The sequence below is a fragment of the Methylopila capsulata genome, assembly GCF_016907975.1.
GTDB lineage: Bacteria > Pseudomonadota > Alphaproteobacteria > Rhizobiales > Methylopilaceae > Methylopila > Methylopila capsulata.
Genome location: NZ_JAFBCY010000002.1, coordinates 561,410 through 674,740 on the forward strand (window position 1 = coordinate 561,410; position 113,331 = coordinate 674,740).

The 113,331-nt window shown below is 69.7% G+C and carries 104 protein-coding genes, 1 tRNA gene and 1 pseudogene (2 of these 106 only partly in view); 62 read left to right on the forward strand and 44 right to left on the reverse strand.

What is annotated here, in order from left to right:
• Positions 1-844 carry the 5' portion of a sigma-70 family RNA polymerase sigma factor gene (locus tag JOD31_RS08360; RefSeq protein WP_204949884.1) on the reverse strand. 56 nt of this gene lie to the left of the window's left edge, so the window shows 844 of its 900 coding nt (coding positions 1-844); it begins with the start codon at positions 842-844; the stop codon falls past the left edge of the window.
• Positions 831-1,226, reverse strand: coding sequence for a hypothetical protein (locus tag JOD31_RS08365; protein WP_204949885.1), 396 nt, complete (start codon positions 1,224-1,226; stop codon positions 831-833). Before JOD31_RS08365 ends, JOD31_RS08360 begins: the two co-directional genes overlap by 14 nt.
• Positions 1,227-1,568: 342 nt before the next feature.
• On the opposite strand from JOD31_RS08365, the gene JOD31_RS08370 reads away from it, so the two are divergent.
• Positions 1,569-2,486 carry an MBL fold metallo-hydrolase gene (locus tag JOD31_RS08370; RefSeq protein WP_246482396.1) on the forward strand — a complete coding sequence of 306 codons (918 nt, stop codon included), beginning with the start codon at positions 1,569-1,571 and terminating at the stop codon, positions 2,484-2,486.
• 174 nt (positions 2,487-2,660) lie between these two features.
• Here JOD31_RS08370 and JOD31_RS08375 read toward each other — a convergent pair whose 3' ends face one another.
• The 3 genes from JOD31_RS08375 to JOD31_RS08385 are packed head-to-tail and all read right to left on the reverse strand — an operon-like array spanning position 2,661 to position 5,836.
• Positions 2,661-3,641: a tripartite tricarboxylate transporter substrate binding protein gene (locus JOD31_RS08375; RefSeq protein WP_204949887.1), complete on the reverse strand. Its 981-nt coding sequence runs from the start codon at positions 3,639-3,641 to the stop codon at positions 2,661-2,663.
• 51 nt (positions 3,642-3,692) lie between these two features.
• On the reverse strand, positions 3,693-5,057 hold the full coding sequence (locus JOD31_RS08380; protein WP_204949888.1) for an FAD-dependent oxidoreductase: 1,365 nt from the start codon (positions 5,055-5,057) through the stop codon (positions 3,693-3,695).
• 38 nt (positions 5,058-5,095) lie between these two features.
• Complete coding sequence (locus JOD31_RS08385) at positions 5,096-5,836, reverse strand: GntR family transcriptional regulator (RefSeq protein ID WP_204949889.1); 741 nt, start codon at positions 5,834-5,836, stop codon at positions 5,096-5,098.
• A 277-nt stretch (positions 5,837-6,113) separates the two neighbouring features.
• On the opposite strand from JOD31_RS08385, the gene JOD31_RS08390 reads away from it, so the two are divergent.
• Complete coding sequence (locus tag JOD31_RS08390; RefSeq protein WP_204949890.1) at positions 6,114-7,127, forward strand: DMT family transporter; 1,014 nt, start codon at positions 6,114-6,116, stop codon at positions 7,125-7,127.
• 67 nt (positions 7,128-7,194) lie between these two features.
• Entirely contained in the window at positions 7,195-8,040 is an 846-nt protein-coding gene (locus JOD31_RS08395) for an MOSC domain-containing protein (RefSeq protein ID WP_204949891.1), read from the forward strand.
• 37 nt (positions 8,041-8,077) lie between these two features.
• On the opposite strand, the gene JOD31_RS08400 is transcribed toward JOD31_RS08395, so the two are convergent.
• Genes JOD31_RS08400 through JOD31_RS08415 form a run of 4 tightly spaced genes read right to left on the reverse strand, consistent with a single transcriptional unit; the run spans position 8,078 to position 11,565 of the window.
• Positions 8,078-9,355 carry a TRAP transporter large permease gene (locus JOD31_RS08400; RefSeq protein WP_204949892.1) on the reverse strand — a complete coding sequence of 426 codons (1,278 nt, stop codon included), beginning with the start codon at positions 9,353-9,355 and terminating at the stop codon, positions 8,078-8,080.
• Positions 9,352-9,894, reverse strand: a complete 543-nt coding sequence (locus JOD31_RS08405) for a TRAP transporter small permease (protein WP_204949893.1) — start codon at positions 9,892-9,894, stop codon at positions 9,352-9,354. The genes JOD31_RS08400 and JOD31_RS08405 overlap by 4 nt, the downstream gene beginning before the upstream one ends.
• Complete coding sequence (locus JOD31_RS08410) at positions 9,887-10,558, reverse strand: cyclase family protein (protein WP_204949894.1); 672 nt, start codon at positions 10,556-10,558, stop codon at positions 9,887-9,889. Before JOD31_RS08410 ends, JOD31_RS08405 begins: the two co-directional genes overlap by 8 nt.
• A gap of 5 nt (positions 10,559-10,563) precedes the next feature.
• Positions 10,564-11,565 (reverse strand): TRAP transporter substrate-binding protein, encoded by a 1,002-nt coding sequence (locus tag JOD31_RS08415; protein ID WP_204949895.1) that lies wholly within the window; start codon positions 11,563-11,565, stop codon positions 10,564-10,566.
• Between the two features lie 473 nt (positions 11,566-12,038).
• On the opposite strand from JOD31_RS08415, the gene JOD31_RS08420 reads away from it, so the two are divergent.
• Both JOD31_RS08420 and JOD31_RS08425 read left to right on the forward strand, forming a co-directional pair.
• A tRNA-Arg gene (locus JOD31_RS08420) sits at positions 12,039-12,115 on the forward strand.
• Positions 12,116-12,338: 223 nt separating this feature from the next.
• Complete coding sequence (locus JOD31_RS08425; RefSeq protein ID WP_204949896.1) at positions 12,339-12,587, forward strand: hypothetical protein; 249 nt, start codon at positions 12,339-12,341, stop codon at positions 12,585-12,587.
• A 40-nt stretch (positions 12,588-12,627) separates the two neighbouring features.
• Here the strand turns inward: JOD31_RS08425 and JOD31_RS08430 are convergent, their stop codons facing one another.
• On the reverse strand, positions 12,628-13,086 hold the full coding sequence (locus JOD31_RS08430) for a Ros/MucR family transcriptional regulator (protein WP_204949897.1): 459 nt from the start codon (positions 13,084-13,086) through the stop codon (positions 12,628-12,630).
• 260 nt (positions 13,087-13,346) lie between these two features.
• The gene (locus JOD31_RS08435; RefSeq protein ID WP_204949898.1) at positions 13,347-14,063 is read right to left on the reverse strand and encodes a hypothetical protein; all 717 of its coding nucleotides are present in this window, start codon (positions 14,061-14,063) and stop codon (positions 13,347-13,349) included.
• A gap of 146 nt (positions 14,064-14,209) precedes the next feature.
• On the opposite strand from JOD31_RS08435, the gene JOD31_RS08440 reads away from it, so the two are divergent.
• From JOD31_RS08440 to JOD31_RS08460, 5 genes are all read left to right on the forward strand, one after another.
• Positions 14,210-14,551, forward strand: a complete 342-nt coding sequence (locus JOD31_RS08440) for a thermonuclease family protein (protein ID WP_204949899.1) — start codon at positions 14,210-14,212, stop codon at positions 14,549-14,551.
• A gap of 372 nt (positions 14,552-14,923) precedes the next feature.
• Positions 14,924-15,967, forward strand: a complete 1,044-nt coding sequence (locus JOD31_RS19630; RefSeq protein ID WP_204949900.1) for a calcium-binding protein — start codon at positions 14,924-14,926, stop codon at positions 15,965-15,967.
• A gap of 175 nt (positions 15,968-16,142) precedes the next feature.
• Positions 16,143-16,871 carry a helix-turn-helix transcriptional regulator gene (locus tag JOD31_RS08450; RefSeq protein ID WP_204949901.1) on the forward strand — a complete coding sequence of 243 codons (729 nt, stop codon included), beginning with the start codon at positions 16,143-16,145 and terminating at the stop codon, positions 16,869-16,871.
• Positions 16,872-16,952: 81 nt separating this feature from the next.
• Positions 16,953-17,597, forward strand: coding sequence for an acyl-homoserine-lactone synthase (locus JOD31_RS08455; RefSeq protein ID WP_204949902.1), 645 nt, complete (start codon positions 16,953-16,955; stop codon positions 17,595-17,597).
• A gap of 13 nt (positions 17,598-17,610) precedes the next feature.
• Complete coding sequence (locus JOD31_RS08460) at positions 17,611-18,366, forward strand: enoyl-CoA hydratase-related protein (protein WP_204949903.1); 756 nt, start codon at positions 17,611-17,613, stop codon at positions 18,364-18,366.
• Positions 18,367-18,974: 608 nt separating this feature from the next.
• On the opposite strand, the pseudogene JOD31_RS08465 reads toward JOD31_RS08460, so the two are convergent.
• Positions 18,975-19,684: pseudogene (locus JOD31_RS08465) on the reverse strand (SOS response-associated peptidase).
• Between the two features lie 274 nt (positions 19,685-19,958).
• On the opposite strand from JOD31_RS08465, the gene JOD31_RS08470 reads away from it, so the two are divergent.
• From JOD31_RS08470 to JOD31_RS08490, 5 genes are all read left to right on the forward strand, one after another.
• Positions 19,959-20,150 (forward strand): hypothetical protein, encoded by a 192-nt coding sequence (locus JOD31_RS08470; protein ID WP_204949904.1) that lies wholly within the window; start codon positions 19,959-19,961, stop codon positions 20,148-20,150.
• 556 nt (positions 20,151-20,706) lie between these two features.
• Positions 20,707-20,892 carry a hypothetical protein gene (locus JOD31_RS08475; RefSeq protein WP_204949905.1) on the forward strand — a complete coding sequence of 62 codons (186 nt, stop codon included), beginning with the start codon at positions 20,707-20,709 and terminating at the stop codon, positions 20,890-20,892.
• Between the two features lie 324 nt (positions 20,893-21,216).
• A complete protein-coding gene (locus JOD31_RS08480; protein WP_204949906.1) occupies positions 21,217-21,546 on the forward strand; it encodes a hypothetical protein in 330 nt (109 codons plus the stop codon).
• A complete protein-coding gene (locus JOD31_RS08485) occupies positions 21,543-22,073 on the forward strand; it encodes a helix-turn-helix domain-containing protein (protein ID WP_204949907.1) in 531 nt (176 codons plus the stop codon). Before JOD31_RS08480 ends, JOD31_RS08485 begins: the two co-directional genes overlap by 4 nt.
• Before the next feature lie 179 nt (positions 22,074-22,252).
• Positions 22,253-22,516, forward strand: coding sequence for a DUF1883 domain-containing protein (locus JOD31_RS08490; RefSeq protein WP_204949908.1), 264 nt, complete (start codon positions 22,253-22,255; stop codon positions 22,514-22,516).
• Positions 22,517-22,788: 272 nt separating this feature from the next.
• Here the strand turns inward: JOD31_RS08490 and JOD31_RS08495 are convergent, their stop codons facing one another.
• The 5 genes from JOD31_RS08495 to JOD31_RS08515 form a co-directional block, all read right to left on the reverse strand.
• The gene (locus JOD31_RS08495) at positions 22,789-24,798 is read right to left on the reverse strand and encodes a hypothetical protein (RefSeq protein WP_204949909.1); all 2,010 of its coding nucleotides are present in this window, start codon (positions 24,796-24,798) and stop codon (positions 22,789-22,791) included.
• On the reverse strand, positions 24,798-26,096 hold the full coding sequence (locus tag JOD31_RS08500) for a hypothetical protein (RefSeq protein ID WP_204949910.1): 1,299 nt from the start codon (positions 26,094-26,096) through the stop codon (positions 24,798-24,800). The genes JOD31_RS08495 and JOD31_RS08500 overlap by 1 nt, the downstream gene beginning before the upstream one ends.
• Before the next feature lie 3 nt (positions 26,097-26,099).
• Entirely contained in the window at positions 26,100-26,540 is a 441-nt protein-coding gene (locus JOD31_RS08505; RefSeq protein WP_204949911.1) for a hypothetical protein, read from the reverse strand.
• Between the two features lie 74 nt (positions 26,541-26,614).
• Positions 26,615-27,238, reverse strand: coding sequence for a hypothetical protein (locus JOD31_RS08510; RefSeq protein ID WP_204949912.1), 624 nt, complete (start codon positions 27,236-27,238; stop codon positions 26,615-26,617).
• 289 nt (positions 27,239-27,527) lie between these two features.
• On the reverse strand, positions 27,528-28,262 hold the full coding sequence (locus JOD31_RS08515; RefSeq protein ID WP_246482397.1) for a recombinase family protein: 735 nt from the start codon (positions 28,260-28,262) through the stop codon (positions 27,528-27,530).
• A 248-nt stretch (positions 28,263-28,510) separates the two neighbouring features.
• Here JOD31_RS08515 and JOD31_RS08520 point away from each other — a divergent pair, with 248 nt between their 5' ends.
• A complete protein-coding gene (locus JOD31_RS08520) occupies positions 28,511-28,954 on the forward strand; it encodes a hypothetical protein (protein ID WP_204949913.1) in 444 nt (147 codons plus the stop codon).
• Here the strand turns inward: JOD31_RS08520 and JOD31_RS08525 are convergent.
• The 7 genes from JOD31_RS08525 to JOD31_RS08555 all read right to left on the reverse strand — a co-directional run bounded on the left by JOD31_RS08525 (position 28,951) and on the right by JOD31_RS08555 (position 36,529).
• The gene (locus JOD31_RS08525) at positions 28,951-29,259 is read right to left on the reverse strand and encodes a hypothetical protein (protein ID WP_204949914.1); all 309 of its coding nucleotides are present in this window, start codon (positions 29,257-29,259) and stop codon (positions 28,951-28,953) included. The two genes, JOD31_RS08520 and JOD31_RS08525, sit on opposite strands and share 4 nt — an antisense overlap.
• 5 nt (positions 29,260-29,264) lie before the next feature.
• Positions 29,265-29,720, reverse strand: a complete 456-nt coding sequence (locus tag JOD31_RS08530) for a hypothetical protein (RefSeq protein WP_204949915.1) — start codon at positions 29,718-29,720, stop codon at positions 29,265-29,267.
• A gap of 586 nt (positions 29,721-30,306) precedes the next feature.
• Entirely contained in the window at positions 30,307-32,856 is a 2,550-nt protein-coding gene (locus JOD31_RS08535; RefSeq protein ID WP_204949916.1) for an AAA family ATPase, read from the reverse strand.
• 98 nt (positions 32,857-32,954) lie between these two features.
• Positions 32,955-33,815 carry a hypothetical protein gene (locus JOD31_RS08540; RefSeq protein WP_204949917.1) on the reverse strand — a complete coding sequence of 287 codons (861 nt, stop codon included), beginning with the start codon at positions 33,813-33,815 and terminating at the stop codon, positions 32,955-32,957.
• Positions 33,816-33,818: 3 nt separating this feature from the next.
• Positions 33,819-34,118, reverse strand: a complete 300-nt coding sequence (locus tag JOD31_RS08545) for a MerR family transcriptional regulator (RefSeq protein ID WP_204949918.1) — start codon at positions 34,116-34,118, stop codon at positions 33,819-33,821.
• Positions 34,119-34,337: 219 nt separating this feature from the next.
• A complete protein-coding gene (locus tag JOD31_RS08550) occupies positions 34,338-35,609 on the reverse strand; it encodes a tyrosine-type recombinase/integrase (protein WP_271206113.1) in 1,272 nt (423 codons plus the stop codon).
• Between the two features lie 629 nt (positions 35,610-36,238).
• Complete coding sequence (locus JOD31_RS08555) at positions 36,239-36,529, reverse strand: hypothetical protein (RefSeq protein WP_204949919.1); 291 nt, start codon at positions 36,527-36,529, stop codon at positions 36,239-36,241.
• Between the two features lie 267 nt (positions 36,530-36,796).
• On the opposite strand from JOD31_RS08555, the gene JOD31_RS08560 reads away from it, so the two are divergent.
• Positions 36,797-36,997, forward strand: a complete 201-nt coding sequence (locus tag JOD31_RS08560; RefSeq protein ID WP_204949920.1) for a hypothetical protein — start codon at positions 36,797-36,799, stop codon at positions 36,995-36,997.
• Positions 36,998-37,160: 163 nt separating this feature from the next.
• Here the strand turns inward: JOD31_RS08560 and pdxR are convergent, their stop codons facing one another.
• Entirely contained in the window at positions 37,161-38,669 is a 1,509-nt protein-coding gene (gene pdxR / locus JOD31_RS08565; protein WP_204949921.1) for a MocR-like pyridoxine biosynthesis transcription factor PdxR, read from the reverse strand.
• A 255-nt stretch (positions 38,670-38,924) separates the two neighbouring features.
• Here pdxR and JOD31_RS08570 point away from each other — a divergent pair, with 255 nt between their 5' ends.
• On the forward strand, positions 38,925-41,054 hold the full coding sequence (locus JOD31_RS08570) for a molybdopterin-containing oxidoreductase family protein (protein ID WP_204949922.1): 2,130 nt from the start codon (positions 38,925-38,927) through the stop codon (positions 41,052-41,054).
• An 80-nt stretch (positions 41,055-41,134) separates the two neighbouring features.
• Here JOD31_RS08570 and JOD31_RS08575 read toward each other — a convergent pair whose 3' ends face one another.
• Positions 41,135-41,887, reverse strand: a complete 753-nt coding sequence (locus JOD31_RS08575; protein WP_204949923.1) for a spermidine synthase — start codon at positions 41,885-41,887, stop codon at positions 41,135-41,137.
• A 218-nt stretch (positions 41,888-42,105) separates the two neighbouring features.
• The gene (locus tag JOD31_RS08580) at positions 42,106-42,672 is read right to left on the reverse strand and encodes a helix-turn-helix domain-containing protein (protein WP_204949924.1); all 567 of its coding nucleotides are present in this window, start codon (positions 42,670-42,672) and stop codon (positions 42,106-42,108) included.
• Between the two features lie 519 nt (positions 42,673-43,191).
• On the opposite strand from JOD31_RS08580, the gene JOD31_RS08585 reads away from it, so the two are divergent.
• From JOD31_RS08585 to JOD31_RS08625, 9 genes are all read left to right on the forward strand, one after another.
• A complete protein-coding gene (locus tag JOD31_RS08585) occupies positions 43,192-43,545 on the forward strand; it encodes a RidA family protein (RefSeq protein ID WP_204949925.1) in 354 nt (117 codons plus the stop codon).
• Between the two features lie 169 nt (positions 43,546-43,714).
• Complete coding sequence (locus tag JOD31_RS08590; RefSeq protein ID WP_204949926.1) at positions 43,715-45,040, forward strand: MFS transporter; 1,326 nt, start codon at positions 43,715-43,717, stop codon at positions 45,038-45,040.
• A gap of 161 nt (positions 45,041-45,201) precedes the next feature.
• Positions 45,202-45,759, forward strand: a complete 558-nt coding sequence (locus JOD31_RS08595; protein WP_204950419.1) for an MOSC domain-containing protein — start codon at positions 45,202-45,204, stop codon at positions 45,757-45,759.
• Positions 45,756-46,700, forward strand: a complete 945-nt coding sequence (locus JOD31_RS08600; RefSeq protein ID WP_204949927.1) for a PDR/VanB family oxidoreductase — start codon at positions 45,756-45,758, stop codon at positions 46,698-46,700. Before JOD31_RS08595 ends, JOD31_RS08600 begins: the two co-directional genes overlap by 4 nt.
• A 126-nt stretch (positions 46,701-46,826) precedes the next feature.
• Complete coding sequence (locus tag JOD31_RS08605) at positions 46,827-47,381, forward strand: 2,4'-dihydroxyacetophenone dioxygenase family protein (protein ID WP_204949928.1); 555 nt, start codon at positions 46,827-46,829, stop codon at positions 47,379-47,381.
• Positions 47,359-48,102, forward strand: a complete 744-nt coding sequence (locus JOD31_RS08610) for an SDR family NAD(P)-dependent oxidoreductase (protein ID WP_246482398.1) — start codon at positions 47,359-47,361, stop codon at positions 48,100-48,102. Before JOD31_RS08605 ends, JOD31_RS08610 begins: the two co-directional genes overlap by 23 nt.
• A gap of 41 nt (positions 48,103-48,143) precedes the next feature.
• Positions 48,144-49,475, forward strand: coding sequence for an MFS transporter (locus JOD31_RS08615; RefSeq protein WP_204949929.1), 1,332 nt, complete (start codon positions 48,144-48,146; stop codon positions 49,473-49,475).
• Positions 49,472-50,212, forward strand: a complete 741-nt coding sequence (locus JOD31_RS08620; protein WP_204949930.1) for an SDR family NAD(P)-dependent oxidoreductase — start codon at positions 49,472-49,474, stop codon at positions 50,210-50,212. Before JOD31_RS08615 ends, JOD31_RS08620 begins: the two co-directional genes overlap by 4 nt.
• Before the next feature lie 11 nt (positions 50,213-50,223).
• A complete protein-coding gene (locus JOD31_RS08625) occupies positions 50,224-51,012 on the forward strand; it encodes an IclR family transcriptional regulator (protein ID WP_204949931.1) in 789 nt (262 codons plus the stop codon).
• 80 nt (positions 51,013-51,092) lie between these two features.
• Here JOD31_RS08625 and JOD31_RS08630 read toward each other — a convergent pair whose 3' ends face one another.
• The 3 genes from JOD31_RS08630 to JOD31_RS08640 all read right to left on the reverse strand — a co-directional run bounded on the left by JOD31_RS08630 (position 51,093) and on the right by JOD31_RS08640 (position 54,130).
• The gene (locus tag JOD31_RS08630) at positions 51,093-52,598 is read right to left on the reverse strand and encodes a tripartite tricarboxylate transporter permease (RefSeq protein ID WP_204949932.1); all 1,506 of its coding nucleotides are present in this window, start codon (positions 52,596-52,598) and stop codon (positions 51,093-51,095) included.
• A gap of 10 nt (positions 52,599-52,608) precedes the next feature.
• On the reverse strand, positions 52,609-53,085 hold the full coding sequence (locus JOD31_RS08635; protein ID WP_204949933.1) for a tripartite tricarboxylate transporter TctB family protein: 477 nt from the start codon (positions 53,083-53,085) through the stop codon (positions 52,609-52,611).
• Between the two features lie 64 nt (positions 53,086-53,149).
• A complete protein-coding gene (locus tag JOD31_RS08640; RefSeq protein ID WP_204949934.1) occupies positions 53,150-54,130 on the reverse strand; it encodes a Bug family tripartite tricarboxylate transporter substrate binding protein in 981 nt (326 codons plus the stop codon).
• A 291-nt stretch (positions 54,131-54,421) separates the two neighbouring features.
• Between JOD31_RS08640 and JOD31_RS08645 the strand changes: the two genes are divergently transcribed.
• From JOD31_RS08645 to JOD31_RS08695, 11 genes are all read left to right on the forward strand, one after another.
• The gene (locus JOD31_RS08645; RefSeq protein ID WP_204949935.1) at positions 54,422-55,159 is read left to right on the forward strand and encodes a Crp/Fnr family transcriptional regulator; all 738 of its coding nucleotides are present in this window, start codon (positions 54,422-54,424) and stop codon (positions 55,157-55,159) included.
• Positions 55,159-55,407: a hypothetical protein gene (locus JOD31_RS08650; RefSeq protein ID WP_204949936.1), complete on the forward strand. Its 249-nt coding sequence runs from the start codon at positions 55,159-55,161 to the stop codon at positions 55,405-55,407. Before JOD31_RS08645 ends, JOD31_RS08650 begins: the two co-directional genes overlap by 1 nt.
• Before the next feature lie 117 nt (positions 55,408-55,524).
• The gene (locus tag JOD31_RS08655) at positions 55,525-56,070 is read left to right on the forward strand and encodes a YciE/YciF ferroxidase family protein (protein WP_204949937.1); all 546 of its coding nucleotides are present in this window, start codon (positions 55,525-55,527) and stop codon (positions 56,068-56,070) included.
• A 75-nt stretch (positions 56,071-56,145) separates the two neighbouring features.
• A complete protein-coding gene (locus JOD31_RS08660; RefSeq protein ID WP_103121311.1) occupies positions 56,146-57,060 on the forward strand; it encodes a manganese catalase family protein in 915 nt (304 codons plus the stop codon).
• A 71-nt stretch (positions 57,061-57,131) separates the two neighbouring features.
• Positions 57,132-58,241 carry a glycosyltransferase family 4 protein gene (locus JOD31_RS08665; RefSeq protein WP_204949938.1) on the forward strand — a complete coding sequence of 370 codons (1,110 nt, stop codon included), beginning with the start codon at positions 57,132-57,134 and terminating at the stop codon, positions 58,239-58,241.
• Positions 58,238-59,191 carry a glycosyltransferase family 2 protein gene (locus tag JOD31_RS08670; RefSeq protein WP_204949939.1) on the forward strand — a complete coding sequence of 318 codons (954 nt, stop codon included), beginning with the start codon at positions 58,238-58,240 and terminating at the stop codon, positions 59,189-59,191. The genes JOD31_RS08665 and JOD31_RS08670 overlap by 4 nt, the downstream gene beginning before the upstream one ends.
• Positions 59,188-60,219, forward strand: a complete 1,032-nt coding sequence (locus JOD31_RS08675) for a glycosyltransferase (protein ID WP_204949940.1) — start codon at positions 59,188-59,190, stop codon at positions 60,217-60,219. The genes JOD31_RS08670 and JOD31_RS08675 overlap by 4 nt, the downstream gene beginning before the upstream one ends.
• A complete protein-coding gene (locus JOD31_RS08680; protein ID WP_204949941.1) occupies positions 60,216-61,322 on the forward strand; it encodes an acyl-CoA dehydrogenase family protein in 1,107 nt (368 codons plus the stop codon). Before JOD31_RS08675 ends, JOD31_RS08680 begins: the two co-directional genes overlap by 4 nt.
• Positions 61,319-62,008: a PIG-L deacetylase family protein gene (locus JOD31_RS08685; RefSeq protein WP_271206114.1), complete on the forward strand. Its 690-nt coding sequence runs from the start codon at positions 61,319-61,321 to the stop codon at positions 62,006-62,008. The genes JOD31_RS08680 and JOD31_RS08685 overlap by 4 nt, the downstream gene beginning before the upstream one ends.
• Positions 61,998-62,582, forward strand: a complete 585-nt coding sequence (locus tag JOD31_RS08690; RefSeq protein WP_204949943.1) for a class I SAM-dependent DNA methyltransferase — start codon at positions 61,998-62,000, stop codon at positions 62,580-62,582. Before JOD31_RS08685 ends, JOD31_RS08690 begins: the two co-directional genes overlap by 11 nt.
• Positions 62,579-63,388, forward strand: a complete 810-nt coding sequence (locus JOD31_RS08695) for a glycosyltransferase family 2 protein (RefSeq protein WP_204949944.1) — start codon at positions 62,579-62,581, stop codon at positions 63,386-63,388. Before JOD31_RS08690 ends, JOD31_RS08695 begins: the two co-directional genes overlap by 4 nt.
• A 22-nt stretch (positions 63,389-63,410) precedes the next feature.
• Here JOD31_RS08695 and JOD31_RS08700 read toward each other — a convergent pair whose 3' ends face one another.
• Both JOD31_RS08700 and JOD31_RS08705 read right to left on the reverse strand, forming a co-directional pair.
• The gene (locus JOD31_RS08700; RefSeq protein ID WP_204949945.1) at positions 63,411-64,061 is read right to left on the reverse strand and encodes an alpha/beta hydrolase; all 651 of its coding nucleotides are present in this window, start codon (positions 64,059-64,061) and stop codon (positions 63,411-63,413) included.
• Between the two features lie 225 nt (positions 64,062-64,286).
• Positions 64,287-65,216 (reverse strand): ring-cleaving dioxygenase, encoded by a 930-nt coding sequence (locus tag JOD31_RS08705; protein WP_204949946.1) that lies wholly within the window; start codon positions 65,214-65,216, stop codon positions 64,287-64,289.
• A 104-nt stretch (positions 65,217-65,320) separates the two neighbouring features.
• Here JOD31_RS08705 and JOD31_RS08710 point away from each other — a divergent pair, with 104 nt between their 5' ends.
• Positions 65,321-66,247 (forward strand): LysR family transcriptional regulator, encoded by a 927-nt coding sequence (locus JOD31_RS08710; protein ID WP_204949947.1) that lies wholly within the window; start codon positions 65,321-65,323, stop codon positions 66,245-66,247.
• A gap of 24 nt (positions 66,248-66,271) precedes the next feature.
• On the opposite strand, the gene JOD31_RS08715 is transcribed toward JOD31_RS08710, so the two are convergent.
• Positions 66,272-67,267 carry a cation diffusion facilitator family transporter gene (locus JOD31_RS08715; RefSeq protein ID WP_204949948.1) on the reverse strand — a complete coding sequence of 332 codons (996 nt, stop codon included), beginning with the start codon at positions 67,265-67,267 and terminating at the stop codon, positions 66,272-66,274.
• A 194-nt stretch (positions 67,268-67,461) separates the two neighbouring features.
• On the opposite strand from JOD31_RS08715, the gene JOD31_RS08720 reads away from it, so the two are divergent.
• Entirely contained in the window at positions 67,462-68,391 is a 930-nt protein-coding gene (locus JOD31_RS08720) for a dihydrodipicolinate synthase family protein (protein ID WP_204949949.1), read from the forward strand.
• 75 nt (positions 68,392-68,466) lie between these two features.
• Complete coding sequence (gene putA / locus JOD31_RS08725; protein ID WP_204949950.1) at positions 68,467-72,144, forward strand: trifunctional transcriptional regulator/proline dehydrogenase/L-glutamate gamma-semialdehyde dehydrogenase; 3,678 nt, start codon at positions 68,467-68,469, stop codon at positions 72,142-72,144.
• A 35-nt stretch (positions 72,145-72,179) separates the two neighbouring features.
• Here the strand turns inward: putA and hydA are convergent, their stop codons facing one another.
• Positions 72,180-73,589, reverse strand: a complete 1,410-nt coding sequence (gene hydA / locus JOD31_RS08730; RefSeq protein WP_204949951.1) for a dihydropyrimidinase — start codon at positions 73,587-73,589, stop codon at positions 72,180-72,182.
• A 291-nt stretch (positions 73,590-73,880) separates the two neighbouring features.
• On the opposite strand from hydA, the gene JOD31_RS08735 reads away from it, so the two are divergent.
• A complete protein-coding gene (locus JOD31_RS08735; RefSeq protein WP_204950421.1) occupies positions 73,881-75,746 on the forward strand; it encodes a DEAD/DEAH box helicase in 1,866 nt (621 codons plus the stop codon).
• Between the two features lie 76 nt (positions 75,747-75,822).
• On the opposite strand, the gene JOD31_RS08740 is transcribed toward JOD31_RS08735, so the two are convergent.
• A complete protein-coding gene (locus tag JOD31_RS08740; protein ID WP_246482451.1) occupies positions 75,823-76,308 on the reverse strand; it encodes a MarR family winged helix-turn-helix transcriptional regulator in 486 nt (161 codons plus the stop codon).
• Between the two features lie 144 nt (positions 76,309-76,452).
• Between JOD31_RS08740 and JOD31_RS08745 the strand changes: the two genes are divergently transcribed.
• From JOD31_RS08745 to JOD31_RS08790, 10 genes are all read left to right on the forward strand, one after another.
• Complete coding sequence (locus JOD31_RS08745; RefSeq protein WP_204949952.1) at positions 76,453-77,739, forward strand: amidohydrolase/deacetylase family metallohydrolase; 1,287 nt, start codon at positions 76,453-76,455, stop codon at positions 77,737-77,739.
• Positions 77,736-78,593, forward strand: coding sequence for an alpha/beta hydrolase (locus tag JOD31_RS08750; protein WP_204949953.1), 858 nt, complete (start codon positions 77,736-77,738; stop codon positions 78,591-78,593). Before JOD31_RS08745 ends, JOD31_RS08750 begins: the two co-directional genes overlap by 4 nt.
• Before the next feature lie 68 nt (positions 78,594-78,661).
• Entirely contained in the window at positions 78,662-80,962 is a 2,301-nt protein-coding gene (locus JOD31_RS08755; protein ID WP_246482452.1) for a xanthine dehydrogenase family protein molybdopterin-binding subunit, read from the forward strand.
• Complete coding sequence (locus JOD31_RS08760) at positions 80,959-81,837, forward strand: FAD binding domain-containing protein (RefSeq protein ID WP_204949955.1); 879 nt, start codon at positions 80,959-80,961, stop codon at positions 81,835-81,837. Before JOD31_RS08755 ends, JOD31_RS08760 begins: the two co-directional genes overlap by 4 nt.
• A complete protein-coding gene (locus tag JOD31_RS08765) occupies positions 81,834-83,054 on the forward strand; it encodes a xanthine dehydrogenase family Fe-S subunit (protein ID WP_204949956.1) in 1,221 nt (406 codons plus the stop codon). Before JOD31_RS08760 ends, JOD31_RS08765 begins: the two co-directional genes overlap by 4 nt.
• A gap of 12 nt (positions 83,055-83,066) precedes the next feature.
• Entirely contained in the window at positions 83,067-84,224 is a 1,158-nt protein-coding gene (locus JOD31_RS08770; protein ID WP_204949957.1) for an ABC transporter substrate-binding protein, read from the forward strand.
• Between the two features lie 209 nt (positions 84,225-84,433).
• Positions 84,434-85,306, forward strand: a complete 873-nt coding sequence (locus JOD31_RS08775; protein ID WP_204949958.1) for a branched-chain amino acid ABC transporter permease — start codon at positions 84,434-84,436, stop codon at positions 85,304-85,306.
• Positions 85,303-86,331 (forward strand): branched-chain amino acid ABC transporter permease, encoded by a 1,029-nt coding sequence (locus tag JOD31_RS08780; RefSeq protein ID WP_204949959.1) that lies wholly within the window; start codon positions 85,303-85,305, stop codon positions 86,329-86,331. Before JOD31_RS08775 ends, JOD31_RS08780 begins: the two co-directional genes overlap by 4 nt.
• Positions 86,328-87,128, forward strand: a complete 801-nt coding sequence (locus JOD31_RS08785) for an ABC transporter ATP-binding protein (RefSeq protein ID WP_204949960.1) — start codon at positions 86,328-86,330, stop codon at positions 87,126-87,128. Before JOD31_RS08780 ends, JOD31_RS08785 begins: the two co-directional genes overlap by 4 nt.
• Positions 87,128-87,832 carry an ABC transporter ATP-binding protein gene (locus tag JOD31_RS08790; protein WP_204949961.1) on the forward strand — a complete coding sequence of 235 codons (705 nt, stop codon included), beginning with the start codon at positions 87,128-87,130 and terminating at the stop codon, positions 87,830-87,832. The genes JOD31_RS08785 and JOD31_RS08790 overlap by 1 nt, the downstream gene beginning before the upstream one ends.
• An 80-nt stretch (positions 87,833-87,912) precedes the next feature.
• Here the strand turns inward: JOD31_RS08790 and JOD31_RS08795 are convergent, their stop codons facing one another.
• Both JOD31_RS08795 and JOD31_RS08800 read right to left on the reverse strand, forming a co-directional pair.
• A complete protein-coding gene (locus JOD31_RS08795) occupies positions 87,913-88,365 on the reverse strand; it encodes a GtrA family protein (protein WP_020187553.1) in 453 nt (150 codons plus the stop codon).
• A 7-nt stretch (positions 88,366-88,372) separates the two neighbouring features.
• Complete coding sequence (locus JOD31_RS08800) at positions 88,373-89,863, reverse strand: UbiA family prenyltransferase (RefSeq protein ID WP_204949962.1); 1,491 nt, start codon at positions 89,861-89,863, stop codon at positions 88,373-88,375.
• Between the two features lie 209 nt (positions 89,864-90,072).
• On the opposite strand from JOD31_RS08800, the gene mprF reads away from it, so the two are divergent.
• From mprF to JOD31_RS08835, 7 genes are all read left to right on the forward strand, one after another.
• Positions 90,073-92,814: a bifunctional lysylphosphatidylglycerol flippase/synthetase MprF gene (mprF, locus tag JOD31_RS08805; protein ID WP_246482400.1), complete on the forward strand. Its 2,742-nt coding sequence runs from the start codon at positions 90,073-90,075 to the stop codon at positions 92,812-92,814.
• Positions 92,811-94,214 carry an AcvB/VirJ family lysyl-phosphatidylglycerol hydrolase gene (locus JOD31_RS08810; protein ID WP_204949963.1) on the forward strand — a complete coding sequence of 468 codons (1,404 nt, stop codon included), beginning with the start codon at positions 92,811-92,813 and terminating at the stop codon, positions 94,212-94,214. The genes mprF and JOD31_RS08810 overlap by 4 nt, the downstream gene beginning before the upstream one ends.
• A 164-nt stretch (positions 94,215-94,378) precedes the next feature.
• Entirely contained in the window at positions 94,379-95,530 is a 1,152-nt protein-coding gene (locus JOD31_RS08815; RefSeq protein WP_204949964.1) for a tetratricopeptide repeat protein, read from the forward strand.
• The gene (locus JOD31_RS08820) at positions 95,523-95,762 is read left to right on the forward strand and encodes a hypothetical protein (protein ID WP_204949965.1); all 240 of its coding nucleotides are present in this window, start codon (positions 95,523-95,525) and stop codon (positions 95,760-95,762) included. The genes JOD31_RS08815 and JOD31_RS08820 overlap by 8 nt, the downstream gene beginning before the upstream one ends.
• A gap of 178 nt (positions 95,763-95,940) precedes the next feature.
• On the forward strand, positions 95,941-97,026 hold the full coding sequence (locus tag JOD31_RS08825; protein ID WP_204949966.1) for an alpha/beta hydrolase: 1,086 nt from the start codon (positions 95,941-95,943) through the stop codon (positions 97,024-97,026).
• A gap of 228 nt (positions 97,027-97,254) precedes the next feature.
• Entirely contained in the window at positions 97,255-98,382 is a 1,128-nt protein-coding gene (gene sfnG, locus JOD31_RS08830; protein ID WP_204949967.1) for a dimethylsulfone monooxygenase SfnG, read from the forward strand.
• A gap of 13 nt (positions 98,383-98,395) precedes the next feature.
• Positions 98,396-99,664 (forward strand): SfnB family sulfur acquisition oxidoreductase, encoded by a 1,269-nt coding sequence (locus JOD31_RS08835; protein WP_204949968.1) that lies wholly within the window; start codon positions 98,396-98,398, stop codon positions 99,662-99,664.
• Between the two features lie 226 nt (positions 99,665-99,890).
• On the opposite strand, the gene JOD31_RS08840 is transcribed toward JOD31_RS08835, so the two are convergent.
• On the reverse strand, positions 99,891-102,356 hold the full coding sequence (locus JOD31_RS08840) for a DNA translocase FtsK (protein ID WP_204949969.1): 2,466 nt from the start codon (positions 102,354-102,356) through the stop codon (positions 99,891-99,893).
• A gap of 251 nt (positions 102,357-102,607) precedes the next feature.
• Between JOD31_RS08840 and JOD31_RS08845 the strand changes: the two genes are divergently transcribed.
• The gene (locus tag JOD31_RS08845) at positions 102,608-103,327 is read left to right on the forward strand and encodes a response regulator transcription factor (protein ID WP_204949970.1); all 720 of its coding nucleotides are present in this window, start codon (positions 102,608-102,610) and stop codon (positions 103,325-103,327) included.
• Here the strand turns inward: JOD31_RS08845 and JOD31_RS08850 are convergent.
• The 6 genes from JOD31_RS08850 to JOD31_RS08875 all read right to left on the reverse strand — a co-directional run bounded on the left by JOD31_RS08850 (position 103,285) and on the right by JOD31_RS08875 (position 110,080).
• Positions 103,285-105,960, reverse strand: a complete 2,676-nt coding sequence (locus tag JOD31_RS08850) for an HWE histidine kinase domain-containing protein (RefSeq protein ID WP_271206115.1) — start codon at positions 105,958-105,960, stop codon at positions 103,285-103,287. The two genes, JOD31_RS08845 and JOD31_RS08850, sit on opposite strands and share 43 nt — an antisense overlap.
• A gap of 106 nt (positions 105,961-106,066) precedes the next feature.
• Entirely contained in the window at positions 106,067-106,816 is a 750-nt protein-coding gene (locus JOD31_RS08855) for an FAD-binding oxidoreductase (protein WP_204949971.1), read from the reverse strand.
• Positions 106,813-107,421 (reverse strand): sulfite oxidase-like oxidoreductase, encoded by a 609-nt coding sequence (locus JOD31_RS08860; RefSeq protein ID WP_204949972.1) that lies wholly within the window; start codon positions 107,419-107,421, stop codon positions 106,813-106,815. Before JOD31_RS08860 ends, JOD31_RS08855 begins: the two co-directional genes overlap by 4 nt.
• Positions 107,422-107,490: 69 nt before the next feature.
• Positions 107,491-108,129: a response regulator transcription factor gene (locus JOD31_RS08865; protein WP_020187541.1), complete on the reverse strand. Its 639-nt coding sequence runs from the start codon at positions 108,127-108,129 to the stop codon at positions 107,491-107,493.
• Positions 108,126-109,574 carry an ATP-binding protein gene (locus JOD31_RS19745; protein WP_204949973.1) on the reverse strand — a complete coding sequence of 483 codons (1,449 nt, stop codon included), beginning with the start codon at positions 109,572-109,574 and terminating at the stop codon, positions 108,126-108,128. The genes JOD31_RS08865 and JOD31_RS19745 overlap by 4 nt, the downstream gene beginning before the upstream one ends.
• Positions 109,571-110,080, reverse strand: coding sequence for a hypothetical protein (locus JOD31_RS08875; protein WP_271206116.1), 510 nt, complete (start codon positions 110,078-110,080; stop codon positions 109,571-109,573). The genes JOD31_RS19745 and JOD31_RS08875 overlap by 4 nt, the downstream gene beginning before the upstream one ends.
• Before the next feature lie 460 nt (positions 110,081-110,540).
• Here JOD31_RS08875 and JOD31_RS08880 point away from each other — a divergent pair, with 460 nt between their 5' ends.
• Both JOD31_RS08880 and moxJ read left to right on the forward strand, forming a co-directional pair.
• Positions 110,541-112,433 (forward strand): methanol/ethanol family PQQ-dependent dehydrogenase, encoded by a 1,893-nt coding sequence (locus tag JOD31_RS08880; protein WP_204949974.1) that lies wholly within the window; start codon positions 110,541-110,543, stop codon positions 112,431-112,433.
• Positions 112,434-112,594: 161 nt separating this feature from the next.
• On the forward strand, positions 112,595-113,331 hold the 5' portion of the coding sequence (gene moxJ / locus JOD31_RS08885; protein WP_204949975.1) for a methanol oxidation system protein MoxJ. 109 nt of this gene lie beyond the right edge of the window; 737 of the gene's 846 nt are visible here — the first part of the coding sequence; the start codon lies at positions 112,595-112,597; the stop codon falls past the right edge of the window.

Below are 113,331 nucleotides of genomic sequence, written 5' to 3' on the forward strand. Positions count from 1 at the left end.
GCTTGTCGGGGTTGCGCGTGAAGTAGATCCCGACGATCAGGCCGTTCTCGATCTCGAGCGCGACCGTCTGGAACGCGTTCCCCGGCTCGAGGCTGAGATAGCCTGGCAGGCCGTCGATCCAGAGATCCTGCAGCTTCTGCGCATTCTGGATCCACGACTTGCGCGCCACCCCCTCGAACATGCGCGCGACCTTGTCGACGCCGATGATCGGCTGCGGGAAGGCGTGCGCCTTGCCGCCGCCATCCGAGTGCACGACCACTGACTCTGCAAGCATCGCTCGAAGCGCCGCGACGTCCCCGGACGCCGACGCCTCGAAAAACGCTTTAGCGATCGTCGCGCCCTCCTCCCGATCGACAGGGAAGCGCGGCTTTGCCGCCTGCACGTGCTTCCTCGCCCGTGCGGCAAGCTGCCGGATGGCCGGAGCCTCGCGGTCGAGGGTGGTGGCGATCTCGTTGAGCGGCATGCCGAAAACGTCGTGAAGAATGAACGCCGCGCGCTCGAGCGGGGAAAGCCGCTCCAGCGCCAGCATCAGGGTCAGCGTGATGTCGTCGCCGATGTCGTCCTCCGGCGTCGTGGCGAAGGGTTCCGGCAGCCAGGTGCCAAAATAGGTCTCGCGCTGCACGCGGGCGGACTTCATGACGTCGAGGCAGAGCCGCGTGACCGTCCGTGACAGGAACGCTCCAGGCGAGGCGACCTCCGAATGGTCGACCTGCCGCCAGCGGATCCAGGCGTCCTGAACCACGTCTTCCGCCTCGCCGAGCGAGCCGAGCATGCGGTAGGCGAGCCGGACGAGCCGAGGCCGCTCCGCCTGGAACGCGCCTGTCGCCTCGTCAGCGCTCAGCATGGCGCGCCGACCAGACCGTGAGCGCGATCGCGACGAGAGCAGGCGTCGTCACCGCCGGAAAGTCCCTCGCCAGCGCGTCGGGCCCGCAGATCCCGGTGGCGACCTCCCAGAAGTGAAACAGCGCGTGGCCGGACAGCCAGACCGCGCCGGCGCCCCAAAGCAGCGTGCGGACCTCGCGCCGCGCCGCGCCCAGGGCGAAGGCGGACCCGAGGCACACGAAGATCAGCCCGATGTCGCGGAGGAAGTGCTGGTTGAACGGACCCGTCGTGGTGACGCCCGGTATGGCGAAGTACCACGCCTGCGGATCCGCGAGCATGTAGAGGCCGTTCGCCGCGAGGCCGGCGCCGAACACGAGAGCGAAGGTCAAAATCGCCTTGGTCATGAAGATGTCCCCAAACGGAATGTTCGGGGCTGTGACGAGCCGGCGTCGGCGCATGTGACATCGTGCGGGAGATATTCGCTCGAACCTGCTTCTCGCAGCGAAAGGCGGGCGCGACCGAAGCCTTCAAGACGCCCTCCCCAGGGCAATGGCGACGGGCGCCCGAGGCGATTTCCCTCCAGCATGTCACATCCCGGCCGGGCCGCTCGTCTTCCCTTCGCGACGTCCGAACGCCGGCGTCGCGCGACCGGAGGCGGAATCCTCGGCGGCGCGCTGAAGACCGCTCAGCCGCAAGCCGCCGCTTTCGCTTCCGCCATGGCGATCAAATCTCGGAAGGATGCAGAAATGGACATCGGATCTCCTGTCCGGGCTCCTCTTGCGAAGCCCCATGACCTGGTGCCGTCACGCTATGCCGTGCGCGTCGGCGACATCGACGTGCTGGTGATCAGCGACGGGGTGCTGCCGCTCCCCACCGCAATGCTGGGGCACAACGCCGCCCTGGCCGACCGGACCGCCTGGCTGGACGAGATGTTCCTGCCGCGGGAGGCGTTCGACTGGTCGCTCAACGTGGTCGTGGTTCACAGCGGCGACCAGACGATCCTCATCGACGCGGGTCTCGGCTTCGATCCGGACCTCAATCTGCCGCGCGCCGGGCAACTGATCATGCGGCTGGAGGCCGCCGGCATCGATCTTGGGTCGGTCACCGACGTGGTGCTCACCCACATGCACATGGATCACGTCGGCGGCCTTCTCGTGGACGGCGTGAAGGACGCGCTGCGTCCGGACCTGCGGATCCACGTCGCGGCCGCCGAGGTCGCGTTCTGGGAGGCTCCGGACTTTTCCCTCACCTCCATGCCGCAAGGATTTCCGGACGCGCTGAAGTCCGCCGCCAAGCGGTTTGTGATCGCCTACCGCGACCAGTTGCGGATGTTCGAGGACGAGCATGAGGTGGCGCCCGGAGTTGTGGTCCAGCGCATCGGCGGCCACACTCCGGGACACAGCGTCGTTCGCGTCGCCTCCGGCGGCGACCGGCTGACCTTCGCCGGCGACGCGGTGTTCACGGTCGGGTTCGATCATCCCGATTGGCACAACGGCTTCGAGCACGACCCGGAGGAGGCCGCCCGCGTCAGGGTCAGGCTTCTGCGAGAGCTTGCGGCGACCGGCGAACAGCTGGTCGCGACCCACCTGCCGTTTCCGTCCGTCGGCCGGGTCGCGGTCGAGGGCGAAACGTTCCGCTGGGCGCCGGCGTACTGGGACTACTGATCTGAAGTCGGGGTGAGGCATCGGATCTGGGACGCGCTCCACCTTGGCGCCTGCGCGTCCCAAGTCCTCAAATCATCTCTGCCGTTCCGAGCAAGAAGCGAAAATTTGGCCCTCGCAGATTCAGGTCCCGACGGCGTTAGAGGGCGACCAGCCCTTCCCCTCGTCCGAGGCTCGTCATTCGATCCGGATCCGGCTTTCCTTCGCGACCGTCTCCCACCGGCTGTAGTCCGCCTCGAGCAGTTTCTGAAAAGCCGCGCCGGTTTTCGCCGTCACCACCGCGCCGTCCTTGGTGAAGAGGTCAGAAACCTTGGGCTGGCGCATGGCGTTCCCGGACACGCTCGCAATACGGTCGACGATCGGCTGCGGGGTTCCAGCCCGCACCATGATGCCAAACCACGCCCCGACATCAAAGTCGGGATAGCCGGACTCGGCCATTGTGGGAACGTTCGGCAGGATGGACGAACGCTGTCTGGAGCTCACCGCGAGCGGCCGCAGCTTGCCGGCGCGTATGTTCGCGATGCAGGCGACGATGTTATCGAACATCATATCGACCCGGCCGGTCGTGAGGTCGAGCTGCGCCGGCCCGCTGCCGCGATAGGGCACATGGACGATGTCGATCCCGGCGGTGAGCTTGAGGAACTCGCTCGCCATCTGGTGCGAGGTGCCGGGGCCGGAAGATGCGAAGCTGATGCCGCCGGGCTTTTCCTTGGCGAGAGCGACAAGCTCCTGCACCGAATTCGCCTTTACGTCCGGATGCACCACGAGCACCAGAGGCATCGTCGTAAGCTCGATGACGGGGATGAAGTCCTTGCGCGGATCGAAGGTCAGCTTCTTCATCGTGACCGCCGTGATCGTGTGAGCGGCGGTCGCCATCAGCAGCGTGTAGCCGTCGGCGGGCGCAGCCGCGACCGATCCTGTGCCGATGGCGCCGCCCGCCCCCGGCTTGTTCTCGATGACGATCGGCTGGCCGAGCATGTCGCCCATCGACGCGCCGAGGGCGCGCGACAGGATGTCGGAGGCGCTCCCCGGCGGGAACGGCACGGTGATCTGGACCGGCTTGGCGGGCCAATCCGACGCACCGGCACGCGCCTTAGTCAGAAAGACCGGCGCCGCAAGCGCGCCGGCCCCGAGGGCGAGAAACTCCCTACGCCGCATGTCAAACCTCCCAATGCAAAGCTTCTTGTTTTTGATTTTTGAGTCCGGTCGTCAGGCTGTTCGCCGCTCGCGTGGCTCCTCGCTCTCGCCGAGAAAGGCCCCGTCGGCGACGAGCTGCTTCTGCAGGTCCGCGACGTCGAGATGGGCGACCGGCGCGTTGCCGCGAGCGGCCAGCGCAGCAGCCGTTCCGGCGGCTTGGCCAGTCACTATGCAGGGCGCCATGTTGCGCGTCGCGCCGTGGGCGAAGTGAGTAGCCGAAAGGCAGCGGCCGGCGACGATCAGGTTGTCGATCCCCTGCGGCAGCAGCGAGCGGTAAGGCACGTCGAACGCGCCGTCGCCGCCGACGTCCACGAAATAGGCCTGGCCGGTGTCCGGATGGTGGATGTCCACGGGGAAGCAGATCTGCCCGACCGTATCGTCGAACTTGCGGCCCTCAAGCACGTCCTCCTTCGTGATCTCGTAGCGCCCGAGGATATTGCGGCTCTCACGAACGCCCGCCACCACCTGCGGCGCGAAATAGCCGCGCTCGAACCCCGGCACGTGCTTCACGAGGAAGTTGCCGGCCTTCACGCACTGCCGCGTGAGATCCTGGAAGGCGCGCGACATCGCAAGCGGATCGGTGCCGTCGACGCCGAAAACCGCCGAGGTGTTGACGTTGATGCGGTCCGGCCAGACCGTGTTGAAAAACACCTTGTGGTCGCGGTTCGGGAAGATCTTCTCCTCCGCGATGACATCGTTCCAGGCGCTGAACGTACCGTTGAAGTAGACCGGGATAGGCTCGCTCTCGCCGGGCTTGTCGGCCATCGCGGGCCCGACTTCGCCGAGCGTCTTCGCGATGAGGCGGGTATCGACGCGGTGGAAGTGCATCAGCATCGAGACCGGCTGCATCTTGCCGGTGCCTTCCTCGCCCTTTCGGGTGGGGGCCCCCGCCAGCGCCGCGATGTCGGCGTCTCCACTGGTGTCGATGTAGGAGGCCGCGACGACGCGGCGCAGCCCGCCCTTCATCGCGACGGTGAGCGCATCGATCGCGTCGCCGTCCCGCTCCACGCCCACGACGCTCGCGCCATAGATCACCTGGCAGCCGGCCTCGGCCAGCATCTCGCTCGCAAGGATGCGGAACCAGTCGCCGTCGACCGGAGTCACCGCGCTGACGAAGCCGTCATAGGGGATATGGCCAACCGCGGCGCCGATGGCCTTCAGGCGGTCGACCATTTCCTGCGCGAGGCCGAAGACGGTCTGGCGGCGGTCGCGCGTCAGGAAGCTGTGGAGGCAGAGGCCTGTGGTCGCGTTGCCGCCCACGAAGGGACGCGGCTCCAGAACCACGGCATTGGCTCCGGCTCGCGCCGCGGCGATGCCGGCCGCGACGCCGGTCACGCCGCCGCCAACCACCACAACGTCAAAAGTCATCTCGTCCATGTCACGCGTCTCCCATGCGCAGTCTTCGTCTCGCGCGCTTAGCGCGCTTGTTCGGTGTCTAGGCCGTTGAGATTGGCGAGCTGCCGCAACGCCTCACCGTCGTCCTGCCCCTGATCGATCTGAAGCACGGCGTCGGTGATGCGGCGGCCGGCGCGGGCGATGTGGGCGCGCATCAGCGCCTCGGCCTTCTCGCCGTCGCGGGCGTCCAGCAGGTCGATGAGGCGGCCGTGCTCGTCGATCGACGCGGCGCGATGGCCGGGCGCCAAGAGCGACAGCCTTCGGTAGGTCGCGACCAGCGGATCGAGCGCCATCAAAGTGTTTTCGGCCCTGACGCTCCCCGCCACGGCCGCGATCACCGAATGGAACTCCCCGTTGAGAGCCACCAGCGAGGCGATGTCGTCGCGGCCGTTCGCCTCGAGCGTCCTCGTGTGGATCTTTCGCAGCGCGGAAATCTCGTCCGGGGAGATGCGGCCACAGGCGGCGCGGATCATCGCGCCCTCGATGGCGGCGCGCAGAAAATAGACCTCCGCCACGTCCTGAGGCTTTGGCCGGAACACCCGGAGTCCTCGGGGCGTGCTCTCCACAAGACCATTCGCCACCAGCCGCTTCACGGCCTCGCGCACCGGCGTTCGGCTGATCTCGAGCTCCTCCGCGAGCTTGACCTCGGAGATCATGTCTCCGCCGCGCAGGCGCCCCGAGACGATCATCTCGCGGATGGTCTCATAGGCCTGTTCGTAGCGGGTCGGGGCTGCGTCGGCGCGGCTTGGGATCTTCTGCATGGATCCCTGTATGCAGGTATCCATGCAGAAGATCAAGCCGGCTCGTTATTTGTCAATTTATTTTACATTTCGGCTGTACGCGGCTGCGCGCGGGCGTCGGCGGCAGCCTGCCGCCGCCGGGAGGGTGAACAAACCCTGAAGCCCGATCTGCGTCCGGCGCACGTCTGGCGCGCGTGGGCGCTCGATCATCTTTCCCCCGCGCCGCCGGCTCCTCTGGTAGACCTTGATCCGCCTCGCCCTCTGCGCAAGTCCGTCCACTGCACGCACCTCGAGTCCCATGAGCCCCCCGCCGTCCATCGCCTCGGCCGACGCCGCCGAGCCGGCGTCCGTCGCCGCGCCCCGCATCCCGCTCCCCCTTCCCTCCACCGACAACGCGTCTCTCGCGATCGGCCTGGTCGTGGCGGCGACGGCGTGTTTCTCGGCGGGCGACGTGGCCGCCAAGATGCTCGCGGCCACGCTTCCGGCGGTCCAGGTCACGTGGATGCGCTACACCGTGTTCGCGACCATGGTGGTCGTCGCCGCGCTGATCATCGGCGGGCCCCGGACGCTGCGCCCGAAGAGCGTCAAGCTCCAGCTCCTGCGCGGCGTCGCCACCTCGAGCTCGGCGCTGTTCTTCATCCTCGGCCTGAGGAGCCTCGACGTCGCCCAGGCGACGGCGATCCACTACATGTCGCCGATCTTCATCACCGCGCTGTCGATCCCGCTGCTCGGCGAGCGGGTCGGGGCGCACCGATGGGCCGCCGCAGCGCTCGGCTTCGCCGGCGTGCTGATCGTGATGCGGCCGTTCGGCGCGTCGTTCACGCTCGCGGCGCTGCTGCCGGCCGCAGGGGCCATGGCCTGGGCGCTCGGCGCTGTCGTCACGCGCAAGATGGCGGCCGACCGGCCCGAGACGACGCTCGCCTGGTCGGCGATCGTCGGCCTCGCCCTGCTGAGCGTCCTCGTCCCCTTCGCCTGGCGCATGCCGACGGCGCATGAGGCGGGCATCGCCATCGCCATGGGCGTCTGCTCGACCGCCGGCCACGGTCTGCTGGTTGTCGCGCTGCGCCGCGCGGCGGCGTCAACGCTCGCGCCGTTCTCCTATGTGCAGATCCTGTTCGCCGTCGCCGTCAGCTTCGTCGTGTTCGGGCGCCTGCCGGATCTCTGGACGATCGCCGGCGGAGCCGTGATCGCGGCGAGCGGCGTCTACGTCGCCCACCGCGAGCGCGTCTCCTCGCGCGCGCCGCGAGTGTCGTCGCGCTTCGCGGACGACCCGCACGTGGTCGCGGAGGCCGAGGCGGCCCCGCCTCGCTGACGGCGACGGGGAGCCCCGGCGGGGCACGGATCTTGCGTACGGCCAAGGCCTTACAGGAGATTGGCTGATGCCCGCAGGTCACGTTTCGGCGCTTTGGCGCTATCCCGTCAAATCCATTCTCGGGATGAGCGTCGCCGAGGCGCCGCTGACGGCGGCGGGCCTGCTCAACGATCGGGCCTACGCTGTGATCGACGTCGAGACCGGCAAGATCGCAAGCGCCAAGCGGCCCCAGCTGTGGCGCAGGATGCTCGAGCTTTCCGCCGTCGCCGACGCGGACGGCGGCTACGGCGTGCGCTTCCCTGAGGGGGACGTGGTCGCGCTGGACGACCCCGCGCTGGACGGTCGGCTGTGCGCCTTCCTTGGCCGCGAGGTGCGGCTCAAGGCCCAGGCCGCGGCGACCGACGCCCTCGACCGCGCCGTTCCGGACGAGGTCTTGGACGCCGGCGAAGGCGCCGAGGTGCAGTCGACCCATCTCGTGCTGGCCCAAGCCTCACCCGAAGGCGGGTTCTTCGATTACGCGCCCTTCCACGTGGTGACCCGCGCGAGCCTCGACGCGGTGAGCCGTGCGCTCGGCGACGACAGCATTCTCGCCCAGCGCTACCGCGCGAACATCGTGCTCGACATGCCCGACGCCGAGCCCTTCGCGGAGAACGGCTGGGCCGGCCGCGAGCTGAGGATCGGGCCCGACGTGGTGCTCACGCTGATCGGCGCGACGCCGCGGTGCGCGGTCCCCATGCTCGCCCACGGCGACCTGCCGCGCGCGCCCGGCGCCCTGACGAAGGTGGTGGAGCTCAACCGGATCGAGCTGCCGGAGTTCGGGCCGGGCCTCTACCCCTGCCTCGGCGCCTTCGCGACCCTGACCTCCGCCGGCGTCGCCGCGGTGAACGACGCCGCTGAGCTTTCCGACGCCTGACGACGGGGCGCGGAAGGCCGGGACCCTCCGCGCAGCGTCAATACAGCATTCGCGCGGGCACGAGCACCAGCGCCGGGAACAGCGTGAGGATGACCAGCACGATCAGCTGCGCGATCAGGAACGGCCACACGCCCTTGATCGCGAGCGCGAGCGGCACCTTGCCGACCGCGGAGACGACGTTGAGCACCGTGCCGACCGGCGGGGTGATCAGCCCGATCGCGTTGTTCATCACGAACAGCACGCCGAAGTAGACCGGGTCGATGCCCGCCTGCTTGACGATCGGCATCAGCACCGGCGTCAGGATCAGGATCGTCGGGATGAAGTCGAGCGCGGTGCCGACGATCACCACCAGCAGCATGATCACGGCCATCAGGATGACCTTGTCGTGCTTGAACGGGTCGAGCATCGCCGAGACTTCGGCCGGGATGTTCGCGATCGCGATGAGGTAGGCCGAGACCGAGGCCGCGGCGACGAGGAACATGACCGCGGCCGAGGTGCGGACCGCCATCAGCATGGCCTCGTAGAGCTTCGGCAGCGTCAGCTCGCGGTAGACGAAGGCGCCCACGAGCACCGCGTAGACCGCCGCGACGACCGCCGCTTCCGTCGGCGTGAACACGCCGCCCTTGAGGCCGCCGATGATGATGATCGGCAGGCCGAGCGCCAGCGCCGCGTCGAGAAGGGCGCGCCCCGCCTCGCCCCAGCTCTTGCGCTCCATCGGCTGGACCTTGTCGCGCTGCGACACCACCCACCAGGCGACCGCGAGCGAGAGGCCGAGCAGCAGGCCCGGCACGATGCCGGTGAGGAACAGCCGGGTGATCGACACGCCCCCGATGACGCCGAACACGATGTAGCCGATCGACGGCGACAGCACCGGCGCGATGATGCCGCCCGAGGCGATCAGCCCCGAGGAGCGGCCGACGTCGTAGCCGGCCTGCCGCATCACCGGCAGCAGCATGGAGGCGAGCGCCGCGGTGTCCGCAACCGCCGAGCCCGACATGCTGGCGAGCAGGATCGCGGTGAAGATCGCCACATAGCCGAGCCCGCCGCGCAGATGGCCGACGAGCGTGAGCCCGAGCGTCACCAGCCGCTTCGACAGGCCGCCCGCGTTCATGGCTTCGCCCGCGAGCAAGAAGAACGGCACCGCGAGCAGCGGGAAGCTGTCCGCGCCGTTGACCATCTGCAGCGCGATCAGCTGCCAGTCGAGCGCGCCGAGGTGCCACATGAGAGCGCCGGCGGTGACGATCAGCGCGAAGGCGATCGGCATGCCCATGAAGATCGCGCCGAGCAGCACGAGCGAGAAGATGGCGACGGTCACGACACGCCCTCGGCGACGTTGGGCTCGATGACTTCGCCATGCGGCCCGGAGCGGATCAGGTCGACGAGATCGGCGAGGATGAGCAGCGACAGGCCGACGCCCGCGACCAGCGCGCTGGCGTAGACCCAGCCGGTGGGGAGCTCCGAGACCGGAAGCAGATTCTCGGCGTTCAGCAGCGCCTGGTCCCAGGCCCCGACTGCGAGCACGACGCAGCAGCCGAGCGACAGCACGTCGGTGACGATGCGGCAGAGCCAACGGCCGACCTTCGGCAGCGGCGCGAGGAACATGTCGACGCCGAGATGGCCCTTCTGGCGCATCACCACGACGGAGCCGAGAAAGATCAACCACACGAACAGGACTCGCGACACCTCTTCGGCGACGGTGATGCCGCTGTCGAAGCCGTAGCGCAGCACGACGTTGCCGAAGACCAGCACGATCATCACGCCGAGGATCGCAACCAGCAGCGCCTCGAGCCCGCGGAACCCGAGGTCGACCGCGCGCCCGAGCCCGCGCCGCGGCGGGGACGAAGGGTCAGACATCGAGGCCCTCGATGGCGTAGGCGCGGGCCGGCGCTCCGTCCGCGTTGGGGATCAGCAGCGGCGCGGCGCTGAGCAGCACGCGCGGCGCGCGGATCTCGGCGGTGTTGACGAGGTATTCGATCAGCGTGACGCCGTTCCGGAGCAGCACGTCGTGGGTGACGTGCTCGTCGTTCGGCACGGCCTCCCCCTTCAGCAGCAGGCGGATCGGGTAGTCCTGCGGGAAGTCGAAGGCGACCGCCGTCGGCCGCCGCTCCCACAGCCAGTCCGCAGCCTCCCGGGTGAGCCAGGGCGCCTCGGTCCAGAACGCGGGGGTCGTGTGGTCCCGCCGCGCCGCCCACCGGGTCGCGAGCAGCAGGATCTCGCCCTCCGGCCCGCCGGGGTCCGCGGCGGCCAGCGCCTCCGGCCCGATCGGTGCGTTCGCCGGCGCCGACGAGAGGTCGAACACCCGGCAGGGACCGACGACGCGCTCGAGCGGCGTCGCCTCGATGGTGGGGCCGCCCGCCACGAAATGCGCCTGCGCGTCCACATGGGTGAAGCCGTGGCAGGTGGTGGCGATGCGGGTGACGCGGAACTGGTCGCCCGCGGCGAGGTCGCCCTTGACGGTGACCTCGGGAGACCACCGGAAGTGGCTCTCCATGGGCATGCTGAGATCGACGACGCGCATCGGGCTCAGCTCGCGGCGGAGGTGATCTTGTCGACGAGCTCGTGACCGAACTTCGCGACGTACTCGGCCTTCACCGTGTCCGCCACCAACGCCCGGAACGCGCTCACGTCGATGTCCTCGACCACCTTCATGCCGTCGTTCTTCAGCTCGGCGACGGCGACCTTCTCGCCCTCGACGTTCATCTGGCGCTGGAACACCGCGGCCTCCCGGGCGGCGGAGACGAGGGCCGCGCGCAGGTCCTCGGAGAGGCCGTCGAACTTGGTCTTGTTCATCACCAGCGGGGCGGTGGTGAAGGCGTGGCGGGTGAGCGACAGGTGCTTCTGCACCTCGAAGAACTTGGCGTTCAGGATCAGCGTGACCGGGTTCTCCTGGCCGTCGATCGAGCCCATCTCGAGCGCCGTGAAGAGCTCCGTGAAGGCCATCGGCGTCGGCACCGCGCCCAGCAGCCGGAAGGCCTGGATGTGCGCCGGGTTCGGCGTGGTGCGGATCTTCAGGCCCTTCACGTCGGCGGGCGTCTTCACCGCGCGGCGGTTGTTGGTGAGGTTGCGCCAGCCGACCTCCCAGGTGGAGAGCGCCTTCAGGTTCGACCCCGAGAGGCCCTCGCGCAGGTCGTCGCCGATCGGCCCGTCCAGCACCGCCGCCACATGGGCGCGGTCGTTGAACAGGTACGGCAGGTCGAGCACGTTCAGCTTGGGCGCGAGGCCGGTGAAGAACGGGTTGCCGGTGAGGCAGATGTCGAGCGTGCCGCCGCGCACGCTCGCGATCATGGTCGGATCGTTGCCGAGCGCGCCGTTGGCGTAGACCTCGACGGCGATCCGGCCGCCGGTCTTCTCCTTCACCAACTCCGCGAAGCGCAGCCCGCCCTTGTGGAAGGCGTCGACCTCCGGGTGCGGATGGCCGAAGCGAAGCTTGAGCGGCGCCTGCGCGCGGGCCCGTGAGCCGGTCGCGACGAAGGCGGTCGCGGCGGCGGCGCCGGCGATGACGGCGCGGCGGGAGAGAGCGGTCATGAGCAGTCCTCCTGGTGGCCGCCCGGCGCCCGGAGGCGCGGACGCGCCAGCGCCCGTGAGGGCGAGCGGCTGCGTTCCGCGCCAGGCGGCGGCGGCGGCGGTCTTTGCGATGAGGAGGCGTCCGCCTGTCCCGGCGGGTCGCCCGTCCCGAAGTTGCGTTTCCCAGCCGCTGGCGATCTTCACGTCGCCGTCAGCCGCCATATACTGCATGCAGCATGCGGCGTAATGCAACAGCGATGTTTCGACCGTGACGAAGACTTCGGAGGCTTGAGGCGGCCGGAGCGCTCTCCTCCGCGACGACGCCGTGCGGCGCCGGGCGACCGGCCCCTGGCGCGCTCCTCGCCCGGCTGTTCCGCATGCGGCCCTGAATGGACCGCGACGCCCCGCCCGACCCGCCCGACGTCCATCCCCGCCAATGCGTTCGCCCCGATTGCCCCGCGCGCCGCGATCGGCTAGGTTCCGCGCCGGCTCAGGCACCCGTAGCTCAGCTGGATAGAGCGCTGCCCTCCGAAGGCAGAGGTCAGAGGTTCGAATCCTCTCGGGTGCGCCAGATTTTTCGTTATTTTGCAAAGGCTTATGGGGACGGGCCAGCTTTCTCGCCTGGCGTCCCACATAGCTGTCCCACACCACGCGCGCAGCCAGGCCGGTCAACGACGCTCGCCGTCACGCTGCTGGTCGCGGCGCCGATCGCCGGGTGTCAGACGACGTCCGAGGTCGAATACGAGCGCTCGCAGCGGCTCGCGGCCTTTCAGGGCTCGACGCTGGCGCGGTTCATGGACGCGACGGGGCTGACGCCAACCGACGCGTATCCGATCACCGGCGGGAAGGTGTTCGTGTTCGACGGGCCGACCGTCGTCTCGACACTTCCGGCGACGCAGTGGACGCCCGCCGTCTCGCGCGCAGCGGCGTGCCGGCTGCTGATCTCGGCGAGCCCCGCCCCGGGCGTCGCCGCCGGCACCGCCGACAGCTGGGTCATCACAGGGACGACCCGCTCGGGTCCCTGCCAGACGCTGCCGATCTGACGAGCGCCCGCGGTCGCTCGTCAGATTGAGGCTGAATGAGCTACGCGGCCTTGGCGGCCGGCTTCCGTCCACGCTTGGCGGGAGCCGGCACCGCGGCGGCCGGCGCGCGCTGCTGGCCCAGGCCCATCTTCTTCGCGAGCGCGGAGCGCGACGCCGCGTAGTTCGGGGCGACCATCGGATAATCGGCCGGAAGGCCCCACTTCGCGCGGTAGTCCTCGGGGCTCATGTCGTACTTCGAGCGCAGGTGCCGCTTGAGCGACTTGAACTGCTTTCCGTCCTCGAGGCAGATGATGTAGTCGGGCGTCAGCGACTTCTTCACCGACACCGCGGGCTTCAGCTCGACGACGGGCTCTTCGATCTTACCCTTTGCGGCCGCGGCGAGAGCCGCGTGAACCGAATGGATAAGGTCCGGAAGCTCAGTCGCGCGCACAGAGTTGTTGCCGACATAGGCGCTCACGACGTCTGCAGCCAGCGCGATGAAATCCGTTTCGTATTCCATGTATCGAAGCTCCGTTTCAGATCGTCTTGAGATGATCTAATCCGGCGCAATACGCAAGCTCAATCCAAAACATTCGTAAGGCGGAGAAGGTCGTCGGCTTCCAGTATCTAAGCCTGCACTGTAAGATTGCCGCTAATTTCTGCGAATTATGGCTGGACCGGCCACTTTAATCAGCACCCCAACACCTGCCAACATCGCATGTCCTCCCCTGCGCTCCGCGAGGCGCATCGCTATCGTCTGGATTGGCTAACGCTGGAGGCTCAGCGCCGAGCCTCGCGCCGCGCGATCATCGCGGCCGGGACGTCTTCCGGGTAGCAGAACAAGCTCCGGCCGCCGGCGCGCGAATAGGCGGACCGTCCGCCGCAGCGCCGCCCGCCGCGGTCGCGGTCGTCCGGGCAACCGCAAGACCCGCTGTACGACGCGCGGCTCTCCTGGACGATCAGCGCCGCGATCCCGCCGGCGGCGGCGAGCGTCTCCAGGGAAGGCGCTTCAACCGTTACAGGCCCCTTCCGCGAGGCCGGCGAGGGTGCAGCCTTCGGCGCTTCGAATGCCGCGGCCGGCAGCCAGCCGCGCCGCCCATCCGACAGCTCGACGTCGCGCCAGGCTCCGCGCGTGCCGCGCTCAATCACGACCTCGTCGGGCTCGACCGAACCCGCTTTCGCGGCCTTGCCCTTCGGCTCTCGTCGCAGCGTGGCGGACTGCCGGACCGTAATGGTTGGCACCACGATGACGGCGGGCGGTTCGGCCAACGGCGCCGCGGCGCGCACCGGCTCGGGTGGCGCAGACAGGGTGACAAGGTCGATCGGCGGGCGGGGCGCGGGAGCCGGGGGCGCTGGCGCATGGACGATCGCTGCCGGTGCGGGCGCTACCGCCACAAACGGGGCAGGGGCGGCGGTCGGGCTCGTGGATTGATTGTGCCCAATGGCGGCGAACACAGCGAGGCCGGCGAGCAAGACGACGCCCTTCACGCGCGACATGCGGTTCCCCTTCAAAGCCAGAAGGCGCGCATGGTATCGGACGGTCACAGACAGCGGCGCCCGGAGAACCACCTATTCGCACGACCACAATCGCGATCGCCGCTGCGATCCTGGCGACGTCTGGGCCGGCTGCCCCAGCTCAAGAATTGACCGGCCGAGCGTCCGTCGTCGACGGCGACACGATCCGGGTGGATGGCGAGCGCATCCGCCTTCGCTCCGAGGCCGGGCCGATCGACGCGCCGGAGCTTCGGTCCGCGAAGTGCCCGCTCGAGCTGTTCCGGGCGGAGGCCGCGCGCGATAGGCTGAAGGCGCTCCTGAAGGACCGCGATCCTCTGATCGAGCGCACCGGCGCCGACCGCTACGGGCGCACCGTCGCCGTCGTGCGTGTGGACGGAAAGGACATAGGCGCGGTTCTGATCGCGGAGGGGCACGCGAAGCCGTGGCCGTCGCTGCGCAAGGCGGATAGGCCAAAATGGTGCGAGGGGTGACGTAAGTACACTTCAGCGAGCCATTCAGATCGCGACTGAGGCGCACGCCGGGCAGGTCGACAAGGCTGGTGCCCCGTACATCCAGCACTCGATGCGCGTCACATTGCGCCACGGCCTTTGAGATGTGTCAGCCAGCGCCGCCGGCGTCGCGACATCTGCTTAATTGGACGAACCCTCCGCTCTCAATGCCGGGCCCACGACCTAACCGGCGCCTAAAAAAGCGACGCCGGGATCTTTTATGCGTCTATGCAAGTGCCTCTTGCAGAACGAGACAGCCGAATGCAGAAATTCGGCGCTGACGACAGCGACCGCTCGACTATGTCGGCGCGTCCGTGGGGGACGGTCTAGGGTGGTCGCCAGCAGGGGGAAAGAATGACTGTCTATCGTGGAACGGACGGTGCGGATAATCGCACTGGTAGCTCGCTGAACGACCGACTGTACGGCTTGCTTGGTAATGACACGCTGAAGGGAGCCGCTGGGGATGATTACATTTCCGGCGGGCGCGGCGACGACAGTCTCGATGGTGGGGTTGGCCGAGATCAACTTGATGGCGGGATCGGCGCGGACGTACTCTTCGGCGGCGAGGGAGACGACTACCTCGACGGCGGGCAAGATAACGTGCGTGACAAACTGTACGGCGGGGCTGGCGACGACGTCGTCCAGGCGCGCGCCAACGACGTGGCAGACGGCGGCGCGGGCGATGTCGACACGTTGATCCTGACCTCGGATTTCGCGAACATTGGCGGCGACGCTACGCTTTACCGGATCGACCTCTCCGGGATCGACGGCGCGTCCTACGCTTCGACGGGGTTTGCGGGCGTCAAGGCCATGAACTTCGAGCAGGCCAACGTCGTCATCGCCGACGCCGCGGCGCGCTCGACCATCACGGGCAGCAAGGGGCATGACGTCATCGCGGTGAGCGTTGCGGAAGGCCAGACGTCGGGCGTTACGATCAAGGGAGGCGCCGGCAACGACGAGCTGACCGGCTCGTCCCTGAAAGACGTGCTCTACGGCGACGCCGGCGAGGACATCATCGACGGCGGCGCGGGCGCGGACGTGCTGTTCGGCGGAGCCGGCAGCGACCTGTTTCACGCGGTGCTGGAGTTCACCTACCCCGGCGGTCCCAAGCAGGCCGTCGACACGATCCGCGACTTCGGCGCAGACGATTTCATTCTCGTCACCGACGAAATCTACCCTGGGTTTGGTCCGTCGTTCGAGACGCTTGACCTCAATAACCCGCTCGTCTCCGGCTCGGCGCCGAAGGCCAACTCGACCGGCGGACAGTTCCTCTACAACACGACGAGCGGCCTGTTGTCCTACGATCCCGACGGTAAAGGCTCTCAGGCGGCGATCGATCTCTACAAGCTGACCGGCGCGCCCACCCTTACTGTCAACGACTTCATCCTCGACATTTGATGAGGATATCCGCCGGCGCGCTGGCCTACGCGCGCGCCGGCGGGCCTCCCGGACCACTTGGCTTCACCGTTCCAAGTACGTTAGATGTCCATCAGTTTGAATACCTAGAGGGCATGGACTCTGCTTCGTAACTTTATGATTAATAAAGCCCTGCACGCGCTTGGGGGAGCGACGAGTGGTTGGCTTTACGAAGGTTCAAGAGGCAATCGAGGCGGTAACCCAGGGCGGAACCCCTGAGGATGTTTTCCGAGAGCTTTTGAAAATCGTGGAGCCTTACGGGCTTACGAACTTAATAGCCGGGACGATGCCGTCACCCCGATCCACTAAATCGAAGGCGAAACAACACCTGTGGTCAGAGCGCCATCCCCCAGGTTGGATGGAGCGCTACCTTCAAAAAGGCTATGTATTTGATGACCCTGTGATCCGCCGTATTCATGGGGAGTTGAGCGCATTCCGTTGGCGCGATGCTCCTTTGTCTTTAGGTATCGAGAGCCGTCAACGGCTGATCATGAATGAGGCCCGGGATTTTGGGCTGCGTGACGGCTTAGCGGTCCCGATCGTTCTCACGGACGGTTCGCTCGGGTCTGTTTCATTTGGCGGCTCCCACGTCGACGTGCCCCCTGAAGCCGTTGGAGCGATCAACCTTATCGCGATCTACGCGATGGGGCGCGCCGTCCAGCTCCGCACCGAAGCGGAGATCGGCGCCCGTGCCCGCCTTACGCCTCGGGAAGTCGACGCCCTCCGTTGGGCTGCGGAGGGGAAAACGCTCTCCCAAATCGGCACTTGTTTGGGCATCTCGGATCGAACGGTCGAACATCACCTGAAATCGGCTGCTGTGAAGCTCGGCGCGGCCAACCGAGCCCACACCATCGCTGAAGCGTTCAGGGCGGGCTTAATTACCTGAAATCCAATATTTACTAGGGGAATTTCCCCATACAGAACAATTGAATGGATCGACAAAGTCCTCGTAGTTCAGGAGGGCGCGATGATCCAAATATACGCCGGCTGCGATGTTGATCGGTACCAAGACGTTTTCGACGAAGTTTTTCGGTTCCGGCACGAGGTGTTCGTCGAGCAGATGGGGTGGGAGGATATTCGCCGGTGTGACGGCCGGGAGATCGATCAGTTCGACGACGCGTTTGCAGTTCACATGGTCGCTACACGCAACGGACAACTGGCCGGCTACCAGCGCATGCTCTCGATGGGACGGCCTAACCTCCTCAGCGAGATCTACCCGGACATCTGCGAGCTCGAACTGCCGTCCGGAGACGACGTCTGGGAACTGACGCGCTATGCGGTCGCCCCCGCGTTTCGCGAAGGCAAGCGCGCTACGGGAAGCGTGGGAACCGAGCTGATCGCTGGCTTCGTTGAATGGGGGCTGGCGTCTGGGATTTACAAGGTCGTCATTGAGTTCGAACCGATGTGGGTCTTCCGGGCGATGGGCCTGGGTTTTCTTCCGCGGCCTCTCGGGCTTCCCAGCGAATTGGGCGATCAAACGATCGTGCCGACCGAAGTCACTTTCGACCAACGGACCTTGCTAAAAATCCGCGCGGCTATGCAACAGCACGAGCCCGTCATCCAGTTCATGGGGACTCTTGCAGAGCAGCGGCGCACCGCCGCCGCCTCCTGATCGGGAGTCGGCCATGTGCGGGTTTTCTCTGAAGCGTGACGGCGCCGTGGGCGTGCTTCATCTCTCGTCGGGCCGCTCAAGCCTGACCCTTGACGATCTCGCTGCGCTGGCACGATTGCTCGAAGAAGCGGGCCGCGAGCCTCAACTGCGGGTTCTTCTTTTCAGCGGACCCGCAGGCACATTCTGCGCAGGCGGCGATCTCGCTGATTTCCTCAGATGTCAGGACCTCGACATCCTTGAGGGTGTGGTCCGCCGCTTCATGCGCGCGTTGGCGTTTGCCGACAAAACGATGATCGCCGCTGTCGACGGGGCCGCGATTGGGCTCGGCATGACCATGTTGCTCCACTTCGACCTCGTCTTCGCGAGCTCGACGAGCACTTTCGCGGCGCCCTTCACCGACCTCGGCCTCATACCCGAGGCAGGCTCGACGCTGCTCGCGCCGGCCTGTCTCGGGCGGATGAAAGCGTTTCAGGTTCTCTGTCTGGGCGAAACGCTGAACGCTGCGGAGGCCGACCGCCTGGGCCTGGCGATCAAGGTTGACGGTGATGTCTCTGCGCAAGCGCTCGATACAGCGCGACTTCTCGCACGCAAGCCCGCCGCCGCCCTCGCTGCAACACGTCGCTTTCTCCGTGGAGACCTCAACACGCTTTCGGCCCGGATCGATGCGGAGATCGCTCACTTCCGGACCCAACTGGAAGATGCGCATACCGTCCGCCGGCTTTCTCGCATCACGCGATTGGCCGGGGCGCACAGATCGGCCGCCGCTTAACTCAAGGACCCGCCATGAGAGACGAAATATCGCTCGAAGCTAAGTCCGCGGCAGACCATCGAACAATGGCCGCGCTGACTAACTCTCTGCCGCCGAGCACCCGGAGCGCGCTGATCGCGTTCCTGTATCTCGCCGATCCTCTGGCGCCCGTAAGCGCCGACTGCGACATTGACTGCAACGGTAAATTGAGGTTTGAAATACGAACAACTCCAAGGCAATAACGTGTCCACGCCACCCGATCGATCAGTTGGCGATGAGGCGCACGCTGATGAGCCAGATCGCCCCTTGCTCGTCGGCGTGCGGATTATCCCTCTGAACGAAGCGCCAATTGCCGCGGAAACCATTGCCTACGGCATCTTCGGTCGAGTGCAGGTGTTCGACCGAATGGAAGGCCCGTTTCAGAGCGCATGCCTATGGTTCGATGCTGTTCTTGAGGCGGAACCCACTAGCGAGTTCTTTTTACTGACCTACCGAGGTGAGCTATTGGCTGCGAGATGCCCCGTGCGCATAGCTGAAGCTACGCGCCTCGACGCCAAGAGAACGGGCAATCCAACTTCACCGAAGGGAGGGACGCGCAAAAGGTCCCTGTGAATGGTCGCTCGCTGTAGTCAAGCGTCGTCGTTCCGCAGCAGCTCCATCTGGTAGGTCTCCGTCGCTGGCGAGATCTCGTCCACGTCCTGGCGCAGCCCTCGCGCCACGATGATCAGCGCGTCGTTCGGCAACGGCCGCTGCAGCGCCTTCGCCTCGTTCCAGTCAGCGCGCAGCCAGACGTCGATCTCCTCCGCCGTTTTCAGGAGCACCGGCATCGCCTTGGGATGGATCGGCGCGACGACCGCGTTTGGCTCAGTGGTGAGGAAGCCGTAAGCGTCGACGGTCACCTCGCCCTCGGCCTTCTTCCTCACGCTTGTCCAGGTCGTCCAGATGCCCGCGAACGCCGCCAGCGGGCGGCTCTCGTCGCGGGCGAACCACACGACTTCCTTCTTCCCGCCCGGCAGCGTGTCGTACTCGCTGAAGCTCGAGAACGGCACGACGCAGCGGTTCGCAGGCCCGAGCCAGCGGTGCCAGTGCGGCGAGGCGGTGTTGCGGATGTTCGTAACGCCGGGATCGGTCGTGCGGCCCTTCAGCGCCAACACCGGCGACGGCATGCCCAGCGCGCCAGCGCAAGCTCGCGGCCCTCGGCACCCTCGCGCACGATCGGCGCGGGATAGTCCGGGAAGATGCCCGGCATCGGCGGCACGTTGCCGGTGCGGTCGGCCATTGCGCGCGTCAGCTCGCGGATCGCCGCCTGGCCTTTGGTAAGCGAATAGAGGTTGAACATGCGGCCAGACTGCAGCGCGCGGCACATGCCCTACGTCAAAGCTGCGAGAGCTGGTCCTATAGGATGCTACTGCACGTGTCGGCACGGCGCGCCTAAGGGCCGCGGGCGGGGTTTGTACGGATGGCGCCCGGGCCCCGCTCGGTCCTAGAACGGTCGCCCGGTCAGACGGAGAAGGGCCCCCGAACCTTTGAGCTGTCTGAGAAAATCGCCATCCTCGCGGGCACTGATGGCTGGCCGGAACAGGGATCGGACTGGGTAAGAGATGCCATATCGAGTGAGCTGCGGAGCTTCGGTCGGCCGCACGACAATCATCGAGCACTCGGCGAAGGCCGCGCTCCATCGGGTGCGCCAACTTCAGGATGAGGGTCAGGAAAATATCGTCGTCAGCCATCTCGAGAAGGGCGAACTGACGATCCTGGAGCTCGAGGCGGCCGCCGCCGAGGATGCGACGCAGGCTCCTGTCTGAGAACCCAGCCCTCGCGCTCTCCCGTGAGAGAGCCCCTCAAGGGAGATGATCGCGCTGTCCCTCAGCCGGCGTCGGACGCTTCCTCTGTGGGATGTGCGCGTCCGTCCATCGTGGCATCCTCGCCGCGCAGCCGGATGGGGGATCATGCGCGAACGAGAGAAACTGGAGCGCCACTCTCGGTCCGCGTCGCTGTCGCACGCCAGGGCGCGCTTGAGACCGGAAGCCAAGGCCCGAACGCCTGCCTCCTCGCGCGACGTGGCAACGGAGATCCTCTGGGCCGCGGAAGCCCAGCTGAAGGCTCAGAACGCTGAGGACGCGGAGTGGGTGCGGCGGACGGCTCGTGTTCCGCGCGCCGAGGGCGGCGTGCTCTGGGTCGTCGTAGCCCTTGCGATGGCCGCCGCCGGCGCCAGCGCACTCTCCGCCTGGGTACTCGGCGCTTTGCCGTAACCCGCCCGGGAGGCGGCGACGTCATTAGCGCGGGGCGATAGCGAGCTTGAAAGCTCCCTACGCCAGAACAATCTGACCCGTGGCGGTGCTTGTCAGGGGAGGTTGTGCGGTGGCCTACACGGTCTTTGCCCAACAGGACCAAGTGTCCATTGCGACGACAGTTCCGACCGCAGTCGACGCCTTAAAACTTGCCCAGCGGTTCGCGCAGGAAGGTGGCGAGGAACACATCCTGGTCAGTGATGAGACCGGATGGGTTCTGACCCTCGACGAGCTTGAGGAAATGGTAAGGCACTGAAGGTCGACATTATCGGTCCCGGCAGAGTTCCAAGGATCCAGAGGCCATGTCCCCTGAGCCGGTGGGCGGTCCGGCTTCGCGACGAGCGTCGCGGACGCCCTCGTGATGTTGGATGCTCGGCGATCGACCGGGCGCGGCGGCATGAGCGGCAGTGGCACGGATATGCGGCCTCGAAGACACAATTTTCCGCCGCCGACACTTTAACGTCGCATTCTTGCGCCTATCATATTGACAGGTGACAACCTGTCAGGCTGATAGGAGGAGAGCGGCGCAGGGAGGGCCAAAGGCCGATAGCGTATGAGCGGAAGAGCACCGGAGAGGGTCTTGGCGAACTTCCGCCCCCGACCTTCCGACCTGGAAGCAACAATCCGCCGCTTGGCTATAGACCCCGACAATGTGCGATGGCGCTCGCAGGCATACGAAACGCACGCGGAGAAGCGTCAAGGCGAGCGCGACATCTTCGATGACATGATGTTCGACGTTTTGCGTACCGGTTACCTCGCCGGTGACATCGAACCGGGCAGCCGCCCGGGCGAATGGAAGGCCAAAATGTGTAAGGCCATGCGAGGGAGAAGAGAGATCGGCGTAATCACGATCGTGATCAATATGCAGAAACTCTTCGTTAAAACAGTAGAATGGGAAGATCTGAGATGACAAGCCGGGAGCATTTTATCTTCAGTGGCGAACAGCGCGCTCAGGTTCCTTATCACTACCGCGAATGCGGTCTGGATAACGTTTGGCTTGAGAACGGCTTTACACGAGAGATCTATGAGGGCGAGGAGTACGTCAGCGTGCATGACGTTGACGGTCTCTGGAAAGCGATTGGGCTGAGCCTGGTGTCCGATAAGAAGACCCTCTCTCCGAAAGAGATCTTCTTCCTCCGCCGGCACATGAAGCTCACTCAGTCAGAGCTAGCCACCCGTCTACGCGTTGACGACCAGACCGTGGCGCGATGGGAAAAGGGCAAAGTGAAGCTGCCTGGGCCGGCTGATCTTGCGCTGCGCGCCGCCTTTCTGGGATCGGAGATCTGTCAACCCGAAGGGCGCGACATCTTAGTACAGTGGGAAGAAACCGTGCGCCGTCTCATCACCAAAGACGAGACGGGGTGCATTGAGTACGTCTTCCAGAAGGACCAGAACCATTGGTCTGAAAGCTTTGCCGAAACCCGTCTCCGAGCCTAAGGGTTCCGGTCGCCGAACGCGTTGACTTCCGTATAGCCAGCGCGTTCGGCGATTGCAGATGCGACGTTGTTAAGGCGGCAGGCTCGAGCGAGCAGAGTGCGCTAAGGCACAATCTGAGCCAGTTCGACGGCCGCTGGCTAATTAAACTGATCTCCACGGGCCTAGGAGAGCCGATTGACATGAGCTTCATTCACGGCGAAGAGCATCTATCAGCCGGCGACGTGGTCGTCGTGGACTGTGACCATCAGGTCAACGTGCTGCTTCTCGACGATACGAATTTTAGTTACTACAGGCGGGGCCAGCGTTTCCAATATCACGGCGGTTTTTACGATCGCTTCCCCGTGCGGATTACAGCTCCGTCAACAGGCGATTGGAACATTGTGATCGCCTTACCGCCCGGCCGTCGCGCCAACATCCGCTACAACATCAGTGTTGTCCGATAGCGCTTGACCAAGATGCAGTTCAGCGTGTGGGCCGCGTAGCCGCTCTTGAGGCCGCGCGCGCCGTTGAGGTCATGCGCGCCAGCGGCCCAGTGCACAACCTTCCTTCCGGCACGAGGTTGCACTTACAAACTCGGGCGCCGCGGGCGACGATGGCCATATTAAGCAGCGGCTCAACTCTTGCGGCTCCGTTTCACAGATGCCCGATGACGAGCCCGAAGCCGAACGGCTTGGACGGGGACGGGAAGCCAAAGTAGGCTCCGGCGGCTCGGGGGTCAGCGTCCATCCCGTTCCCCAATCGCCTGCGTCTGCAGCGCCTGCCGGGCGAACATCGCCGCAAGCGGGCTGGCGTCGCTCCGGGTCGCCAGTCCGCGAATACGCTCCACGCTGTCCGGCGCCGTGAAGAGCTCTGCGAGCTCGCTGTGCGCCCGGTCCTGCGCGGCCTGGCGCACGCGATCTCGGATTTCCGAGAAGACCGACGACCCCGCGCTCGCGGGCGACGCCGCGATCGCGACGGGCATCGCGACCTGATCGAGCCGCTCGTTGATCTGCCGGTTCGCGTCCGTCGGGCTGCCCATCGGGCGGCGCTGGCTGGTGGCGCGCAGAACGTCCAAGAGGTCGGACGTCTGCCGGCGCGCCTCGGGGAGGCCGAGCGCCTCCAGCACGGCGTCCAGCGTCGCGCGCTGCTCGGGCGTGCCGGCCACGGCGTTTGCGAAGCGCCCGCCCACGCTCTGATTGTCGCCCGTCGCGATGCGCCGGCTGGCCTGATCAAACTCGTCTGCGAGGCTCTGGCGGACCAGCGACGGCGGGAGCTCGGCGTCCTGGCCGCCGAGGCGGCGCACGGCGTCAGTGATCTCGCCAGCCCCGCCGGCGAGCGGCTTGTTCGGCAGGATCTCACCATAGGCCGCTTGCGTGTCCGCCGCGGTCGCGATGCGGCCGAGCGGACCCTGCTCGAGCGGCTCGAGGTTCTGCCGGCGCGCCTGGGACTGCATCGTGAGCGCGTCGTCGTAGGCTTGCACGCCGCCGCGCGCCGGGTCGCGGGCTATGTCCCGCGCCTCGGAAGCGCCGCTGCCGTATGCGGCAGACTTGAGGCCCGAGAAGCCAGGGTTGGCGGAGTTCGCCAGCGCTACGCCGCGGTCGCGCATGTCTTTCGACACGGCGTCGATCACCGCGATCGAGTTGTCGGGCTGGCCCTCGAACTGCGGCCCCAGCACCTCGTCGGCGCGCAGCCGCCGCAGCGACGCCGCGAACGCCGGGTCTCGGGCGATCGGTTCGAAGTCGGCCGGATCGAGCACATGCGCCTCGGCGGCGGCGTACGCTGGCCGCGTCGCGGTGTTGATGCCGCGGCGGACATCGTCGAGCGCGGCGTCGGCCGCCTGCGCGGCGCGCGGCCCAAGGGTGGACGGCGCGGCCGGTGCCGGCGCGATGGCGTCGAGCACCTGACGTGTCGCCGCATCGACCTGCTGGGGCCGCTGCGCGTAAAAGCGCGACGTCGTCGTGCCGCCCGCGAGCGAGCCTTCCACCGTCCGCTGCACGTCCGCGAGCTTCGACCCGCCGCGCGTGGCCTCGCCGATGGCCTCGGGCCCGCTGAGAGGCACGCCGACGCGGCGGGCGGTCTCCGCCAGGCGCTGGGCCTCGTCGAACTGTTGAGGGTCCACGGCGCGGGCGGCGCGCGCCGCCACGGAAGTCGGCGCGTCCGCGACCGCGCGGGCACCGGCAACGGCAAGGTTCCCGCCAAGCGCGCCGGCGGCGCGGGCGAACGGCTCGGCGACCGTGCCTTCCGTGACCTGTCCGGCCGTTTCGGACGCGACGGCCGGGATCAGCACGTCGCCGACGATCCGCGCGCCGAGCCTTCCGGAGCCAAGCGCCGCCGAGGGTGCGAACTCCCCGATCGTGCGCGCGTACTCGCCCGCGACCGTTTCCGGCTTGTGAAAGGAGCCGATGGCGGCCTCCACGGGCGCCTTGAGGTCCGCCGTCGTCTTCGGCCGCAGGAAGCCGAGCGGGCCGCCGCGCACGGCGTCGATAGCCTCTCGCTGCTGCGGTGACGGGTCGGCGCCGGCGAGCTTTTCCAAGCCCCAAGCCAGCCCACGGCCTGCGAGCGCGTTCACGTCTCCGATCGACCCACCGAACGAGAGAACGCCGTCCGCGACGCCGGCTGCCCCGGACTCCGCGACGTCGCCGGGCAGGCTCGACGCCTGCGGAGACGCGCCCGCGTCGGGGAAGGCGGCGAACGGGTCCGCGGCCGGGGAAGCGTCGGGGAAGCGATCCCAAGCGTAGGCGGCCATTACGGGCGGACCTTCAGGCGCCCATCAGGCGTGACGAACTTCGTTCCGGGCGGCAGCGCGAACGCCTCTTTAGGCGTGCTCACGCGGACGGCGTCAGAGGGAATGGCCGGCGGCGCCGGAGGCGACGGCGCGGCCGGCGGTCGCGGCTCCTGGCCGACCTGCGCCGGCGTGCCGGGAAACGTCGGTGTGGTTTGCCGTCCGCCGCCGCGGTAGGCGTTCGACCGCTCGAACGGCGGCAGCACGTCGTCGCGTCGGACGCCGGCACGGTCGGCGATCCCGCCGTAGCGATCGAGGTCGGCGCCGAGCACGTCTTCGTACGACCGCATCCGGGAGTGGGCTTCGGCGAGCAAAGCGGCCCGCGTCTCGGGCTGTAGGGCCGCGCCACCGTTCAGCCGGTTCGCGGCGCCGACGACCCAGTCAGGCAACGACGCCGTGTTCTGCACAAGGACCATCTCGCCCTCGCGCACGACGGACGTTGGATCCATAATTTTGCCGAGGCCATAGACGAGGTTGAGGTCCGAGGCCTTCGAGTTGGTCCCTGCCGTGTCGACCATCGAGCGGTAAATCGGAGCCGCCTGCGCGTAGTTCTTGTAGCTCGGGAGCTGCGCGATCTCGCCGCGAAGCTTCCCGGCCTGTTCGCCGACCTTGGTCGCGTCGGTCGCCGGCTGGGCGCCGGTGCGCACGGCCGCGCCGGGCGACATGAAGGTCGTCCGGCCGTCCGGGCCCATCGCCTGGACCGGCGTCTCCGCGCCCAGAACCGTCTCCGCCTGCTGCTGGGGCGTCAGGCTCTGGATGATCTGCGCGGTCACTTCGCTCTCAGCCAATGGCTTCGGCGAGCCCCGTTCGGCGCCGAGCGCGGGGAGGCCGACGAGGCCAGCAACATCCGCCGGAAGGGCTGGGCGCAGTTGCCCCTGGCTCAGCGGTTGGAACATCGACGTGATGGTCGCCCGCGTATTGTCCGCGGCGTTGGTCCGGAGCGACGTCGCGGCGCCAACGTCCGCCGTGTACCGCGTGCCAGCAAGGCCCTGGTCCGCGCTGTAGCGCTTCGCCGCGGTGTCCTGGTCCACGTTGTAGGTGAAGCCCTGCGGCGTGGCGCCGTAGTTCTGGATCCCGGCGAGCGCGGCCTGCTCCGACGGCGTCTTGCCGGCGGCGAACAGCTGCGAGATGCGGTCGTTCTCGGCGCGCTTGGCGCCGGCGGAGGCATACGCGAGTTGCTCCTGGGCGCTGGGCGGCGCGAACAGGCCCGCGATGGAACGGAGGCTCTGACCGATCGTGGGGTCGTATTGCCGGATCGCCACGGTTCAGCCCTCGTCGTCGGCGGTGGCGAACGCCGCGGCGTTGCTGAGCGCTCGCAGCCGATCGCCGCGGCGCTCTAGCCGTGCGGCGCGGTGGAAGGCGTCGAGAATGTCGGCGACCTGGGCTGCCTCGTCGAGCAGGTCGGCGAGCAGGTCGATTTGCTCCGCAGTGCGGAGCACCTCGGGGCGGCCGAACATGCGCAGCGTCCCGAGCAGGCGGTCGAGCTTGACCGCGAACGCCGCCGGCGCGGCTGCGACGTCCGGCGCGACGGCGGCCAGCATCGGCCGCGCTTTCGCGAGCGCGGCAGCGGCGAAGTCGGCTTCTTCAGGTGTCGGGTGAACGCCGGCCGCATGAAGCTGGAGCGCGCAGCGGATCCCGAGCGCGGCGTCCGCGAGGCAGCGCTCGGCCCCCACGCCCGCCAAGAGAAGCCACGCCTCGGCGCCCACCCATGAAAGGCGCTCGTGGCCCGGGCCATCGCTGGGAAGGCCCGCCTCCGCGAGCGAGTGGTCGTGTTTCGTGCTCACTCGAACCCCTTTCCGGCAAACCGATGCGCTTCGAGGTCCACCACGACGCCGGCGGCGATCGCCGCGCGGCGCCGGGCGGCCGCTATCTCACCGAGGCAGTCGTCCGCGGCCGCTGCTTCCGCGTGGTGCCAGAAGCGGCGCGCCTGTAGGTCGATCTCGACCGACTTCGTGGCCTCGCCCGCACCGGCCCAACGAAACATGACGACGAGCAGCGCGAGCATGTCCGCGTTCCAAGACTGCGGCGCGTCCGGCCACACCTCGGCGCGGGGGTAGAGCTCCCACCAGGCCGCGCGGAGGTCGTTGAGTTCGGTCTCGCTGATCACCTCGTCGGCCGGCCGCTGGTGCAGGCTCGACAGCGCAAGGCCGAGAGGCCAACCCGCGGTCCGGAAGGTCTGTTCGCCCGCCGCCTGGCGGAGGCGGCCGGCCACGAAGGAAACCCGGTCGTCGCGGTCCCGGCGTCGGCGGTGCTCGTCGGGATCGTACGGTGCGTGTGCGTCGTCGTGGGCGGGGTCGCTGCTCATCCGGTGAGGATCGAGCCCCCGTGGTGGACGGATCAACCGGGGTAAAACGCCGATTTTCATCCACTTCGGCGATTTATTCCGGCGAATGTCTTTTAACATCAAACGCTTATAGGGCGCGCCGCCGCGGCCGGACTGCCTGATGCGGGTGGTGCTTTTTGAGCTGTTTTTGCGGGTTTTTTGCTAGAAGCTCTTGAGGTTGCAGGTGGTGATGCGAGGCGGCCGGTTTGGCCCGGTTTGGCCGCTGCGGACAGGGTGCCCAAAAGTTCGGTGCGGGCGAATTTTTGTGTCGGCGCCGGCCGCCGCTGCGGCGGACGCGATCGGACTATCCCCCGGGGGTCGACCCGGGGTGCGGGCCCGCGCCGGCCAGTGTTCGACCCGACGGCCAGGCTCACCCCGTCATCAATGCGACCGACTTGGGGTCGAACGGCCGGCCCCTTTCATTGAAAAAGCCGGCGGCCGCGAGCTCGGCCGAGATGGCCCGATAGCTGCGTCGCTCACCCGTCTTCGGACTTCTCCGGCGCAGACGCTTCGCCAGTGCGACCGCTTCCGGGCGAACCTCAGCATGCGACTTGCGACCTTCGCACTTGCCCGTCGCGAGCTTCTTACGCTCCCGGGCGCCGCGGAGCTTGGCGACGATCGAGGCCTTCTCGAACTGTGACACCGCGCCGAGGATCTGGCGGACCATGATGGCTGTCGGCGTGTCCTCGAGAAACGCGCCAGGGCTATCGGCGGCGACTAGGTCGATCCCCCGCGCCTTCAGCAGCGCATAGCCCGTCTCTTGAACGATCAGATCACGGGCGAAACGGTTGGCGGTCTCGACGATGATCGTGCGGACGTCCGGGTTCTCGTCGAGGAAAGCGAGCAAGTCGCCGAAGCCACGGCGCGTGCCGAGGTGGTCCGCGCCGCTGACCGCGACGTCATAGAAGTCAGCGACCATCTCGACGCCATGGCGAGCCGCGTAGGCCTCCATCGCCACGAGCTGGCGCTTCTGGCTGTCCTTATCGTCGCCGGTGTTCGCTGCCGACGACGTGCGAGCATAAGCCACGGCCTTGCGCCGAACGGGCGCGTCAAGGCGCTGGCCGCCGATCGACTTCGCCTTTCGTGCCATGATCTTAACTCTCATACCTGTGTAGCTATCCTCAGAAATATACACACGCACCCTTGGCGGACAAGGGCAACCCCGTCAGCGGTCGCAAAATAAAAATCCGACCCGGACCGACCGAGCGACCTACAATATTTGCCTCTTAAATCAGCAACATAAAGTATATGTAGGTTATGTCTGTCGAATGTAGACAGACATAACCTACATATCAATTATTGACAGCCGCTTAGCACTTGGAGAACCTTCATCGACAACCGAAGGGGACCGCCATGACCAACGCCGTGCCTGCGCCGACCAAAGAACAAGAAGCCCGCTACTACTGGAATGTGATGACGGATTTTATGGGGGCCTGCCGTGAGGGCAGATCGATGCAGCAGCCCGAGGACCCCTACGACGTCCAGAACGTGCCGGCGCTTATACGCGAGGAGCTGGAGATGCTCCGCGACACCTGCTCGTCGCACCGCCTCCGCATAATTGCCTGCCGAACCCTGGATATGCTGCCGGCGCCTGAAGCCGCGGAACCGGTAAGCGCGCCCGCTGATCCTGAGGAGGCCGCCTGCCCTTATTCGTTCCGGATGACCATGCAGACGTCTGGCGGCGATTGGCCCACAATGGAAGTCCACGCGATCCTGCCTGTCCATGCGGTGCAGGACATCGGGCGGCTCTATGGCGAGGCGGTCGAGACGTACGAGGCCGCCACCGCGGGGGCCTAATCGAAAACGCTAGGCTCGTCGTCGTCTTCGGCAGCCGCCGAGCGTCGAGCCTTCAGCGCAGCGATGGCGCGCGCCAGCTCGTCGCCGGTCATTTCGTGAGGCTCCTTCTCAAGGAGATCCCCGTCATTCTGCCGGCTGAAGCCGCCTATCGCCGCGGCGCGCATCAGCAGCCCCGACGCCGTAGCCCTCGCAGGCGCCGGGGCTGCTTTGTCGCCGGCAACGTCGATAGCGGCCTGGATCGCGATGCGGAGGCCCTGGAGCTGTACAAGCTCGAGCGCTTCGCGCCGCGCGTCAGCAATGCTCATCCGTGTCATCCGAACACCCCGTCGGTGTAGTTATTGAAGTCGTGGTCTTCAGCGGAGGCGGCGGCCTGCGCGAGCAGTTGGTCGCGCTCGGCGCGCAGCGCGGCGATCGCGGCCGCGATCTCCGCGGCCTCCGGGCTCAAAGGCGGCTCACGACGTCGATCGATCTCGTCGAGCAGGGCGCGCCCGTCGGCGTCGTCCTTCCGGCGCTGGCGAGCCGCTGCGCGCTTCTGAAAGTCACCCGGCTGGTGCGCACGTTGCCAGGCTTCGGCCGCTTGCCGCTGCTCAGGCGTCATGGCCTCTAACGCCCGTCGGCGTTTCTTCGCGCGGCGCGCGACATCGCGATCCTTACGCCGATAGCGCTCGTCCGCGTCCGAAGCCCCTGGCCGCGGCGCCGTCATCCTGTGCCAGCCTTGCCCGCGCGGCGTCACGCCGCCGTGAAGCCGGCATTTTCCGTTTTCCATCCCAGGATTTCGACACGGCTCGCCGGTCGTCCGCGCCTTCGCCCCGCAGGCGGGGCGCTCCGCCCGCGCCTTTGAGTTCACCCGACATTGGCGGCGGCCCACATCCCGAAGCCCGCCATTCCACCACGCCTCCTGCCTCGGGGTGCCCGGTCGCCGTGGTTCGCCCGGCAGGCGCTTCCGCCGGCGGTTCATGCTCCCACCTCGAACATGCGATCACGTGAGGTATGACCGGCAGCGCGGCCGCGGCGCGCGAGGCGATCTCCTACTCCCGTCTCCCCACCGGCTGCATTCGGACAAGTTGTCATCGTCCGTGCTCCTTCATTTTTCCCTTGGCAATCTGGCGGCCTACCCTCGGTGGGCCGGAGCGCCGCTTCACCGGCGGCGCAGGCCCCCGTAGGGGGTGAAGCTGGTGAAGCCTTCCAAGGTTGATTTTCTTGGGCTTTTTCGAGCTTCACCGGCGAAAGCCCGCGGTGAAGGCGGTGAAGCAGGATCGAACCGGCCTCAACCTCAAGAAGATCAACCTTGGAAGGCTTCACCGGCGCCCTTTTTGGTGAAGCCGGTGAAGACGGTGAAGCAGCCTCGACGGTCATCCGAAAACGGACCCCTGGTGAAGCTGGTGAAGCCCATCGCTATGCGACGCGGCCGCCTCAATCGGACAGGATGTCCGTTGCTCGACCTCGATAATCCAGCCGGCGGTGCGGCTAGTTCCGTCCTGTCGGACATGAAGCCGGATCGGTCGCCCATCGTATTCGAGCGAGACGCCCTCGCCGGCGAGAGCGACCTTCACGAGATCGGTGATCCGGTTCCGGCTCGCCGCTTTGCAGATGCCGGCGTCCGCGAGCTTTCTTCCGATCTCGTTCCAGAGATCTCCAAGCACCGCCGTCCGGTTCGTGCCGAGCGCCTCCAGCACGGCGATCGCGATCTTCTCGTTCTGATCGTTCGCCGCGCTCCGCTTCGGAGCGGGCGGGGCCGCGGCTGTCCATCTCACAGTACAGGACGTCACGGGGTCGCCGTCGGCGTCCACGCCAAGAGTGACGACATCGAGCGAGAACGCCGCGGCAAACGACTTGTCCAGGTCGCGCTGCTTGGTGACCGTCAGCCGTTGGTCGTCAATCTCGATCTCAGTGTCGGTCGCCGCACGCAGCAGCGTGTGTCCGCGGGCGCCCTTGGCTTTGTCTTTGCCCGTGTGGTGCACGACCATCAGATGCGCGCTGGTGGCCGCCCGGATCGCGTCCAGGTGCTTCACCATCGCACCCATGTCGGTTGACGTATTCTCGTCGCCGCCGGCCATGGCCCGGGAGAACGTATCGATCACAATCAAACCGACCGGTGCGACGCGCCGGAGGTCTGCGATCAGGGGCCTGAGATCGGCGTCTTCGTGCAGCAGATCCACCGAGTGCAACAGGTAGCGGAAGCCGCCGGTGTCGGCGTTTCTGAACTTCGCCTTCAGCGCCGCGGCGCGCTTGCGGGCACCTTGGCCACCTTCGGCGGCGACATAGACGATCGGAGCACGCGCGGTCCGCAAGCCGCACCAGGACAAGCCGGCGGCGACATGGAAGGCGATGTCCATCGCCACGAAGGTCTTGCCGCTGTTGCTCTCGCCGTACAGCACGGACATCGCGCCCTGATCGAGCAGGCCTTTAATCAGCGGTCGGGCTGACGACGTGAGAGCGGTCGCCGCGGCTTCCTCGAACAGCGTGAACGTAAAGCGCTCGTCGGGCTCGGCCGGCCCTTCCGGAAACAGCGGTTCAAATCGCTCAGCTGGTGCAGCCTGTGCCGCCTTCGCGCGATCCTCCTCTGTCTCGAAGAACACCGATGCCAGATCGAACGTGTAGGTGATGCCGCCGTGCGCCTGGCTGTGGATCCGCGGCGGGCTGCAGTCGGTGAACAGGATCGCCAAGTTCTCGCCGCGGCCGTATTCGGGCTCAAGCGGGTCCGGCATGGTGATGCGGTGGAACACCTTCCGGTTGTCGTAAACCTCACGGACCGTCGCGACCGACCCGTCGTCGAACACCAGCTCATGATCGGCGAGCAGGACGTGCGTCTCGGACAGCGATCCGACGAGCTTCGCAGCCAGCTCGCGGGACTTTCCTGTAGCGACAAGTTCGGCGATCCGCTTCTCGCGCCAGCGCTCACGAACGGCTCGGGCGTGGGGCTCGGCGGTGCGCTTTATCTCCGCCTCGATCGCGGCGAGCTGCTCGGCCTCGCCGTCGTCGAGATCGAGCACGGCGCGCGTGTCTAGCAGGCCGCCGGCGATGACCTTCGGATCCCGGACGCCCGGCGCGAACTGCAACTCGCGGTCTCCCAGGATCGCGGCGCCTTCGAACCACAGTCGGGAGAGCTCGCCGGTTGCCGCGCGATCGACGAGCGTCCGCACCTCGACGTGGCCGGCTTTTGAGATGAACGGAAAGCCGTATCCTGCGAACACAAGGCGGGCGCAGAGGGCGTCGATGAACCGTCCGGCGTCCGCGCCATCCGCGGCGATCAGGAAGCGGTGCTGTCCGGCTTCGGCGCTCGTCGGCATCCCGTCGTCGCCGACGCGCACGCCGGCCGATGACGAAGCCCGCAGCAGACAGGCGGCTCCAACAAAAGCTGGCGCGACGGTCGCGAGCACCTTCGGCAAACCGCCGTTGGCCCGGACCTTGTCGCGGAGCTCGTCAGGCCAGCCCTTCGCGTCCACGTCGAGGCCGATCAACGCCGGCCCGCTGGCGTGACGCAGATAGTCCGCCGTCCGCGCGATCGTGTCGGCCGGGGCCTCTGCGCCGAGCGCGGCGAGATCCCGCTTCGTAATGAAGCGCCAGACGTCGCGCTCCTCGGGCGGCGGCGGCGCGCACGCGATCGCCTGGCGGCTGGGCATGTTGTGGAGAATGGTCGCCAGCCGCTCGAGGGCCTGCGTCGCCGAGCCGGTGAGGGCCGCCCTGCGGATCGTCCCGCGCGACGGCTGCTGTCCGTGCTGAACGACGCGCGGCTCGCCGGCGACGACGCCGAAAGTCTTCGCGGGCGGCACACAGTGCTCGTCGGCCTCGACGATCGAGAAGGCGACAAGAAGCCCGTCGCCGAACGTCGCGCGGCCGTTGAAGTCTGTCGGCGGGGCGGACGTATTGCCCACATCAGGGGCACGATCTATACTCTGCATTGTCGATGCTCTGAATTGGCCGTCGCACTCTTGGTCCGGGTGCGGCGGCTTTTCGTTTCAGGGATTGGCGTTTGCCGGGGCGCGCACAGTCGGTCCGATCATGCGGTCTCCAGCTGGCGTGCGATCCTCGGTGCGAGTTTGGTCTTCGGCGGGCGGCCACGCACGGCCCGCGCCGCCGCGAGCGGCGAAGGCGTGGGGCCGCTCTTAGGCGCCGCCGGCGCGAACGGAGAGCGGCCGGCCAGCAGGTTGGCGCGGATCTGCAGGAGACGGACCACCCCGACGCCGATATCGAGCTGCAGCTGTGCGTCGGAAAGCGCGGCGCGCTTGTGGATCTCGTAGGTGTCGAGCAACTCGCCGAGCAAAATCTTCCGGCTGATCGTGTCGACGGTGGAGATTGCCATTGCCGCCACGACCGCGACGTCGAGCGCCCATTGGCTCGCCTGTTCGACCACGTCCACGCCGTCGGCACGAAGCCGCCGCTTCAGAAACCTGATCACCTCGCGGCGGACCTGTTTCAGGACCGCGGGGCGCCCCCGCGCGTTGGCTTCCGAGCCGAGGCTTGGCGACCAGCTCGTGAGGGCCGTCGCACCCGTGCCCAGGCTCCCGCGCTTCCACACGAAGGCGCCGACGAGCGTGCGGTGGACCACGTCATTGTCGGTCGGGGCGGCCTTCCCCATGCAGAGATCCCGCCGCATCGTGTCGACGAGCAGCCCGCCAGCCTTCCCGTCCAGGAGAGCGTCGAGCGTCCCTTCGTCGGCGCCTTGGTCGAGGTATCGAGCTCGCGTTCGCTCGCGCCACCGCGTCTCGATCGCCTTGACCTCGGCGTGTCCTGCCGGCCCCACGTTCTCGGGGCCAGACCCGGCGTCGATCGAGGCGACATAGGACGTGACGCGAACGATGCGGCTCAGGAGCGACCGCGGGTCACGCGCCAGCACGGCCGTCGCGCTGTCGTCGGACATCGGTCAAGCCCGGGCCGCCTTCGATCGCGAAGCGCGGCCCGCCACAGCGTTCACGTGCCGCGTGGACGCGGACCACGGCTCCGCCGCCTCCGCCAATGCGATCAGGGACGGCGTTGCGACCAACGTTCGGCCGCCGAGCTTTCGCAGCTCGAGCCGACCTTGAGCCGCGAAACCGTAGATGCTGGCGGTCGACAGGCCGATGATGGCGGCAGCGGCCTGAACGGACATGAGCGGACGATCGCGCCACGGGATATCCGCGGGCCGCAAAGGCGCGAGAACGGGCGAAGAGATGGAGAGGGCCATTCGTCATCCTGCCGAGAGAGCGGCAGAGCCGCTTCGGTTGCTGAGAGCCGCTCAAGCAGACCAGCAGAATGACAGACCATCAGAATTAACGGGCGCGGCTTAGATGGCTCTATGTGCTACGAATGGGGTGATTATGTCAATCTCGATTACGGATCTGTAGACACTCGTCTTCTCACGAGCGACATACATCTGACATACATCCTAGAAGGCGCACGATCTTCAAGCAACGAGCGCGACGCGCCTCGCAAGCTCTTCTGTGGCGTCGACAATGTGGGCTGCGTAGTGCGCTTCGATCATGTCCGAGCTGGTGTCATGGAGCGCCGCGACGAGGCGGACCGGCAGCCCAGCAGCCAGTCCGCGCACAATGGAGCTGTGGCGAAACGCGTACATGATCGTTCCGGGCAGCTCTGCCGCGGCGACCGTTGCCGACCAAGGCCGCTCGATCTCGTAAGCCGCTCTCCAGGGCACGCGCCTATCTCGCTCCCACTTCAGCCGTTCAGCGCGCTTGTAAGCCCATCGCGTCAGAAGAGGCTCGTCGCCGCGACGGCCGTCGAGCGCTGGCGCCAAGCGAGCCAGGACGGCTGAGGACAGCGGCACGGCGACGGCCGCCTTGGCCGACCGCGACCTCCCCTTACGGGAGCCGGGCATCATCACCCTTCCACGTGCAGCCTGGACGTCGCGAACCCGGAGCGCGGCGATCTGCGAGAACCGCGCGCCAGTGGCGGCGGCGACGATCACCAGCATCCCGAAATCGTCATCGACGCCGAACGCGGCGTCCACGAGGCGCCGCACCTCGTCGTCGGTCAGCAATTGCTTCCGAGCTACGGTCTGGACCGAGATGGCGCGGGTCCCGACCTTGATCTCGAGCGGGAGATGCGCGGGGAGTTCGCGTCGATAGCGTTCGGCGGCGGCGTTCAAGGCGGCCCGCAGGTCCGTCAACAGACGGTTGAGCGTCGCCGGCGCCATCTGTCCCGCCGTCGGCTCATCGTCCTCATCACGCACGGCCAGACGTCCGCGCCAGGCCTCGATCGTTGACGAACGAAGCTGGCTCAGCTTCGTGGCTGCAAACGCGACGTCCGCGAGGATATGATTTGTCATGCGACCGCGCGCGATCTTTCCAGACACGGTTTGCCGCTCTCGCGCACCGAGGTACTCGGCGATCGCCGAGGCGACCGTCGGCTCCGCTGCTCCGTCGTCGCCGCGACGTTCGAGCGCTTCGGTTTGCCGCCGGCTCCACTCCAGAGCGGCCGCGACCGCGGCGCGGTAGGTCAGCGCCTCGGCGGGCGCGCCATCGTCGTCCGCACTGGCGAGGCCTTCCTCCAGACGTCGGCCGTCCAAAACGACTTTCGCCACCCAGCTTCCGAAACCCTTGACCGCGCGACGATAGCCGAGGGAGACGCCCCCTCGTCCTCCGGAGATCCCTTGCCAGTACGGGTTTCTCCGCGGCGCGAGCTTGGCCCGCTTCGAAGGAGTATCGATAATCGTCGCCACGGCCCGCCCGTCCCACACAACGTCCCACACAGATGTCCGAGACGGCGTTGACGATCATAACAGCATATGTTGAATTTTCAACGCGTTACAGACGTCGCAGATGTCAGGATATACTGATGAACAAGCTCTCCGAAGGCAGAGGTCAGAGGTTCGAATCCTCTCGGGTGCGCCAAAACTTCCGCGCTATTGCAGAGCCTTAAGAGAACGCGTCTGTCCGGGCGCGGTCGTCCCGCACAACGCGCCAGCCTCGTGATCGGCGAGGCTCGTCGTGGCGCTGGTGTTTGCGATGCCGATAGCCTGCTGTCAGATCATAGCAAAGGTCGGATATGAGCGATCACAGTGGCTCGCGGCCCTCCAGGGCGCGACGGGGTTCACGCCAACAGACGCTTATCCGGTCACGGACGCGAAGGCGTTCGTGGTCGACGCGCCGACCGCCGCGTCGACACCACCGGCGACGAAGGGGACGCCAGCCGTCTCTCGCGCGTGGCGGCCTCCCGTCTCGGCGAGCCCGGCGACGGGCGCCGCGCCTGGCGCCGCCGACAGCTGGATCCTCAACTGGCGCGGCGCTGGACGGCCCCGTCAGACACTGCCGATCTGCCCCGACGGCCGCTGGACGGCCCCGTCTTCGGTTATCGCCGCCCGAGTTCTGCGGGCGCGGCGCCCGCGAACTTGATCCACACGGGAACGCGATCGCTCGTATCGTCCCAGCCGCGTTCCTCGCGATTGACGGTGGAGGCCGCGACCTGCGTCTGGACTTGGCCGGTCACGGCATCGGAGCTGTCGAGGCGGGCTTCTGTCGCGGCGAATGAGGCGACTGGCTTGCTGGCGGCGATAGATGGAAACGCCAGCAGCGACGCGGCGACAGCCGCGTAAGTCGCGATAGCTGCGCCGGCCGCGGCGGCGACGATGCGGTTTGACATGACCAAGACCTCTTTGCACCAAGCCTTCGGGCACCGACCCGCGGCTCTTGGTCACCAACATCGTGCCTCGCGGCATATCGATCAAACGAATGTCGCCGATAATCAAAATCGACGACATCAATGATCCGCCTGCGGAAGGGCCGACGCCTCACGGCGGGTCCATGGTCGCCGCCTCGGCGAGCAGCCTAACCTGAGCAAAGAGCGTTCCCTTCCTCCGAAGTCGATGAGGCGCTTGAACTGGTCGCGCCGCAGACCAGGCGTCGGCCTATGTCGCCGCTTGATGAAGCCGGCTATCAACATCCGGCGTTCGACCGCACGCGCCGGCTGGTCGAGCAGGGATTGAGGCAGGCCAAGGCCAAGCCGCGTCTGAACGCGGCGGCGCGCATAGCGCCGCTCGCCTTCTTTGCGGAGTACGCCGCCTCCTTCCTGGAACTGTTCGACCTTGGGCTGGCCGACTGCCTCGTGTGAGAGGCGGCCTGCCTGACCCGGCGCGGCCTGTCGAAAGCTCCGCGTCGCGCGTGGGAGGGCCGAGAACGTCCGCGTCAACGGCGTGATGGCGCGCAACGTCCTCGATGCTGGCCGGGCAAGCGGGCTCGGTTCGCCGCGGCGCGCTGGTCGCCGGGCTCGAACGCTATCTCGGACCGCTCGACGATTGGGGGAAAGGCGGGATGGAGGCTGCGGTTGACGACAGCATGAGCCGAAGCTTCGAGACCGCGGCGGCGATCTGGCGTTCATCGAGCGACGAGTAGCCGAGCACCAGCGTGTCCTCCGCGGCCTCCCCGGTGAAGTCGAACGCCGCGCCGCTCGAGAGCGCGTAGGCCCCGACGCCCACCTCCCGCGCCAGGACCTGGACCTCGCGCGCGCTCGGAAACCCGCGAGGCAGGCGCCACGCCAGGTGGAGGCCGCTGTCTGCGCCCGAAATCCTCGGAGCGTCGAACTGCTCGTTCAGCGCGGCGACGAGGGCGTCGCGGCGGGGCTTGTACACCTGGCGGAGCCTGCGCAGGTGGCGGTCGAAGTGCCCCTCGTTGATGAAGGCCGCGAGCGCCGCCTGCTCGAGCCAGGACTGGCCGTTGCTCATCCGCGCCTTCAGGAGCCTGGCGTCGTCCCACATCAGCCGCGGCGTCGCCGCGAAGCCGATGCGCAGCCCCGCGCCGACCGACTTCGAGAACGTCCCGGCGTAGAACACGCGCCGGCTGCGGTCGAGACCGGCGAGCGACGTCAGCGGCGGGCCGTCGTAGCGGAAGTCGCTGTCGTAATCGTCCTCGACGATGAAGCTGTCGGTCTCCTCCGCCCATCGCAAAAGCGCGAGGCGGCGCGCGAGCGTCATCAGCACGCCCGTCGGAAACTGGTGCGACGGCGTGACGTAGAGGAGGCTGCCCCGCGCCGTCGGCAGGCGATCGGTCCGGATGCCCTCCTCGTCCACGGGGATCGGGTGGATCGCAAGCGACGCGCCGCTGAAGAGCATCGAGGCGCCGAGGTAGCAGGGGTTCTCGATGCATAGCTGGCGCGTATGGGACTGCAGCAGGTTCAGGACGAGGTTGAGCGCCTCTTGGCCGCCCGCCGTGACGATGATCTGGTCCTCGGTCACCGTCATCCCGCGCGCCCGACCGAGATGATCGGCGATCGCCCGGCGCAGCTCCGGCAGGCCCGCCGGATCGCCGTAGTCGGTGAGATAGCCGCTTCCGCCGCTCAGGAGGCGGTTGACGATGCGCCGCCAGGTCTTCAGCGGGAACGACGCGGCGTCGGATCGGCCGACCCAGAAGTCGAGCGCGGGGCGATCGCCGCCGCCGCCGGGCGCCCCCGCGAAGCAGAGCAGCGGCTCGCTGGAGGCCTCCGGCGTCGGTCCGCTGGCGTCGGGGCGGCGTGCGTTCCGGATCAGGATCAATGCGTCGGGCGGGATGGACGTGACGTAGACGCCCGCTGTCCCCCGCGCCTCCGCATAGCCTTCCGAAATCAGCCGCTCGTAGGCGATCAGCGCGGTGTTGCGCGAGATGCCGAACCGCTCGGCGAGCAGCCGGCTCGGCGGGAGCGCCATGCCCGCACGGAGCCGGCCGTCGAGGATCAGCGCGCGCACCTGCTCGAAGATCTGAGCCTGCAAGGATCTGCTGGAGCCATGGTCCAGCGCGAGCGTCAGTTCCACGTGCGACCCGCTGGACCGTTGGCGCCATCGACGGGCCCCTTAGCCGCGAACTTTGAAAGCCAAGCGACGGCTTGTCCATGGCGCCAATGGACGACCTCGAAGACCCTGAGGCTCGCCTTGGCGCCATCCAATCCGCAACTCTTGGCTCTTTCGCCATCCAAGTATTCGAGTTGTTCTAGTGTGAAAGCGTCATGCGACGGGGGCCGCGCCAGCGCCCGGGCGAAAGGCGCGTCCGCTGGCGTCGGAGGGACGGGCATGAACGACCACGTGAAATCGCTGACGTTCTATGGCGGCTGTCCGCACGACTGTCCGGACACCTGCTCGATGATCTTCGAGGTGCAGGACAACAAGCTGCTCGGCGTCAGGGGAAACCCTGAGCACCCTATGACCCGTGGGACGCTCTGCGTAAAACTCAAGAACTACGAGGAGCGCCACTACCACCCCGACCGCCTGCTCTACCCGATGAAGCGGGTCGGCCCGAAGGGCTCCAGGCAGTTCGAGCGGATCACGTGGGATGAGGCGCTCGACACCATCGTCGCCCGCTGGACCGCGATCATCGAGGAATACGGCCCGCAGGCGATCGCGCCCTACAGCTATCTCGGCAACCAGGGGCTCGTGCACGGGCTGAACGGCGGCGACGCCTTCTTCAACCGTCTCGGCGCGACCGTCATGGAGCGCACCTTCTGCGGCGAGGGCTCCTGCACCGCGTGGCTGCTCACCGTCGGACCGACGGCCGGCCTCGATCCCGAGAGCTACATCCACTCAAAGTACATCGTGATCTGGGCCTGCAACTCGGTCAGCACCAACCTGCACCACTGGGCGATCGTGAAGGACGCGCAGAAGCTCGGCGCGAAGGTCGTCGTAATCGACAGCTACGCCTCGCGAACCGCGAAGGCCGCGGACTGGCACATCGCTCCGAAGCCCGGCACCGACGGCGCGCTCGCCATGGCGCTGATCAACTCGATCATCGCGCAGGGGCTGGTCGACCAGGACTATGTCGACAACCACACGCTCGGCTACGACGAGCTGAAGGAGCGCGCGGCCTCCCGGACGCCGGAATGGGCGGCGGAGATCACCGGCGTTTCGGCGGAAGACATCCGCACGCTCGCGCGCGAACTCGCGACCGCGCAGCCGGCGGCGATCCGCATGGGCGTCGCGCTCGAGCGGCATTACGGCGGCGGCCAGACCATCCGGGCGGTGAGCTCGATCCCGGCGCTCACCGGCGCATGGCGCCACGTCGGCGGCGGCGTCACGCAGTTCCCGGTCTGGGAGCACCCCTACAAGTTCGACGTGATGTGCCGCCCGGACCTGATCCCCGAGGGCACCCGCGTCGTCTCGAACCTCCACATCGGCCGCGCGCTGCTCGGCGAGGGGCTGTCGGACGGTCCTCCGATCATGTCGATGATGTGCTGGAACTCGAACCCCGTGACCCAGGCGCCGGAGACCGACAAGATCGTCGAAGGCCTGATGCGCGAGGACCTGTTCCTGGTCTCGGCCGAACACTTCATTTCCGACACTGCGTCCTACGCCGACATCCTGCTGCCGGCGTCGATGGGCGCCGAGATGGAGGACATGATCCTCTCCTGGGGCCATCTTTATCTCACCTACAACACCAAGTGCGCCGACAGCCCCGGCGAGGCGATCCCGAACAACGAGATCTTCCGCCGTCTCGCGGCCCGGCTCGGCTTCGAGGAAGAGAACTTCAAGTGGTCGGACAGCGAGTGCCTCGAGCACTACGTCGACTGGTCGTCGCCGGCCTGCGAGGGCGTCGACCTCGACTACATGCGCACGCACGGCTTCGCCCGGCTGAAGGTCGGCACGCCGGACGACCGGGCCCCGCACAGGGACGGCAACTTCCCCACGCCCTCGGGCAAGTGCGAGTTCAAGGTCGAGGGCGCCAAGAACTTCGTGGCCCCGCCGTTCAGGCAGATGTACCTCGACTTCCAGCCCGGCGAGGACCTCGACCCGCTGCCGGACTATGTCGGGGCGCGCGAGAGCGCGACCGCCGATCCCGAACTCGCGAAGCGCTTCCCGCTCAACATCGTGAGCCCGAAGAGCCACGCCTTCCTGAACTCCTGCTACGCCAATATGGCGGACAAGCAGCACACCCAGGGCGAGCAGTTCGTGATGATCAGCCGCGCGGACGCCGACGCGCGCGGCATCGTCGAGGGCGCCCGCGTCACGGTCGCCAACGACCGCGGCGCCTTCAAGGGCGTGGCGCGCATCACCGACGACGTCACGTCCGGGATCGTGGTGGCGACGCTCGGCTACTGGCGCCAGCTCAACGACGGCACGGTCAACTCGATCTCATCGCACCAGTTCGGCGACATGGGGCATTCGCCGACGTTCTCCGACAATCTCGTCGAAGTCTCGCTGTCGAACTGACCAGTCCGAGGCGGCGCGCCCGTCGCGCCGCCTCGGATTTAAAAAGCAGGAGAGGTTTCTGGCGCTGGGCGCGCCGTGGCCTAAAACGCAGACGGCCGCCCGCCGGCTCGCGACGGCCTCGCGCGGGGCTTCGGCTTTCCCGCGCCGGGCGGGCCGGCCTGGGCCTTCATCGCGAGCCAGATCACATGACGGCCGCCCTTGCCGGCGCGGTGCGCGCGGACGCGATGCCCCTCGACCTTGAAGCCCGATTTGAACAGCCGCGCGCCGAACGACTTGTCCGGCCCCTGCGACCACACCGCCAGCACGCCGCCCCCCTTCAAAGCCGCGCGGGCGTCCCCCAGGCCCTCGAGGCCGTAGAGCCCGTCGTTCGACGCCTGCGTCAGGGCCTCCGGCCCATTGTCGACGTCGAGCAGGATCGCGTCGTAGCCGCCCCGATCCGCGCGCATCACGGCGGCGACGTCGTCCTGCACGATCGTGACCCTGGGATCGCCGAGGCTGGTCCCGAAGATCTCCGACATCGGCCCGCGCGCCCAGGCGACGACCGCCGGAACCAGCTCCGCCACCACGACCGACGCCCCGGCCGGCAGCGCGCCCAGCGCCGCGCCGAGCGTGAAGCCCATGCCGAGGCCGCCGATCAGCACGCGCGGGCGCACCCGGTCCCTGATCCGTTCGCAGGCGAGCGTCGCCAGCGCCTTCTCCGACCCGCTGAGGCGGCTGTTCATCAGCTCGATCTGACCGATGCGGATCGAGAACTCGTCTCCCCGCCGCGCGAGCTTCAGCACGCCGCCGCCGCCCGGCGCCTGCGCCGTGTCCAGATGGATCCAGGGGATCATGGCAGCCTCTCGGGTTCAGCGCGCGTTGCGCGCCAGCGCTCGTCGTCGCGCCCCTCGATTAGGTTCGAAGACCGCCCGCCGTCAAACCGTCCCGCACTTGGCGCAAAGCGCAGGGCCGAGGTCGGCGCCCCGCAGTCTCCGCTGCAGCCGCGGTCCACGACGGCGCGGCGCGGGAACCGGCGCATCGCGCCCACCAGAGGCCCGACGACGTCAAGACGTCATCCGGCCGCGGCGGCGATCACGACAAGCACTTCGGCCTGCTCCTCGCCGAGGCTGCGCACCTCGTGCCGCTCCTCGCCAGAAAAGTAGAGGCAATCGCCTCGGCCCATCAGGATCTCTTCGCCGCCGAGCTTCACGGCGACACGTCCCGAGACCACGAAGATCATCTCTTCGCCGCCATGCGCCCAGCGCGGCCCGCCGATCGCGCCGGGGGAATGGGCGGGGCGCATGAGGAAGGGCTCCATCATCTTGCTCGCCCGGCCCGGCGCGAGCGGCGTGAGGCCGAAGCTGCGGTCCGTCGTGTCGTGGTCGCCCGCGCGCTGGAGCGTGTAGCGGACGTTCGGCGCGGCGTTGAGGTCGAACAGCTGGGCGATGTTGACATCGAGGGCCCGGGCGACCCGCAACAGAGCCGTGATCGAGGGCGTCTTCAGGCCTCGCTCCACCAGCGAAAGATACCCGCGCGTCAGCTCGCTCATGCCGGCCAGCCGATCGAGGGTCAGCCCTCTCTCCTGCCGCAGCGCGCGCAGATTTGGACCCAGGCGGTCGCTTTCGGCCGTTTGCAGCACCAGTCCTCCGATCGTCGTCCAGTCGCCTCGGACGACGTCCGTAGCACGCCGGCGATCTTTGAGCGGACGCGGACCGCCTCGTCCGAGGCGCGCCCGCGGGCTCGATCCCCTGCCGCAGGCAAGAGCGTTCTGTCAGAAAACATACGGGGCGCGATTTTTTAATGCAATTATTTCAGGCGCCGAACGGCGGGAAACACCCTGCAAATGGAGACTGATGCGGCGCCATGTCCGCGCTTCTCACAGACGGCGCCCAAGGCACGCGCAGAACGGGCAAAATGCTGGGAAGAGTCCCTTTTGATTTCCCAAAGTAAACATGTTTCGATCCCTGAGCGACCCGCGATGGCTGGTCGCGCCTTCAAGGGAGAGCAGCATGGCGCGCTCAATCTCTTGTCGCGACCACTTGGGCGCGACCTCGGCGGCGGCGATGGCCCCGTTCCGCACGAGCAGAAATCATGCCGGCCGACGACGGCCGCATCGATCGGCCGCCTGCCTGGCGTCCGCCGGCCGAAAGCGCCGTTCGTGATCCGCCGCATCGGGAGCGGACCCCGTCTCTCCGCCGCGACCGTCCATGGCGGTCTCGTCTACCTCTCCGGCCAGGTGCCGGACGATCTGAGCGTCGACGTCGTCGACCAGACCCGGCAGGTGCTCGCCAAGATCGACGCCATCCTCGCCGAGGCCGGGACCGACAAGAGCCGCATCCTGAGCGTCATGGTCTGGCTTCCGGCGATCGGCGATTTCGGGGCCTTCAACACCGTGTGGGACGCCTGGGTCGCGCCCGGCGCCGCGCCGGCGCGGGCGTGCGTCGAAAGCCGCCTCGCCGATCCGGCCATCAAGGTCGAGGTCGGCTGCGTCGCGGCTCTGCCCGCCGACTGATTTTCCGCAGCGCTCGACGCGCGGATCTGACCTCCCGGCCAGCTGGCCGGGCGGCGCGGTCGCCTGCGGCCTTCGCGCCGCGCCTCACTACCAGGCCGAGGGCCTGACGCGAGCGACGACCGGCCAGCCTGCAATCGACGACGTCTCCACAACCCAACGGGGGTTCATGATGACAGTTGCGGCGGACATCTCACAGGTGACGGCGGTTTCCGCCGGAGAAAAGCTTCCAAGCGCCGAGCGTCGCAAGATCGTCTGGTCGAGCGTGATCGGCACCACGGTCGAGTGGTACGACTTCCTGATCTACGGAACGGCGGCCGCGCTCGTCTTCAACAAGCTGTTCTTCCCGAGTTTCGATCCGGTGGTGGGCACCATCGCGGCGTTCGGCTCCTACGCCGTCGGCTTCGCGGCCCGCCCTCTCGGCGGCGTGATCTTCGGCCATTTCGGCGACAAGCTCGGCCGCAAGGCGATGCTCTCGCTGACTCTGCTGATCATGGGCGTCGGCACTTTCCTGATCGGCTGCCTGCCGACCTACGAACAGATCGGCATATGGGCGCCCATCCTGCTGGTCGTCCTGCGGCTCGCGCAGGGGCTCGGCATCGGCGGCGAGTGGGGCGGCGCGGTTCTGATGGTCGTGGAGAGCGTGCCTGACAAAAAGCGCGGCTTCTATGGAGCCATCGTGCAGCTGGGCTACCCGCTCGGCGTGATCACGTCGATCGGGGCCTTCAGGCTTGCGGGGCTGATGTCGGACGAGGACTTCCTGTCCTGGGGCTGGCGCATTCCGTTCCTGGCGAGCGCCGTCCTCGTCGGCGTCGGGCTGTTCATTCGGCTTCGCCTCAACGAGACGCCAGCCTTCCAGCAGGTGAAGCAGCGCAACGTCGTCGCGAAAATGCCGATCGTCGAGATCCTGACCCAGCACACCCGCACCTTCGCCAAGGCTGTGGGTCTCAAGGTCTCGGAGATCGCCTATGTCAGCATCGTCACCGTCTTCTCGATCTCCTACGTCACCACCAAGCTCGGCCTGCCGCGCAGCGTCATCCTGAACGGCATCCTGATCGCGGCGATCATCGAGCTCTTCACCCTGCCGCTGTTCGGCATGCTGGCCGACCGCTACGGGCGGAAGCCGATGTTCGTCCTGGCCTGCCTGTTCTCGATCGGCTTCGCCTTCCCGCTGTTCCTGCTGCTCGACACCGGCGACCCGACGATCATCGCGCTCACGGTCGCGATCGCCCTCAGCCTGGGCCAGGGCGTGATGTTCGCGATCGGCGCGGCGTGGATGTCGGAGCTGTTCGACGCGCGGCTGCGCTACACCGGCGCCTCGCTCGGCTTCCAGGTCGGCGCGGCGCTGAGCGGCGGCTTCACGCCCATGATCGCGGCCGCCCTCCTCGCCTGGAGCGGCTCGACCTGGCCGATCTCCGTCTACCTCATCGCGCTTGCGCTGATCACGTTGACGGCCACGCTGCGCGCGCCAGAAACCGCGGGCGCGAAGATCGACTGAGGTCGACGACGAACCTCCGGCTCCCGGACACGTGCGGGAGCCGCCGACGTCTGGAAGATCGAAGCGGCCTTACGACGGCCGCAGGGAGACGACCAATGAGAGACGACGACACGCCTCAGGATGCGCTCGGCGGAAGCCCGGCCCCCGGCCCCGCTCTGGCGATGGTCGAAGCCTTCGCGCACGCCGCGGGATCGATCGCCCGCCACGTCGCCGGCGGCGCCACGGGCTTCAAGGGCGTGCTGCTGCACATCCACGTGGCGCCCGGCGCGAGCTACGAGATGGAGGAGCTTCAGGAGGCGCAATGCGTGGCTGGCCGCGGCATCGTCGGCGATCGCTACTACGAGGGATCCGGCACCTACTCGCCGAAACCCGACACGCGCGAGGTCACGCTGATCGAGCAGGAGGCGCTCGACGCGCTGGCGCGCAACGACCCGCCGCTGCAGGGCGGCCCGATCGCTCTCGCGCCCGGCGACCACCGGCGGAACCTCACCGTCCGCGGGGTCCCGCTCAATCACCTCGTCGGCCGCCGGTTCCGGGTGGGCGACGTGATCCTGCGCGGGGGCCGGCTGAACTTTCCCTGCAAGTATCTCGAGGAGCTGCTCGGGCTGCAGGTCTATCTGCCGCTCTACAACCGCTCCGGCCTGAACTGCGGGATCGAGCGCGGCGGCGTGATCCGTCCCGGCGACGCGATCGAGCTGCTGGACGACGACGGCGCATGACAGCCCGCGTCGTCATGAAGCTCCGGGTCGAGGCCGCGCGGCTCGCGACCCCGGGGGTCCTGCATCTCACGCTCGTCCATGCGAGCCGCCCCGAGCTGCCGGCCTGGGAGCCGGGCGCGCACGTCGACCTCCGGCTCCCCGACGGCAGGATCCGGCAGTACTCGCTCTGCGGCGACCCACAGGATCGGCGGACGTACCAGATCGCGATCAAGCGCGAGGACGCCGGTCGGGGAGCCTCCCGATGGGCCCATGACGCGCTGGTCGAGGGCGCGGTCGCGCATGTCTCCGCCCCTCGCAACAACTTCCCGATCCGCGAGGCCGCGCGTCATGTGTTCGTGCTCGGCGGCATCGGCGTGACGCCGGGGCTTCCCATGGCCCATAGCCTTGCGGCCGAAGGCGCGGACGTCGCCGTGCATTTCTGCGCGCGGAGCGCGGCCGACGCGCCGCTGCTCGCGGAGCTGTCGGCGGCCTGCGGCGACCGCCTGTCGACATGGTTCTCGGCCGAGGGCCGGCGCTTCGATCCGCGCGCGGTCGGCCCCTATTGCGAGGGCGCCTGCCTCTACGTCTGCGGCCCGCAGCGGCTGCTCGACGCCGTGCGCGACGCCGCGGACGCGCTCGGCTGGCCCGAGACCTCCATCCACGCCGAGGCCTTCCAGGCGACGCTCGACGAGAACTTCAAGCCGGAGCCGTTCGAGGCGAAACTCGCCTCGACGGGCGCGACGCTGCACGTCCCGGCCGACCGCTCCCTGCTCGAGGTCCTGCGCGACCACGGCGTGACGATGCCGTCCTCGTGCGAGCTCGGCGTCTGCGGGTCCTGCGTCTGCGGCTATCGGGACGGGGTGGTGATTCACCGCGACGCGGTGATCTCCGTCGCGGACCGCCAGGACAGGATCGCGCCCTGCGTGTCGCGCGCGCGCGTCTCGGTCACGCTCGACCTCTAGGGTCCGGACGCCGCAAGCGGCGGTCCGGCGACGGCGCTCAGAAACGAAGCAATTGACAACCGGTGCGGGCGCGCAAAGTATTCACATAATGGACTATTTGTCCACATTGTGAACAATGAGCCGCGCATGACCAACCTCAACGCCGCCGCCGCGTCGGAGCCGATCGATCCGGAGACGCTGCGGCGGATGCCGTTCCAGAAGCCGCAGCCGCTCGGCATGATCCCGGACCTCGTGGTGCCGAGCGCCATTCCGGACGACGAGCGCATCTGGGTCCCGCAGGGCGTGAACGTCTGGTTCCGCCCGCTCTGCCTCAACCGCTCGCAGGGCTACTGGGTCAATCTCCTCCGCGTCCGCAAGTCGGGCGTGCTCAGCCGCCACCGCCATCCCGGTCCCGTCCACGGCTTCGTGCTGAAAGGCCGCTGGCGCTACCTCGAGCACGACTGGGAGGCGACCGAGGGCGGCTACGTGTTCGAGCCGCCGGGAGAGACCCACACTCTGGTGGTCGACGAAGGCGTCGAGGAGATGATCACCCTGTTCCAGGTGACCGGCTCGATGAACTACGTCGATCCCTGGGGCGCGACCACCGGCTACGAGGACGTCTTCACCAAGATCGAGCTGTGCCGGAAGCACTACGGCGAGGTCGGGCTCGGCGCGGACTATGTCGACCAGTTCATCCGGTGAGATGACCTCCCGCGCAGCCTACGACTTCGCCGGCCGCGTCGCGGTCGTCACCGGCGGCGCGCAGGGCATCGGGGCGGCGATCGCCGACGCGTTCAGGACCGCCGGCGCGACGACGGTCGTCTGGGACCGGACGCCCACGCCTGACGGCGTCGCCGTCGACGTGACCGACGCCGCGGCCGTCGCGCAGGCGGCGAACGAGACGCTCTCGCGGTGCGGGCGGATCGACGTCCTCGTGAACAACGCGGGCTACGCCGGCGTGACGGTTCCGCTGGTCGACTATCCCCTCGAGGAGTGGCGGCGGATCCTGGACGTCAACCTGCACGGCGCGTTCCACGCCTGCCGCGCGGTGGTCCCCGGCATGGTCGAGGCCGGCTATGGGCGCATCGTCGCGATCGGCTCGCTCGCCGGCAAGGAGGGCACGCCGAACGCTTCGGCCTACAGCGCGGCGAAGGCGGGCGTGCTCGCGCTCGTCAAGTCGCTCGGCAAGGAGCTTGCGGGCTCGGGCGTCCTCGTCAACGCGATCGCGCCCGCCGCGGTAAGGACGCCGCTGCTCGACCAGATGAGCCCGGCGCACGTCGAGACGATGATCGGCAAGAGCCCGCTGAAGCGGCTCGGGGAACCGGAGGAGGTCGCGGCGCTCGCGCTCTGGCTCGCCTCCGACAGCTGCAGCTTCAACACCGGAGCGGTGTTCGACCTCTCCGGCGGACGGGCGACCTACTGACGTCCAGCCTTCAATCAACAAGAACCTGAGGAAACGCCGACATGACCGAGGCCACGATCTCGTCCGGGGGCCAAGCGTCGCCCGCCGGAAAAACCGCCCGGCTCGTTCGCATCCAGTGGATCGCCGTGGCGTTCCTGACGGTCGCGGGCGTCATCAACTACCTCGACCGCAGCTCGCTCTCGATCGCGAACACCGCGATCCGCGAGGAGATGGGCCTAACGCCGACCGAGATGGGGCTGCTGCTGTCGGCCTTTTCGCTGTCCTACGCCTTCGCGCAATTGCCGATCGGCGCGCTGCTCGACCGCTTCGGCTCGCGCATCATGCTGGGGGCCGGCATGTTCTTCTGGTCGCTGGCGCAGATCGTGTGCGGCCTCGTCGGCAGCTTCCACCAGTTCCTCGTCGCCCGCGCCGTCCTCGGCGTCGGCGAGGCGCCGCAGTTCCCGGCGGGCGCGAAGGTGGTGAGCGAGTGGTTCAACGTGCGCGACCGCGGCACGCCGACCGGAATCTTCGTCGGCGCCTCCACCATCGGGCCCTGCATCGCGCCGCCGGTGCTCACCGCGATGATGCTCGCCTTCGGCTGGCGCTGGATGTTCATCATCACCGGCCTCGTGGGCGTCGTCGTCGCCGTCGGCTGGTATCTGCTTTACCGCAACCGAGCCGAGGTGGAGCTCACCCGGGAAGAGACCGCGCATCTCGAAGAGGGCGTGGACATGGGCGGCGTCAACCGCTCGCTCACGTTCCGGGAATGGCGCGGCCTGTTCGGACACGCCGCCACCTGGGGCATGATCTTCGGGTTCATGGGCGTGATCTACATGGTCTGGCTCTACCTCACCTGGCTGCCGAGCTACCTCGAGCACGAGCGCGGCCTGTCGGTGGCGCGCACCGGCTGGGTGGTGGCGATCCCCTACCTGTTCGGCACCGTCGGCATGCTCTGCGCCGGCCAGATCGCCGATCGGCTCTACCGCGCCGGCGCGGGCCTGATCGCGAGCCGCAAGTGGCCGGTCTGCGTCGGCCTGCTCGGCGGCGCCGCCTTCACCGTGCCCGCAGCCTTCACGCCGAGCGTCGCCATGGCGGTCGTGTTCCTGTGCTTCGCGATGTTCTTCATCAACATGGCGAGCGCGGCCTGCTGGATGATGGTGAGCGTGATCTCGCCCCAGCGGCAGGTGGCGTCGCTCGGGAGCATCCAGAACTTCGGCGGTTACTTCGCCGGCTCGTTCGCGCCCGTGATCACCGGCTGGATCGTCCAGACCACCGACAGCTACGTCAACGCCCTGCTGGCGAGCGCCGTCGTCGCGGGCGTCGCGGCCGTGGCCTACCTCGTGTTGGTGCGGAAGCCCCTGCCCGGCGTCGCTGCCGCGGAGGCGTCGGCATGACCGCGCCGCGGAGCGCCTGGGCGGCGGACCTGTTCGCCGGCAAGGTCGCCGTGGTCACGGGCGGAACGTCCGGGATCGGCCTCGGCGTGGCGGAGGCGCTGGCCGCGCTCGGCGCGAGCGTCCGCGTCGTCGGCTTCGGCGCGAGCGGGGTCGCGGCGAGCCCCGGTCTCGACCTGACCGCGCAGGAGCTCGACGTCACCGACGCCGCGGGCGTGGCGGCCTTCGTGGACGGGCTCGACCGGCTCGATGTGCTGGTCAACTGCGCCGGCGTGATCCGCCGCGCGGCCGAGCACGATCCGGAGGTGTTCGAGCAGGTAATCGCGATCAACCTGACGGGGACGATGCGGTTCTGCGCGCTGGCCCGGCCCCGGCTCGCGGCGAGCAAGGGGTCGATCGTCAACATGGCCTCAATGCTGAGCTTCTTCGGGGCGGGGCTCGCCCCCGCCTACAGCGCCAGCAAGGGCGGCGTGATGCAGCTGACCAAGTCGCTGGCGATCGCCTACGCCCCCGAGGGGATCCGCGTGAATGCGGTCGCGCCCGGCTGGATCGCGACGCCGCTGACGCAGGCGTTGCAGGACGACACGGCCCGCGCCGGCGCGATCCTCTCCCGGACGCCGCTCGGCCGCTGGGGCGCCCCCGCCGACGTGGCGGAAGGCGTCGTGTTCCTCGCAAGTCCCGCCGCGGCCTTCGTCACCGGCGTCATTCTGCCGGTGGATGGCGGCTACCTCACCGCTTAAGAGACGAGGCCATGGAGACCGCGCCGCAGACGCCCGCCCCGCACGACCGGACCGACGTGCCCGGCGCCGCCGCGTTCGGCAAGTTCATGCGGGCGGTGCAGGCGATCGCGGACGCGCCGGGCGAGCTGACCGTGGCCTCGCTCGCCAGACAGACAGGCTTTCCCCGTCCGACCGCGCACCGCATCGTCGCCGCGCTGGTGGCGGAGGGGCTTGCGATCGAGGAGCCCCGCACCGGCCGCCTCGCTTTGGGGCCCCGACTGATCAGCCTGGCGTTCCGAAGCTGGGACCGCTCGGACCTGCGCCGGGCCGCCCAGGAGCATCTGGTCGCCTTGCGCGACGCTCTGGACGAGACCGTGCACCTTGCGATCCCGAGCGGCTCCGAGATGGTCTACATCGAAAAGCTCGAGTCCCGCCGCAACGTGCGGATGGCGTCTCGGATCGGAACGCGCGTCGCGCTGCATTCGAGTTCGGTCGGCAAGGCCTGGCTTGCGGCCCTGTCCCCCGAGGATTGCGCGACGGCGCGCCTGACGCTGACGGCGCGGACCGCCCACACCTTCACGGAGCGCGCCGCCCTGATGGCGGACGTCGAGGCGACGCGGGCGCGCGGCTATGCGCTGGACCTGCAGGAGAACGAACTCGACATCTGCTGCTACGGCGCCGCGATCGCCGGACGCGACGGCAGACCGGCGGGCTGCGTCAGCGTCAGCCTGCCGCGGTACCGCTTCGAAGAGCAGCCTCCGCAGCTGATCGTGTCCGCGCTCCTCGACTGCGTGAGGAACATCGCGGACGAGATCGCCTGAGTTTCTCCCGTCGACGGGAGCCGCAGTCCCTTTGCCGCCACAACCGTCGGTTCCTCGACGCCGGCCGAGCTTTTGTAAGATCAGCCGATGGCGGCCGGGCCGTTCGTCGCGCGCCGGCGGCGGAGCCTGAGCAGGGGCGGAAGGAACCAGATCAAGAGCGTCGCGACGCCCGCCGTGGCCGCGATCGGGCGTTCGAAGAACGCCAGGAAGTCGCCGTCCGCCTTGATCATCGACGTGACGAAGTTCTCTTCCAGCAGCGGCCCGAGCACGATCCCGAGGATGCACGGCGCGATCGGTATGTCGTTTTCCTCCATGAGGAAGCCGATCACGCCGAAGACCAGCATGATCACCACGCCGAAGGCCGAGTTGTTGGTGGCGAAAGCGCCGACGATGCAGAACGCCAGGATCAGCGGCATCAGAATGTTGCGGGGCGCCCGCAGGATCTGCTTCGCGCCCTTGATCGCCGCCCAGCCGAGCGGGATCATCGCGATGTTCGCCAGGATGAAGATCAGGAACACGGCGTAGATGATTTCGGGGCTGTTCAGGAAGATCGTCGGACCGGGATTGAGCCCCTTCACGTAGAGCACGCCGATGACGACCGCCGTGATCGAGTCGCCCGGAATGCCGAACACCAGCGCCGGCACCCACGCGCCCGCGAGCGCGGCGTTGTTCGCCGAGGTGCTTTCGATGATGCCCTCCACATGGCCGGTTCCGAACTTTTCCGGCGTCTTGGAGAACTTGCGGGAGGTGGCGTAGGACACCCAGGCCGCGATGTCCGCGCCCGCGCCCGGCAGCGCGCCGATCGCCGTGCCCATGACGTTGCCGCGGATCTGCTGCCGCCAGTAGGTGACGAACATCCGTCCCCACCCGGCGAACAGGTTGCCGACCGAGGTCTGCGGAAGAGGCAGGTCCTTGGCCCCGTGGACCATGCAGCGCAGCACCTCGGACACCGCGAACAGGCCGATCATCGCCGGGATGAAGTCGATCCCGCCGGTGAGGTCGACGTTGTCGAAGGTGAACCGCGGCACGCCCGCCGGGTTGTTGAGGCCGATGGTCGAGATCAGCAGACCGAGGAACAGGCTGACCAGGCCCTTGACCGCCGAATCCGCGCCGATGAACACCGCGCAGGTGAGGCCGAGCAGCGCCAGCCAGAAGTATTCGAAGGACGAGAACTTGAGCGCGAGTTCGGCCAGCGACGGCGCCGCCACGATCAGCACCAGAGTGCCGAACAGGCCGCCGAGCGCGGAGAACAGCAGGTTGGCGCCGAGCGCGATCTCGCCCTCGCCCTTCTTCGTCATGGCGTAGGCTTCGGAGGTGTAGGCGGCGGATGCCGGCGTGCCGGGAATCCGGAGCAGCGTGCCCGGGATGTCGCCGGCGAAGATCGCCATGGCCGAGCACGAGATCATGGCGCCGACCGCCGGCACGGGGTCCATGAAGAAGGTCACCGGCACCAGAAGCGCGATCGCCATGGTCGCGGTGAGGCCGGGGATCGCGCCCACGAACAGACCGAACATGGCCGCGCCGCCGATGACGAGCAGCACGTTCCACTGGAACACGAGCCCGAAGGCGGCTTCGATCGCTTGCATCGGGACGCCCTCAGAACGGAATGATGACGCCGCGCGGCAGCGGCACCCGGAGCAGGACCGTGAAGCCTTGATGGATCACGATCGCGGCGGCGAGCCCGACGGCCAGCGCGATCCACCAGCGGACGCCAAGCAGCAGACAGACCAGCGCGGTCAGGATCGTCATCGCGGCGAGAAAGCCGATGACCGGGGCGAGCAGGACGTAGCCGACCACGAGCGCGAGGCAGGCCAGCAGGTTGAACCAGGCGCGCCCCGAGCGCGTCCAGTCGGCCCGCTCCTCCCCCGGCGGGGGCGCTTCGGCCGGCGCGGGGCGCCGCCGGAGGCCCTGCGCGATCAGCACCGCGCCGCAGCCGACCAACGCCAGCGCGATGACCGTCGGAAACACCGCGGCGCCGTATTGCTGGCCGGGAACATCGGGGAAGCCGCGGGACTGCAGCGTCACCGCAGACCCGAGCACCACGAGGATCGCCCCCGTCACGGCGTCGTTCACGCGCATGGCTCTTTCCCCGAAGCCCGACCGGTCCAAATGAAACGCCACGCCTGACGGGCGGGGGTCAGCGCGCGAGGCCGACCTGCTTCATGACGGCGCCGAGATCGGCGTCGCCCTTCGCCATGAAGGTCCCGAACTCGGGTCCCGGAGCCCAGACCGCGCCGAAGCCGCGGGCGGCCATGAACTCCTTGTAGTCCTTGCTCTCGTAGATCTTCTGCAGCGCTGTAATCAGCACCTTCTGGGCGTCGTCCGGCAGGCCCTTCGGACCGACGATGCCGCGCCAGGCGCCCATGTCCCACACCACGTCGAGGCCGCTTTCCTTCAGCGTCGGGATGTTCGGATAGGCCGGGTTGCGCTCGGCGCCCATGACCGCGAGGCTTCGCACGCGGCCGGCGTCCAGCAGCGAGCGCGCTTCGGGCAGCGAGCACGGCACGATCGCCACGCCGCCGGCGACGAGATCCTGCAAGCCGGGCGCGGCGCCGTTGGACGGCACCCACGGCACGGCGGCGGGGTCGATCTTGAGCTTCGAGAGCAGCGCCGCCATGGCGAGGTGCCAGATGCCGCCCTGTCCGGTGCCGGACGCCTTGAGCTTGCCGGGGTTCGCCTTGATCGCCTCGATCAGCGCGGGCGCATCCTTGTAAGGCGCGTCGGCGGCGACCTGCAGGCCCGCGATGTCGTGGTTCATCAGGGCGAGCGGGGTGAAGTCGGCCGGAGTGAGCTTGGTCAGCCCCTGCCAGTGCATCATGCCGATCTCGACGGTGGCGATGCCGATCGTGTACCCGTCGGGCGTCGCGCTCGCGATCGCGCTGTGGCCGACGACGCCGGAGCCGCCGGTGCGGTTGATCACGTTGACCGGCTGGCCGAGCTCCTTCTCCAGCAGCGAGCCCACGATGCGCGCCACCGCGTCGGTTCCGCCGCCGGCGCCCCAGGGCACCAGCAGCTGGATGGGTCGATCGGGATAGGCGGCATGGGCCGCGCCGGCGAACGGCAGAGCGACGATGAGCGCCAGGCTCGCGGCAAAGGTCTTCAGCGCGTGGCGACGCATGTCTGCCACCCTCCCCAGAATGTTTCCGTTCCCAGATCCAGGCTCGCCTTCTGGCGATGCCCGTCGCGGCGGCTCGCACGGCCACGATTTATTCGACGACGGTAGGAAGTCGGCTGCAACCTTGTCAATCAATTGTTCAGCACGCGAGCAGATGCGTCGAAGCCGCCGCCACGGCGTTCGGCCCGAGCCCTCGGGGCGCGAACGATCGGTCAGCGGCGACGGCTACCGACGCCCCGGCGGCGCCCTATGTCGCAGCGACGTGGACCCACCGCCGCGTTCAGGAGCCACCGCATGTCCGCCGCCATCCTCGGCAAGCTCGAGGCGCTACATCCCCTCCCCGACGACGACAGGGCGCTGCTGCACGCCGTGGTGGGGCGCGGGAGGCCGCTGAAGGCGGGCGACGACATCGTCCGCGAAGGCGAGCGCACCGACGCCGTGCACGTCATCATCGAGGGTCACGGCTACCGCTACAAAACCCTGGCGGACGGCAAGCGCCAGATCATCGGCTATCTCGTGCCCGGCGACTTCTGCGACCTCTATGGCTTCCTGCTGGACCGGATGGACCACGGCATGGCGGCGCGCACCGCCTGCCGGATCGCGGAGCTGAGCGAAGAGCACATCCTGATGCTGACCTCGCGGCCCGCCCTCGCCCGCGCGCTGTGGTGGTCGGAGCTGGTGAACGCCTCGATCCTGCGGGAGTGGCTCGTCAACATGGGCCGCCGCACGCCGAGCGTCCGGGTGGCGCACATCCTCTGCGAGCTGCTCGTGCGGCTGCAGGCCGTGGGCGAGGCCACGCGCGACAGCTTCCGGCTGGAGCTGTCGCAGGCGGAGCTTGGCGACACGGTCGGCCTCACCACGGTGTCGGTCAACCGCGCGCTCCAGAAGCTGCGCAGCGCGGGGCTGATCCACCAGACCAACCGCGAGATCGCGATCCCCGACGTCGCGGCGCTCAAGACCTTCGCCGACTTCGACCCTTCCTATCTCCACTTCCGCAAAGACCGTGACGAGTCATCCGAAGGACGCGCGTGATGGAGTTCCGAGAGATCAAGGTCGCGACCGACTCCGCCGACGAGGACGGCCGGCTCGTGCTGCACGACGGACGCCTGGTCGCGGTCATCGTCCGGCTCGACGATCCGAGCCACGGACCCGCCAAGGGCCAGTGGAGCCTGGAGGCCGGCTTCAACGGCGTCGAGAGCACGAAGCCGCCGCTGTTCGCCAATTTGCAGGCCGCCGAGCGATGGATCGAGCTGCAGATCGCTGATCATATACGCGTATAACGGAATCTGGTCCCAGGATCGGTTTATTCCGCACATCTCCCGCTGGAGCGCGATTCCGGCGGAACGAGGGTCCGCCTGAGACGTCTTCCGAGTCCACGACAGACACGGGAGCCTCATTTGGCCAAGGAAAAGACCCTCGCGGACGCCTTTCACGAGACGCTCAAGGACGTGTACTACGCCGAGAAGCAGTCCGTCCGCGCGCTCAAGACATCCGCCAAGGCCGCGCAGTCTTCGGAGCTGAAGACCGCCTTCGAAAACCATCTCGAGGAAAGCCAGGAGCAGGTCGAACGCCTGACCCAGGTGTTCGAGATCATCGGAAAGCCGGCACGCGCCAAGACCTGCGAAGCGATGTCCGGGATCACCTCCGAGATGGAGGAGGATCTCGAGGACTTCGGCGGCACCGAAGCCTCGGACGACGTTCTCATCGGCTGCGCGCAGGCGGTCGAGCATTACGAGATCGCCCGCTACGGCCTGCTGAAGACCTGGGCCGGCAAGCTCGGCTACGACGAAGCCGTGCCGCTGCTCGAGAAGACGCTCGCGGAAGAGAAGAAGGCGGACGAGCTGCTGTCCAAGATCGCGCTCGGCCTCGACGTCTCCGGCGAGACCGCGGGCAAGCCGACCGGCCCTAAGGCCTCGACGAAGGCGTCCGCGAAGGCCGCCTGATCGCCGCTCTCAAATTTATTTTCCCTCGCCGCCGATCCGGCGGCGAGGAGCCCGTTCATATTTGAAAGTTCCAACATGTTCATGCGAATCGACAAGCTTCAGGCTGAACTTCCGAAGCCGAAAAGGGCTGATCCGAACGCTGCGGCGGCGCTTCAAGAGCTGCTCGGCGGTAAGTTTGGTGAAATGTCGACCCTGAATAACTATATGTACCAGAGCTTCAATTTTCGTAACAAATCGAAAGTGATGCCGTTCTACAGCCTCGTGGCCAGCATTACGGCCGAAGAGCTTGGCCACGTCGAGCTGGTCGCGAACGGAATCACGATGCTCGCGAACGGCCCCTCGCCCGAGAAGGAGCATAAGGGGGACATCTCGCAGGCCCCGTTCGAGGACATGAAGGACATCCGCTCGGCGGCCTCCTTCCTGCACGCGGGCGGCGGCGCCATGCCGGTCGATTCCAACGGACTGCCGTGGAACGGCACGTTCGTGTTCTCGACCGGAAATCTCGTGCTGGATCTGCTGCACAACTTCTTCCTCGAGTGCGGCGCGCGGATGCACAAGCTCCGCGTCTACGAGACCCTGTCAGATCCGACCGGCCGGGAAGTCTGCGGCTACCTGCTGGTGCGCGGCTCCGTCCATGCGCACGCCTACGCGCTCGCCCTGAAGAAGCTCACGGGCGTCGAGATGGAGAAGATGCTGCCGACGCCGAACATCGACCTGTCCAAAATTCCGGAGTCGCAGAAGTACCTCGACGAGGGCAGTCACCGGCGCCTCTACACCTGGGGCGAGGAGACCTACCGCGAGATGGAAGCGGTCTGGGGCGGCGGCGAGAAGGCTCTGCCGGGCGACCCGCCCGGCGATCTGGAGGTCGTTTCGGGCCATCCCGACGGCGGCAAGATCGACGAACTGAAGGGGGCGTCCTCCGCCTTCACGACGGACTACGACCCGTCCGAGATCTTCGAGATCGCGTCGAAGCTGCACGCGAAGCTCTGACATCTCGGCTCATCGGAGGGCGCCCGTTCCGGGGCGCCCTTTCGTCTTTCCTCAAGAGCCAGGACCCCGGTTTGCGCATCGCCATCATCGCCCACTTGAAGCATCCGATCCGCGAGCCCTTCGCGGGCGGACTGGAGACGCACACCCATCTCCTGGCGAGAGGGCTTCGCAAGCGCGATCACGACGTGACGGTGTTCGCCTCGACGCGATCGGACAAGACGCTCGGGCTCGAGGCGATCTGCGACGAGACCGCGCTCGAGGAGGTCGGCGTCGCGGAAGCGACCGACGTCGCGTTCTTTCGCGAGCACCACGCCTATCTCAGGCTGATGACGGACCTCGCCTCGCGCGACTTCGACGTCATTCACAACAACGCTCTGCATTATCTGCCGGTCGCGATGGCCGACACCGTCGCGACGCCGATGGTGACGACGCTGCACACGCCGCCGTTCTGCTGGCTCGAAAGCGGCGTGCGGCTCTGCCGGTCGCCGCGTGCGACCTTCGTCGCGGTGTCGGAGGCGCTGCGCCAGCTCTGGAAGCCGATCGCGCCGATCGAAGGCGTCGTGCTGAACGGCATCGACCTCGACCGGTTCGCCTTCCAGGCCGAGCCCGACCCGGAACCCTATCTGGTCTGGTCCGGCCGGATCGTCCCCGAGAAGGGGCTTCATTTCGCCATGGACGCGGCCCGCATCGCGGGGGCGCAGTTGCGGATCGCCGGGCCGATCTCCAATCCCGAGTATTTCGCCGCCGAGATCGCGCCCCGGCTCGGACCCAACGCCGTCCACCTCGGGCATCTGGAGCACGGCCGCCTCGCGGAGGTGATTGGCGGCGCGCGCGCCCTGCTGTTCACGCCCTGCTGGGAGGAGCCCTACGGTCTCGTCGCCGCCGAGTCGCTCGCCTGCGGGACGCCGGTCGCGGCCTTCGCGCGCGGCGCCATCGCCGAGATCGTCGACCAGAACTGCGGCGTGCTGGCGCGTCCCGACGACGCCGAAAGCCTCGCAGCGGCTGCGATCGCGGCCCAGCGGCTTGACCGGCGCGCCTGCCGCGACCGCGCGGAACGTCACTGCGACGTCGACGTGATGATCGACATCTACGAACGCCTGTACCGCCGGCTCGCCGCCGCCCCTGGCCGCGCGGAGGCCAGGACGCCGATCGCCCGGTCCGATCTGGCCCTCGCGGTATGACCGCGCGTCGCCCCGACCCTCGGCGCCTCGTCGTCTGCGTGCCGGCCCGCGACGAGGCGGACCGCCTGCCGCGCCTGATCGCGGCGCTCGCCTCGCAGGACTGGCCGGCGCCCCTGCCTGTGGTCGTCGCGCTCAACAACACGACGGACGCCTCGCGCGAGGTTCTGGACGAGCTGAGCGCGCGTTACGCCGGCAAACTGGTTCTTCACGTGGACGAGGCCGTCTTCCCTCCGGACCTCGCCCATGCTGGCTCCGCCCGCCGCCGGGCGATGGACCTCGCGCTCGACCTGCTTGGCGGCGACGGCGGCGGGATTCTGCTGACCACCGACGCCGACGCATGTCCGCCGCCGCACTGGGTCTCCGCGAACGTGGCGGCGATCGAACGCGGCGTCGACCTCGTGGGCGGCGCGCTTGTGCTCGACGAGGCCGAGCCTGCGCCGGCTCTCGTGCGCCGGCGCTGGTCGGCGCTCGCCGCCTATTGGGCGGAGGTCCGGCGCATCGAGGACGAACTCGACCCGCGGCCATGGGACCTGCCGCCGCGGCACGGCGACAACACCGGCGGGAGCCTCGCGGTCACGGCCGCCGCCTATCGCGCGGCGGGCGGCGTGCCGTTGCGCCCCACCGGCGAGGACTGGGCCTTCGTGATGGCGGCGCAGGCGACCGGAGCCCGGCTGGCGCACCCGCGGGACGTCTGGGTGCGGGTCTCGCCGCGGACCGCGGGCCGCGCGAGCGGCGGCATGGCCGCGGCGATGGCCCGGCTTGGCGACCCCACGTCCGACGCCATGCTGCTGCCCTCCTTCGATCTCTGGCGGGAGCGCGCGCTGTGGCGCCGCGATCTGCGCCGTCGCGCCGGCGGCGACGCGCTGGTCGCGACCCTCGAGCCCGAGTTGCCTCTCATGCCCTGCGCGTTCCGGCTGGACGCGCCGGCGCCGACGGAGGTCGCGGCGTGAGCCCGGCCCCCATCGGCTATTACGTCCATCACCAGGGCGAAGGTCACCGGCGCCGCGCAGCCGCCATCGCCGCCTTGGCGCCCGGTCGCTTCACGCTCATCGGCACGGGGGTCGCGGGCCTGCGCGGCCCGTTCGAAACGCTCGACATCCCGGACGACCGCCCGCAGGCTGACGGCTTCGATGGCCGCGACGACGCCGCCGAGCGCCCGGAGGCGCTGCACTACGCGCCCTACGACCACGACGGCGTCCGCGCCCGGGCGCTCGCCATCGCCGGCTGGATCGCGGAACGGCGCCCCGCGCTGCTCGTGGTCGACGTCTCCGTGGAGGTCGCGATGCTCGCCCGCCTTTGCGCCACGCCAACCGTCTACGTCCGGCTGGCCGGCGACCGGTCCGACCCCGCCCATCTCGACGCCTTCCGCGGCGCGCAGGCCCTGCTCGCGCCGTTCGACGAGCGGCTGGAGGACCCGCGCACGCCCGACTGGGTGCGCGCCAAGACGCGTTACGTCAGCGGGCTGGCCGTCGCCCCGAAGCCGGCCGAGCCGGAGGCCAACGTCGTCATGGTCGCCTTCGGCCGCGGCGGCTCGCGCGTCACGGGCGCCGACCTCGCTGCGGCGGCGGGCGCGACCCCGGAGCGGGAGTGGCGCGTCATCGGCCCGGGCGAGCCCCCGACGCCGTGCCCCGACAACCTCAACGTCCTCGGCTGGACCGACGAGCCGGAGCGCGCGATCGCCGCGGCCGGCGTCGTGGTCGGCGGCGCCGGCGACGGCGTCCTTGGGGCGGTCGCAGCCGCGGCTCGTCCCTTCGTCTGCGTGCCCGAGGACCGGGCCTATGACGAGCAGGCGGCCAAGGCCACGGCGCTCGAGGCCCTCGGCGCGGCGGTCGTCCGGCCGCGCTGGCCGAACGCCGCGGACTGGCCGGCGACCCTCGACGAGGCCGGACGGCTGGACACGCGGCGGATCGCCGGCCTGCACGACCCCGCGGGCCTTGCGAAAGCCGCGGCCTTCATCCTGGATCAGGCGACCTCATGACCAACCTCCCCGCCACCGCGCTGCGCTTCGCCCTGCTCGACGGGGCGCTCGCCGAACTGGGCGCGGCCTACGACGCGAAGGGCGTCTATCCGGCCGACAGCGTCGCGCTGCTGGTCCGGTGCCGGATGCACCAGACCTTCGCTCCGCCGGCCGCCGGCGGCGAGGTTTTCCGATCGGCGCAGGAGGAGAACCGGGCGCTGTTCGATTGCCTCCGGATGGTGGGGCGCGCGGACCTCAGCCTAGGCCGCATCTTCGAAGGCCACGTCAACGCGTTGAAGCTGTTCGCCTGGTACGGCTCGGAGCGTCAGCACAAGCGCCTCGCGCGGGATCTCGCGGCCGGCCGGCTGTTCGGCGTCTGGGCGACCGAACCGACCCCCGGCGTCGCCCTCGCCAAGGACCCGTTCGGCTGGCGGCTCGACGGCGCCAAGCGGTTCGCGACCGGCGCCGGCAGCCTCGACTACGCCATCGTCACCGCGCGGCCGGACGAGGGGCCGCGCCGGCTGGTCATCGTGGCGGCGAACATCGCCGAACGCGCCGACCTCTCCGCCTGGACCATGCGCGGCATGCGCGCCACCGCGAGCGGCTCCTACGACGTCACCGGGGTGCGCCCCGCCGACGACGATTTGCTGGGCGAGCCCGGCGTCTACGACATCGAACCGCGCTTTACGGCCGGGGCGTGGCGGTTCCTCGCCGTGCAGCTCGGCGGCGTGGAGGCGCTCCTGGCCGAGACCCGGGCGGCGCTCGGCGAGGCCGCCCGCGCGGACCCGCTGCAGCGCGCGAAGTTCGGCGAGGCCGTCGCCGCGACCCGCGGGGCGGGCCTCTGGGTGCGCGAGGCGGCGGACCGCGCCGCCGCCGACCACCCCGACGCCAAGCCCTTCGTGCAGATGACCCGCGGCGTGGTCGAGCGCGCGGCGCTCGACGTGATGGAGCTCTCCGCGCGCCTCGTCGGCACGCGCAGCGCGGTCGAGGGCACGCGGATCGACAAGATCATCCGCGACCTCAGCCTCTACCTCCGCCAGGCCGGTCCGGACCACGCCCGCGACGAGGCCGCCAAGGCCTGGCTCGACCACGACGTCTGGGGCGAGGGCGACGAGCTGTGGTGACCGCGCCGCACGCCGCCCGGCTCAGCCAAACCCCCTGGGCCAGGGCCCGCTGGCTGGTGCTCGCGCCCCACGCCGACGACGAGACCATCGGCGCCGGCGCGCTGATCCGCGAGGCGGCGGCCGACGACCGGCTTGCGGGCGTCGCGTTCCTCACCGACGGCGCCGCCTCCCACGGCGACCGCGGCCCGCGCGATCTCGCCGCCATCCGCCGGGCGGAAGCGCGCCGCGCGCTCCGGCGGCTGACGCCTTTCGCGCCGCCGCCGACCTTTCTCGACTGGCCCGACGCCGCCCCGCCCGAGGAGGGCGACCCGCGCCGGGCGCGCGCGCTCGCCACGCTCGCCGCGCTCTGCCGCAGGGGCCGGGTCGACGCCGTCGCCGTCACGAGCGGGCGCGACCCCCATTGCGACCACAAGGCCGCCTGCGCGCTGGCCTATGCGCTGGCCGCCGCCGCGCCCCGGCCGCTCCGCGTGTTCGAATACGTCGTGTGGGCGGAGGAGGCGATGCCGGCGAGCTATCGGGCGTTCCGCACCGAGCCCGCGCCGGCCGGGCCGCGCAGCCTCGCGCTCGCCGCCCACCGCAGCCAGATGACGCCGCTCCACGGCGACGGCTTCCGCGTGCCCGAGCGTCTGCGCCGCATGGCCCCCGCCGACGTGCTGTACCTCCGGAGCTTCCGCCATGCGTCCTGACCACTCCCTGCCGCCGGATTATTTCGAGGGCATGTTCAAGGCCGATCCCGACCCCTGGCGCTTCGAGACCAGCGCCTACGAACAGGCGAAGTACGACCGCACGATCGCGGCGCTCGCCGGCCGCCGCTACGACCGCGCGCTTGAGGTCGGCTGCGCCAACGGCGTGCTGACCCGCCGGGTGGCGGACCACGCCGGCGAGCTGGTCGCGCTCGACGTCAGCGACAGCGCGCTGGCCGCCGCCCGCGCGCGCTGCGAGGGCCTCGAAACCGTGAGCTTCAGCCGCGCGACCTTCCCAGCGGAGGCGCCCGCGGGGGCGTTCGACCTGATCCTGCTGTCCGAGGTCGTCTACTACTGGAGCGACGCCGACATCCTCCTCGCCGGCCGGCGGATCGACGCGGCGCTCGCGGCCGGCGGCGACCTGCTGCTGGTGCACTGGATCGGCGAGACCGACTACCCGCAGACCGGCGACGAGGCGGTGGCGAAGCTCGCCGACGCGATCTCGGCGCCGTTCCAGGCGGCGCGGAGCGAGCGGACCGACCGCTACCGCCTCGACCTCTGGCGGCGGGCGCCGTGAGCGACCTCAGCGTCCTGACGCTTGCGCGCAACCGCACGCCTCATCTGCTCAACCTGCTGGAAGGGCTTCGGCGCTCCGATCGCCGCCCGCACGAGTTGGTCGTCGTCGACATGAACGACAGCGCCCTGGCCTTGCCGCCGGCGCCGTTTCCGGTGCGCGTGGCGCGCCTGCCCGACAGGACCCTGCCGCTCGCAGGGGCCCGCAACCGCGCGGCGCGGCTGGCGACCGGCTGCCGGCTGCTGTTCCTCGACGCCGACTGCATCCCCTCCGCCGGCCTCGTCGACGCGATCGAGACCGCGCTCGACGAGACGGACGCGCTGATCTGCCCCGAGGCGCTCTACCTCGGCCCCGACGACGCACGCGGACCCTGGACGGAGGGCGCGCTCCGCGCCGCCGGCCGCGCCCATCCCGTGCGCCCCTTCCCCGCCGAGGGGTTGCGGCCGGAGCTGAACCCCGGCCTGTTCTGGTCGCTCGCCTTCGGCGTGCGCCGCGCGACCTTCGAGGCGCTCGGCGGCTTCGACGAGACCTTCGTCGGCTACGGCGGCGAGGACACCGACTTCGGCCTCACGGCGCAGGCGGCGGGGACGCCGCTGCTGTTTCTCGGCGGCGCCCCGGCGTTCCACCAGCACCACCCCGTGAGCGACCCGCCGATCGAGCATCTCGCGGACATCGTCCGCAACGCGGAGCTGTTCCACGCGAAGTGGAGGCGCTGGCCGATGGAGGGCTGGCTCGCCGCCTTCGAGGCCATGGGCCTCGTCGCGCGCCAGGGCGACAGAATCGTCGCGCGGCCGTCCGCGGCCGGCTGAGCCGGGCGGGACGGTCCGCTGCTTATGACGACGCCGCTGCGACCCGCCCCTCGGCGGCGAGCCGCGCGTACCAGCGCGTCGCCGCCTCGAGGTCCATCCGGGTGAGCCCATGGCTCGCCGGCAGGGTCTCGAGCGTCACCGCCGCGCCCGCCGCGCGCAGCTGCCGCTCCAGCAGGGCGGCGTGCGCGCCCGAGGCGATGGGGTCGAGCGCGCCCGACAGCATCAGCACGGGCGCCGCGTCGAGCTCCGCGGCGGGCGGCGTCGTCAGCGGCGGCATGGCCCGCAGCAGCGCCGCGCCCGCGAGCGTGCCGGGATGCAGCAGCATCACGGCCGCGGCGATGTTGGCGCCGTTGGAGTAGCCGAGCGCGATCGGAGCGGCGATCCCGTAGGCCGTCCGCGCCTCGGCGACGAAGCGGGCGAGGTCGCCCGCCCGGCGGCGGACGTCGTCCTCGTCGAACACGCCTTCGGCGAGCCTGCGGAAGAACCGCGGCGCGCCGCGCTCCAGCACCTGTCCACGGGGGGACAGCAGCGCCGCGCCCGGCGCGATCGCCTCCCCGAGGGCTAGGAGATCGGTCTCGTCGCCGCCGGTGCCGTGCAGCAGCAGCAACGGAGGAAGCCCGGGCCGCGTCGCGGGCCGGTGGACATGCACGAACGAGAGGTCCTGCGCGCTCATGGGCGTCGCTCCTTCGGTTCGGGGAATTTGACGTTTCAGGCTGCGTCCTCCCCTTGCAGGGAGGGCCAGCGTTCGGTGGTTTAGATCGAGCCCTCGCCCGTCCCATGGCCGGCGGGGGGAGCACGCCTTGGCGGAGGAGCTTGATTCTGGGCCACCCCCACCCCTAACCCCTCCCCGCAAGGGGGAGGGGGACCAAGGGGCGCGTCGAGCTTAAAGGCCGCCCTCTCACGCGAGCGCGGGAAGCCGCTCTTCGATCTTCGGCCGCAGCGCCTCGAGGAAGGGCGGCAGCTTCAGCGCCTGGCCGAGCGTCTCCGCCGGCTCGTCGACCGCGAAGCCCGGCGCGTCGGTGGCGATCTCGAACAGCACGCCGCCCGGCTCCCGGAAGTAGATCGAGCGGAAGTAGTTGCGGTCCTTCTGCTCGGTCACGCCGAGGCCGTGCTCGGTCACCAGTCTGCGGGCCATCTCGGCCTGCGCGACGTCGTCCGCCGCCCGGAAGGCGACATGGTGGACGCCGCCGCGACCGGGACGGCCGGGCAGGAAGTCGCCCGCCGCGTGCAGGTCGACGAAGCGGCCGTAGCCCTCGCCGCCGGCGTCGAAGCGGGTGACGCTGCCTTCGCGCCCGACCTCCGTCTGGCCGAACACGTTGGTGAGGATCGCGGCCGTGGGGGCGGCGTCCCTGAGCAGCAGCGTGACGCCGTGGAAGCCGCGGATGGCGTGCTCGGCCGGGATCTTCGCCCCGTCCCAGCCCGGCTCGTTCTCGGCGCCTTCGACGCCGACGAGGGCGAGCGAAAGGCCGTCGTGATCCTTGAACGCGAGCGTGGTTTCGCCGAAGCGGACCACCGGAGCCTCATGGGAGACGGAGGCCTCGACGAAGCGCTGGGTCCAGAAGCCGATCGAGGCGCGCGGCACGCGGAAGGCGGTGCGCGAGGTCTCGCCCACGCCCACCCGGCCGACGGCCGCATGGTCCCAGGGGAAGAAGGTGAGGATCGAGCCCGGGCGACCGGCGTCGTCGCCGTAGTAGAGGTGATAGGTGCCGGGATCGTCGAAGTTGACGGTCTTCTTGACGAGGCGAAGGCCGAGGACGTCCGTGTAGAACCGGACGTTGCGGGCGGCGGGACCGCTGACGGCGGTCACATGGTGCAGGGCGGAGGTCATCGGGTGAGCCTTTCGGGTCCGGCGGTTTGCGTTGGAACGAAAGTACGCACTCCTGTTAGGATCGAAATAGAAACGATTGAAACTGACTGTTTCCAGGATTGATCATGACGACGACCCTCCCGGATTTCGAAGCCTGGGCGATCTTCGCCCGCGTCGCGGCCCGCGGCTCCTTCGCCCGCGCCGCCGAGGAGCTGGCCCTCTCCAAGGCCACGGTGTCGAAGGCCGTGGCGCGGCTTGAGGCGCGGCTCGCAACGCCCCTGCTCCACCGCACCACCCGCCGGCTCTCGCTGACCGAGGCGGGACGCGCCGCCGCCGACAGCGCCGAGCGCATCCTGAAGGCGGGCGAGGCCGCGGAGGCGGAGGCGGTCGCCGGCTCCGCCACGCCCCGCGGGCGGGTGCGGCTCGCGGTCCCGATGTCGTTCGGGATCGCCCATGTGGCGCCGCTGCTGCCGGATTTTTTGGAGGCGCACCCCCAGGTCTCCGTCGACCTCCACCTCGCCGACGCCCAGGTGGACCTGATCGGCGAGGGCTTCGACGTGGCGCTCCGCATCGCCGCGCTGGCGGATTCCCGGCTGAGGGCGCGCCGGCTGTGCGAGGTGCGGCGGCTCGTCGTCGGCGCGCCGGCCTACTTTGCGCGCGCGGGGCGCCCGGAGCACCCGCGCGACCTCGAGGCCCACGCCTGCCTCGGCTACGCCTACCTGCCGGGCTGGGACCGCTGGCGGTTCCTCGACGCCTCCGGCGCGGAGGAGGCCGTGAACGTCACCGGCCCCCTGAGGGCCAACAACGCCGACGCCCTGACGGCAAGCCTGCGCGCCGGCCTCGGCCTCGCGGTGCAGCCGCAGTTCATCGTCCACGACGACCTGGCGTCGGGCCGGCTGGAGGCCGCGCTGCCCGGCTGGTCGCCGCCGCCGATCGCGCTCCACGTGGTGACGCCGCCGGGCGCGTTCCGGCCGGCGCGGGTGACGGCCCTGATCGACTTTCTCGGTCGCCGGCTGACGGCGGCCCCATGGGCGCAGGCGGTCGCCGCGTGACGATCGGCTGAACGCCCCGAAGGCTCACACCGCGTGATCGGGCGCGAAGGCGCAGCGGCCCTGTTCGAGCTCGATCTGGATCGTCGGATGGGCGATCTGGAAGCGCTCGCGCAGCTCGGACGCGAGCGCGCGCATGGGCGCGTCGCCGGGGTGGCCGCCGGGCATGACGAGATGCGCCGTCAGCGCCGTTTCGGTGGTGCTCATCGCCCAGATGTGGAGGTCGTGCACCTCCACGACGCCCGGCCGGGCGGCGAGGAAGGCGCGCACCTGCTCCGGGTCGACGTTCGGGGGCGCGGCGTCGAGCGACATGACGACGCTGTCGCGCAGCAGGCCCCAGGTCCCGACCAGGATCACCACGGCGACGCCGAGGCTGACCATGGGGTCGATCCACTCCCAGCCGGTGGCCAGCACCGCGAGACCCGCGACGATGACGGCCGCGGAGACCGCGGCGTCGGCCACCATGTGGAGGTAGGCGCCCTTGATGTTGATGTCGCCCTTGCGGCCCGACAGGAACAGCAGCGCCGTGCCGCCGTTCACGAGCACGCCGATCGCGGCGACGATGGTCACGGTGAGGCCCGCGACCGGCCGGGGCTCGGCGAAGCGCTCGACCGCCTCCCACACGATGAAGCCGACCGCGAACAGCAGGAACAGCGCGTTGAACAGCGCCGCGAGGATCGAGCTCGCCCGGAGGCCGTAGCTGAAGCGCGCGGACGGCGGCCTCTGCGACAGCACGGACGCGATCCAGGCGACGATCAGCCCCGCGACGTCGAACAGGTTGTGCGCGGCGTCCGCGACCAGCGCGAGCGAGCCGCTGGCGTAGCCGTAGAACGCCTCCACCGCCACGAAGGCCGTGTTGAGCCCGATCCCCAGCGCGAAGGCGCGGCCGAAGGAGGCCGGCGCATGCGTGTGGCCGCCGGGACCATGGGCGTGGCCGGCGTGGGAGCCGGACCGCCCATGGCCATCGTCCTGATGGGACGCGTGGTCGTGGGCGGCGTTGTCGTGGGAGTGAGGGTCGGTCATCGCTTTGAGCCCTGCGGCGCCGGACGGCCGGCGCGATCTCAGGCCCTCGCTTAGCGCCAGACGCCGACGTAACGCTAGAACGGCCCGGTCGGGCCGGGCGGCACGACCGGAGCGCCGACGGCCGCGGCTTCCCGCCCCGACGCGTCCGGGGTATCTCCCCCAGAACGCACGCATCCGCAGACAGGTTTTCCCCCATGCGCCTCACGTCCTCCGCCGCCGGCCTCTTTCCGATCGCGCCGACGCCCTTCACGGCCGACGGGGCGATCGACCACGGCTCGGTGGAGACGCTGATCGCGGCCTATCTCGCGGCCGGCGCGACCGGCGTCACCGTGCTCGGCATCATGGGCGAGGCGCCGAAGCTGGAGCCGGACGAAGCGCTCGACCTCACCGGCCGGTTCATCGACGGCATGCCGGGCCTGCCCGTGATCGTCGGCGTCTCGGCCCCCGGCTTCGCCGCCATGCGCTCGCTCGCCCGCGCCGTGATGGACCGCGGCGCGGCCGGCGTGATGATCGCGCCGCCGCCGGCGCTGCGCACCGACGACCAGATCGTCGGCTACTACGCACAGGCGGTGGAGGCGGTCGGCGCCGACGTCCCGTTCGTCATCCAGGACTATCCCCTGACCCTGACGGTGCAGATGACGCCGAAGGTCATCCGCCGCATCGTCGAGGACAACCCGTCCTGCGCGATGCTGAAGCACGAGGACTGGCCGGGCCTCGAGAAGATCTCGACCCTGCGCGGCTTCCAGGCCGAGGGCTCGATGCGGCCGATCTCGATCCTCACCGGCAACGGCGGCCTGTTCCTCGACTTCGAGATGGAGCGCGGCGCCGACGGCGCGATGACCGGCTACGCCTTCCCCGAGATGCTGGCCGACGTGGTCCGTCTGCAGGCGGAGGGCCGCCGCGACGAGGCCCACGACCTGTTCGACGCCCACCTGCCGCTGCTGCGCTACGAGCAGCAGCAGGGCGTGGGGCTGGCCGTGCGGAAGTACGTGATGATGCGGCGCGGCTTCATCGCCTCCGCCGCCCAGCGCAAGCCGGGCGCGGCGCTGTCCGCCAGGGCGAAGGCCGAGGTGGACTACCTCCTCGCCCGCCTCGCCGCGAAGGACCCGCGCGCCGCGGTCTGAGCCCCCCGCCGCTGGACCCGGCGCCGCGGCGGCCTACCATGGCGGGGGAGACGATCCCCTCCGCCGGAGGCCGCCATGGCCGGGACCATCACGACCGAGACGCCGGCTGGCGCGGAGGGCCCCGTCCGACCGTTCGCGGCGTTCGCTGAAGGGCCGTGGCCGTTAACCCCGCTGCGCGCTTCGGTTAACCGGAATGTTCGCCTTCCGGAAACCCGATGTTTACCTGCGTTGCTCGCCGCGGCCGCGTTGCCTGCGCCGCAGGCGGCCGCCGCGCGCCGCCTCGCGCGCACGCTGGTGGAGGCGCTGCGGGCCAAGGGAACGGCCGGCGGCGTCGCCGGTCTCGTGCAGGAGTACGACCTGTCGAGCCCCGAAGGCGTCGCGCTGATGTGCCTCGCCGAGGCGCTGCTGCGCATTCCCGACGCCGCCACCCGGGACGCGCTGATCCGCGACAAGATCGCGCCGGGCGACTGGCGCGCCCACCTCGGCCACAGCCCCTCGCTGTTCGTGAACGCGGCGACCTGGGGGCTGGTCGTCACCGGCCGGCTGGCGGCGCCGTCGACCCAACAGGGTCTGGGCTCCGCGCTGACGCGGCTCGTGGCGCGCGGGGGCGAGCCCCTGATCCGCAAGGGCGTCGACCTCGCGATGCGGATGATAGGCGAGCGCTACGTCACCGGCGAGACCATCGAGCGGGCGCTCGCCAACAGCCGCCGCATGGAGGCGAACGGGTTCCGCTACTCCTTCGACATGCTGGGCGAGGCGGCGATGACGGCGGCGGACGCCGACCGCTACCGCGCCGACTACCGCAGCGCCATTGACGCGATCGGCGCCGCCGCGAATGGACGCGGCGTCTATGACGGCCCCGGCGTGTCCATCAAGCTCTCGGCCCTGCACCCGCGCTACGCCCGCAGCCAGCGCGACCGCGTGGTCTCGGAACTTCTCCCACGCGTTCAAGGGCTTGCGGTCCAGGCCCGCAGCTTCGACGTCGGCCTCAACATCGACGCCGAGGAAACCGACCGGCTCGACCTGTCGCTCGACGTGCTGGAGGCCCTCGCCCGCGACCCCGCGCTTCAGGGCTGGGACGGCCTCGGCTTCGTGGTCCAGGCCTACCAGAAGCGCGCGCCGTTCGTGCTCGACCTCGTCATCGATCTTGCCCGCCGCACGGGGCGGCGGTTGATGGTGCGGCTGGTGAAGGGCGCCTACTGGGACAGCGAGATCAAGCGCGCGCAGGTCGACGGCCTCGACGATTTTCCCGTTTTCACCCGCAAGGTCCACACCGACGTCTCCTACCTCGCCTGCGCCGCCAAGCTGCTCAAGGCGAGGGACGCCGTGTTCCCCCAGTTCGCCACCCACAACGCCCAGACGGTCGCCGCCATCCACGCCATGGCCGGGCCGGACTTCCGCGTCGGCGACTACGAGTTCCAGTGCCTGCACGGCATGGGCGAGCCGCTCTACGAGGAGGTGGTGGGTCCCGACAAGCTCGGCCGCCCCTGCCGGATCTACGCCCCCGTCGGCGCCCACGAGACGCTGCTCGCCTATCTCGTCCGCCGCCTGCTGGAGAACGGCGCCAACTCCTCCTTCGTGCATCAGGTGGCCGACCCGGAGACGCCGGTCGAGGCTCTGATCGCCGATCCGGTCGCGGAGGCCAGCTCCGTCTCGCCGCTCGGCGCGCCGCATCCCGCCATTCGCCGGCCGCGAGACATCTATCCCGACCGCCCGAACAGCGCCGGCCTGGATTTCGCGGACGAACGCGTCCTGGCCGAGCTTTCGCACTCTCTCAGCGCCGGCGCCGACCATCGCTGGCGCGCGGAGCCGCTGCTTGCAGACGGCGAGGCCGAGGGAACCAGCGTTGCCGTGACCAACCCGGCCGACCGGCGCGACATCGTCGGCCATGTGGTTGAGGCGAGCGCTGACGTGATCGAACGAGCGCTTGTGGATGCGGAGGCTGAGGCCGACGCCTGGGCGCAGACGCCCGGAGGCGAGCGCGCCCGGCGCCTCGTCCGCGCGGCGGATCTGCTCGAAAGCCGGCGCGACACGCTGATCGGCCTGCTCATCCGCGAGGCCGGGAAGACGGCGGCGAACGCGGTCTCGGAGATCCGCGAGGCGGCGGACTTCCTGCGGTACTACGCAGGGCGGGCGCAGGCGTTCGATCCGGCGACTCATGTCCCGCTCGGTCCCGTCGCCTGCATCAGCCCATGGAATTTTCCGCTGGCGATCTTCCTGGGGCAGGTTGCGGCCGCGCTCGCCGCCGGCAACGTGGTTCTGGCGAAGCCGGCCGAGGAGACGCCGCTGGCGGCCGCCGAGGCCATTCGCATCCTGCGTGAGGCGGGCGTTCCCGCCGCCGCGGTCCAGCTATTGCCCGGTCCCGGCGAGGTCGGCGCAACGCTCGTCGGCGACGCGCGGGTGCGCGGCGTGCTGTTCACCGGCTCGACCGCGGTCGCAAGATCCATCGCCACGACGCTGGCCGAGCGGCTCAACCCGGACGGATCTCCGGTCCCGCTGGTCGCCGAGACCGGCGGCCAGAACGCGCTCGTCGCGGATTCCTCCGCCCTGCTGGAGCAGTTGACCGCCGACGTGATCGCCTCCGCCTTCGACAGCGCCGGCCAGCGCTGCTCGGCGCTCCGCGTGCTGTGCCTGCAGGAAGAGATCGCCGACCGCGCGCTCGCCATGCTGAAGGGCGCGATGGCGGAGCTGCGCGTGGGTCCGCCCGACCGGCTCGCGACCGACGTCGGCCCTGTGATCTCGGCGGACGCGCGGGAGCGGATCGAGGCCCATGTGGCGGCGATGCGCGCGGCGGGGCGACCGGTCCACCGCCGTGAGTTGCCGGCCGCCTGCGCCCACGGAGACTTCGTCGCGCCGACGCTGATCGAGCTCGAAGGCGTCGGGGAGTTGACGGAGGAGGTGTTCGGCCCCGTGCTGCACGTCGTCCGCTTCGCGCCAAGCGACGCCGAGCGGACGATCGAGGCTGTGAACGCGACCGGCTACGCGCTCACCTTCGGCGTCCACACGCGGATCGACGAGCGGGCGGCCGACGCCGCGGGCTTGAGCGCCGCCGGCAATGTCTACGTCAACCGCAACATCGTCGGCGCTGTCGTGGGCGTCCAGCCCTTCGGCGGCCATGGGCTTTCGGGCACCGGGCCGAAAGCCGGCGGCCCCCTCATCCTGCGGCGCCTCCTTGCGGCCTGCCCCGCGGAAACGGGGCTGCCGAAGGGCGCGCCGGACCCGGCCGCCGTCGCCTACACAACGTGGTTGCGCGCCATGGGCTGGAACGCCGCCGCGGGCGAGGTAGAGGACGCGATCGCGCGGAGCCCGCTCTGCGTCGAGATCGAGCTTCCCGGCCCGGTCGGCGAGCGGAACGTCTACAGCCTGAAGGGTCGTGGCGACCTGCTCTGCGCGGGACCGGACGACGCCGCTCAGCTGGCGCAGATCGGCGTGGCGCTGGCCGCCGGCGCGCGCGCGATCCTCCCGAAGCCGCTTCCGTCCAGTCTTCCCGCCGCGCTGGAGACTCGCATCATGGGCCGCGGCAGTCTCGCCGCCGTCTTCGCCGCCCTGTTCGATGGCGGCCCCGACGAGCTCGTCGAGCTGAACCGTTCGCTCTCGCAGCGTCCGGGTCCGAACGTCCAGGTCCACGTGCCCCGGCTCGACCCGACCACCGGCCGCCGGGCCTACCCCATCGAGTTCCTGCTTGCTGAACGCAGCCTCAGCGTCAACACCACCGCAGCCGGCGGCAACGCCAGCCTGATGGCGCTTGACTAGCTCGTGCGGATGGTCACCCGCCTGACCTGACGCCCTCACCCTCCGCGCGGCGTGGCGTAGGCCGAGCGCGCGCGGGCCACGTGGCGGCCGTGGGCCTTGGCGCCCACAAGCTCGCCGTCGCGCACCACAGGCCGTCCGCGGACGATGGTCGTCACCGGCCAGCCCTTCACGGAGATGCCCTCGTAGGGCGTATAATCCGAGCCGTGGTGCAGCCCGCTCTGGCGGATCGTGACCTCGCGCTCCGGGTCCCAGATCGCGATGTCGGCGTCCATGCCGATCGCGATCGAGCCCTTTGTCGTGAGGCCGTACATGCGGGCGTGGTTCGTCGCCGACAGCGCCACGAACTGCTGCAGCGTGATGCGCCTCTTGCCCACGCCCTCCGAGAACAGGATCGGCAGGCGGGTCTCGACCCCCGGGATGCCGTTCGGCACCCAGCGGAAGCTGGTGCGGCCCTTGGGGTTCAGCTTGCCGGCGGGGTCGTCGTAGCGGAAGGGGCAGTGGTCGGAGGAGAACACGTCGAACACGCCCTGCTGCAGCCCCTCCCAACAGGCCTGCTGGTGCGCCGCGTCCCGCGGCGGCGGGCTGCAGACGTACTTGGCGCCCTCCATGTTGAGCCCGTCCATGTCCTTCTCGGTGAGCACGAGATACTGCGGGCAGGTCTCGCCGTAGACCTTGAGCCCCCGCCGGCGGGCCCGCGAAATCTCCTCCATCGCCTCGCGGTTCGAGACGTGGACGATGAGCACCGGCACGTCGACGAGCTCAGCCAAGCTGATCGCCCTGTGGGTCGCCTCGCGCTCCACCGGGATCGGCCGCGAGGGGCCGTGGAAGAACGGCGCGGTCTTGCCCGCCCGCTCCAGCCGGTCGGCGAGGAAGCGGATGGCGTCGTTGTTCTCGGCGTGGACCATGACCAGCGCGCCGGTCTCGCGCGCGGTCGCCATCACCTCCAGCATCTCGCGGTCGTTCAGGGCGAGGCCCTCGTAGGTCATGAAGACCTTGAACGAGGTGTAGCCGTCCTCGATCAGCGCCGGCAGGTCCTGGCCGAGCGTCTGGGCGTTCGGCTCCGAGACGATCAGGTGGAAGCTGACGTCGACATAGGATTGGCCGTCCGCCTTCGCGTGGTAGGCGGCGAGCGTGGTGCGCAGCGGCGTGCCGCGCTCCTGCAGCACGAAGGGCATCACCGCGGTGTTGCCGCCGAAGGCCGCGGATCGGGTCGCGCTTTCGAAGTCGTCGGCCATCACGATGCCCTCGCCGCTGGGCTGGGCGATGTGGACGTGGCTGTCGATGCCGCCCGGCAGCACGAGCTTGTTCGAAGCGTCGATCACCTCCGCCGCCGCGCCGAGATCGAGCCCCAGCGCGACGATCGTTCCGTCGCGCACGCCGACGTCGGCGCGGAACGTGTCCGCCGCCGTCGCGACCGTCCCGCCCTTGATGATGAGATCGAGCATTGGGTCTCCTGTTGCAGCTTCGAACGTTGCGTTCCGGACCGACGCCCAAAGGTCGTGCGACGCGGCCGCAGACGCGGAGGCAAGCTTCGTGCTCGGACGGGTCCGAGGCCTCGCGTCGCCGCGCGTGGCGACGCCATTCTCCAGCGAGGATCTGACCTGCGGCGGGGGCCATGGCGTTTCAAGTAGAAAAAGGCTATGAGGGCGCCAATCCCATCATCGTCCACGGACGCTGCGGGCCGTGACGTGCGGCCCCTTCCGCCGCGCGCCCATCGAAAGCGACCCCCCTTGACCATGCCGTTCGCCGCCTCCCCGCTCGCGCAGGCTCTCGCCGAGCGCGGCTACGTCGATCTCACCCCCGTGCAGCATGCGGTGCTGGCCGATGCGGTGCGCGGTCGCGACCTGCTGGTTTCGGCGCAGACGGGCTCGGGCAAGACGGTGGCCTACGGCCTCGCGCTGGGCGACACGCTGCTGGACGACGCGGGCGCCATCAACGCCGCGGGCGCGCCGGTCGCTCTGGTCGTGGCCCCCACCCGCGAACTCGCCATGCAGGTCGAGCGCGAGCTGCGCTGGCTCTACGCCAAGACCGGCGCGCGCGTCGTCGCCTGCGTCGGCGGCATGGACCCGCGCGCGGAGCGCAAGCGTCTCGAGATGGGCTGCCACATCGTCGTGGGCACCCCCGGCCGCCTGCTCGACCACATCCAGCGCCGCGCGCTCGTGCTCGACGGCCTGAAGGCCGTGGTGCTCGACGAAGCGGACGAGATGCTCGACCTCGGCTTCCGCGAGGACCTCGAGGCGATCCTCGAGTCGGCGCCGGCCGAGCGCCGCACGCTGCTGTTCTCCGCGACGATCCCCTCCGACATCGTGGCGATCGCCCGCCGCTTCCAGCGCGACGCCGCCCGCGTCGAGACCGCGGGCCCCGAGCGCGGCCACGCCGACATCGAGCACCGCGCCGTGCGCGTGCTGCCCCGCGAGATCGGCGCCGCCGTCGTCAACCTGCTGCGCCAGGCCGATGCGCCCGCCGCGATCGTGTTCTGCGCCACCCGCGAGGCGGTGCGCCGCCTGCACGCGACGCTGTCCGAGCGCGGCTTCCCCGCCGTGCTGATGTCGGGCGAGCTCAGTCAGAACGAGCGCAATCGCGCCCTGCAGGAGCTGCGCGACGGGCGCGCCCGCGTCTGCGTCGCGACCGACGTCGCCGCCCGCGGCATCGACCTGCCCAGCATCACGCTCGTGATCCACGCCGACCTGCCGCACGACGCCGAGGTGTTCCAGCATCGCTCCGGCCGCACCGGCCGCGCGGGCCGCAAGGGCGTCAGCGTCCTGCTGGTGCCGCCGTCGCGCCGCCGCAAGGCCGAGACCATGATGGTCGACGCCGGCGTGGTCCCGACCTGGAGCGCCGCGCCCACCGCCGAGGAGATCCACGCCCTCGACCAGAAGCGCCTGCTCGCCGACCCGGCGCTCACCGAACAGCCGACCCCCGAGGACATCGCCCTCGCGCACATGCTGATGGCGCACAAGTCGCAGGAGGAGATCGCGGTGGCGCTCGCCCGCCTGCACCGCGCCCGCCTGCCCGCCCCCGAGGACGTCACCGACCCCGGCGAGCGCCAGGCGCCGCCGCGCGAGCGCGTGCGCGACAACGGCCGCCCGGCCTACGATCCCGTGCGCTCCGACCGCGAGCCGGCTTCCGAGCGTCGCGGCCCGTTCGGCGAAGGCGTGTGGTTCCGGCTCGCCGTCGGCCGTCGCCAGAACGCCGATCCGAAGTGGCTGCTGCCGCTGATCTGCCGCCGCGGCGGCGTGACCCGTGACGACATCGGGGCGATCCGCATCTTCGACGCCGAGACCAAGGTCGAGATCGCCGTCGGCGCCGCGGAGAGCTTCGCCGCCTCGGCCCTTGGGGCCGAGAAGAACGACGTAGCGATCACGCGCGCCCAGCTTTCGGGACCCCGTCCCGATGTCGAGACCCCGCGCGAGCCGCGCCCGGCGAAGCCCTACGGGCACGCGCCGAAGCACGCCGCGCCCCGCCCCCGCGGCGCTTCCGACCATCCGCGCGGCCCCTCCGACCACCGCCGCGCCGAGGCCCCGGCCGGCGCTGGAAAGCCGCAGAAGCGCTTCGCCAAGGGCAACCGCGCCGGCGCGCCGGGCGGCCACGGCCCGCGCTGAACGCAGCTTGGACCCGAGGCGGCGCACCGAGCGCCGCCTCTTCGGCGCCCTGATTTAGGTCAACGCGCGCCCAAAATCAGAGCACGACAGCGTCGCGACGTCCGCCATGGGCGTCGACGATGCGCTTGAGGTAGCCGACGAAGGCGTCACGCTCGTCGGCGTCCAGCGCGGCCACCGTCTCCTCGTGCGCGCGCCGCGCGGCGTCCTCCATCTCGGCCAGCAGCACCTCCCCTTCCGGCGTCATCCGGCAGACCTGCGCGCGCCGGTCCGCGGGCGAGGTCACGCGCTGAACGAGACCCCGCGCCTCCAAGCGTTTCAACGCTCCGGTGGTCGTCGTGCGGTCGAGCGCGACGGCGCGCGCAAGCGTCGTCTGGTCCGCGGTTTCGCAGTCCGCCAGCGCGCACAGCAGGCTGTACTGCAGCGGCGTCAGGCGCGACGCGGCGCACCGTTCGCTGAACAGGCTCACGTGAATCTGGTGCAGCCGCCGCGCCAGGAAGCCCGGACGCTCCATCAGCGGCCAATTTTCATTGGACGTATCTGAAATCACGTCGTTTTTCGCCATTCGATCCTCGACTTGCCCGCGCCGCGGGACGGCCTCCGCCTGACCGACGCCCTGCATCTGGCATGCCGCGTGCATGAGATTACGAAGCATACTTCGCTTTTTCAGGCGCGCCATCATCCGGCGCGGGCGTTCGAGGAGGACACCATGGTCGAACCGACGGGATACGATCTGCTGCTGAAGGGCGGCCGGGTCATCTGCCCGGCGACCGGCGTCGACGGCATCCGCGACGTGGGCGTCCGCGGCGGCCGCATCGCGGCGGTGGCGGACGCGATCCTGCCGACGAGCGCGGCCCAGACCGTCGACGTCTCCGGCAAGCTCGTGCTCCCGGGCCTGATCGACACCCACGGCCACATCTACCAGTACGTCACCGGCCGCTTCGGCCTCGACCCCGACATGGTGGGCGTGCGCTCGGGCGTCACCACCGTGGTGGACCAGGGCGGCCCGTCCTGCATGACGCTGCCGGGCTTCCGCCACTTCATCGCGGAGCGGTCCGAGACCAACGTGCTCTGCTTCCTGTCCGCCTATCTCGTCGGCGGCCTCGAAGGCCACTTCTATCCCAACCTCTACAGCCCCGACGGCGTCGACATCGACGCGACCGTGCGCTCGGCCGTCGCCAACCGGGACCTGGTGCGCGGCATCAAGGGCCACGCCGAGATCGGCGGCTTCGCCCGCTGGGGCATCAAGGTCATGGAGATGGCGGCCGAGATCGCCCGCCGCGCGGAGATCCCGCTCTACGTGCACTTCGGCCAGCTGTGGGGCCTGCCGGAGAGCGGAGCCAACGGCGAGGACGCCGACACCATCCTCGAGCGCGTCATTCCGCTGCTGAAGGAAGGCGACGTGCTCGCCCACCCCTTCACCCGCCACCCCGGCGGCTTCGTGAACGCGGAAGGCGAACTGCACCACGTTCTCCAGGCGGCGATCGACCGCGGCCTGACGGTCGACGTCGGCCACGGCAGCCACTTCTCTTACCGCCTGGCCAAGATGGCGCTCGCCGCCGGCGTCGTGCCCCACACGCTGGGCGCCGACATGCACGGCTACAACACCCAGGTGCCCGAGATCCCCGCCCCGGCCGGCACGCCGGAGGAGCATGCGGACGACGAGAACCATCCGTTCAAGGGCCAGGCGCGCTTCAGCCTCACCCAGGCGATGAGCTCGATGATGACGCTCGGCCTGCCGCTCGACTACGTGGTGAAGATGGTCACGACCCACCCGGCGAAGATGCTCGGGATGGAGGACAGCCTCGGCTCGCTCGCCGTCGGGCGCGTCGCCGACGTGTCGGTGCTGGACGACGTCCGCGGCCGTTTCGTGCTGCGCGACAACGAGGATTACCGCGTCATCGCCGAGCGCCTGCTGCAGCCGGCCTTCTGCCTCCGCGCCGGCAAGCGCTTCGACGCCGACAGCCCGATCCTCCCGCAGGCGATCGCGGCGTGATCGCCGCCTCGGCCCCCGCGCCGCAGGAGGTCTGGGACACGCTGTCCCAGGACCAGCGCGACGCGGCCTACAACAACAACGCGGCCGTGCCGACCAGCGCGGCCTGGGTCGCGGCGCGCGACGTCGCGGCGCCGGCGTTCCGGGCGGCGCATGCGGCGAAGCTCGACGTGGCCTACGGCCCGAAGCCCCGGCAGGCCTTCGACCTCTACCCCGCGGCCGACCCCGACGCCCCTTGCCTCGTCTTCATCCACGGCGGCTACTGGCAGAAGAACTCGCGCGAGGTCTTCGCGCATTACGCCCAGGGCGCGCTCGACGCCGGCTGGGCGGTCGCGATGCCGAGCCACACGCTTGCGCCGGACGCGAGCCTCACCGAGATCGTGGCCGAGCTCGGCTCCGCGCTCGACTGGCTCGCCCGCGACGGCCGGACCCTCGGGGTCGGCGGCCGCATCGTGCTCTCCGGCTGGTCGGCGGGCGGGCACCTCGTCGCCATGCTGCTCGGTCATTCCGCCGTAGCGGCCGGCCTTGCGATCTCCGGCGTCTACGAGCTGGCGCCGATCCGCGACACCTTCCTCAACGCCGCGCTGAAGCTCACCGACGACGAGATCGCGACGCTCTCCCCGCTCCGCCTGCCGGTGACGCAAAAGCCGCTCGCGATCGCCTACGGCACGGCGGAAGTGCCGGCGCTGATCCATGACTCGCTGGCGCTGCACGCGAAGCGGACGGAGGCCGGCGCGGCGGGCGCGCTGATCCCGATCGAGGGCGCCGACCACTTCTCCATCCTCGACGGCCTGCTGAGCGCCGACGGCGTTCTGGTGAAGGCCGCGCAGGACGCATTCGCCGAGGCCACGTCGTGAGCGGCGGCCGCGCGCCCTTGAGCGAAGGCGTCGGCGCGCGGCTGCCGCGCAAGGAAGACGACCGCCTGATGCGCGGGCGCGGCGAGTATGTCGGCGACATCCGCATGGCGGGGATGCAGGACGTCGCCTTCGTCCGCAGCCCGCTGGCGCACGCCCGCATCCGCGCGATCCACGTGCCGGAGGATTGCCGCGGCCGGGTGTTCACCGCCGCCGACCTCGACGGCGTAAAACCGATCCGCGCGGTCTCCGGCCTGCCCGGCTTCAAGGTCTCCGAGCAGCCGCCGCTCGCCGTCGACAAGGTGCGGCAGGTCGGCGAACTGCTCGCGATCTGCGTCGCGCCCACGCGCGCAGAAGCCGAGGACCTCGCCACACGGGTGACGCTCGATCTCGAAGAGCTCCCGGCGCTGCACGACATGCTGGCCGCCCGCGAGCCCGGCGCGGCGCTCGTCCACGAGCACTGGGGCGACAACGTCTATCTCGAGACCAACGTCAACATCGGGATCGAGGCCGCGTTCGACGCGCCGATCAAGGTGTCGCGCACGATCTCCACCGGCCGGCAGTGCATGGCGCCGATCGAAGGCCGCGGCGCCGTGGTCCATCTCGACCGCAGGCTCGACCAGCTCGTGGTCCACACCGCGAGCCAGATGCCGCACATCGTGCGCACCGGCCTGTCGGAGTGCCTCGGGCTGGAGCAGGGGCGCGTCCGCATCGTCTCGCCCGACGTCGGCGGCGGCTTCGGCTACAAGGCGATCCTGCTTGCGGAAGAGGTCTGCCTCGGCTGGCTGGCGCTGCGCTGCGGCCACCCCGTGCGCTGGCTGGAGGACCGCCGCGAGCACCTGACCGCGAACGCGAACTGCCGCGAGCACCACTACGAAATCACGGTCTACGCCGAGCGCGACGGCACCATCCGCGGCGTGGACTGCGAGGCGACCGTCGATAGCGGCGCCTACTCCGCCTATCCGTTCTCCGCCTGCCTCGAGGCCGCGCAGGTCGCGAGCATCCTGCCCGGCCCTTACGACTTCCCGGCCTACCGCTGCCGCACCTGGTCGGTCGCCACCAACAAATGCCCGATCCTGCCCTACCGCGGGGTGGCGCGCACCGGCGTCTGCTTCGCGCTGGAGCTCGCGCTCGACGCCGTCGCGGCCGAAGCCGGGCTCGCGCCCGAGGTCGTACGGCTGAAGAACCTCGTGCGGCCCGAGAAGATGCCGTTCGACAACATCACCAAGAAGCACTTCGACAGCGGCGACTATCCGGAGGCGCTGACCCGCGCTGTGGCGGCGATCGACGCCGCGGGCGTCCGCGCCCGGCAGGCGGCCGGCGAGGCGGACGGACGGCGCATTGGGCTGGGCCTCTCGATCTACTGCGAGCAGGCCGCCCACGGCACCTCGGTCTACTCCGGCTGGGGCATCCCGATGGTGCCGGGCCACGAGCAGGCCGGCGCCCGCCTCACGCCCGACGGCGGGCTGGAGCTGCGGATCGGCGCGCACTCCCACGGCCAGGGGCTCGAGACGACGCTGGCGCAGGTGGCGCACGAGGTGCTGGGCGTGCCGGTCGCCCGCACCCGCCTCGTCCACGGCGACACCGCGATGACGCCCTATTCCACCGGCAGCTGGGGCTCCCGCGTCATGGTGATGGCCGGCGGCGCGGTCGCGACCGCCTGCGCGGAGCTCGCCGAGCGCGCCCGCCTGATCGGCGCCCACCTGCTGCAGGCGGACCCCGCGGACGTGCGCTTCGAGGCCGGGCGCGTCGTCGGGCCCGCCGGCGACGTCGGCCTGCCCGAGATCGCCCGCATCTGGTACCTGCGCCCGCAGGACCTGCCCGCCGACGTCAACCCCGGTGGCCTCGAGGTCACCGCCGGCTACAAGCCGCAGCGCGACAGCGGCACCTTCAGCTACGCGGCCCATGCCGTGGTGCTCGCGGTCGACCCCATGCTCGGCGAGGTCGAGATCCTCGACTACGTCATCGTCGAGGACGGCGGCGTGCTCGTGAATCCCATGGTGGTGGACGGCCAGATCTTCGGCGGCCTGGCGCAGGGGATCGGCACCGCGCTGCTGGAGGAGATGCCGTTCGACGAGGCGGGGCAGCCGCTCGCCTCCACGCTCGCGGACTACCTGCTGCCGGGCGCCTGCGAGGTTCCGGCCCCGCGCGTGGACCACATGGAGACCCCCTCCCCCTACACCCGCTTCGGCGTGAAGGGCATCGGCGAAGGCGGGGCGATCGCGCCGCCGGCCGCGATCGTCAACGCCATCAACGACGCGCTCCGTCCGCTGGGCGCCCAGGTTCTCCGCTCGCCGGCGACCCCGCGGCGCATCGTCGAGGCCGTGCTCGCCGCCCGCGGCGCGCCCGAGATGACGAGGGACGCGGCATGAAGCCCGCCCGCTTCGCCCTCGAGCGGCCACGGGATCTCGCCGCAGCGCTTGCTCTCCTCGCTCAGACCCCGGGCGCCGCCAAGGTGATGGCCGGCGGCCAGTCGCTCGGGCCGATGCTGAACCTGCGGCTGGCCGAACCCGAGCTCATCGTCGACGTCTCCGGCGTCGCGGAGCTGCGCCACGCCGGCCGCGACGGCGACGCGATCGTCTACGGCTGCTGCGTCACCCACGCCGACATCGAGGACGGTCGCGCGCCGGACGTCGGGCCGAACGTCATGGCGCGCGTCGCCTCCGGCATCGCCTACCGCGCGGTGCGCAACCGCGGCACGATCGGCGGCAGTCTGGCTCACGCCGACCCGGCCGCCGACTGGCTGTCCTCGCTGTCCGCGCTCGGCGCCGAGGTGGAGATCGCGGGTCCCTCGGGCCGCCGCCGGCTTACGCTGCCGGCGTTCGTCACCGGCGCGCTGTCTACCGCGCTCGCCGCCGACGAAATTCTTGTCGGCGTGCGCGTTCCCGTCATGAACCCGTCGTCGCGGTTCGGATACGTGAAGCACTGCCGCAAGGTCGGCGAGTTTGCTCATGCGATCGGCGCCGTGCTGATCGACCCTGAGACCGCAACAGGACGCGCCGTCTTCGGCGCCGTCGAGGCGCCCCCCGTCGTCGTCGACGACGCGCGCGTCCTGTTCGGCGGCCGCATCCGCCCCGCCTTCGCCGCCGATTTCGACGCCCCCGCCGCCGACGGCGCGCTGGCCCGCGCCGGGATGGCCGACGCCGTCGACCGCCACATCCACGTCGAAGTGCTGCGCCGCGCCGCCGCGCAGGCCTACGCGCTCTTAGGCTCGCCTTCGCGACCCGACGTCAGGAGCGCCGCATGAACGCGCCCGTCCGCCCGCCGCGCGTCAACGTCGCGCTCGCCGTCAACGGCCGTGCGGTCGCGGTCGAGGTCGAGCCGCGTACGCATCTGGCCGACGCGCTGCGCGAGGAGCTGAACCTCGCAGGCACGCACCTCGGCTGCGAGCATGGCGTCTGCGGCGCGTGCACGGTGCTGCTCGACGGCGAGCCCGCCCGGGCCTGCCTCAGCTTCGCCGCGGCCTGCGAAGGCGCCGACGTCACCACCATCGAGGGCCTCGACGACGACGCGATCGCGACGGAACTGCGCGCGGCCTTCAACCGCGAGCACGCCCTGCAGTGCGGCTTCTGCACCCCGGGCATGATAGTCGCGGCGCGGGACCTTGTGCTTCGCCTGCCCGAGGCGGACGAGCGCCGGATCCGGCTGGGCCTCGCCGGAAATCTCTGCCGCTGCACCGGCTATGTCGGCATCGTGCGGGCGATCCAGAGCGTCATTTCCGACCGCCGCGCCAAGGGCTTGGGCCCGACCACCGGCGAGCGCGGGCTCGGCCCGGTCGGGGCCCGGACCGGATCGTCGAGCGCCCGCGCGCCGGTCGCGGCGACCCAGACGACGGGCGTCGCGGCGTCGACCGCAGTCGCGGTCCCGGCGGACTTCCGTCCCGCGCACAGCTTCGACCAGAGCTTCGAGGTCGGCTTTCCGCCCGAGCAGGTGTTCGCCTTCTTCGGGCGCGTGGAGGAGGTCGCGGCCTGTTTGCCGGGCGCCGTGGTGACCTCCGTCCCCTCTCCGGAGCGGGTCGAGGGCGGCATGCGGGTCAAGCTCGGGCCGATCTCCGCCACCTTCCGCGGCGCGGCCGACGTCGCGCGGGACGAGGCCGCACGCGAGGGCCGCATCCGCGGCGCGGGCGCCGACGGCCGGTCCGGCGCGCAGGGCGAAGTGCGCTACCGGGTTAACGCGGGGTCAACGCCGGGTTCATCGCAGGTGAACCTGACGGTCGGTTACGCCCTCAAGGGCCCGCTCGCCCAGTTCGGCCGCCCCGGCCTCGTGCGCGACGTCGCCGCCCGCCTCGTCGCCGAGTTCGCGGCGAACCTCGAAGCCCGGCTCGCCGGGCGCCCCGCCGCGGTCGACGCCGCGGCGCCCGCCCTCAATCCTTTGCGGCTCGCGTTCGACCTCGTCCGAGGCCGGATCGCCGCATGGTTTCGCCGCGTGGCCCGCAGGGGCGACGCATCCACGCCCCGTTCCTGACAGGAGACGGCGATGTCGACGACCACACGCCTTGCCTCGCTTGCCGCATTGACCCTCGCGCTGATGGCGGGTCCGGCCGTCGCCGCCGACACCATCAAGATCGGCGTCAACGAGCCGCTGACGGGCGCCTTCGCCGCCTCCGGCACCTATGTCGTCAACGGCGCCAAGATCGCGGCCGACGAGATCAACGCCAAGGGCGGCGTGCTCGGCAAGAAGATCGAACTCGTGATCGAGGACAACAAGTCGAACCCGACCGAGGCGGCCGCGGTCGCGGAGAAGCTCATCACCAGCGACAAGACGCCGGTGCTGATGGGCGCCTGGGGCTCCAGCCTGACGCTCGCCGTCATGCCGAAGCTCGAGGAGTACGAGGTGCCGATGCTGGTGGAGACCTCCTCCTCCGGCAAGATCACCACGTCGGGCAACCCCTTCGTGTTCCGCATCTCGCCGCCGTCGGCGCTCGAGGCCGCGTCCTTCGCGCCGATGGTCAAGAAGATCGGGCTGAAGAAGGTCGACTTCCTCGTCATCAACAACGACTGGGGCCGCGGCGCCGCCGGCGACTTCGCCAAGATGCTGAAGGCCGAGGGCGTCGAGGTCGGGCTGACCGAGACCATGGACCAGGCGGCGCAGGACATGAGCGCCCAGCTCTCCAAGCTCAAGAGCTCCGACGCCGACACCATCATGATGACGACCTCGGTCGACCAGCTGACCCTGCTGTTCAAGCAGATGGCGGCGCTCGGCATCAAGAAGCGCGTCATCACCACCGGCGGCTCGCAGAACCCGGACCAGATCATCGCGCAGGCGGGCGCGGCGGCGGAGGGCACCATGCACCTCACCACGTTCCTGCCTTGGGCGCCCGAGAAGACCCCGGACCCGGCGGCGACCAAGTACTTCCTCGCCGAGTGGAAGGCCCGCGGCCATCAGTTCGCCGGCGCGACCGAGAGCTTCCGCGGCTACGACGGCATCCGCTCCATCGCCGCCGCGATCGAGAAGGCCGGCTCGGCCGAGCCCGCCGCGATCACCAAGGCCTTCTGGGACGTGAAGATGACCGGCCTCAACGGCCCGATCGCCTTCGCCAAGTCCGGCCCCGAGGGCAAGGAGAGCGGCCAGAGCAAGCCCACCGTCTACCTCATCAAGATCGCCGACGGCGCGGTCAGCGAAGTCGCGCTGTAGCCGGAAACTCCGGCCGCCGGCCCCCTCACCCGGGGGCTGGCGCCCCCGACCTCTCCCCGCCGGGGAGAGGTGAAGGCCCGCGCCCGGCTCAAAACGCTTGAAGACGGAGCCGCAGCGCGCCTCTCCCCGGTGGGAGAGGTCGGCGCGAAGCGCCGGGTGAGGGCCTTGGGCCCCCGCATGCCCCGAAGCCTCCCGACCGGAGACGCCCCGTGGACCAACTGCTGCAACACCTCGTCAACGCGCTCGTGCTCGGCGGCACCTACGCGCTGTTGGGGATCGGCCTCACGCTGATCTTCGGCATCATGAACGTGGTGAACTTCACCCACGGCGCGCTCTACACCGTCGGCGCCTACGCCATGTACATCGCGGCCGTCGGCCTCGGGATGAACTTCTTCGTGGCGCTGCCGGTCGCAGTGGTCGCCGGCCTCGCGCTCGGCGCGCTGATCGAGTTCACGCTGCTCCGGCCGCTCCGGGGCGCGGACATCGACACCACCATGCTCGTCATGATCGGCGCCGGCATCGTGCTGCAGTCCGGCGCGCTCTGGATCTTCGGCGGCGTCGCCAAGGCGGTGCCCTCGCCGTTCCCGGACGCGCCGCTGCAGATCCTCGGCGCCTCGGTGTCGTGGCTGCGCATCTTCGTCTTCCTGGCGGCGCTGACGCTGATCGTCTCGGCCTACGCGCTGATCAACGGCACCCGGCTCGGCCGCGCCATGCGCGCCACCTTCCAGGACCACGACACCGCGGCGCTGATGGGCGTCAACGTTTCGCTGATCTACACCGCGACCTTCGCGCTGGGCTCGAGCCTCGCCGCCGCCGCCGGCGCGCTGCTCGGGCCGGTCTACGTGGTGTTCCCGCAGATGGGCGACCTCGCGGCCGTGAAGGCCTTCGCCATCGTCATCCTCGGCGGCCTCGGCTCGATCACGGGCGCGACCATCGGCGGCTTCGCGCTCGCGCTCGCGGAGGAGTTCGGCGCCGGCTACGTCTCCTCCGGCTACCGCGACGCCATGGGCTTCCTGATCATCATCGCCGTGCTGCTGGTGAAGCCCACCGGCCTGTTCGCCCGCGCGGAGCGCATCGGATGACCCGGCTTCTCCCGCTCGCCCTGCTCGTCGTCCTCGCCCTGCTGCCGCTCGGGCTCAAGGACCCCTACCTCCTCAACGCGCTGATCACGACCGGCATCTTCACCATCGGCGCCATGAGCCTGAACCTGCTGCTCGGCTACACCGGCCAGCTCAGCCTCGGGCACATCGCCTTCTTCGGCATCGGCGCCTACGTCAGCGCGCTGACCTCGCTCGGCTTCGACGTCGGCCTGCCCTTCGGGCTGCGCGTCACCCACGAGGGCTGGCCGCCGGCGGCGGGCTTCCTGCTCGCCGTGCTGATCGCCGGTCTCTGCGGCTACGTCGTCGGACGGCTCTCGTTCCGTGTGCGCGGGGCCTACTTCGTGATCGTGACGATCTCCTTCGCGGAGGTCGTGCGGCTGGTCGCGCTGAACTGGATCGAGCTGACGCAGGGGCCGCTGGCGCTCACCTCGATCCCGTTCATGACGCTGGGCCTCCCCGGCCTCGGCGAGATGACCTTCAGAACGAAGATCCAGAACTACTACCTCGTGCTTGGCGTCGCGACGCTCAGCTACCTGCTGATCGCGCGCCTCGTCGGCTCCCGCTTCGGCCGCGCCATGCGCGGGCTGAAGGAGAACGAGCCGCTGGCGCTCTCGGTCGGCGTCGACGCCACCCGCACGCTCACCATCGCCGCCACCGTCTCGGCCGCCATGGCCGGCGCCGCCGGCAGCCTCTACGCCCACTACATCCGCATCATCGACCCGGACGTGTTCCTGTTCTCCTACACGGTGACGATGGTCATCATGGTGGTCGCGGGCGGCAAGGGCACGCTGGTCGGCCCGGTGATCGGCGGCCTGATCTTCGGCCTGCTGCCGGTGGCGCTCAGGCCCGTGATGGCGCCCGAGGCGCAGTGGATCGTCTACGGCGCGACGCTGATCGTCATCCTGTTCGTGATGCCGCGCGGCATCGCTCCCGCGCTCGCGGCGCTCGGGCTTCCGAAGCGCGCGCCCGCGGCTCCGAAGCCCGAACCTGCGAGGGCCTCGTCATGAGCGCAGCCCCCATCCTCCGGATCGACCATGTCGGCGTGCGCTTCGGCGGCCTCGTCGCCATCGCCGACCTGCACTTCGACGTGGCCGAGGGCGAGATCGTCAGCCTGATCGGGCCGAACGGCGCCGGCAAGACCACGGCCTTCAACGTCATGACGGGCTTTCTCAAGCCCTCGCAGGGGCGGGTGCTGTTCAAGGGCGAGTACCTGTCGCGGCTGAAGCCCCACGAGATCTCGCGCGCCGGCCTCGCCCGCACCTTCCAGCGCACCAGCGTGTTCGCGGCCGACACCGTGTTCGACAACGTGCTGATCGGCCTCCACCGCCACGCCGAGCCTCCGCTGCTCGACCGCGTCGTCCCGGCGCGGCGCCGCGCCGACGAGGCGCGCCTGCGGGCGCGGGCGCGCGAGATCCTCGAGCTTGTGGGCCTGGCCTCCCGCGCCGACGAGCTTGCCGGCTCTCTCGCCTATGGCGAGCAGCGGCTGGTGGGCGTCGCGCTCGCGCTCGCGACCGAGCCGACCATGCTGCTGCTGGACGAGCCGGTCTCCGGCATGAACGCCTCGGAGACGCAGGTGTTCGTACGCCTGATCCGCCGCGTCCGCGACGAGGGCGTCACCATCCTGCTGGTGGAGCACGACATGCCGATGGTGATGGAGGTCTCCGACCGCATCGTCTGCCTGAACTACGGCCGGCTGATCGCCGAAGGCGCGCCTGCGGCGATCCGCGCCGACCCGGCGGTGATCGAGGCCTATCTCGGCAAGGGCGGCGCGGCCCGGGAACTCGCGGCGGAGGTTCAGGGCTGATGCTCGAGATTGAAGACCTCGTCTGCGGCTACGGCCAGATCTCCGCGCTGAAGGGCGTGTCCTTCACCGTGGGCCAGGGCCAGCTGGTCGCCCTTGTCGGCGCGAACGGCGCCGGCAAGTCCACCACGCTGCGCGCGATCTCCGGGCTCGTCCCGGCGCGCGCCGGCGCGATCCGCCTCGACGGCGAGGACGTCACCAGGGCCGACCCGCGCGCGATGCTGCGGCTCGGCGTGTCGCACTGCCCGGAGGGGCGGCGGGTGTTCCCGCACATGACGGTCGCCGACAATCTCGCGATGGGCGCCTACCTCCGCCGCGACGCGGCCAGGGTGCGCGCCGACCTCGACCGCATCTACGGCGACTTTCCGCGCCTGCACGAGCGTCGCGCGCAGATGGCGGGCACGCTGTCCGGCGGCGAGCAGCAGATGCTCGCCATCGGCCGCGCGCTGATGGCGCGGCCCCGGCTGGTGCTGTTCGACGAGCCCTCGCTCGGGCTCGCGCCCAACATCGTGGAGCAGATGTTCTCGATCATCGGCGCGGTGCGGAACGCCGGCGTGACGGTGCTGCTCGTCGAGCAGAACGCCTTCGCGGCGCTGGAGCTCTGCGACCACGCCTACCTGCTGGAGGCCGGCCGCATCGCCATGTCCGGCAAGGGCGCCGACCTCATCGCCGACCCGCACGTGCGGGCGGCCTATCTCGGCGGGTGAGGTTTTAGAACGCGCGGTTCTGAGCCCGGACGACTCTGTCCGCCTCCCCGCAAGGGGGAGGGGAGAAGGCCGAGCCGCCCTCACCCGATCCCGCGGAAGGTCAGCAGGCGATGGCCGACGTAGCTGGTCGCGGCGCCGATGCCGATGGCGGCGGCGTGGGCGATGGGCTCGACCCAGAGCGTCCAGCCGACCGCGGGCGCCAGCCAGTGCACGAAGGCGAGAGCCAGCAGCCAGACCTCGACCGCGCCGACGGCGTTGACGAGGATGAACTTCCAGAGCTGGGAGCGGGCGTCGCCGCCGTGCGCCTCGAACACGAACAGGCGGTAGAGGAAGAAGCCGACCACCATGCCGACGCCGTAGGCGACGAGCACGGCGGCTGAGAACGGCATGATCTCGTTGAGCGGGAAGCGCGCGGCCCAGTTCACGAAGGCGGCGAAGCCGCCCGCGAGCAGGAAGCGGCCGATGCGGCGGAGCTCCGCGGGGCTCATGCGGGCGCGGAGCGCCGGGGGCAGCGCGGCGACGAGGCTGTCCATGGCGCCCTCACCACAGCAAGCCGTGCGGCGCGACCGCGGCGACGAAGGCGAGCGCCATGACGGCGCCGAGAGCGATGCTCGCCTTGTCGCGCACCGCGAAGGCGACGGGGTCGTCGTGCAGTTCGTCGCGGCCGGACAGCACCCAGATCCGCCCCAGCCACAGGAACAGCACGCTCGGGAACGCCCAGAGCGCGGCCGGCGTCTTGTACATGCCGGCCGGGAACGCCTCGTTGAAGATGTAGAGCACCATGACGAGCACCGCGGACATGCCGGTGGCGGTGCCCATGGCGATCAGGAACGGCACGTCGGCGGCGACGTAGCCGCGCCCGCTCGCCTTGGCCGCCCCGGCCTGCGCCACGCGCGCCATCTCGGTGTGGCGCTTGGCGAAGGACAGCGAGGCGAAGATGAACATCGAGAACACCAGCAGCCAGGGCGACGGCGGCACCTCGACCAGCGCGACGCCGATGACGAGCCTGAGCGTGAACAGCCCGGCCAGCGTGAACACGTCCACCACCGCGAGCCGCTTCAGCCGGAACGAGTAGGCGAGCGTCACCACGAGGTAGGCGGCGAGGCTCGCGAACACCTCACCGCTCATCAGCGCGCCGCCGACGAGCGCCGCGACGATCGCGAGCGGGGCCGCGACGAGCCCCGCCACGATCGGCAGGCGGCCGCTGGCGAAGGCGCGGTTCTTCTTCGACCAGTGCTTGCGGTCGTCCTCGAGGTCCCAGAGGTCGTTCAGCACATAGGTGCCGGAGGCGAGAACGCCGAGCAGGACGAAACCGATCAGCGCCTCGCTCCAGGCGACCGGATCGAGCGCCTTGCCGCCGAGCACCAGCGGCACGAACACCAGCGCGTTCTTGGCCCACTGGTGGACCCGGGCGGCCTTGAGCACGGTCCTGGCTCCGAGCTTGGGGCGGGGCAGCACGGCGAGCGGCGGGCGGATCGCCTCGGCGGCCTTCCGCACGCCGGGCTTCGCCTCGACGATCACGGTTTCGGACGCCGCGCGCCAGACGGGCAGGTCCACGCGGTGATCGCCGGCGTAGGCGAAGCCGCCGGGGAAGCGGCCGGCGAGCGCGCGCGCCTTGGCCTCGCCCTTGAGGTTGGTGGCGCCGTCGCTCGCGATCACGCCGTCGATGAAGCGGAAGCGGCGGGCGAGTTTGCCCGCCACCATGGCGTCGGAGGCGGTGGCGAGATGGATCTGGCGGCCGCGGGCGTGCTCGGTCTCGATCAAGGCGAGCAGCTCCTCGTTCAGCGGCAGGCCGTCGACGTCGAGGTCGACGCGTTCGGCGAGCCGGCGCTTGAGGATCGCGCGGCCCTGCACGAGCCACATAACGAGAAAGACGATGCGGAGCGGATTGCCGCGCAGGTAGGCGAGCGCCGATTCCGCCAGCAGGTCGCCGCGCACCAGCGTGCCGTCGACGTCCACGGCGAGCGGCGGCAGACCCTCGGCCGGGCCCCGTCTTGCGCCATCGGACTGAGGCATGCTGGCGAGCGTCATGCGCGTTCCCCGTTGCGGCTCCGGCGCCACGGCGGCCGGAGATTTTGCACCGCTTTCGCCACCCCCCGGCGGCATCCGCAATCTCTCGTATCGCAATCGGGTTAAGAACCGCCCTATGTCCGCCGTGTTCGAAGGCTTGTCTCCCGCGCGTTTCCGAACGCGTCCGACTTGCGTCTCGCGGCGCCTAATGACATCTGCTCACGGCTGATATGTCCCGACCCAACGAGACGGCCCCCGTTCCCGAGACGCCACCGCTCGGCGCCGCGTCCTCCGCCGCGCCGCGGCCGACGGCGCCCGACGCCGCCGACGCCATGCGCGACGACGGCGCGACGCCGCTCGGCTTCCCCAGGCTCCGCGCCTGGGCGGCCACCGTGCCGTGGCGCACGGTCGGCGCGATCGCCTCGGTCGTGCTGTTCAGCGTCGTGCTCTACGTGCTCCACGGCCTCGTGGAGGAGGTGAAGCTCGACGACGTGCGCGCGGCGATCGCCGCGAAGCCCTGGAGCACGCTGGGCGTCGCGCTCGCCGCGACCGCCGCGAGCTACGTCGCGCTCACCGGCTACGACTGGTTCGGCATCATCCACATCAAGCGGCGCGACGTCGGCTACCCGGTGGCGGCGCTCGCCTCCTTCACCGGCTACGCCCTGAGCTACACCATCGGCTTCCAGATCGTGGTCGCGGGCGCCGTGCGCTACCGGATCTACGCCGGCGCGGGGCTCGGGGCGGCGGAGGTCGCGGCGATCACCGCGATCTCGGCGCTGACGCTCTGGCTCGGCATCTTCTTCACGCTCGCGCTCGGCCTCGTCACCGAGGCGCAGGACGTCGCCCGGCTCGACGGCATGTCGCCGTTCCTCAACATGACGATCGGCGTGGCGATCATCGCCGGCCTCGTCGCCTACCTCATCTGGATCGGCCGCCGCGAGCGGGCCGTCACCGTCGAGGGCTACCGCCTCGCCCTGCCCGGCGTGAAGTCGACCGCGGCTCAGATCGTGATCGGCCTCGTCGACCTGCTCGGCGCCGCCTTCGCGCTCTGGGTGCTGCTGCCGGCGGACGCCATCATCGCCTTCCCGACCTTCGCCGCCCTGTTCGTGGTGGCGATGACGCTCGGCATGCTGAGCCACGCGCCCGGCGGCGCCGGCGTGATCGAGGCGACCGTGCTGCTGGCGCTGCCGAACCTGCCGGCCGACGCGGTGCTCGCGAGCCTGCTGCTCTGGCGCGTCGTCTACTATCTCATCCCCTTCACCATCGCGCTCTGCCTGCTCGGCGCCTCGGAGCTCGCCCGCCGCAAGGGCCACTTCCAGCGCGCCGGCGCCATGCTCGCCGTAGTCATGCGGCCGGTCGCGCCGATCGTGCTGGGCGCCGCGGTGTTCCTTGGCGGCATCGTGCTGCTGGTGTCCGGCGCTCTGCCGGCCGAGACCGACCGCCTCCACCTGATCCGCGGGATCGTGCCCCTGCCCTTCGTCGAAGGCTCGCACCTGCTCGCGAGCGTCGTCGGCGTGGTGCTGCTCGTGGTGGCGCGCGGGCTGCTGCGACGGCTCGACAGCGCCTACCGCGTGGCGCAGGTGCTGCTCTCGGCGGGTCTGGTGTTCTCGCTCATGAAGGGCGTGGACGTGGAGGAGGCGCTGGTGCTCGGCGGCGTGCTGGCGCTGCTCACCGTCAACCGCCGCGCCTTCTACCGCCGCGCCTCGCTCTGGAGCCAGGATCTCGCTCCTGCCTGGCTCGCGGCGGTCGCGATCGTGCTGGCCGGCTCGATCTGGCTCGGCTTCTTCGCCTACCGCAACGTCGAGTACTCCAACGACCTGTGGTGGGATTTCGCCTACCGCGGCGACGCCCCGCGCTTCCTCCGGGCCTCGCTCGCCGCCTGCGTGGCGGCGCTCGCGATCGGCCTGCACGCGCTGCTCCACCGCCAGTCGACCCCGAAGGCGGGGGCCGGCGAACCGGCGGAGCGCCTCGCCGCCATCGTCGCGACGAGCGGCCGCGCCGACGCCAACCTCGCCTTCCTCGGCGACAAGCGGTTCCTGTTCTCCGACACCGGCGACGCCTTCATCATGTACCAGGTGCAGGGCCGGAGCTGGGTCGCCATGGGCGATCCCGTCGGCCCGGCGGAGCGGGTCTCGGAGCTGGTCTGGGCGTTCCGAGAGCTCGCGGACCAGCACAGCGGCTGGCCGGTGTTCTACCAGGCGAGCGTGGCGCGGCTGCCGAGCTACCTCGATCTCGGCCTCTCCCTGCTGAAGCTCGGCGAGGAGGCGCGGGTCGACCTCGCCGCCTTCACGCTCGAGGGCAAGGCGGGCTACGAATGGCGCTACGTCGACCGCAAGGCCACCAAGGACGGCATCGACGTCGTGATCGTGCCGCGGGACGAGGCGCGCGCGCTCTATCCCGAGTTCAAGGCGGTGTCGGACGCCTGGATGACGTCGAAGAAGGCCGGCGAGAAGGGGTTCTCGCTCGGCTTCTGGTCCGAGGACTATCTCAGCCACTTCGACATGGCGGTCGTGCGCCACGAGGGGCGGATCGTGGCCTTCGCCAACATGTGGTACGGCGCGAACAAGGAGGAGGCGACCGTCGACCTGATGCGCTACGCTCCCGACGCGCCGAAGGGCGTGATGGACGCGCTGTTCGTGCGGCTGATGCTGCGCGCCAAGGCGGACGGCTACCGCTGGTTCAACCTCGGCATGGCGCCGCTGTCCGGACTGACGGACCACCCGCTCGGCCCCACCTGGAACCGCGTCGGCGCCTTCCTGTTCCGCTACGGCGACAACTTCTACAATTTCGAGGGGCTGCGGACCTACAAGTCCAAGTTCAACCCGGTGTGGGAGCCGCGCTATCTCGCCTGCCCCGGCGGCTGGGTGCTGCCCCAGATCCTGATCGACGTCACCGCCCTGATCGGAGGCGCGCCCAAGCGCGCCGCCGCGACGACCGCCCCGCGTCCCGCAGCCAAGGAGACCGCGGCATGACGCGTCTCGCGGCCCTCTTCGCCCTCGCGCTGGCCTGTCTCGCGGTCGTCGGCCCCGCCCGCGCCGACGACCTGCGCCGCGCGACGGTGAAGAACGAAACGCTCGACGCCATTCCGGTCGTCGGCCCCGCCGACGAGCCCTCGGCGATCGTGGTGATGATCTCCGATCTCGACGGCTGGACGCCGAAGCTGCAGTCGGACGCCGACGCGCTCGCGACCCAGGGCGCGCTCGTGGTCGGCGTCGACCTCAAGCGCTACCTCGCCGGGCTCGCCAAGGAGACCGACGACTGCTTCTACATGCCGGGCGACATCGAGGAGTACACCCGCCTCGCCGGCAAGGAGCTCGGCATCAAGACCTACCGCTTCCCGGTCCTGCTGGGGTCGGGCCGCGGCGCGGACATCGTCTACGCCATGCTGGCGCAGGCGCCGCCCAACATGTTCGCCGGCGGCGTCTCGATCGGGTTCTCCGGCGCCGCGCCGCTGACCAAGACGCTCTGCGACGGGCCGAAGACCGAGACGCTCGCGAACGGCGAGCTCACGATCGGCGAGCCGGACTCGACGGACGGCCTGCAGGGCGAGTGGCGGGTGCTGACCGCGGGACCGGCCCCCGAGAAGATCAAGAGCTTCGTCGAGCCGCTGCCGAACGGCGACGTCGTCGAGGTTCCCGCCGGCTCCGACCTGACCCAGGCCGCGTTCGACGCCGCGCTCGACATCGGCGGCGGCGACCCCGACGCCGTCAACGCGCTGCCGCTGGTGCTCTACCCGCCGACCCAGCCTGTGGTGAAGGGCCTCGTGGTGATCTACGCCGGCGACGGCGGCTGGCGCGACCTCGACAAGACCATCGCCGGCTTCTTCCAGAACGAGGGCTACGGCGTCGTGGGCGTCGACACCCTGCGCTACTTCTGGAACGAGAAGACGCCGCGCGAACTCGGCGACGACCTCGAGGCGATCCTCGGGCGCTACGCCCCGGAGTGGAAGGCGAAGAACGTCCTGCTCGCGGGCTACTCCTTCGGCGCAGACGTGCTGCCCTTCGCCTGGCAGAGACTGTCCAAGCAGGTCCGCGACAGCGTCCGCCTGATCGCGCTGCTCGGCCTCTCCAAGACGGCGGACTTCGAGGTCAGCGTCTCCGGCTGGCTCGGCGTCGGGACCGGCGCCCACGACGTGGTGAAGGCCTCGGCCGGCCTGCCGATGGACCGCGTGCTCTGCGTCTACGGCAAAGAGGAGCTCGAGGAGGCGGACAACGACGTCGCCTGCGCCACCGACGTGTTCCCGAAGACCTCGCGCATCGAGGAGCCGGGCGGCCACCACTTCGACGAGAACTACGACGTGCTCGCCAAGCGCCTCGACGCCGAATTCGCCAAGCGCGCCGCCGCCCAGCCCGCCGCCCTGCCGGGGCGCTAGACGGACCGCGCGGTCGCGTCCGCCTGACGAAACATCCACATCGCCCCGCATGCGACATGTGGCGGCTGATCGAACATTGATGGTGGCGTCCCCCGTGCGCTCTAATGCACTGTGCATTGAGGTCGAGAGGCGGCTGGACTATGACGTCATCGACGACGACAAGGGTGCTTTACGAAGACGACGACGTCGCCGTGCTTCATGACGTCGGATCCGAGAGCGGAATAGTCGTCGTCTCGTTCACGCCGCTGCTGTCGAAGCCGTTCAAGCGTCTCGAGGGCTTCGGCCAGAGAGCCATCGCCCGGATGGGGTTCGACGGTCTCTACTTCGTCGCGAAGCGCAATCACTGGTGGCAGGTCGAGGGCATGGCGGCGGCTCTGAACGCCGCCCGGGCTGCGCGGCGCGGCTATTCCCGCGCGATCACCTACGGCACCAGCATGGGAGCCTACGGCGCCTTGGCGTTCTCCCGCGCCCTCGACGCGGACGGCGTGTTCGCGATGTCCCCGCAGCTTTCGATCGATGCGGAGGAGGTGCCGTTCGAGAAGCGATGGCGGTCGCACGCCGGCCGGCTGACCTTCGAGAGGTCCCAGCTCAACGAAGGAGTGATCAAGACCGGCGAGATCGATATCGTCTACGATCCGATGAACGACGACGGGCAGCACGCGGCCCTTGTCCGTGCGCCGGCGCGGCACATCCGGATTCCGCTGGTCGGCCATGGGACGCCGGACTATCTCAGCCGCATCGGGTTGCTCAAGCCGATGCTCGCCGCGGCGGCACACGGCCAGCCGCTGCCGACGCCCACTCTCCGGGAACGGCGCGACCAGCATTACTACTGGGCCAATCTCGCGAAGCTCGCCGCGCGACGAGGCCGCCTGCCGCTGGCGATCACGCTGATGGAGCGGGGGTACCGGCTCTCGGGCGAGGTGCTCGGGTACGCCGTCATCCTGGCCGCGTTCTACCACCGCGCGGGCCGCTTCGACGACGAAGCCGAGGTGTGCCGGAACCTGATCGCCCGCGGCGTCGTCAGACCGGCCGTGCTGACACGCTACGCCGCCGCGCTCACCGCGATCGCGAGGGCCCAGGCGAAGAGCGGGAAGCCGGCGGAGGCCAGCATGACGCTCGCGCCCCTGACGGCGGAGCTCTTTCCCGACGACATTCGGAAAGAAGCCGTCAGGCGCCAAAAAGCCTTCCAGCGGATTCCGGTCGCGCCGGCCCCGAAACCCGCCGAACTCGCTCCCAACCGCCCTGACCCCGCCTTGATGCCTCGCTACGTCATAAGCGTTTTGCGCAACTGGTTTCGCGGAGGCTCGAATGCCTGACCATCTGGTGGACCAGACGCTTCGCTTGATCGCCGACGCCGTCCTCCGGGCTCAGATGATCTGGGAGGTTCCGATCAGCTATGATGCGGGATCCGCGGCGGACGCCGTGCTGGCGGCAGAGGCGGTGCTGCTGGCGCTTGGGCTGACCGTCGACCAGGCCAAGCGTCTCATGATCCGCGAAGAGCGACGGCGTAAAGCCGCAAGGGTTCGACGAACCCCCGCCTCGGGATAACCGGCGCCGCGCGACCCCGGTCTGGAACGCCGCCTACGACAATCGTTCCGGACCGCGCGCTTAATCGTGTCTTTTCATCGAGGGACAAACGCGTAAGCTCCCCCCGCACGACTGCGGCCCTCAAGACGCGTCGAGAAGGCGTCCGCCGCCGTCGCAAGACATGCGAGGAGAAAACGCCATGTCGATTTTCGAAAGCGGACAATCGCTCGATGGGCCGAGCGTCGGAGAGCAGGTCGCGCGCTTCCTCGGTTCGGTGCGCGGCGATCCCGTCGCGCGCGCCGACCTCGATATGAGCCGCGTGCTGGAGGAGCTTCGCGCGCTGGCGCCGGAGCCGATCGAGGACCTGACCCCCGAAGCCGCCCGACGGCAGCCGACGCCGTCGGACGCCGTCAAGGCGCTGATCGAGAAGACCGGGCTCAAGGGCGCGCCCGACGGCGTCGTCGCCAGCGACGTGCGCTACCCCGGCGCCGAGGACGACCTGCCGGCGCGGATCTACCGGACCTTCGGCGACGGGACGCCCCGCCCGATCGTGCTTTATTTCCACGGCGGCGGCTGGGTGTGCGCCGACCTCGACGCCTACGACGCGACGCCGCGCGCGATCGCGGCGCGCACCGGCGCGGTCGTCGTGTCCGCGCATTACCGGCTCGCGCCCGAGCACAAGTTTCCGGCCGCCCACGACGACGCGATCGAAGCCTACCGCTGGGTGATCGAGGAGGCCGAGGCGCTCGGCGGCGACCCGTCGCGGATCGCCGTCATGGGCGAAAGCGCCGGGGGCAACCTCGCGATCAACGTCGCGATCGCCGCGCGCGACCAGGGGCTGCCGCTCCCGACGCACCAGGTGCTGATCACCCCTGTCGCAGGCGTCGACATGGAGACGCCGTCCTACCAGATCAACGAGCACGCGCGCCCGCTCAACAAGGCGATGATGGGCTGGTTCATCGGCCACGCCCTGGCGGACGCGGGGGCGCAGGAGGATCCGCGGCTCGACCTCGTCGGCCGCGCGGACCTCGCCGGGCTGCCGCCGACGACCCTGATCACCGCCGAGATCGACCCGTTGCGCTGGGAGGGCCAGGCGCTGGCGGAGAAGCTTCGCGCCGCCGGCGTCGCGGTCAACGCCGTCGATTTCGAGGGCGTCACCCACGAGTTCTTCGGCATGAGCGAGGTGGTGCGCGACGCCCGCCTCGCCCAGGAGGCCGTCGCCCGCGACCTCGTCGCCGCCTTCGCGGCGGACGAGCGCGGGGCCCGCGTAGGTCGAGCGCTGTAGCCCCCAGCAGTCTCTCCGACCTTCGTCGAACGGCGCGTCGCCCGGGCGGGAGGCGCGCCGTTTCGTTTGAGGCGCTTGGCGGCGGATCGGAACCGCGAGCCGGAACGGGCGTCTCCGCCGCGCTTCCGGGTGGAAGCGCGATCGGCGGTTGACATTTCCTGGGCCATAAAATCTATTTAATCAGTAGATTTAATTGAGAGACGGTGACCCCGCCTCGAAGGAGCCCCCATGTCCGCATCCGACGACCGCAACGCCGAGCCGCTGAAGTTCGCCTACTGGGTCCCGAACGTCTCGGGAGGCCTGGTGATCTCCGACATCGAACAGCGCACCAGCTGGGACATCGGCTACAATCGCAAGCTCGCCCAGATCGCGGAAGCCGCCGGCTTTGAGTACGGCCTGACGCAGATCCGCTTCACCGCCGGCTATGGCGCGGAAAACCAGCACGAGTCCGTCGCCTTCAGCCACGCGCTGCTGGCCGCGACGGAGAAGCTCAAGATCATCGCCGCCCTGCTGCCGGGGCCGTGGAACCCGACGCTCGCAGCCAAGCAGATCGCGACCATCAACAACCTCACCGAGGGCCGGATCGCGATCAACCTCGTCTCCGGCTGGTTCAGCGGCGAGTTCCGGGCGATCGGCGAGCCCTGGCTCGACCACGACGAACGCTACCGCCGCTCCGAGGAGTTCATCCGGAGCTTGCGCGGCATCTGGACCGAGGACAGCTTCACCTTCGCCGGCGACTTCTACCGCTACCGCAACTATTCGCTGAAGCCGAAGCCGATCGACCCGCAGCCCGAGATCTTCCAGGGCGGCTCGTCCCGCGCCGCGCGCGACATGGCGGCCCGGGTGTCGGACTGGTACTTCACCAACGGCAACACGCCGGAGAACGTGGCGAAGCAGGTCGAGGACGTGCAGGCCAAGGCCGCGGCGCTCGGCCGGCGGGTGAAGATCGGCGTCAACGCCTTCGCCGTCGCCCGCGACACCGAGGCCGAGGCCCGCGCGGTGGTGGACGAGATCGTCGCCAAGGCGAACCCGGAGGCCGTCAACGCCTTCGGCCACGAGGTGAAGAACGCCGGCAAGGCCTCGCCCGAGGGCGAAGGCAACTGGGCCAAGTCCACCTTCGAAGACCTCGTCCAGTACAACGACGGCTTCAAGTCGAACCTGATCGGTACGCCGCGCCAGATCGCCGAGCGCATCCTCGACCTCAAGCACGCGGGCGTGGACCTGGTGCTGCTCGGCTTCCTGCACTTCCAGGAGGAGGTGGAGTTCTTCGGCCGCGAGGTCATCCCGCTCGTGCGCGACCTCGAGGCCAAGACCGAGGCCAAGACCGGGCGCCAGCCCGCGCGCGCCGCGGCCTGAGAGGAGATCCGCGATGAACGCCCAGACCCCCGTCCGCCTCGCCGCCGTCGGCGAGGCGCCTTCCGAACCCGTCGGCGCGCCCGCCCTGCCTCGCCCGACACGGCCGGCCCACGTCATCCGCAGCGACGCGGAGGCGCTCGACGTCGCGGGCCATCTCGCCGAGGAGTTCGCCAAGGGCGCCTCGGAGCGCGACAGGACGCGGCGGCCGCCCGCGGCCGAACTCGACCTGTTCTCCCAGAGCGGCCTGTGGTCCATCAACGTGCCGAAAGCCTACGGCGGGCCGGAGGTCTCCTACGTCACCCTCGCCGAGGTGATCGCGCGGATCTCGGCGGCCGATCCCTCCCTCGGCCAGATCCCGCAGAACCACCTCGGCGTGGTGGCCGCGATCCGCACCGTCTCCGACCACCGGCAGAAGCAGCTGCTGTTCGGCGAGGTCCTGCGCGGCGCGCGCTTCGGCAACGCCTTTTCGGAGTTCGGCTCCAAGCGCGCCGCGGAGTTTGAGACGCGCTTCACCGACGAGGGCGACCACGTGGTCGTCACCGGTCGCAAGTTCTACGCGACCGGCGCCCTACTCGCGCATCTCGTGCCGATCGTGGCGCTCGACGACGAGGGCCGCGCGTTCTACGCCATCGCCGAGCGCGACGCGCGGGGCCTGACCGTGATCGACGACTGGTCGGGCTTCGGCCAGCGCTCCACCGGGAGCGGCACGGTGATCCTCGACCAGGTGCGGGTGCCGAAGACGCACCTCGTGCCCGGCTATCTCGGCTACGCCCGGCCCACGGCGGACGGCGCGATCTTCCAGATCATCCAGGCCGCGGTCGACGCCGGCATCGCCCGCGCGGCGCTCGCCGACACGATCGCCTTCCTGCGCACCCGCTCGCGGCCCTGGGTCGACAGCGGGCTCGACCGCGCGTCCGACGACCCGTACGTGGTCCACGCCATCGGCGACCTCAGCCTGCGTCTGCACGCGGCCGAGGCGCTGCTGGAGAAGGCCGGCCTCGCCGTCGACCGGGCGGTGGCGGACGCGACGGCGGAGACCGTCGCCGACGCGCAGATCGCGGTGGCGGAGGCGAAGGTGCTCACCACCGAGGTCGCGCTCGACGCCTCCTCGAAACTGTTCGAGCTCGCCGGCGCGCGCTCGACGCTCGCCGAGCACAATCTCGACCGCCACTGGCGCAACGCCCGCACCCACACGCTGCATGATCCGGTGCGCTGGAAGTACAAGATCCTCGGCGACTACGCCCTGAACGGCGTCAAGCCGCCGCTGCACGCCTGGAGCTGAGGCGCAAAACGCTTCCGGATAGACCGCGGGAATCCCTCCTCGCGCCGCAGGCGTGGGGAAGGTGGCCTCGGCGCGAGCCGAGGTCGGGTGGGGTCTTTGGCATAGGGCGCGACGGCGTGGAGTTTGGTTCTGAGCCCCACCCCACCCGGCCGGCCTCCGGCCGTCCACCCTCCCCTGTCCCAGGGGAGGGATCCCGCGTTCTACTTAGGAACGCAGCGCGGTCGCCTCACTGCCCCCGGAAGATCTCGCGCTTGCCGGCGTGGTTGGCCGGGCCGACGATGCCCTCGTTCTCCATCCGCTCCATGATCGAGGCGGCGCGGTTGTAGCCGATCTGCAGACGGCGCTGGATGTAGGAGGTCGAGGCCTTGCGGTCGCGCAGCACGACGGCCACCGCCTGGTCGTAGGCGTCGCCGCCCTCCTCGCCGAACTCGCCCGCGTCGAACACCGCGACGTCCTCGGACAGGCCCTCGCCGTCCTCGGCGCCCGCCTCCTCCTCGTCGTCCGCCGTGACGGCCTCGAGATACTCCGGCCGGCCCTGCAGCTTGAGATGGTCGACGACCTTCTCGACCTCTGCGTCGGAGACGAACGGGCCGTGAACGCGCAGGATGCGGCCGCCGCCGGCCATGTGCAGCATGTCGCCCTGGCCCAGAAGCTGCTCCGCGCCCATCTCGCCGAGGATCGTGCGGCTGTCGATCTTCGAAGTCACCTGGAAGGAGATCCGGGTCGGGAAGTTCGCCTTGATCGTGCCGGTGATCACGTCGACCGAAGGACGCTGCGTCGCCATCACGATGTGGATGCCGGCCGCGCGCGCCATCTGCGCCAGACGCTGGATCGCGCCCTCGATCTCCTTGCCGGCCACCATCATCAAGTCGGCCATCTCGTCGACGATGACGACGATGTAGGGCAGCTGCGTGAGGTCCATGACCTCGTCTTCGTAGGTCGGCTGGCCGGTCTCGCGGTCGAAGCCGGTCTGCACCGTGCGCACCACCGTCTCGCCCTTCGCCGTCGCTTCGGCCGCGCGGGCGTTGAAGCCGTCGATGTTGCGGACGCCGAGCTTCGACATCTTGCGGTAGCGGTCCTCCATCTCCCGGACCGCCCATTTCAGCGCGATCACCGCCTTCTTCGGGTCGGTCACGACGGGCGTCAGCAGGTGGGGGATGCCTTCGTAGACCGAGAGCTCCAGCATCTTCGGGTCCACCATGATCAGCCGGCACTTCTCCGGCGGATGCATGTAGAGCAGGCTCAGGATCATCGTGTTGATAGCGACCGACTTGCCCGAGCCGGTGGTGCCGGCGACGAGCAGGTGGGGCATCTTGGCGAGGTCGGCGATCACCGGCTCGCCGCCGATGGTCTTGCCGAGGCACATGGCGAGCTTCTGCTTGGTCTCGCCGAACTCCGGCGTCTCGAGCAGCTCGCGCAGGTAGACGGTCTCGCGCTTGGCGTTCGGCAGCTCGATGCCGATGACGTTGCGGCCCTCGACCACCGCCACGCGGGCCGACACCGCGCTCATGGAGCGGGCGATGTCTGAGGCGAGCGCGATGACGCGGCTCGACTTCACGCCGGGCGCCGGCTCGAACTCGTAGAGCGTGACCACGGGGCCGGGGTTGGCGTCGATGATCTCGCCGCGCACGCCGAAGTCCTGCAGCGTCTGCTGCAGCTTCAGCGAGTTCTTGTTCAGGAACTCCTCGGAGTGCTCGAAGCACGGCTCGCTCGCGGCGGCTTCCGCCAGCAGCTCCAGCGGCGGCAGCTCGTAGACGTCGGAGGCCGGCGACGGCGCGGGCGCGCGGCGCGGCGCGGGCGCTGAAGCGATCGGCGCGATCGGCGCGACCGCCGCCTGCGGAGCCGGGACGGGCGCCTTCGCGCGCACGGGCGCCGGGGGCGCCTCGACGACCGGCGGCGCCGCGGGGGCGGGGGTCGCGACCTGGGCCGCCGGCGCAACGGCGGGGACGGCGGCCGGGATCGGCGCAGGCGGCGGCGCGATGGGGGCCGGCTCGGGCGCGGCGGGCGCCACCGGCGCCCAGGCGAAGGACGCAGAGTAGCTGACCGGCGCGAAGGAGCCGAAGGGGCTTCCGAGCGAACCGGTGATGAAGGCGGCGGGCGCCTCCGCGGCCGGCTCCGGCGCGGTCTCATCCACGGCGGCCGACGGCCGCTCGTTGTCCTGCTCGCCCGGCGTCTCGGGCGCGTCGTCGTCGAGGCGGATCACCTCCGCGAGGCGGCGCAGGCGCGCGGGCTGCAGCGGCCGCGCGGGCGGGGCGCCGACGTCCGTGAAGGCCATGGCGGCGATCGCGTCGGCCGCGGCTTCCGGGTCGATCGTCGCGGCGTCGGACGGCGCGTTCGCGCTCTGCGTCGGTCCGCGGAGGATGCTGTCCGGCGTGCGCGTGAAGCGCGCGTTCGGGCCGATGGCGAACGGCCGCAGCCAGCTCGGAACGGCGGACGGCGCCGGCGCGAGCCCCTCGACGATGAATTCGATCCGCGGCGCCTGCAGGGCCTGCTCGAGACCGGCGAGCAGGCTCGGGTCTACGGCCACGGAGCCGTCGAGGGTTTCGTCGCGGGCGGCGCGCCGTTCGCGCAGGACGCGGTCGGGAGTGCGGCTGGTGCGCACCTCGCCGGCCGCGGCGCCGCGGCGCGGGTCCGCGGGCTGGCGACGGCCGTCGGCGTCGAAGGAAGCGGGCGGTCGGCCGGAAGAGCGCATGAGTCGCTGACCCCGTCTTGAAGGGCGCTGGCGCGCCGGATTTCGCTGTGCCTCCAGTTAGGAAGGCCAGGGTTAACGAAGGGTGGAGCGATCGACGTATCCCGCCCGCCGTCGCCCGCGATCCACAGCCGCAGGGCGCGGTCTCCCGCGCGAGGGACAGCCGCATCGCCTCGGCGCTACAGCATAGGTAGCGCTTCACCTCGTCGAAGCGGACAGGCATCGTGCCCCGGGACATGAACTTCCGCGGACAGATGAAACTTATCATAATAAAAAAATCAGAAGATCTTGCGCACAGGCTGTCGGATGCGGCTGAGGCGGAAGGCTATACATTCGAACTTGTCACGGACGCGCCCGAGGAGGGCGCGCCGAGCGTCGCCGGCGGCCGCGACGTCGCGGTGATCGCGGCGGCAACGGCGGGTCCTGCGGTCGCCGACGAGGTGGCGATGCTGCGGGCGCGGCACCCTAAGCTCTACGTCATCGTCGCCGCCGCGGCCGACGATCTCGAGGCCCGGCTGGCCTGCTACGAGGCCGGCGCCGACGACTGCCTGGCGCCGCCGTTCGCGCCGCGCGAATTTGCAGCGAAGCTCGCGGCGATCCGCCGCCGCCGCGCGGCCGGCGACCCGATTCCGCTGCTGGCGGGGCGCGACGCGCGGCTCGACGCCGGCGCTCTCGTCCTGCGTGCGGACGGCCGCAGCCGCGGCGTCACCAAGCGCGAGGCGGACCTGCTCGTGCTGCTGGCGCGGGCCGCGGGAACGCCGGTCGCCCGCGAAGAGGTGCTGCGCAAGGCCTGGGGCGCGCCGGCGCGGATGACCCCGAACTCGGTCGACGTCTATGTCGGCTACGCCCGGCGCAAGCTCGACCTGCTCGGCGCAGACGTCACCATCGAGACCGTGCGCGGCGTCGGCTTCCGCCTCGCGCCGCGCGCGGCTCACGCGACGGGAAGCGTCTCGCGGAGCGACCGCTCCTCGTAGGGCTTCGGAATGATCGCGACGTCCGCGAACCGGTCGGGAATGGCGACGCCTTCGCCGTAGCCGGTGGCGAAGATGAACGGCATGCCGAGCTGCTTGAGGTGATCGGCCAGCTCGAAGCTGGTCTCGCCGAACAGGTTTACGTCGAGGATCGCCGCGTCGAAGGCCATCAGCGACAGGGATCGCCGTGCGTCGAGCACGCTCGCCGCGACCTCGACCGTCGCGCCCGCGCCCTCCAGCGTGGTCTGCGCGTCGAGCGCGATCATCATGCTGTCTTCCACCAGAAGAAGCCGCTTGCCGCGCAGGTTCGTGACGACCCGCGCAGGCGGCGGCGCCTCCTCCCGCCAGCCGATCTCGGTGGCGTGGCCCGGCGGCAGCCGGAAGGTGGCCTGCAGACCCTCAGGGTGAAGAGCAAGATGCGCCTCGCCCTTCAGCTCGAACGGGATCGTCTGCTCGATCACCGTGGAGCCGAAGCCGCGGCGGGTGGGCTTCTCGACCCGCGGCCCGTCCCGTTCCGTCCAGCTCAGCTCGAGCGCGCCGGAGGGCAGCGTCGACCACGCGATGGCGATGCGGCCCGCCGGCACGCTCAGCGCGCCGTATTTGGCGGCGTTGGTCATCAGCTCGTGCACCACGAGCGCGAGCGCCTGGTAGGCGCGGGCCTCGAGCTTCATCTCGGGGCCGCTCAGGATCACCCGCTCGCGCACGTTCGAGGTCCAGGCCAGCGCCTCGGCTTCCAGCAGCTGCCGCAGCGGCGCGGAGCGCCAGCCGGACAGGATGAGCTGGTCGTGCGCGTAGCCGAGCGCGCGCACGCGGCGCTCGATGTCCATCGTGAAGCTCTCGACCGAGGTCGCGCTCGACCGGCTCTGGCGCACGAGCGAGCTGATCACCGCCAGGATGTTCTTCACGCGGTGGTTCAGCTCGGCGATCAGGAACGCCTGCTTCTCCTGCGCCGCCACCCGCTCGCGGTGGATCATGTCGGCGCGCCGCAGGATCACCTCCAGCAGCGAGATCCGGAGAGCGTCCGCGATCTGCCGCTCGCCCGTCAGCCACGGCGCGGAGTGGCCGCGCACCAGTTCGCTCCAGGCCTCGAAGCTCTTGCGCGGGCTGATGCGGCCGCCCGCGGCGTTGGGTTCGACCGGCTTGTTGGGATTTCCGCCCCAGGTCACGGTGCGGACGAGTTCACGCCGGAACAGCAGCACGAAATCGGCCGGCAGCCGGGAGAACGGAATCGCCAGCACGCCGGCGACCGTCTCGGCGTGCTTGTGGGCGTTCGGCAGGAAGCCGGCCAGATGGTCGGTCACGAAGGCCGAAGCGTCGCCCCGGGCGGCGAGAAAGCGGATGATCTCGATCAGGCTCTCTTCCGGCGGCACGTCGCCGACCGTCTGGAGCTTGCCGTCGGACCACACCGCGAGGCCGTCGCAGGGGATCATGGCGCGCAGCTGGTCGCTGAACTTCGCCAGGTTGTCGAAGATCGTGTCTTCCGGCGCCATGGTCGCGAGCAGTTTGTCGAGCTGGTCGCGCGAGCGCGCCATGTAACGGAGGGTCTCCTCCTGCTCGCGGGCCTCGAGCTGGATCGACAGCACCTGGCCGAACAGCTCGATCGCGGCGCAGACCGACCCGCTCAGCCGCCGCGGCGCGTCATGGTGGCAGGCGATGAGGCCCCAGAGCTCGTCCCCGCGCATGATCGACACCGTCAGGGTGCCGAGCGTCCCCATGTTGCGCAGATACTCGATGTGGACCGGCGAGACGCTGCGCAACGTCGCGAGCCCCAGGTCCACGGGCCGGCCGTCCGACCGCAGCGCAGGCACGAGCGGCGTCGGGACATAGTCGATGTCGGGAATGAGCCGCAGGAACTGCCGCTTGTAGAGCGCGCGCGCCTGGGCGGGGATGTCGGACTCGGGGTAGCGCAGGCCGAGATAGGGCGAGAGATCGCCGCGCAGCGCCTCGGCCGCGACCTCGCCGGAACCGTCCTCCAAAAACTTGTAGACCATCACCCGATCGTAGCCCGTCACGCTCCGCACCTGCTGGGCGGCGAGGGCGAGGAAGCGGGGGATGTTCGGCGACCGCTTCAGGCTGCCGATCATGGCGCGCACGAGCGTGCTCGGGTCGACGGAGGCGGTGTCGGCGACGTCGCTGGACGAGATCTCGATGAAGGCGAGAGCGTCGTGCGCGTGGACGGCGACGTCGCAGCGGCCGAGGCCCGGCACGCCGGTCTCGCGCGCCGGCAGCCGCTCGGGCGTGCCGGAGATCATCGCGACCTGAAGCGCGTTGCGGGCGTCGTGGATCAACCGCTCGGAGAGGACGGCGGCCAGAGGCAGGCCGATCAGTTCCTCCGTCCCGCTCCGCCCCAGCGCGGCCGGCGCGTTCGCCGAGACATGGCTGACGATCCATGCCGGAAGCGCGCAGGCGATCAAAATCCCATGCGGCTGAATCGATCCCGGAATATGGATCGGCTCGCGGGCGCAGGTCGAAAGGTCGACGGAACTGGGGTCGACGGCGTTCAGGATCGCCGCCTGCGAAGCAAGAGAGCCACGCGTTGCTCTTTCCGGGCGCTCGACGCGCCTTCTGATTGCGGGACGTCGCGGAGACGCGAACGGTCGTCGGTCGCCGCCGGTGTTAGGACGACAATCTGCCACCGTGAGCGCCAAGGCCCTATGTCAATTGACATCGAAAGTTCGGAACCGCCTTCCCTGCCCCAACCCGATTTCTTTCAGGTCCCGAGGTAGTCCGCAACCGCGGAGATCACCCGCCGTAGCGCTCCGTCCGAATGGACGCCGACGCCGCGCCTCCCGCGAGCGCCGCCTCGGCGGCCGCGTTCACGAAGGGGTTCGAGCCGCAGACGAACACATGCCTGGCGGGTCCCGGCCATCCCTCGGTCGCCGCGCGCACGGATTGGGCGTCCACCCGCCCCGCGCGGTCGAACGGCCCCTGAGGAGTCTGGCGCGACAGAAGGAAGATGATCCCAAGCGAGGCGTCGGCGGCGGCCAGCGCGAGCAGCTCCTCGCGGTAGGGCGCGTCGGCCGCCGTGCGGGCGCCGAGCAGCAGGGCCGTCGGCGTCCGGTCGCGGCGCGCCGCGCGGTGGCGAACCATGGACATGAGCGGCGCGACGCCGGAGCCCGCGCCGATCAGCAGCAGCGGCCCGCCGTCCTCGACCGACCAGACGAAATGCCCCCCGATCGGCCCGCGCAGATCGATCGCGTCGCCGACCTCCGCCACCTCGTGGAAGAACGGCGAGACCTCGCCGTCCTCGAGCTTCTCGATCGCGAGCTCGAGGCGGTCCGGCGTCTCGGGCGCGGAGGCGATGGAATAGCTTCGCCGGGCCTGGTAGCCGTCGGGCGCGGTGAGACGCAGATCGACGTGCTGGCCCGCGCGGAACCGCAGCGGCGGATCGAGGCCCAGCACGATGCGCTTCACCCGCGGCGTCAGCGGCGCGGCCTCGACGATGGCGGCGGAGCGCCAGCCGGAAACCTTCGCCGCGTCGGGAAGGCTCACGCGTCGTCGTCGTAGCGCTGTTCGCGCCACGGGTCGCCGTACATGTGGTAGCCGCGAAGCTCCCAGAAGCCGGCCTCGTCGCGCTCGGTGAACTGGAGCCCGCTCAACCACTTGGCCGACTTCCAGAAATAGAGGTGCGGCACCAGCAGCCGCGCCGGGCCGCCGTGGTCCGGCTCCAGCGGCGCGCCGTCGTAGGCGGTCGCGATCATCGCCTTGCCGCCGACGAGGTCGGCGGTCGGCACGTTGGTGGTGTAGTCGTCGAAGCCGTGGGCGAGGGTGAAGCCGGTCGGCGGGGCGAGGCCCGCGGCCGCGAGGACGTCGTCGACCAGCACGCCCTCCCAGGCGGTGTCGAGTTTCGACCAGGTCGTGACGCAGTGGATGTCGCGGACATACGACGTCCGGGGCAGCGCGGAGAACTCCTCCCAGCTCCACCGTGCGACCGGGCGCGGACCGACCTTCAGCGTGAAGGACCAGTCCGCCAGCGCGATCTTCGGCGTGGGCCCGGCCGAGAGCACGGGGAAGTCCGTGGTCAGCGCCTGCCCCGGCGGGGTGCGCGCCGCGTGGTCGTCCGGCGTTCTCCGCCCCGTGAAGCCGCGCGTCGCCATGAGGTCCGCTCCCGCTGTTGCGGCCTCATTCTGGGCTGCGCGCCCCGCGGCGCGCAAGACGGGAGCGCCTCAGCGCGCCTCGAACCCGGCCCCGCTCAGCACCGCCTTGCGGACGAGGTCCTGCAGGGTGGTGACCTTGAGCTTCTCCTTGAGGCTGGAGCAGGTGTTGGCGACCGTCTTGTAGCTGACGCCGAGCGCGTCCGCGATCTGGGCGTAGGACTTGCCCTCCCCGAGCAACGCCAGCGTCTGCAGCTCGCGCGCCGTGAGGTCGCTGCGCTCCGCGCGCGCGCGCGATCCCAGAAGTGCGACCTGCACCGCCATGTCGTGGGCGATGTAGGGCTGGCCGCGCCGGACCTTCTCGATCGCCTCGAGGAAGGTCCGCGGGCCGGTGTCCTTGGCGAGGAAGCCGGTCGCGCCGGCCTTCAGCGCACGGCTCGCGATCACGGGATCGCCGTGCATGGAGAACACCAGGATCGGCGTGTGGTCGTCGTGGACCCTGAGCCGCTTGATCAGCGACAGGCCGGCGAGGCCGGCGCCGCGGATGGCGAGGTCAAGGATGATAAGTTCGGGCTTGGCACGGCGGTAGAGCTGGAAGCCGGCGAGCGCGGTCCCGGCTTCCAGCACCTCCCCGAACCCCGCGTCGAGCAGCACGCGCCGGCAGCCCTCCAGCACGATCGGATGATCGTCGATGACAAGGGCGGAACTCATGACGGGCATCCTTGAGGGCGGGGGGAAGCGGCGGGAACGAGCGGCAGAGCGACCTCGAGCGCCGCGCCGCCGAACCGGGAGTGCAGGCGGAAGCGTCCGCCGAGCGCCTGGACGCGCTCGCCGAGCCCGACCAGGCCGAAGCCTTCGCGTGCGCCGTCCGCGACGCCGGCGCCGTCGTCGCGGACGGCGATCAGCACCGCGGGCTCGCCCTCGGCGTCCGGTCCCTCGCTCAGCCGCACGTCGACGCGCGAACAGGCGGCGTGACGCAGCGCGTTGGTCACGCCCTCCTGTACGCAGCGGTAAACCGTGAGGTCGACCACCTCGCCGTAGCCGGCCTTCAGACCCTCGGCGTCGAGCGCGAAGGCGCGATCGGGATGCAGCCGCTCAAAATCGGCGATCAGCCCGCGGACCACGTCGGCGAGCGGGGCCTCGCCGAGGGCGATCGGGCGCAGGCTGCGCAGCAGCCGCACGTTCGCGCCCGAGAGCCGCTCGGACAGCTCGATCACGGTCGCGATCCGCTCGCCCGCCTCCGGGCCGAGCGCGCCCGCCGCCACCCCCGGCGCGACCGCGCGCTCGAGCGAGGCGAGGTTGGCGCGCAGGCCGAACAGGCACGGGCCGAGCTCGTCGTGCAGCTCCTTGGCGATCCGCCGGCGCTCGTCGTCCTGCAGCGTGATCATGCGCCAGGACAGCCGCGCGTTGGTGGCGCGCTCGGCGCCCAGCGCCTCCGCCAGCCGGTTGAAGCGTTCGGTGAGGGCCGCGAGCTCCCGGCTCGCCGGCGTCGGCAGCGGACGGTCGAGCCTGCGCCGCTCGAGATCCGACAGCCCCTGCGCCAGCGCGCCGAGCGGCGCGAGCACGCGGCCGAGGGCGGCGGCGAACACCGCGAGGCCGAGCGCGTTCAGCGTGACGAACAGCGCGGCGAGCGACAGCAGGTCCTCCCAGACCTCGGCGATCTCGTCCGCAGCCTCGCCGTGAATGACGACCTCGCCCTCGCGCTCGCCGTCGATCAGCACGGGCACGACGCGCCGCTCCGGCGGCGGGGCGATCAGCGCCGCGAACCACGCCGGCGGCTCCTCGCCCTCGCCATGGGCGCTCTGGGCCGGACGGGTCGCGACCTCGCGGCCGGCGCCGTCGTAGACCACGATACGGACGTGCCGGACGCCCGGCAGGGCGACCTGGACGTCCGCGATCGACCGCAGCCGGCCGAGGTCGCGTTGCAGCCGGATCAGCGTCTCCCGCACGAAGGGCTCGGCGATCTCGAGCGAGGCCGCGATCTCCACCCGCGTCGCCTCGCGCGCGTTGATCACGGTGACGACGCCCGCGGCGAGGCAGCAGGCGACGTCGATCGCCGCGACGACGCCGAGGATCCGGAGACGGAGCGAGCGCGCGGCCGGCGCCGGGCGCGCGAAGGCGGCGAGGCGGGCGAAACGGACGGTCTGCTCGCTCACGGCGCGCCGTCGCCCTCCTGCGCCGTCGGCAGCGGCTGGCGGCGCAGCGCCGCGACCGCCTGCTCGCGGCTCGCGCCGCCGAGGCGGGAGGTCACGTAGTGCTGGCAGGTCTCGCCGAAGCCCGCGCGCTCCTGCTCGGCCCCTTCCGCCACCGTCACCAGATCTTCGATGACGGCGCGCGGCGAGATCGTCACGCCGCGCTCGCCGAGCATCTCCTGGACCTGCACGGCGCGGTTCGCGATCATCCGGGGCGCCTCGGTGAAGCGGTGGTCGGCCTCCGCGATCAGCCCCCCGATGACGGCGACCTCCGGCGCGTCCGGCGCCACGTCGCGCTTGGCCTCCCGGCTCGCGAGCCAGCGCGCCGGGGACACCTTGTCCTTCACCTCGATCCAGCGCCGCTCGTGCAGCGGCTGCTCGCGCGTCAGCGCCGCCACCACGTCGCGCGGGGGCGCCTCGGGCGCAGGCTCGTCGCAGGCGGTGAGGCAGATGATCGCACCGCTCGACACGACGAGAGCTATTCTCTTAATAAGTGAATATTGAGACATGTTACGTTTTACTGCCGTTTCGCCCGGAAAATGCGGCTAAACGTTGGTCTAATGCACGGTTAGCAGCGTCGCCACCCCGACGAAAGCCGCGCGGTCGTCGCACCACGCCGAACGCCCCGCTTCCCTTAGAGAACTAAGGTTCCCTGAGTTTTGAAGGCTTTCCAACCGCGGGACGCGCCTTGCCGCGTCGCGGCAGGCGTGTAGGCAAAACTTCCCGTCTGATTTTTCCATATTCGCCAAAGACAGTCGTCGCGTCTTCGGAAAGAGTTGCGCCGCTGCAGAACGCAAGAAGCGCTCCAGGCGCCAAGTAAACGGCGGCGAACTCTAGGGATCGTTGGCCTTATGCGCGTCGCAGCGCGCCGCGGAGACGCCCGGATCAGGGCGGCCCGCACCTCAGAACGGGAAACGCAAGGGGTTTCACATGATCAACCTTCGAACGTCCGTGTCGGCGTTCACGCTCGCGGCGACCGCCGCGGTCGGACTGGCTGCGACGACGCTTCCTGCGTTCGCCAACGACAAGCTCGTCGAGCTGTCGAAGAGCGATGCGAACTGGCCCATGACGGGCAAGAACTACAGCGCGCAGAACTACTCGCCCGCCAAGCAGATCACGACCGAGAACGTCAAGCAGCTGAAGCCGGCGTGGGCGTTCTCCACCGGCGTGCTGCACGGCCATGAGGGCACGCCGCTCGTCATCGGCGACAAGATGTTCGTGCACACGCCGTTCCCGAACACCACCTTCGCGCTCGACCTCAACGAGCCGGGCAAGATCGACTGGATGCACAAGCCCAAGCAGGCCCCGACGGCCCGCGCGGTGGCGTGTTGCGACGTCGTGAACCGCGGCCTCGCCTACTGGCCCGGCGACGACAAGACGCCTTCGCTGATCCTCAAGACCCAGCTCGACGGCCACATCGTGGCGCTGAACGCCGAGACGGGCGCCGAGGTCTGGAAGATGGAGAACTCCGACATCAAGGTCGGCTCCACCCTCACGATCGCGCCTTACGTGGTGAAGGACGTCGTCCTGGTCGGCTCCTCGGGCGCCGAGCTCGGCGTGCGCGGCTACGTCACCGCCTACGACGTGAAGACCGGCGCTCAGAAGTGGCGCGCCTACGCCACCGGTCCGGACGAGGACATCAAGCTCGCCAAGGACTTCAACAGCAAGAACCCGCACTACGGCCAGTTCGGCCTCGGCACGAACAAGACCTGGGAAGGCGACGCCTGGAAGATCGGCGGCGGCACCAACTGGGGCTGGTACGCGTTCGACCCGGACACCAACCTGTTCTACTACGGCTCGGGCAACCCGGCGCCGTGGAACGAGACCATGCGTCCGGGCGACAACAAGTGGACGATGACCATCTGGGGTCGTGACATCGACACCGGCGAGGCCAAGTTCGGCTACCAGAAGACGCCGCACGACGAGTGGGACTACGCCGGCGTCAACGTGATGATGCTGTCGGAGCAGAAGGACAAGACGGGCAAGCTGCGCAAGCTGCTGACCCATCCGGACCGCAACGGCATCGTCTACACGCTTGACCGCGAAGACGGCACGCTCATCTCGGCCGACAAGCTCGACGACACGGTCAACTGGGTGAAGCAGGTCGATCTGAAGACCGGCATCCCGGTCCGCGATCCCGAGTTCGCGACCCGGATGGACCACAAGGCGACCGAGATCTGCCCGTCGGCCATGGGCTACCACAACCAGGGCCACGACTCGTACGATCCCGAGAAGCAGCTGTTCTTCATGGGCATCAACCACATCTGCATGGACTGGGAGCCCTTCATGCTCCCGTACCGCGCCGGTCAGTTCTTCGTCGGCGCGACCCTGTGGATGTACCCCGGCCCGAAGGGCGATCGTCAGGGCTTCGAAGGCCTCGGCCAGATCAAGGCGTACAACGCCATCTCCGGCAAGTACGCCTGGGAGAAGATGGAGCGCTTCGCGGTTTGGGGCGGCACGCTCGCGACCGCCGGCGACCTGGTGTTCTACGGAACGCTCGACGGCTTCATCAAGGCCCGCAACTCGAAGACCGGCGACCTGCTCTGGAAGTACCGCCTGCCTTCCGGCGTGATCGGTCACCCGATGACCTACACGCATGACGGCAACCAGTACGTCGCCATCTACTACGGCGTCGGCGGCTGGGCGGGCGTCGGCCTGGTGTTCGACCTGACCGATCCGACCGCTGGTCTGGGCGCTGTGGGCGCGTTCAAGAACCTGCAGAAGTACACCCAGATGGGCGGCGGCGTGCAGGTCTTCTCGCTCAACGGCAAGAACCCCTACGACGACGTCAACGTCGGCGAGTGGGTCGGCAAGGGCGGCTGATCCAGCCCTCGCCTGAACGACCTAAGGCTCCGCCGGCGGGATGTCCCGCCGGCGGACGCCACCCGAAAGACCCCTACACCGCACGATCGACGGCTTGAAGAGGACGCCCCGGCCCGCACGGCCGGAGGACAACACCGTCCCGGCCGCTGGGAGAGACGATCATGAGCCACCGCTTCGCCGGACGCGCCCGCACCGCGCTGTTGTCCGCAGCCGCCCTTCTCGCCCCCGTTTCCGCGGCGTCCGCCGCCGAGCCTCCGCTCCGCATCTGCGCGTCGAGCGTCGAGGCCCCCTATTCGATCGCCAAGGCCCAGGGCTTTGAAAACAAGATCGCCGTCGTCCTCGCCAAGACCATGGGCCGGGAGGCGCAGTTCGTGTGGTCGGACAAGCCGGCTATCTATCTCGTGCGCGATTTCCTCGACAAGAACGCCTGCGATCTCGTGTTCGGCGTCGACTCCGAGGACGAGCGCGTGCAGGCGACCAAGCCCTACTTCCGCACCGGCTACGTGTTCGTGACCCCCGCCGACAAGCCGGAGATCGGCTCGAGCTGGGAGGACGCGGCGAAGCCGGACTACAAGACCTTCGCGGTCCGGTTCTCCAGCCCCGGCGAGCTCATCGTGAAGCAGGCGGGCAAGTACGAGGAGAACCTCTCGTACAACCTCTCGCTGGTGAACTTCGAGGACAAGCGGAACCGCTACACCCAGGTCCCGGCCGACAAGCTGGTGAACGAGGTGGTGAACGGCGACGCCGACGTCGCCATCGCCTTCGCCTCCGACGTGGCGCGCTACGTCAAGGCGTCGTCGAAGCCGCTGCGCATGACCATGATCCGGGACGACTTCAAGCGCTCGGACGGGCTCAAGATTCCCCTGCACTTCGACCAGGCGATCGGCGTCCGCAAGGA

Bases quoted from the DNA above. Each gene is read 5' to 3' on its own strand.
- JOD31_RS08365 (WP_204949885.1), bottom strand. From the start codon at position 1,226: ATGACCAAGGCGATTTTGACCTTCGCTCTCGTGTTCGGCGCCGGCCTC.
- JOD31_RS08370 (WP_246482396.1), top strand. From the start codon at position 1,569: ATGGACATCGGATCTCCTGTCCGGGCTCCTCTTGCGAAGCCCCATGAC.
- JOD31_RS08375 (WP_204949887.1), bottom strand. From the start codon at position 3,641: ATGCGGCGTAGGGAGTTTCTCGCCCTCGGGGCCGGCGCGCTTGCGGCG.
- JOD31_RS08380 (WP_204949888.1), bottom strand. From the start codon at position 5,057: ATGGACGAGATGACTTTTGACGTTGTGGTGGTTGGCGGCGGCGTGACC.
- JOD31_RS08385 (WP_204949889.1), bottom strand. From the start codon at position 5,836: ATGCAGAAGATCCCAAGCCGCGCCGACGCAGCCCCGACCCGCTACGAA.
- JOD31_RS08390 (WP_204949890.1), top strand. From the start codon at position 6,114: ATGAGCCCCCCGCCGTCCATCGCCTCGGCCGACGCCGCCGAGCCGGCG.
- JOD31_RS08395 (WP_204949891.1), top strand. From the start codon at position 7,195: ATGCCCGCAGGTCACGTTTCGGCGCTTTGGCGCTATCCCGTCAAATCC.
- JOD31_RS08405 (WP_204949893.1), bottom strand. From the start codon at position 9,894: ATGTCTGACCCTTCGTCCCCGCCGCGGCGCGGGCTCGGGCGCGCGGTC.
- JOD31_RS08410 (WP_204949894.1), bottom strand. From the start codon at position 10,558: ATGCGCGTCGTCGATCTCAGCATGCCCATGGAGAGCCACTTCCGGTGG.
- JOD31_RS08415 (WP_204949895.1), bottom strand. From the start codon at position 11,565: ATGACCGCTCTCTCCCGCCGCGCCGTCATCGCCGGCGCCGCCGCCGCG.
- JOD31_RS08425 (WP_204949896.1), top strand. From the start codon at position 12,339: ATGGACGCGACGGGGCTGACGCCAACCGACGCGTATCCGATCACCGGC.
- JOD31_RS08430 (WP_204949897.1), bottom strand. From the start codon at position 13,086: ATGGAATACGAAACGGATTTCATCGCGCTGGCTGCAGACGTCGTGAGC.
- JOD31_RS08435 (WP_204949898.1), bottom strand. From the start codon at position 14,063: ATGTCGCGCGTGAAGGGCGTCGTCTTGCTCGCCGGCCTCGCTGTGTTC.
- JOD31_RS19630 (WP_204949900.1), top strand. From the start codon at position 14,924: ATGACTGTCTATCGTGGAACGGACGGTGCGGATAATCGCACTGGTAGC.
- JOD31_RS08455 (WP_204949902.1), top strand. From the start codon at position 16,953: ATGATCCAAATATACGCCGGCTGCGATGTTGATCGGTACCAAGACGTT.
- JOD31_RS08460 (WP_204949903.1), top strand. From the start codon at position 17,611: ATGTGCGGGTTTTCTCTGAAGCGTGACGGCGCCGTGGGCGTGCTTCAT.
- JOD31_RS08485 (WP_204949907.1), top strand. From the start codon at position 21,543: ATGACAAGCCGGGAGCATTTTATCTTCAGTGGCGAACAGCGCGCTCAG.
- JOD31_RS08490 (WP_204949908.1), top strand. From the start codon at position 22,253: ATGAGCTTCATTCACGGCGAAGAGCATCTATCAGCCGGCGACGTGGTC.
- JOD31_RS08495 (WP_204949909.1), bottom strand. From the start codon at position 24,798: ATGGCCGCCTACGCTTGGGATCGCTTCCCCGACGCTTCCCCGGCCGCG.
- JOD31_RS08510 (WP_204949912.1), bottom strand. From the start codon at position 27,238: ATGTTAAAAGACATTCGCCGGAATAAATCGCCGAAGTGGATGAAAATC.
- JOD31_RS08515 (WP_246482397.1), bottom strand. From the start codon at position 28,262: ATGAGAGTTAAGATCATGGCACGAAAGGCGAAGTCGATCGGCGGCCAG.
- JOD31_RS08520 (WP_204949913.1), top strand. From the start codon at position 28,511: ATGACCAACGCCGTGCCTGCGCCGACCAAAGAACAAGAAGCCCGCTAC.
- JOD31_RS08525 (WP_204949914.1), bottom strand. From the start codon at position 29,259: ATGAGCATTGCTGACGCGCGGCGCGAAGCGCTCGAGCTTGTACAGCTC.
- JOD31_RS08530 (WP_204949915.1), bottom strand. From the start codon at position 29,720: ATGGAAAACGGAAAATGCCGGCTTCACGGCGGCGTGACGCCGCGCGGG.
- JOD31_RS08535 (WP_204949916.1), bottom strand. From the start codon at position 32,856: ATGCAGAGTATAGATCGTGCCCCTGATGTGGGCAATACGTCCGCCCCG.
- JOD31_RS08540 (WP_204949917.1), bottom strand. From the start codon at position 33,815: ATGTCCGACGACAGCGCGACGGCCGTGCTGGCGCGTGACCCGCGGTCG.
- JOD31_RS08545 (WP_204949918.1), bottom strand. From the start codon at position 34,118: ATGGCCCTCTCCATCTCTTCGCCCGTTCTCGCGCCTTTGCGGCCCGCG.
- JOD31_RS08555 (WP_204949919.1), bottom strand. From the start codon at position 36,529: ATGTCAAACCGCATCGTCGCCGCCGCGGCCGGCGCAGCTATCGCGACT.
- JOD31_RS08560 (WP_204949920.1), top strand. From the start codon at position 36,797: ATGTCGCCGCTTGATGAAGCCGGCTATCAACATCCGGCGTTCGACCGC.
- JOD31_RS08570 (WP_204949922.1), top strand. From the start codon at position 38,925: ATGAACGACCACGTGAAATCGCTGACGTTCTATGGCGGCTGTCCGCAC.
- JOD31_RS08575 (WP_204949923.1), bottom strand. From the start codon at position 41,887: ATGATCCCCTGGATCCATCTGGACACGGCGCAGGCGCCGGGCGGCGGC.
- JOD31_RS08590 (WP_204949926.1), top strand. From the start codon at position 43,715: ATGACAGTTGCGGCGGACATCTCACAGGTGACGGCGGTTTCCGCCGGA.
- JOD31_RS08595 (WP_204950419.1), top strand. From the start codon at position 45,202: ATGGTCGAAGCCTTCGCGCACGCCGCGGGATCGATCGCCCGCCACGTC.
- JOD31_RS08600 (WP_204949927.1), top strand. From the start codon at position 45,756: ATGACAGCCCGCGTCGTCATGAAGCTCCGGGTCGAGGCCGCGCGGCTC.
- JOD31_RS08605 (WP_204949928.1), top strand. From the start codon at position 46,827: ATGACCAACCTCAACGCCGCCGCCGCGTCGGAGCCGATCGATCCGGAG.
- JOD31_RS08610 (WP_246482398.1), top strand. From the start codon at position 47,359: ATGTCGACCAGTTCATCCGGTGAGATGACCTCCCGCGCAGCCTACGAC.
- JOD31_RS08615 (WP_204949929.1), top strand. From the start codon at position 48,144: ATGACCGAGGCCACGATCTCGTCCGGGGGCCAAGCGTCGCCCGCCGGA.
- JOD31_RS08620 (WP_204949930.1), top strand. From the start codon at position 49,472: ATGACCGCGCCGCGGAGCGCCTGGGCGGCGGACCTGTTCGCCGGCAAG.
- JOD31_RS08625 (WP_204949931.1), top strand. From the start codon at position 50,224: ATGGAGACCGCGCCGCAGACGCCCGCCCCGCACGACCGGACCGACGTG.
- JOD31_RS08630 (WP_204949932.1), bottom strand. From the start codon at position 52,598: ATGCAAGCGATCGAAGCCGCCTTCGGGCTCGTGTTCCAGTGGAACGTG.
- JOD31_RS08640 (WP_204949934.1), bottom strand. From the start codon at position 54,130: ATGCGTCGCCACGCGCTGAAGACCTTTGCCGCGAGCCTGGCGCTCATC.
- JOD31_RS08645 (WP_204949935.1), top strand. From the start codon at position 54,422: ATGTCCGCCGCCATCCTCGGCAAGCTCGAGGCGCTACATCCCCTCCCC.
- JOD31_RS08650 (WP_204949936.1), top strand. From the start codon at position 55,159: ATGGAGTTCCGAGAGATCAAGGTCGCGACCGACTCCGCCGACGAGGAC.
- JOD31_RS08660 (WP_103121311.1), top strand. From the start codon at position 56,146: ATGTTCATGCGAATCGACAAGCTTCAGGCTGAACTTCCGAAGCCGAAA.
- JOD31_RS08670 (WP_204949939.1), top strand. From the start codon at position 58,238: ATGACCGCGCGTCGCCCCGACCCTCGGCGCCTCGTCGTCTGCGTGCCG.
- JOD31_RS08680 (WP_204949941.1), top strand. From the start codon at position 60,216: ATGACCAACCTCCCCGCCACCGCGCTGCGCTTCGCCCTGCTCGACGGG.
- JOD31_RS08690 (WP_204949943.1), top strand. From the start codon at position 61,998: ATGCGTCCTGACCACTCCCTGCCGCCGGATTATTTCGAGGGCATGTTC.
- JOD31_RS08700 (WP_204949945.1), bottom strand. From the start codon at position 64,061: ATGAGCGCGCAGGACCTCTCGTTCGTGCATGTCCACCGGCCCGCGACG.
- JOD31_RS08705 (WP_204949946.1), bottom strand. From the start codon at position 65,216: ATGACCTCCGCCCTGCACCATGTGACCGCCGTCAGCGGTCCCGCCGCC.
- JOD31_RS08710 (WP_204949947.1), top strand. From the start codon at position 65,321: ATGACGACGACCCTCCCGGATTTCGAAGCCTGGGCGATCTTCGCCCGC.
- JOD31_RS08715 (WP_204949948.1), bottom strand. From the start codon at position 67,267: ATGACCGACCCTCACTCCCACGACAACGCCGCCCACGACCACGCGTCC.
- JOD31_RS08720 (WP_204949949.1), top strand. From the start codon at position 67,462: ATGCGCCTCACGTCCTCCGCCGCCGGCCTCTTTCCGATCGCGCCGACG.
- putA (WP_204949950.1), top strand. From the start codon at position 68,467: ATGGCCGGGACCATCACGACCGAGACGCCGGCTGGCGCGGAGGGCCCC.
- hydA (WP_204949951.1), bottom strand. From the start codon at position 73,589: ATGCTCGATCTCATCATCAAGGGCGGGACGGTCGCGACGGCGGCGGAC.
- JOD31_RS08735 (WP_204950421.1), top strand. From the start codon at position 73,881: ATGCCGTTCGCCGCCTCCCCGCTCGCGCAGGCTCTCGCCGAGCGCGGC.
- JOD31_RS08740 (WP_246482451.1), bottom strand. From the start codon at position 76,308: ATGGCGAAAAACGACGTGATTTCAGATACGTCCAATGAAAATTGGCCG.
- JOD31_RS08745 (WP_204949952.1), top strand. From the start codon at position 76,453: ATGGTCGAACCGACGGGATACGATCTGCTGCTGAAGGGCGGCCGGGTC.
- JOD31_RS08755 (WP_246482452.1), top strand. From the start codon at position 78,662: ATGCGCGGGCGCGGCGAGTATGTCGGCGACATCCGCATGGCGGGGATG.
- JOD31_RS08760 (WP_204949955.1), top strand. From the start codon at position 80,959: ATGAAGCCCGCCCGCTTCGCCCTCGAGCGGCCACGGGATCTCGCCGCA.
- JOD31_RS08765 (WP_204949956.1), top strand. From the start codon at position 81,834: ATGAACGCGCCCGTCCGCCCGCCGCGCGTCAACGTCGCGCTCGCCGTC.
- JOD31_RS08770 (WP_204949957.1), top strand. From the start codon at position 83,067: ATGTCGACGACCACACGCCTTGCCTCGCTTGCCGCATTGACCCTCGCG.
- JOD31_RS08780 (WP_204949959.1), top strand. From the start codon at position 85,303: ATGACCCGGCTTCTCCCGCTCGCCCTGCTCGTCGTCCTCGCCCTGCTG.
- JOD31_RS08785 (WP_204949960.1), top strand. From the start codon at position 86,328: ATGAGCGCAGCCCCCATCCTCCGGATCGACCATGTCGGCGTGCGCTTC.
- JOD31_RS08790 (WP_204949961.1), top strand. From the start codon at position 87,128: ATGCTCGAGATTGAAGACCTCGTCTGCGGCTACGGCCAGATCTCCGCG.
- JOD31_RS08795 (WP_020187553.1), bottom strand. From the start codon at position 88,365: ATGGACAGCCTCGTCGCCGCGCTGCCCCCGGCGCTCCGCGCCCGCATG.
- JOD31_RS08800 (WP_204949962.1), bottom strand. From the start codon at position 89,863: ATGACGCTCGCCAGCATGCCTCAGTCCGATGGCGCAAGACGGGGCCCG.
- mprF (WP_246482400.1), top strand. From the start codon at position 90,073: ATGTCCCGACCCAACGAGACGGCCCCCGTTCCCGAGACGCCACCGCTC.
- JOD31_RS08810 (WP_204949963.1), top strand. From the start codon at position 92,811: ATGACGCGTCTCGCGGCCCTCTTCGCCCTCGCGCTGGCCTGTCTCGCG.
- JOD31_RS08820 (WP_204949965.1), top strand. From the start codon at position 95,523: ATGCCTGACCATCTGGTGGACCAGACGCTTCGCTTGATCGCCGACGCC.
- JOD31_RS08825 (WP_204949966.1), top strand. From the start codon at position 95,941: ATGTCGATTTTCGAAAGCGGACAATCGCTCGATGGGCCGAGCGTCGGA.
- sfnG (WP_204949967.1), top strand. From the start codon at position 97,255: ATGTCCGCATCCGACGACCGCAACGCCGAGCCGCTGAAGTTCGCCTAC.
- JOD31_RS08835 (WP_204949968.1), top strand. From the start codon at position 98,396: ATGAACGCCCAGACCCCCGTCCGCCTCGCCGCCGTCGGCGAGGCGCCT.
- JOD31_RS08840 (WP_204949969.1), bottom strand. From the start codon at position 102,356: ATGCGCTCTTCCGGCCGACCGCCCGCTTCCTTCGACGCCGACGGCCGT.
- JOD31_RS08845 (WP_204949970.1), top strand. From the start codon at position 102,608: ATGAAACTTATCATAATAAAAAAATCAGAAGATCTTGCGCACAGGCTG.
- JOD31_RS08860 (WP_204949972.1), bottom strand. From the start codon at position 107,421: ATGGCGACGCGCGGCTTCACGGGGCGGAGAACGCCGGACGACCACGCG.
- JOD31_RS08865 (WP_020187541.1), bottom strand. From the start codon at position 108,129: ATGAGTTCCGCCCTTGTCATCGACGATCATCCGATCGTGCTGGAGGGC.
- JOD31_RS08880 (WP_204949974.1), top strand. From the start codon at position 110,541: ATGATCAACCTTCGAACGTCCGTGTCGGCGTTCACGCTCGCGGCGACC.